This is a genomic window from Pseudomonas sp. A-R-19 (genome assembly GCF_019956575.1).
Lineage (GTDB): Bacteria > Pseudomonadota > Gammaproteobacteria > Pseudomonadales > Pseudomonadaceae > Aquipseudomonas.
Map to the genome: position 1 here is coordinate 1 of NZ_JAHBDR010000071.1, position 115,343 is coordinate 115,343.

The 115,343-nt window shown below is 61.0% G+C and carries 90 protein-coding genes, 2 tRNA genes and 1 riboswitch (1 of these 93 running past the window's edge); of the genes, 62 read left to right on the forward strand and 30 right to left on the reverse strand.

The genetic code is table 11. From position 1 onward, the window contains the following. Positions 1–173 precede the first annotated feature (173 nt). A complete protein-coding gene (locus tag KGA88_RS20055; protein WP_103397327.1) occupies positions 174–1,010 on the forward strand; it encodes a 23S rRNA (adenine(2030)-N(6))-methyltransferase RlmJ in 837 nt (278 codons plus the stop codon). Positions 1,011–1,114: 104 nt separating this feature from the next. Here the strand turns inward: KGA88_RS20055 and msrA are convergent, their stop codons facing one another. The 5 genes from msrA to aceE form a co-directional block, all read right to left on the reverse strand. Then, positions 1,115–1,762 (reverse strand): peptide-methionine (S)-S-oxide reductase MsrA, encoded by a 648-nt coding sequence (gene msrA, locus KGA88_RS20060; protein ID WP_223593837.1) that lies wholly within the window; start codon positions 1,760–1,762, stop codon positions 1,115–1,117. A gap of 199 nt (positions 1,763–1,961) precedes the next feature. Beyond that, entirely contained in the window at positions 1,962–4,655 is a 2,694-nt protein-coding gene (locus KGA88_RS20065) for a putative bifunctional diguanylate cyclase/phosphodiesterase (protein ID WP_223593839.1), read from the reverse strand. 229 nt (positions 4,656–4,884) lie between these two features. After that, the gene (locus KGA88_RS20070) at positions 4,885–6,279 is read right to left on the reverse strand and encodes an alkaline phosphatase D family protein (protein WP_223593842.1); all 1,395 of its coding nucleotides are present in this window, start codon (positions 6,277–6,279) and stop codon (positions 4,885–4,887) included. 1,168 nt (positions 6,280–7,447) lie between these two features. Then, positions 7,448–9,391: a dihydrolipoyllysine-residue acetyltransferase gene (aceF, locus tag KGA88_RS20075; protein ID WP_223593844.1), complete on the reverse strand. Its 1,944-nt coding sequence runs from the start codon at positions 9,389–9,391 to the stop codon at positions 7,448–7,450. 11 nt (positions 9,392–9,402) lie between these two features. Next, positions 9,403–12,048, reverse strand: a complete 2,646-nt coding sequence (aceE, locus tag KGA88_RS20080) for a pyruvate dehydrogenase (acetyl-transferring), homodimeric type (RefSeq protein WP_223593855.1) — start codon at positions 12,046–12,048, stop codon at positions 9,403–9,405. Between the two features lie 383 nt (positions 12,049–12,431). On the opposite strand from aceE, the gene glnE reads away from it, so the two are divergent. The 15 genes from glnE to KGA88_RS20155 all read left to right on the forward strand — a co-directional run bounded on the left by glnE (position 12,432) and on the right by KGA88_RS20155 (position 30,566). Continuing rightward, positions 12,432–15,371 (forward strand): bifunctional [glutamate--ammonia ligase]-adenylyl-L-tyrosine phosphorylase/[glutamate--ammonia-ligase] adenylyltransferase, encoded by a 2,940-nt coding sequence (gene glnE, locus KGA88_RS20085; RefSeq protein WP_223593857.1) that lies wholly within the window; start codon positions 12,432–12,434, stop codon positions 15,369–15,371. Between the two features lie 243 nt (positions 15,372–15,614). Further along, the gene (waaF, locus tag KGA88_RS20090; RefSeq protein WP_223593858.1) at positions 15,615–16,649 is read left to right on the forward strand and encodes a lipopolysaccharide heptosyltransferase II; all 1,035 of its coding nucleotides are present in this window, start codon (positions 15,615–15,617) and stop codon (positions 16,647–16,649) included. A 1-nt stretch (position 16,650) separates the two neighbouring features. Further along, positions 16,651–17,712: a lipopolysaccharide heptosyltransferase I gene (waaC, locus tag KGA88_RS20095; RefSeq protein ID WP_110662048.1), complete on the forward strand. Its 1,062-nt coding sequence runs from the start codon at positions 16,651–16,653 to the stop codon at positions 17,710–17,712. After that, a complete protein-coding gene (locus KGA88_RS20100; RefSeq protein ID WP_223593860.1) occupies positions 17,712–18,833 on the forward strand; it encodes a glycosyltransferase family 4 protein in 1,122 nt (373 codons plus the stop codon). The genes waaC and KGA88_RS20100 overlap by 1 nt, the downstream gene beginning before the upstream one ends. Beyond that, entirely contained in the window at positions 18,834–19,640 is an 807-nt protein-coding gene (rfaP, locus tag KGA88_RS20105; RefSeq protein WP_223593862.1) for a lipopolysaccharide core heptose(I) kinase RfaP, read from the forward strand. Continuing rightward, complete coding sequence (locus KGA88_RS20110) at positions 19,640–20,374, forward strand: lipopolysaccharide kinase InaA family protein (protein WP_110662051.1); 735 nt, start codon at positions 19,640–19,642, stop codon at positions 20,372–20,374. Before rfaP ends, KGA88_RS20110 begins: the two co-directional genes overlap by 1 nt. After that, the gene (locus tag KGA88_RS20115; RefSeq protein WP_110662052.1) at positions 20,371–21,123 is read left to right on the forward strand and encodes a lipopolysaccharide kinase InaA family protein; all 753 of its coding nucleotides are present in this window, start codon (positions 20,371–20,373) and stop codon (positions 21,121–21,123) included. Before KGA88_RS20110 ends, KGA88_RS20115 begins: the two co-directional genes overlap by 4 nt. After that, the gene (locus KGA88_RS20120; protein WP_223593864.1) at positions 21,123–22,574 is read left to right on the forward strand and encodes a lipopolysaccharide kinase InaA family protein; all 1,452 of its coding nucleotides are present in this window, start codon (positions 21,123–21,125) and stop codon (positions 22,572–22,574) included. Before KGA88_RS20115 ends, KGA88_RS20120 begins: the two co-directional genes overlap by 1 nt. A 239-nt stretch (positions 22,575–22,813) precedes the next feature. After that, positions 22,814–23,149 (forward strand): YceK/YidQ family lipoprotein, encoded by a 336-nt coding sequence (locus KGA88_RS20125; protein WP_223593866.1) that lies wholly within the window; start codon positions 22,814–22,816, stop codon positions 23,147–23,149. Positions 23,150–23,315: 166 nt separating this feature from the next. Beyond that, entirely contained in the window at positions 23,316–25,073 is a 1,758-nt protein-coding gene (locus KGA88_RS20130; protein WP_110662317.1) for a carbamoyltransferase, read from the forward strand. Further along, the gene (locus tag KGA88_RS20135) at positions 25,057–26,187 is read left to right on the forward strand and encodes a glycosyltransferase (RefSeq protein WP_223593868.1); all 1,131 of its coding nucleotides are present in this window, start codon (positions 25,057–25,059) and stop codon (positions 26,185–26,187) included. The genes KGA88_RS20130 and KGA88_RS20135 overlap by 17 nt, the downstream gene beginning before the upstream one ends. Further along, on the forward strand, positions 26,187–27,083 hold the full coding sequence (locus tag KGA88_RS20140; RefSeq protein ID WP_223593870.1) for an antimicrobial resistance protein Mig-14: 897 nt from the start codon (positions 26,187–26,189) through the stop codon (positions 27,081–27,083). Before KGA88_RS20135 ends, KGA88_RS20140 begins: the two co-directional genes overlap by 1 nt. A gap of 8 nt (positions 27,084–27,091) precedes the next feature. Further along, positions 27,092–28,534, forward strand: a complete 1,443-nt coding sequence (locus KGA88_RS20145) for a PIG-L deacetylase family protein (RefSeq protein WP_110660440.1) — start codon at positions 27,092–27,094, stop codon at positions 28,532–28,534. Continuing rightward, the gene (locus KGA88_RS20150) at positions 28,531–29,685 is read left to right on the forward strand and encodes a glycosyltransferase family 4 protein (RefSeq protein ID WP_110660438.1); all 1,155 of its coding nucleotides are present in this window, start codon (positions 28,531–28,533) and stop codon (positions 29,683–29,685) included. Before KGA88_RS20145 ends, KGA88_RS20150 begins: the two co-directional genes overlap by 4 nt. Continuing rightward, positions 29,682–30,566, forward strand: a complete 885-nt coding sequence (locus KGA88_RS20155; protein WP_110660437.1) for a glycosyltransferase — start codon at positions 29,682–29,684, stop codon at positions 30,564–30,566. The genes KGA88_RS20150 and KGA88_RS20155 overlap by 4 nt, the downstream gene beginning before the upstream one ends. A gap of 40 nt (positions 30,567–30,606) precedes the next feature. On the opposite strand, the gene KGA88_RS20160 is transcribed toward KGA88_RS20155, so the two are convergent. After that, entirely contained in the window at positions 30,607–32,469 is a 1,863-nt protein-coding gene (locus KGA88_RS20160; protein ID WP_223593873.1) for a bifunctional O-antigen ligase/aminoglycoside phosphotransferase family protein, read from the reverse strand. A 154-nt stretch (positions 32,470–32,623) separates the two neighbouring features. Here KGA88_RS20160 and msbA point away from each other — a divergent pair, with 154 nt between their 5' ends. Continuing rightward, positions 32,624–34,426 (forward strand): lipid A export permease/ATP-binding protein MsbA, encoded by a 1,803-nt coding sequence (gene msbA, locus KGA88_RS20165; protein WP_110660435.1) that lies wholly within the window; start codon positions 32,624–32,626, stop codon positions 34,424–34,426. A gap of 247 nt (positions 34,427–34,673) precedes the next feature. Next, positions 34,674–36,095 (forward strand): bifunctional D-glycero-beta-D-manno-heptose-7-phosphate kinase/D-glycero-beta-D-manno-heptose 1-phosphate adenylyltransferase HldE, encoded by a 1,422-nt coding sequence (gene hldE / locus KGA88_RS20170; RefSeq protein ID WP_110660434.1) that lies wholly within the window; start codon positions 34,674–34,676, stop codon positions 36,093–36,095. A gap of 181 nt (positions 36,096–36,276) precedes the next feature. On the opposite strand, the gene KGA88_RS20175 is transcribed toward hldE, so the two are convergent. The 4 genes from KGA88_RS20175 to KGA88_RS20190 all read right to left on the reverse strand — a co-directional run bounded on the left by KGA88_RS20175 (position 36,277) and on the right by KGA88_RS20190 (position 39,735). Then, complete coding sequence (locus KGA88_RS20175) at positions 36,277–37,242, reverse strand: hypothetical protein (RefSeq protein WP_046039764.1); 966 nt, start codon at positions 37,240–37,242, stop codon at positions 36,277–36,279. A gap of 32 nt (positions 37,243–37,274) precedes the next feature. Next, a complete protein-coding gene (locus KGA88_RS20180) occupies positions 37,275–38,087 on the reverse strand; it encodes an aldo/keto reductase (protein WP_110660376.1) in 813 nt (270 codons plus the stop codon). Continuing rightward, positions 38,084–39,259: an NAD(P)/FAD-dependent oxidoreductase gene (locus tag KGA88_RS20185; protein WP_223593876.1), complete on the reverse strand. Its 1,176-nt coding sequence runs from the start codon at positions 39,257–39,259 to the stop codon at positions 38,084–38,086. Before KGA88_RS20185 ends, KGA88_RS20180 begins: the two co-directional genes overlap by 4 nt. Before the next feature lie 143 nt (positions 39,260–39,402). Further along, positions 39,403–39,735 carry a DMT family transporter gene (locus KGA88_RS20190; protein ID WP_015093202.1) on the reverse strand — a complete coding sequence of 111 codons (333 nt, stop codon included), beginning with the start codon at positions 39,733–39,735 and terminating at the stop codon, positions 39,403–39,405. A gap of 103 nt (positions 39,736–39,838) precedes the next feature. On the opposite strand from KGA88_RS20190, the gene KGA88_RS20195 reads away from it, so the two are divergent. Together KGA88_RS20195 and waaA are read left to right on the forward strand one after the other, a co-directional pair. Beyond that, entirely contained in the window at positions 39,839–40,741 is a 903-nt protein-coding gene (locus KGA88_RS20195) for a LysR family transcriptional regulator (RefSeq protein WP_181432064.1), read from the forward strand. Between the two features lie 11 nt (positions 40,742–40,752). Beyond that, on the forward strand, positions 40,753–42,030 hold the full coding sequence (waaA, locus tag KGA88_RS20200; RefSeq protein WP_223593878.1) for a lipid IV(A) 3-deoxy-D-manno-octulosonic acid transferase: 1,278 nt from the start codon (positions 40,753–40,755) through the stop codon (positions 42,028–42,030). Between the two features lie 133 nt (positions 42,031–42,163). On the opposite strand, the gene KGA88_RS20205 is transcribed toward waaA, so the two are convergent. Further along, on the reverse strand, positions 42,164–43,603 hold the full coding sequence (locus KGA88_RS20205) for a TolC family outer membrane protein (RefSeq protein WP_110660372.1): 1,440 nt from the start codon (positions 43,601–43,603) through the stop codon (positions 42,164–42,166). Between the two features lie 205 nt (positions 43,604–43,808). Beyond that, positions 43,809–43,914: riboswitch (TPP riboswitch) on the forward strand. 164 nt (positions 43,915–44,078) lie between these two features. Here KGA88_RS20205 and thiC point away from each other — a divergent pair. Both thiC and cytX read left to right on the forward strand, forming a co-directional pair. Beyond that, positions 44,079–45,968 carry a phosphomethylpyrimidine synthase ThiC gene (gene thiC, locus KGA88_RS20210; RefSeq protein ID WP_034148712.1) on the forward strand — a complete coding sequence of 630 codons (1,890 nt, stop codon included), beginning with the start codon at positions 44,079–44,081 and terminating at the stop codon, positions 45,966–45,968. Between the two features lie 197 nt (positions 45,969–46,165). Next, complete coding sequence (cytX, locus tag KGA88_RS20215; RefSeq protein WP_110660371.1) at positions 46,166–47,458, forward strand: putative hydroxymethylpyrimidine transporter CytX; 1,293 nt, start codon at positions 46,166–46,168, stop codon at positions 47,456–47,458. Here the strand turns inward: cytX and KGA88_RS20220 are convergent. After that, on the reverse strand, positions 47,427–48,173 hold the full coding sequence (locus KGA88_RS20220) for an RsiV family protein (protein ID WP_110660370.1): 747 nt from the start codon (positions 48,171–48,173) through the stop codon (positions 47,427–47,429). The genes cytX and KGA88_RS20220 overlap by 32 nt on opposite strands. A gap of 222 nt (positions 48,174–48,395) precedes the next feature. Between KGA88_RS20220 and KGA88_RS20225 the strand changes: the two genes are divergently transcribed. From KGA88_RS20225 to KGA88_RS20265, 9 genes are all read left to right on the forward strand, one after another. After that, complete coding sequence (locus tag KGA88_RS20225) at positions 48,396–49,013, forward strand: NUDIX domain-containing protein (RefSeq protein ID WP_110660369.1); 618 nt, start codon at positions 48,396–48,398, stop codon at positions 49,011–49,013. After that, positions 49,004–49,456 (forward strand): DUF1249 domain-containing protein, encoded by a 453-nt coding sequence (locus KGA88_RS20230; RefSeq protein WP_007977461.1) that lies wholly within the window; start codon positions 49,004–49,006, stop codon positions 49,454–49,456. Before KGA88_RS20225 ends, KGA88_RS20230 begins: the two co-directional genes overlap by 10 nt. Before the next feature lie 112 nt (positions 49,457–49,568). Then, positions 49,569–50,384: a 3',5'-cyclic-AMP phosphodiesterase gene (gene cpdA, locus KGA88_RS20235; protein ID WP_110660368.1), complete on the forward strand. Its 816-nt coding sequence runs from the start codon at positions 49,569–49,571 to the stop codon at positions 50,382–50,384. A gap of 202 nt (positions 50,385–50,586) precedes the next feature. Beyond that, positions 50,587–51,195: a YqiA/YcfP family alpha/beta fold hydrolase gene (locus tag KGA88_RS20240; protein ID WP_110661290.1), complete on the forward strand. Its 609-nt coding sequence runs from the start codon at positions 50,587–50,589 to the stop codon at positions 51,193–51,195. Positions 51,196–51,245: 50 nt separating this feature from the next. Further along, the gene (gene parE, locus KGA88_RS20245; protein WP_223593879.1) at positions 51,246–53,150 is read left to right on the forward strand and encodes a DNA topoisomerase IV subunit B; all 1,905 of its coding nucleotides are present in this window, start codon (positions 51,246–51,248) and stop codon (positions 53,148–53,150) included. Further along, positions 53,150–54,139, forward strand: coding sequence for an esterase-like activity of phytase family protein (locus KGA88_RS20250; protein ID WP_110661288.1), 990 nt, complete (start codon positions 53,150–53,152; stop codon positions 54,137–54,139). Before parE ends, KGA88_RS20250 begins: the two co-directional genes overlap by 1 nt. Then, a complete protein-coding gene (locus KGA88_RS20255) occupies positions 54,136–54,660 on the forward strand; it encodes a TIGR02281 family clan AA aspartic protease (RefSeq protein ID WP_110661287.1) in 525 nt (174 codons plus the stop codon). The genes KGA88_RS20250 and KGA88_RS20255 overlap by 4 nt, the downstream gene beginning before the upstream one ends. 7 nt (positions 54,661–54,667) lie before the next feature. Then, entirely contained in the window at positions 54,668–56,935 is a 2,268-nt protein-coding gene (gene parC, locus KGA88_RS20260) for a DNA topoisomerase IV subunit A (protein ID WP_223593881.1), read from the forward strand. Between the two features lie 175 nt (positions 56,936–57,110). Further along, entirely contained in the window at positions 57,111–57,824 is a 714-nt protein-coding gene (locus KGA88_RS20265) for a membrane integrity-associated transporter subunit PqiC (RefSeq protein ID WP_110661285.1), read from the forward strand. Between the two features lie 249 nt (positions 57,825–58,073). Here the strand turns inward: KGA88_RS20265 and KGA88_RS20270 are convergent, their stop codons facing one another. Then, positions 58,074–59,585: an AhpA/YtjB family protein gene (locus tag KGA88_RS20270; protein WP_223593883.1), complete on the reverse strand. Its 1,512-nt coding sequence runs from the start codon at positions 59,583–59,585 to the stop codon at positions 58,074–58,076. A 135-nt stretch (positions 59,586–59,720) separates the two neighbouring features. Here KGA88_RS20270 and serB point away from each other — a divergent pair, with 135 nt between their 5' ends. Further along, a complete protein-coding gene (serB, locus tag KGA88_RS20275) occupies positions 59,721–60,935 on the forward strand; it encodes a phosphoserine phosphatase SerB (RefSeq protein WP_057395688.1) in 1,215 nt (404 codons plus the stop codon). Between the two features lie 122 nt (positions 60,936–61,057). Here the strand turns inward: serB and asd are convergent, their stop codons facing one another. From asd to KGA88_RS20290, 3 genes are read right to left on the reverse strand one after another with little or no spacing between them, the layout of a single operon-like run. Further along, entirely contained in the window at positions 61,058–61,918 is an 861-nt protein-coding gene (gene asd, locus KGA88_RS20280) for an archaetidylserine decarboxylase (protein ID WP_223593886.1), read from the reverse strand. Positions 61,919–61,936: 18 nt separating this feature from the next. After that, entirely contained in the window at positions 61,937–62,752 is an 816-nt protein-coding gene (gene rhdA / locus KGA88_RS20285) for a thiosulfate sulfurtransferase (RefSeq protein WP_223593896.1), read from the reverse strand. A 42-nt stretch (positions 62,753–62,794) separates the two neighbouring features. Continuing rightward, positions 62,795–64,333: an HDOD domain-containing protein gene (locus KGA88_RS20290; RefSeq protein ID WP_223593898.1), complete on the reverse strand. Its 1,539-nt coding sequence runs from the start codon at positions 64,331–64,333 to the stop codon at positions 62,795–62,797. Positions 64,334–64,500: 167 nt separating this feature from the next. On the opposite strand from KGA88_RS20290, the gene motA reads away from it, so the two are divergent. Continuing rightward, positions 64,501–65,352: a flagellar motor stator protein MotA gene (gene motA / locus KGA88_RS20295; RefSeq protein ID WP_008048039.1), complete on the forward strand. Its 852-nt coding sequence runs from the start codon at positions 64,501–64,503 to the stop codon at positions 65,350–65,352. 162 nt (positions 65,353–65,514) lie between these two features. After that, positions 65,515–66,543, forward strand: coding sequence for a flagellar motor protein MotB (motB, locus tag KGA88_RS20300; RefSeq protein ID WP_110661191.1), 1,029 nt, complete (start codon positions 65,515–65,517; stop codon positions 66,541–66,543). A 200-nt stretch (positions 66,544–66,743) separates the two neighbouring features. Here the strand turns inward: motB and KGA88_RS20305 are convergent, their stop codons facing one another. The 4 genes from KGA88_RS20305 to rsgA all read right to left on the reverse strand — a co-directional run bounded on the left by KGA88_RS20305 (position 66,744) and on the right by rsgA (position 69,836). Next, positions 66,744–67,235 (reverse strand): toll/interleukin-1 receptor domain-containing protein, encoded by a 492-nt coding sequence (locus KGA88_RS20305; RefSeq protein WP_223593900.1) that lies wholly within the window; start codon positions 67,233–67,235, stop codon positions 66,744–66,746. Beyond that, positions 67,235–68,194: a caspase domain-containing protein gene (locus tag KGA88_RS20310; RefSeq protein ID WP_110658023.1), complete on the reverse strand. Its 960-nt coding sequence runs from the start codon at positions 68,192–68,194 to the stop codon at positions 67,235–67,237. The genes KGA88_RS20305 and KGA88_RS20310 overlap by 1 nt, the downstream gene beginning before the upstream one ends. 2 nt (positions 68,195–68,196) lie before the next feature. Next, positions 68,197–68,604, reverse strand: coding sequence for a TIR domain-containing protein (locus KGA88_RS20315; RefSeq protein WP_110658020.1), 408 nt, complete (start codon positions 68,602–68,604; stop codon positions 68,197–68,199). Positions 68,605–68,804: 200 nt separating this feature from the next. Continuing rightward, entirely contained in the window at positions 68,805–69,836 is a 1,032-nt protein-coding gene (rsgA, locus tag KGA88_RS20320; protein WP_110658018.1) for a small ribosomal subunit biogenesis GTPase RsgA, read from the reverse strand. Positions 69,837–69,942: 106 nt separating this feature from the next. On the opposite strand from rsgA, the gene orn reads away from it, so the two are divergent. Next, the gene (gene orn, locus KGA88_RS20325; RefSeq protein WP_110658016.1) at positions 69,943–70,485 is read left to right on the forward strand and encodes an oligoribonuclease; all 543 of its coding nucleotides are present in this window, start codon (positions 69,943–69,945) and stop codon (positions 70,483–70,485) included. 208 nt (positions 70,486–70,693) lie between these two features. Then, complete coding sequence (locus KGA88_RS20330) at positions 70,694–71,305, forward strand: trimeric intracellular cation channel family protein (RefSeq protein WP_090452809.1); 612 nt, start codon at positions 70,694–70,696, stop codon at positions 71,303–71,305. Here KGA88_RS20330 and queG read toward each other — a convergent pair. Next, the gene (gene queG / locus KGA88_RS20335) at positions 71,287–72,366 is read right to left on the reverse strand and encodes a tRNA epoxyqueuosine(34) reductase QueG (RefSeq protein WP_223593902.1); all 1,080 of its coding nucleotides are present in this window, start codon (positions 72,364–72,366) and stop codon (positions 71,287–71,289) included. The genes KGA88_RS20330 and queG overlap by 19 nt on opposite strands. Positions 72,367–72,429: 63 nt before the next feature. Here queG and KGA88_RS20340 point away from each other — a divergent pair, with 63 nt between their 5' ends. The 12 genes from KGA88_RS20340 (at position 72,430) to KGA88_RS20395 (ending at position 87,420) form a co-directional block, all read left to right on the forward strand. Beyond that, positions 72,430–73,929, forward strand: a complete 1,500-nt coding sequence (locus KGA88_RS20340; protein WP_223593904.1) for an NAD(P)H-hydrate dehydratase — start codon at positions 72,430–72,432, stop codon at positions 73,927–73,929. Then, complete coding sequence (tsaE, locus tag KGA88_RS20345; RefSeq protein WP_223593913.1) at positions 73,917–74,387, forward strand: tRNA (adenosine(37)-N6)-threonylcarbamoyltransferase complex ATPase subunit type 1 TsaE; 471 nt, start codon at positions 73,917–73,919, stop codon at positions 74,385–74,387. The genes KGA88_RS20340 and tsaE overlap by 13 nt, the downstream gene beginning before the upstream one ends. Continuing rightward, on the forward strand, positions 74,388–75,818 hold the full coding sequence (locus tag KGA88_RS20350; protein WP_411740861.1) for an N-acetylmuramoyl-L-alanine amidase: 1,431 nt from the start codon (positions 74,388–74,390) through the stop codon (positions 75,816–75,818). Then, the gene (mutL, locus tag KGA88_RS20355; RefSeq protein ID WP_263296197.1) at positions 75,815–77,725 is read left to right on the forward strand and encodes a DNA mismatch repair endonuclease MutL; all 1,911 of its coding nucleotides are present in this window, start codon (positions 75,815–75,817) and stop codon (positions 77,723–77,725) included. The genes KGA88_RS20350 and mutL overlap by 4 nt, the downstream gene beginning before the upstream one ends. Continuing rightward, positions 77,725–78,696 carry a tRNA (adenosine(37)-N6)-dimethylallyltransferase MiaA gene (miaA, locus tag KGA88_RS20360; protein ID WP_223593915.1) on the forward strand — a complete coding sequence of 324 codons (972 nt, stop codon included), beginning with the start codon at positions 77,725–77,727 and terminating at the stop codon, positions 78,694–78,696. Before mutL ends, miaA begins: the two co-directional genes overlap by 1 nt. Positions 78,697–78,790: 94 nt before the next feature. Next, positions 78,791–79,051 carry an RNA chaperone Hfq gene (gene hfq, locus KGA88_RS20365; protein WP_007902656.1) on the forward strand — a complete coding sequence of 87 codons (261 nt, stop codon included), beginning with the start codon at positions 78,791–78,793 and terminating at the stop codon, positions 79,049–79,051. 12 nt (positions 79,052–79,063) lie between these two features. Further along, on the forward strand, positions 79,064–80,365 hold the full coding sequence (gene hflX / locus KGA88_RS20370) for a ribosome rescue GTPase HflX (RefSeq protein ID WP_110658002.1): 1,302 nt from the start codon (positions 79,064–79,066) through the stop codon (positions 80,363–80,365). 96 nt (positions 80,366–80,461) lie between these two features. Further along, positions 80,462–81,637 carry an FtsH protease activity modulator HflK gene (hflK, locus tag KGA88_RS20375; protein WP_110658000.1) on the forward strand — a complete coding sequence of 392 codons (1,176 nt, stop codon included), beginning with the start codon at positions 80,462–80,464 and terminating at the stop codon, positions 81,635–81,637. Beyond that, a complete protein-coding gene (hflC, locus tag KGA88_RS20380; protein ID WP_056725458.1) occupies positions 81,637–82,506 on the forward strand; it encodes a protease modulator HflC in 870 nt (289 codons plus the stop codon). The genes hflK and hflC overlap by 1 nt, the downstream gene beginning before the upstream one ends. 309 nt (positions 82,507–82,815) lie before the next feature. Next, the gene (locus tag KGA88_RS20385) at positions 82,816–84,003 is read left to right on the forward strand and encodes an ATP phosphoribosyltransferase regulatory subunit (RefSeq protein WP_008048076.1); all 1,188 of its coding nucleotides are present in this window, start codon (positions 82,816–82,818) and stop codon (positions 84,001–84,003) included. A 54-nt stretch (positions 84,004–84,057) separates the two neighbouring features. Further along, complete coding sequence (locus KGA88_RS20390; protein ID WP_110657998.1) at positions 84,058–85,347, forward strand: adenylosuccinate synthase; 1,290 nt, start codon at positions 84,058–84,060, stop codon at positions 85,345–85,347. 138 nt (positions 85,348–85,485) lie between these two features. After that, positions 85,486–87,420, forward strand: a complete 1,935-nt coding sequence (locus KGA88_RS20395) for a methyl-accepting chemotaxis protein (RefSeq protein ID WP_223593917.1) — start codon at positions 85,486–85,488, stop codon at positions 87,418–87,420. A 92-nt stretch (positions 87,421–87,512) separates the two neighbouring features. Here the strand turns inward: KGA88_RS20395 and KGA88_RS20400 are convergent, their stop codons facing one another. The 4 genes from KGA88_RS20400 to KGA88_RS20415 all read right to left on the reverse strand — a co-directional run bounded on the left by KGA88_RS20400 (position 87,513) and on the right by KGA88_RS20415 (position 90,760). Continuing rightward, positions 87,513–89,069 carry an ABC transporter permease gene (locus KGA88_RS20400; protein WP_223593918.1) on the reverse strand — a complete coding sequence of 519 codons (1,557 nt, stop codon included), beginning with the start codon at positions 89,067–89,069 and terminating at the stop codon, positions 87,513–87,515. Next, positions 89,069–90,079 carry an extracellular solute-binding protein gene (locus KGA88_RS20405; RefSeq protein WP_223593921.1) on the reverse strand — a complete coding sequence of 337 codons (1,011 nt, stop codon included), beginning with the start codon at positions 90,077–90,079 and terminating at the stop codon, positions 89,069–89,071. The genes KGA88_RS20400 and KGA88_RS20405 overlap by 1 nt, the downstream gene beginning before the upstream one ends. 339 nt (positions 90,080–90,418) lie before the next feature. Then, positions 90,419–90,505: transfer RNA gene (locus KGA88_RS20410), tRNA-Leu, on the reverse strand. Between the two features lie 168 nt (positions 90,506–90,673). Continuing rightward, positions 90,674–90,760: transfer RNA gene (locus KGA88_RS20415), tRNA-Leu, on the reverse strand. A 225-nt stretch (positions 90,761–90,985) separates the two neighbouring features. Between KGA88_RS20415 and rnr the strand changes: the two genes are divergently transcribed. From rnr to KGA88_RS20470, 11 genes are all read left to right on the forward strand, one after another. After that, the gene (gene rnr, locus KGA88_RS20420) at positions 90,986–93,622 is read left to right on the forward strand and encodes a ribonuclease R (RefSeq protein ID WP_110661044.1); all 2,637 of its coding nucleotides are present in this window, start codon (positions 90,986–90,988) and stop codon (positions 93,620–93,622) included. Further along, on the forward strand, positions 93,619–94,386 hold the full coding sequence (rlmB, locus tag KGA88_RS20425) for a 23S rRNA (guanosine(2251)-2'-O)-methyltransferase RlmB (protein ID WP_108218424.1): 768 nt from the start codon (positions 93,619–93,621) through the stop codon (positions 94,384–94,386). Before rnr ends, rlmB begins: the two co-directional genes overlap by 4 nt. A gap of 283 nt (positions 94,387–94,669) precedes the next feature. Next, complete coding sequence (gene rpsF / locus KGA88_RS20430) at positions 94,670–95,092, forward strand: 30S ribosomal protein S6 (RefSeq protein WP_008048087.1); 423 nt, start codon at positions 94,670–94,672, stop codon at positions 95,090–95,092. Positions 95,093–95,120: 28 nt separating this feature from the next. Further along, entirely contained in the window at positions 95,121–95,351 is a 231-nt protein-coding gene (rpsR, locus tag KGA88_RS20435; protein ID WP_002551829.1) for a 30S ribosomal protein S18, read from the forward strand. 36 nt (positions 95,352–95,387) lie between these two features. Further along, positions 95,388–96,281 carry a hypothetical protein gene (locus KGA88_RS20440; RefSeq protein WP_223593923.1) on the forward strand — a complete coding sequence of 298 codons (894 nt, stop codon included), beginning with the start codon at positions 95,388–95,390 and terminating at the stop codon, positions 96,279–96,281. A gap of 19 nt (positions 96,282–96,300) precedes the next feature. Further along, positions 96,301–96,747 (forward strand): 50S ribosomal protein L9, encoded by a 447-nt coding sequence (gene rplI / locus KGA88_RS20445; protein WP_007973276.1) that lies wholly within the window; start codon positions 96,301–96,303, stop codon positions 96,745–96,747. Positions 96,748–96,867: 120 nt separating this feature from the next. Further along, positions 96,868–98,265: a replicative DNA helicase gene (gene dnaB / locus KGA88_RS20450; RefSeq protein ID WP_110661047.1), complete on the forward strand. Its 1,398-nt coding sequence runs from the start codon at positions 96,868–96,870 to the stop codon at positions 98,263–98,265. Between the two features lie 277 nt (positions 98,266–98,542). Then, complete coding sequence (locus KGA88_RS20455; RefSeq protein ID WP_110662644.1) at positions 98,543–100,846, forward strand: YgiQ family radical SAM protein; 2,304 nt, start codon at positions 98,543–98,545, stop codon at positions 100,844–100,846. 359 nt (positions 100,847–101,205) lie between these two features. Next, positions 101,206–104,481 carry a DUF2126 domain-containing protein gene (locus tag KGA88_RS20460; RefSeq protein ID WP_223593926.1) on the forward strand — a complete coding sequence of 1,092 codons (3,276 nt, stop codon included), beginning with the start codon at positions 101,206–101,208 and terminating at the stop codon, positions 104,479–104,481. Between the two features lie 88 nt (positions 104,482–104,569). Continuing rightward, entirely contained in the window at positions 104,570–107,056 is a 2,487-nt protein-coding gene (locus tag KGA88_RS20465) for a circularly permuted type 2 ATP-grasp protein (protein WP_223593928.1), read from the forward strand. Then, the gene (locus KGA88_RS20470) at positions 107,056–107,946 is read left to right on the forward strand and encodes a transglutaminase N-terminal domain-containing protein (RefSeq protein WP_223593929.1); all 891 of its coding nucleotides are present in this window, start codon (positions 107,056–107,058) and stop codon (positions 107,944–107,946) included. Before KGA88_RS20465 ends, KGA88_RS20470 begins: the two co-directional genes overlap by 1 nt. 213 nt (positions 107,947–108,159) lie before the next feature. On the opposite strand, the gene KGA88_RS20475 is transcribed toward KGA88_RS20470, so the two are convergent. Next, positions 108,160–108,351: a hypothetical protein gene (locus tag KGA88_RS20475; RefSeq protein WP_110660080.1), complete on the reverse strand. Its 192-nt coding sequence runs from the start codon at positions 108,349–108,351 to the stop codon at positions 108,160–108,162. A 68-nt stretch (positions 108,352–108,419) separates the two neighbouring features. Then, positions 108,420–109,007 (reverse strand): TIGR00730 family Rossman fold protein, encoded by a 588-nt coding sequence (locus tag KGA88_RS20480; protein ID WP_110660081.1) that lies wholly within the window; start codon positions 109,005–109,007, stop codon positions 108,420–108,422. Positions 109,008–109,352: 345 nt separating this feature from the next. Between KGA88_RS20480 and azu the strand changes: the two genes are divergently transcribed. Continuing rightward, a complete protein-coding gene (azu, locus tag KGA88_RS20485) occupies positions 109,353–109,799 on the forward strand; it encodes an azurin (RefSeq protein ID WP_223593931.1) in 447 nt (148 codons plus the stop codon). Positions 109,800–109,973: 174 nt separating this feature from the next. Here azu and nadE read toward each other — a convergent pair whose 3' ends face one another. The 3 genes from nadE to KGA88_RS20500 all read right to left on the reverse strand — a co-directional run bounded on the left by nadE (position 109,974) and on the right by KGA88_RS20500 (position 113,192). Then, positions 109,974–110,801, reverse strand: a complete 828-nt coding sequence (gene nadE, locus KGA88_RS20490; RefSeq protein ID WP_223593933.1) for an ammonia-dependent NAD(+) synthetase — start codon at positions 110,799–110,801, stop codon at positions 109,974–109,976. Between the two features lie 4 nt (positions 110,802–110,805). Beyond that, entirely contained in the window at positions 110,806–112,032 is a 1,227-nt protein-coding gene (pncB, locus tag KGA88_RS20495) for a nicotinate phosphoribosyltransferase (protein WP_110660084.1), read from the reverse strand. 248 nt (positions 112,033–112,280) lie between these two features. Next, positions 112,281–113,192, reverse strand: a complete 912-nt coding sequence (locus KGA88_RS20500; RefSeq protein ID WP_110660058.1) for a LysR family transcriptional regulator — start codon at positions 113,190–113,192, stop codon at positions 112,281–112,283. A 174-nt stretch (positions 113,193–113,366) separates the two neighbouring features. Here KGA88_RS20500 and KGA88_RS20505 point away from each other — a divergent pair, with 174 nt between their 5' ends. Beyond that, the gene (locus KGA88_RS20505; protein ID WP_223593935.1) at positions 113,367–114,857 is read left to right on the forward strand and encodes an aldehyde dehydrogenase family protein; all 1,491 of its coding nucleotides are present in this window, start codon (positions 113,367–113,369) and stop codon (positions 114,855–114,857) included. A 155-nt stretch (positions 114,858–115,012) separates the two neighbouring features. Beyond that, positions 115,013–115,343 carry the start of an NAD(P)/FAD-dependent oxidoreductase gene (locus tag KGA88_RS20510; RefSeq protein ID WP_223593937.1) on the forward strand. It continues 953 nt past the right edge of the window, so only the first 331 of its 1,284 coding nucleotides appear in the window; the start codon lies at positions 115,013–115,015; its stop codon lies beyond the right edge, outside the window.

Genomic DNA, 115,343 nt, shown 5'->3' on the forward strand with positions numbered 1-115,343 from the left:
GGCGATAGCGGTGTGTCAGACGTTTTCCATGTTGATTGATACACCGCCATCGCCAGCAAGCCGGCTCCTACAGGTTTGCGCCCTTGCAAGTCATTTGTCAGGGCCGCTTGGCCGTCAATCCCTGACTTGCCGGCCGGTAAAAGGTAAACTTCCCGGCCTGCGCAGGAGCAATCATGAATTATCGTCACGCCTTCCATGCCGGCAATCACGCCGATGTGTTCAAACACCTGACCTTGACCCGCCTCATCGCCCTGATGTCGCGCAAGGAGCAGCCGTTTGCCTATCTCGACACCCATGCCGGCATCGGTCTGTATGACCTTCAGGGTGACCAGGCCAACCGTACCGGTGAGTACCTGGAGGGCATTGCGCGTTTGTGGGATCAGCCGGATCTGCCGATCCTGACCGCTGATTACATGCAGGTGCTGCACGAGATGAACCCGGATGGCCAGTTGCGCTATTACCCGGGGTCGCCGGAGCTGGCGCGACGCCTGACTCGTCCGCAGGATCGTGTGTTGCTCAACGAGAAGCATCCGGAAGACGGCGTTTTGCTCAAGGACAACATGGCCGGTGATCGCCGGGTCAAGGTGCACCTGGGCGAAGGCTGGTTTGTGCCGCGGGCCTTGTTGCCGGTGCCGGAGAAGCGTGCGGTGATGCTGATCGATCCGCCGTTCGAGAAGCTCGACGAGATGCAGCGCTGCGCCGCGTCGTTGAAGGAAGCGATTGGCCGCATGCGCCAGACCGTGGCGGCCATCTGGTACCCGGTGAAGGATCAGCGCGCCTTGCGTCGTTTCTACCAGGACCTGGCCGGTACCGGTGCGCCGAAGTTGTTGCGCGTGGAGTTGCTGGTGCACCCGCTGGATACGCCGAACAGCCTGAACGGTTCTGGCCTGGCGATTGCCAATCCGCCGTGGGGGCTGGAGGAAGAGTTGCGTGAGCTGCTGCCGTGGTTGTCCGAGAAGCTTGGGCAGACCCAGGGTGGCTGGCGGATGGATTGGTTGATTGCCGAGTAATGCTCGGCCCGTAGGAGCCGGCTTGCCGGCGATGGCGGCTTAAAGGTCACCGCTGGACCCACTGCCGCCATCGCCAGCAAGCCGGCTCCTACAAGTGTTCTGTGTCAGATCGGGCAAGTCACGCCAGTGCCGCCAATCCCGCAATAACCTTCAGGGTTCTTGGCCAGATACTGCTGGTGATACGCCTCGGCGAAATAGACCGTCGGGGCTTCTTCGATTTCGGTGGTGATCTCGCCTTTGCCAGCCTTGGTCAGTTCGACCTGGAACACTTCTTTGCTGTGTTGGGCGGCGGCCAGTTGCGTCGGGTTGGTCGCATAGATCACCGAACGATACTGGGTGCCGATATCGTTGCCCTGACGCATGCCCTGGGTCGGGTTGTGCAGTTCCCAGAACATCTTCAGCAATTCTTCGTAACTGACTTTTGCCGGCTCGTAGACCACGAGCACCACTTCGCTGTGGCCGGTCAGGCCTGAGCAGACTTCTTCATACGTAGGGTTTGGCGTGAAGCCGCCGGCGTAACCGACCACGGTGCTGACCACACCTTCACGCTGCCAGAAGCGACGTTCCGCGCCCCAGAAGCAGCCGAGGCCGAAGATCGCAAAGTCGACATCGTTGGCGAACGGACCCAGCAGCGGGGCGTCGTGGACGAAATGTCTTTCCGGGAGGTTCATCGGGGTTTCGCGGCCAGGCAGAGCTTGTTCTTTAGTAGGGAGCACGTTTTTGTTCACCAGGATTTCCGAGCGCAGAACCATGATCAGTCCTCTCAGTCAGGTTGGGTTGTAAATAAACAGGCTGTCAGTGTGCCCAATACCTGCCCGATACGCACTACCTTGTGGGAGCGGGCTTGCTCGCGAAGGCGTTGAGTCAGTCAGTTACCACGGCTCTGACACACCGCATTCGCGAGCAAGCCCGCTCCCACAGGTTTTGTGTCATCCACAGATTCTGTGTTTGTCAGGCGATTGGGCCACGCGGGTAGCGTTTGAGCTTTTCGATCAGCTCGTTGCCCGGGATCGGACGGTCGAACAGGTAGCCCTGGCCGACGTCGCAGCGGTGACGGCGCAGGAACGACAACTGCTCGGCAGTTTCGACGCCTTCAGCCACGACCTTGAGCTTCAGGTTGTGGGCCATGGCGATCACCGCGGAGGTGATTTCCATGTCGTCCTGGTTGTCCGGGATTTCATGGATGAAGCTTCGATCGATCTTAATGATGTCGATGGGGAATTTTTTCAAGTAACTGAGCGACGAGTAACCGGTGCCGAAGTCATCCATGGCCAGGGTCAGGCCCAGACGCTTGAGCTGGTCGAGCTGCAGGTGGGTGTCCTCGGTGGCTTCCAGCAGCAGGCCCTCCGTTAACTCAAGCTCCAGCAAGTGGGCTGGCAGGGCTTCTTCCTTGAGGATGGTGGCGATGGAGGCCACCAGGTCCGGATCGGAGAACTGCTTGGGCGACAGGTTGATCGCTACTTGCAGGTTGCCCAGGCCGACCGCGGTCAGCGCTTTGCTCATGCGGCAGGCCTGGCGGGCGATCCATTTGCCGATGGGAATGATCAAGCCGGTTTCTTCGGCGACGCTGATGAACTGGTCCGGGCGGATCATGCCCTTTTCCGGATGATCCCAGCGCAACAGTGCTTCCATGCCCAGCAGGCGACCGCTGCGCAGGCACAGCTTGGGCTGGTAGAACACGTCGAGCTCGTTCTGGGTCAGGGCGCGGCGCAGGTTGTTTTCGACGAACAGCTTGTAGCTGGCCTCGGCATTCAGCGCTTCGGTGAACACTTGCACCTGGTGTTTGCCGTTGGCCTTGGCCTTGTGCAGCGCCAGCCCGGCGTTGCGCATCAGGGTTTGCGGGTCACGCCCGTGCAGCGGCGCACAGGCCAGGCCCACGGAGCCGGTGACGCTGATCAACTGGTTGTCGACGAACATCGGTTTGTCGAGGGTCGCCAGCAATTGATTGGCCACTTGCTGACCGACAGTGAGGTCGCTGTTGTCCAGTAACACGGCGAATTCGTTACTGGCGAATCGTGCCAGGCTGCCGCTCGGGATCAAGCTGTTGCGCAGGCGCCGGGCCAGGCTGATCAGCAGCTTGTCGCCGGTCTGGTGGCCGAGGCTGTCGTTGATCCGCTTGAAGTTGTCGATGTCCACCAGCAACAGGCTGATCGGCGCATCGCTGTCTCGGGCGAAGCGTTCATCGAGGTTGCGGATGAACGCCGGGCGGTTGCCGAGATTGGTCAGGTTGTCGGTGTAGGCCAGGCGCTCGATACGCTGCTGAGCGAGCTTGGTCTGGGTGATGTCTTCGTAGATGCCGATGTAGTGGGTCAGCTCGCGGTTGTCGCCGTAAACCTTGGAGATCGACAACTGGCCCCAGTAGGGTTCGAGGTTTTTCCGGCGGCTCTTGAATTCGCCCTGCCAACTGTTGCTCTTGGCCAGTGCCGAAGGCGCGTCGAACAGCAGTTCGCTGAGATTCTCCAGGGCCGGCAGTTCCGACAGGCGCTGACCGTGCACTTCTTCGGTGGAGTATTGGGTGATCGCAGTGAAGCTCGGGTTGACGTATTCCACCACGCCGTCGCAATTGACCAGCAGAAAGGCGTTGGCACTTTGTTCGACGGCACGCTGAAACAGGTGCAGGGCGCTGGTGGCGGCTCGCCGGTTGTGGTTGCTGATGACCTGGGCAAACTGGTCCGCCAGTTCTCCGGCGAAGGCGATTTCATCCGACTGCCAGGCACGAGTCGCGCCGGTCTGCTCCAGGCACAAAACGCCGACCACCTGGCCATCGACACGGATACTGGCGTCGAGCATTGCGTTGACGTCGCGCGGGCGCAGGCTTTCGGCCATCTCCCGGGTGCGTGGGTCGCGCATGGCGTTATGGGCGTCGATGGCGCGGCCGGTGTGCAAGGCGTCAAGGTAATCGGGGAAGATGCTGACGTCGATCGGTTGCGGCAGCAGGTATTCCTGGCTCGTGCGGTGATAGGCCGAGATCGGTACCAGCCTCGAGCCGTCGAGGTGCCACAGGCTGGCGCAGTCGATTTCGTAAATGTCGCAGGCGCTGCGGGTGATCAGCTCGGCGGCTTCCTGCAAGGAATTGCTGCTGCTGTAGCGTTGGCGGGTGAGCAGCAGGATCAGGTCCTGTTGGGCGCGCGCCCGGTCCAGATGCAGCAGTTGCTCCTGCTGTGCACGCTGATTGAGTTCCAGGGCAATTTGCAGGCGCGAGTTCTGGGTTTCCAGATCCAGGGCCGGTTGCAGCGGGTCGTCCTCGAACAGGCCGTCAATGACCAGTAGGTAGCCGCGCAACAGGTGGCGATTGTGTTGTTTGTAGGCTTCGCCCAGTTCCAGCAGGTTCAGGGAACCCGAGGCAGTGTGCAGGGTATAGCGAATCAGGTAATGCGTGCTTTCAGTCAGCTGCTGCTGGATCGCGTCGTGCAGTTGATAGCGCGCTTCCGGCTCCATCAGGCTGGCGTAGGGCGAGCCCACCAGCGCACACAACTCCACGGCTGGCAGGCCGAACTGGCGTTCACAATTGGGGTCAAGAAACAGCAGCGCCCAGCTGGGTTCATTAAGCCGTTCGAAACGCAGCATGCCGAGCCGCGAGGGCACAGGCAACTGCGTCACTACCTCGGCCACCATACGGCTGGCGGCATCGGGTTGGCTTTTCATGGAGGGAAACTCGCTTCGAATATGCTGAACGCGCTGGGCTCTCGCCCTCTTTACTGTTGCCTGCGGCAAGGTTGCATCATTGCGACACCGACTGACAAGAGAGATGAAGGCCAAGTGCTATAAGAATATGTCGGCAGGTGCGAAGATTTCTGCAGTTTCCAGTAAAAAGTATTGTTATTGATCAGATCGCAGCCTTCGGAGCCGTCTCGAAGGCCGTGATTTTTTGCCGTCAACGCAATTCAATGTCTGTCGATTGCAATAGCTTGCCATCGCGATCGTGGTAATTCACCCGGATGCGTTTTGCGTCGATGACCAGATGCGCGAAGTTATCCTGACTGATGACTTTACCGGTCAGTTCCTGCCGATATTCGCCTGCGGCGGTCCGTGCCAGCGGACGGTCGAGGATAAAGCTGGATTGACTGGCATAGGGCAGCAGTTTGGAGTTGCACAAGGGCGACGAGACGATGGTGCGCACTTCGAAGTCCGGGTCTTCGCTGTGGGTCAGTCGGCTGGTCATGGAGGCGTGGACGTCACCGGCAACGAATATGACATTCTTCAGCCGGTGCGAACGAATGGTCTCCAGCAACCGCAGCCGTTGCCCGGGAAAGCCGGCCCAGGCGTCATCCCCGTTGTTTTTGGCATCCGGAAAGAACATCACGCTGGTGACCACCAACTTGACCCGGGCGGGGCTGTGGATCAGCCATTGGCACAAGGCATGTTCCTGTTCAACATCAAGGATGCGTCGATCATCGGCGGACAGATTACGCTGGGTGCGGCTATCGGTGACGAACCATTCGATATCGCCATCGGTGAACTGATACCAGTAGTGCTTCGGGTGCCGGCTGATCCGGCCATCGTCAAGCAACTCAAATACCGGGCTGTGGCTGGCTTGATATATCTCATAAGCACTTATGGCATTGTTATATAAAATATCATCCCCTGATCTTTTCTTGTCTGGCCAGTTATCTTCAATTTCATGATCGTCGAGAATCATGTAAGTCGATACGTTGGCCATTAACCTGGAAATATGCGGTTGGGAAAAAGCCGCACGGTATTTCGCGAGAATTTGCTGATATTCGCGGTCAGGCGCGAAAAAATTCAGATCGTCGACATAGATCTGATCACCCGTCATCAACATCGCGCTGACTGGCGGGTCGGCTTGTTGCGCCAATTTTGCAATGGAGGCAAATATCCGGTCGCCCAGTTGTGGCGCCGATGGGATACCGGCGGTCATCCGCAAGTAACGACATGAGCCGACGAAATAGGCGCGTGGCATGCCGATCGTGCTGGATCGGGTACGCAAGCGATAGAGCTCTTGCGGCCATTGCAGCGGCAGCTCTTGCAGCGAGTCCATGGTATGCCCGGCACTCGTGGTGCTGAACCAGCCGGCCTGGTATTCGTATTCGGTATCGGCCATCAGGTTATCGAGAACAATGACTTCGGACATATCTTGCAGGCTTGTCAGTCTTGCAAAGTTAGTCTTAATCCATTGTTCATGCCCGGATTGCCGATAACGGATGCCGGCAAATACGGGTGCACTTTTTTGCGCTGCGCCGCGCACAAATATGCGTGCATGATTAGTTGTGGTGTGGCCAATAATTGGCCCGGTAGTTGGTTTGAACATGTTTGAGTCCATTCGTTGCCAGTTAATGGGTAGTTGGTTGTTTCGGATGTGATGGGAGGGTGTTCAGCCAAGACTAGTTATTTGGCCTGAATAAATATCTGGCAGAAATGGATTCGAGTTGTGGGCGATATCAGCCACAAATGTAGGAAGGCGTACGAAACAGGATCTTCATGCAATCCCGGGAAACACCGATAACGCATTACCTGTAGGAGCCGGCTTGCTGGCGATGGATTCAAGTGCGCCGCGTTTATTCAGTTCACACGCGTTATCGTTAACGACCATCGCCAGCAAGCCGGCTCCTACGAGAGGCCCTGTCGTGGTTCAAAATGATGAAGTTACGCAATACCTGTAGGAGCCGGCTTGCTGGCGATGGATTCAAGTGCGCCGCGTTTATCCAGTTCACGCGCGTAATCGTTAGCGACCATCGCTGGCAAGCCAGCTCCTACGAGAGGCCCTGTCGTGGTCCAAAATGATGAAGTTACGCAATACCTGTAGGAGCCGGCTTGCTGACGATGGATTCAAGTGCGCCGCGTTTATTCAGTTCACACGCGTTATCGTTAACGACCATCGCTGGCAGCCGGCTCCTACGAGAGGCCCTGTCGTGGTCCAAAATGATGAAGTTACGCAATACCTGTAGGAGCCGGCTTGCTGGCGATGGATTCAAGTGCGCCGCGTTTATTCAGTTCACACGCGTTATCGTTAACGACCATCGCTGGCAGCCAGCTCCTACGAGAGGCCCTGTCGTGGTCCAAAATGATGAAGTTACGCAATACCTGTAGGAGCCGGCTTGCTGGCGATGGATTCAAGTGCGCCGCGTTTATTCAGTTCACACGCGTTATCGTTAACGACCATCGCTGGCAGCCAGCTCCTACGAGAGGCCCTGTCGTGGTCCAAAATGATGAAGTTACGCAATACCTGTAGGAGCCGGCTTGCTGGCGATGGATTCAAGTGCGCCGCGTTTATTCAGTTCACACGCGTTATCGTTAACGACCATCGCCAGCAAGCCGGCTCCTACAAGGGACCATGCCCACGCGGAAAATGAAGTGACCTCCAGGCCAGTGAAAGTCCCAAAAAAAAGCCCCGCCAAATTGGCGGGGTTGAGGTACGAGCGTGGCGCTCGGAAACGTGGAACGCAACAGGCCCTCCGGTGAGGGAGGGCCGGTCGGTATTACAGGAGCATGGTGCGGATGTCGCCCAACAGGTCGCTCAGACGCTTGGTGAAGCGTGCAGCAGCGGCGCCGTTGATCACGCGGTGATCGTAGGACAGCGACAGTGGCAGCATCAGTTTCGGCTGGAAGGCTTTGCCGTCCCAGACTGGCTGGATGGTTGCCTTGGAAACACCGAGGATCGCCACTTCCGGCGCGTTGACGATCGGCGTGAAGCCGGTGCCGCCAATGTGGCCGAGGCTGGAAATGGTGAAGCAGGCGCCTTGCATCTCGTCCGACGAAAGCTTCTTGGTCCGGGCTTTTTCAGCCAGGGAAGCCGCTTCGGCCGCCAGTTGCAGCAGGCTCTTCTGGTCGACGTTCTTGATGACCGGTACCAGCAGGCCATCCGGGGTGTCGACGGCGAAGCCGATGTTCACGTATTTCTTGCGGATGATCGCTTTGCCGCTTGGCGCCAGCGAGCTGTTGAAGTCCGGCAGTTCCTTGAGCAGGTGCGCGCAGGTCTTGAGCAGCAACGGCAGGACGGTCAGCTTGACGCCGGCCTTCTCTGCAACGGCTTTCTGGGCAACACGGAACGCTTCGAGCTCGGTGATATCCGCCGAGTCGAATTGCGTCACGTGCGGCACGTTCAGCCAGCTGCGGTGCAGGTTGGCAGCGCCGACCTGCATCAGGCGGGTCATCGGCACTTCTTCGATTTCACCGAAGCGGCTGAAGTCCACGACCGGAATCGGCGGGATGCCCGCGCCACCGGTTGCGCCAGCAGTGGCTGGTGCTTCCTTGGCCTTCTGCATCATGGCTTTGACGTAAACCTGCACGTCTTCTTTCAGGATGCGACCGTGCGGACCGCTGGCGCCAACGGCGCTCAGCTCGACACCGAATTCGCGGGCCAGTTGACGCACGGCAGGGCCGGCGTGAACTTTCGCGCCTGGCTTGGCAGGTGCGGCGGCCGGAGCGGCAGCAGGTGCAGCGGCAGCAGGAGCAGGTGCGCTTGGAGCAACAGCGGCAGCGGCAGCTGGAGCCGGGGCAGCAGCCGGGGCGGCGCCTTTGACTTTCAGCTTGAGGATCAGGTCGCCGGTGCCGACTTCGTCATCGAGCTTGATGGAAACACTTTCCACCACGCCAGCAGATGGCGATGGGATTTCCATGCTCGCCTTGTCGGATTCCAGGGTGATCAGCGACTGGTCGGCGGCAACGGTGTCGCCGGCCTTGACCAGGACTTCGATGATCTTGGCCTTGCCCGACGAACCGATGTCCGGAACGTGGATGTCCTGAACGCTGTCGGCAACCGGTGCAGTCGGAGCTGCTGCAGGAGCAGGCGCAGCGGCGGCAGCTGGAGCGGCAGCCTGGGCCGGAGCAGCAGCCGGTGCCGCGGCACCCGCCACTTCCAGATCGAGGATCAGGTCGCCAGTGCCGACTTCGTCGTTGAGCTTGACGCTGATGGCCTTGACCACGCCAGCGGCAGGCGACGGGATTTCCATGCTCGCCTTGTCGGATTCGAGGGTGATCAGCGACTGATCAGCCTCGACGGTGTCGCCGACCTTGACCTGGATCTCGATGATCTGGGCCTTGCCCGACGAACCGATGTCCGGCACGTGCACTTGCTGAACGCTGGCGGCAGCCGGCGCAGCAGCAGGAGCCGCGGCGGCAGGAGCTGCAGCCGGCTTGGCTTCAGCCTTCGCGGCTGGTGCAGCGGCAGCCGCAGGAGCAGCAGCGGCACCTTCGACTTCCAGCTCCAGCAGTTCGTCGCCTTCTTTCAGGCGATCGCCCAGCTTCACTTTCAGGCTCTTGATGATACCGGCCTTCGGCGCGGGCACTTCCATGCTCGCCTTGTCCGATTCCAGCGTCAGGATGCTCTGGTCGGCTTCGATACGGTCGCCGACCTTCACAAACAGTTCAATTACTTCACCTTCACCGCTGCCGATGTCAGGTACGCGAATGAGTTCGCTCACAGAATCTCTCCTCAGCAGTCCAGTGGGTTGCGTTTTTCCGGGTTGATACCGAACTTGACGATGGCCTCGGCCACCACTTTAGGTTCGATGTCACCACGGTCAGCCAGTGCTTCCAGGGCTGCCAACACCACGAAATGACGGTCAACTTCGAAGAAATGACGCAGTTTCTTGCGGCTGTCGCTGCGGCCGAAGCCGTCGGTGCCCAGGACTTTGAATTCCTTGGACGGTACCCACTGACGGATCTGCTCGGCGAACAGTTTCATGTAGTCAGTAGAGGCGATGACCGGACCTTTACGGCCGTTCAGGCACTCTTCCACATAGCTCAGCTTAGGCTTCTGGCCAGGGTGCAGACGGTTGGTGCGCTCAACGGCCAGGCCGTCGCGACGCAGTTCGTTGAAGCTGGTAACGCTCCACACGTCGGCGCCGACGTTGAACTCTTCGCGCAGGATCTTCGCTGCTTCACGGACTTCACGCAGGATGGTGCCGGAGCCCATCAGCTGAACGTGGTGCGCCGCTTCGCGGTTGTCTTCTTCGAGCAGGTACATGCCTTTCTTGATGCCTTCTTCGGCACCGGCCGGCATGGCTGGCTGCTGGTACGACTCGTTCATCACGGTGATGTAGTAGAAGACGTCCTGTTGCTCTTCGGTCATCTTCTTCATGCCGTCCTGAATGATCACCGCCAGCTCATAGCCGTAGGTTGGATCGTAGGTGCGGCAGTTCGGGATGGTCGCGGCCAGCAGGTGGCTGTGACCGTCTTCGTGCTGTAGGCCTTCACCGTTCAGGGTGGTACGGCCGGCGGTGCCGCCGATCAGGAAGCCACGGGTGCGGCTGTCGCCAGCGGCCCAGGCCAGGTCGCCGATACGCTGGAAGCCGAACATCGAGTAGAAGATGTAGAACGGCAGCATCGGCTGGTTGTGGCTGGAGTACGAAGTACCGGCAGCGATGAAGGAGCTCATGGCGCCCGCTTCGTTGATGCCTTCTTCGAGGATCTGGCCCTTCTGGTCTTCCTTGTAGAACATCACCTGGTCTTTATCGACTGGCTCGTAGAGCTGGCCGACGGAGGAGTAGATGCCCAACTGACGGAACATGCCTTCCATACCGAAGGTACGGGCTTCGTCCGGGATGATCGGGACGATGCGCGGGCCGATTTCCTTGTCCTTGACCAATTGCGCGAGGATCCGCACGAAGGCCATGGTGGTGGAGATTTCACGGTCGCCCGAGCCGTCCAGGATTGCCTTGAGGGTATCCAGTGGCGGAGTCGGAACGCTGAAGCTTTGCGCGCGGCGCTGTGGCACGAAACCGCCCAGTGCGGTACGGCGCTCGCTCAGGTAGCGGGCTTCGGCGCTGCCTTCTTCCGGTTTGAAGAACGGCAGGTTTTCGAGTTCGTCGTCTTTGACCGGGATGTCGAAACGATCGCGGAACAACTTCAGGCTTTCGACATCGACCTTCTTGGTGTTGTGCGCGGTGTTTTTCGCTTCGCCGGCACCGGTGCCATAACCCTTGATGGTCTTGGCCAGGATAACGGTCGGTTGTTCTTTGTGGTTGACCGCTTCGTGGTACGCCGCGTAGACCTTGTACGGGTCGTGGCCGCCACGGTTGAGCTTCCAGATCTCGTCGTCGGACAGGTCTTCGACCATCGCCTTGAGTTCTGGCGTGTTGAAGAAGTGTTCACGTACGAACGCGCCGTCTTTGGCTTTGTAGTTCTGGTACTCGCCGTCGATGACTTCGTCCATGCGACGTTGCAGGATGCCGTCGACGTCCTTGGCCAGCAGTGGGTCCCAGAAACGGCCCCAGATGACTTTGGTCACGTTCCACTGGGCACCGCGGAACACGCCTTCGAGTTCCTGGATGATCTTGCCGTTGCCGCGAACCGGGCCGTCGAGGCGCTGCAGGTTGCAGTTGATGACGAAGATCAGGTTGTCCAGCTTCTCGCGGCCGGCCAGGGAGATCGCGCCCAGGGATTCCGGCTCGTCGCACTCGCCGTCGCCCAGGAAGCACCAGACTTTCTGTTTGCCCGGCTGGATGAAGCCACGGTGCTCCAGGTACTTCATGAAGCGTGCCTGGTAGATCGCCTGGATCGGGCCCAGACCCATGGATACGGTCGGGAACTGCCAGAAGTCAGGCATCAGCCAAGGGTGCGGGTAGGACGACAGGCCCTGACCGTCGACTTCCTGGCGGAAGTTGTTCATCTGGTCTTCGGTGATGCGGCCTTCCATGAATGCACGGGCGTAAACGCCTGGCGAGGTGTGGCCCTGGAAGTAGATCAGGTCGCCGCCGTGTTCGTCGGTCGGGGCCTGGAAGAAGTAGTTGAAGCCGATGTCATACAGAGTCGCACTGGAAGCGAAGCTGGAGATGTGACCGCCGAGGTCAGAATCTTTCAGGTTCGTACGCATTACCATGGCCATCGCGTTCCAGCGTACCAACGAGCGAATGCGGCGTTCCATGAACAGGTCGCCAGGCATGCGTGCTTCGTGGGTAACGGGGATCGTGTTGCGGTAAGGCGTGGTGATGGCGTAAGGCAACTGCGAACCGCTGCGGGTCGCGAGTTCACCCATACGGGTCATCAGATAGTGAGCACGGTCTTCGCCTTCTTTGTCGAGAACCGATTCCAGGGCGTCCAGCCATTCCTGGGTTTCGACGGGATCGAGGTCTTGCATGGCTTGCTCCAGGGCGGAAAGGCTACCAGAATCGGTTGCCTGAGTTAGCGACTGGCCTTGTGGGCAGACGTTATGAATTCTTGGATTGCCGACAGGTTGTTCCGGCGGCGTGTAGTTTTACTACAAATCTTCCGGCATTTCAGCCCGTCTAATGTATATACGAGTAGTAAAACTACAGATGAGCGGCTTGTGGCCCACGGCTGCGTTGTGAGAATAATCGTTAAGGTTGGTCTTTTTCCAACTACAAAAGGTAAAAGCTTGATGCTGGCTGCCAAAATAAAAGAAATTTCAGCTATTTCTAACTTTTGTTCGACACTCCCTCAGGTAGTGGGTTTTCGAAAACCACTACATGCAGCCCGAAGCACGCCGATCAAGGATAGACCATGAGCCTCCCGCCGATTGCTGAACTGCCCGCCATTCTCCTGCCGTTGGTCACCCGCGCCGAGCAGTCGTTCCGGGCTGCCGTCGCCGCTTTGGACGATGACCGCGGGCTGTCTGCCTGGACACCGGAACGCTGGGCGCAATTTGCCCGCGTCACCGCCGCCAGCGATTTTGTGATTGAACAGTGTGTTCGTGACCCTTTGATGTTGCTGGAGCTGGTGCTGTCCGGCGAACTGGACCGCCGCTTCGCCCCTGGTGAGTTGTGCGCTCAGATCGCGACCGCCGTGAGCGTGGCCGAGACCGAAGATCAACTTGGCCGCGCCTTGCGTCGCCAACGGGCACGCCACCAGGTGCGGATCATCTGGCGCGACCTGACCCGTCAGGCCGACCTCGTCCAGACCTGTCGCGACCTCTCGGACATGGCCGATGCCAGCATCGATCAGGCCTATCAATGGTTGTACGTGCGGCATTGCCAGCAGTTCGGCGTGCCGACCGGCCGGCGCAGCGGCGAACCGCAGCAGATGGTCGTTCTCGGCATGGGCAAGCTCGGCGCCGTGGAGCTGAACCTGTCCTCGGACATCGACCTGATTTTTGCCTACCCCGAAGGTGGCGAAACCGTCGGGGTGAAGCGCGCGCTGGATAACCAGGAGTTCTTCATTCGCCTAGGCCAACGGCTGATCAAGGCCCTGGACCCGATGACCGTCGACGGCTTTGTGTTCCGCGTCGACATGCGCCTGCGTCCGTACGGTTCGTCGGGCGCGTTGGTGCTGAGCTTCAATGCGCTGGAGCAGTATTACCAGGATCAGGGTCGCGACTGGGAGCGCTACGCGATGATCAAGTCGCGGGTGGTGGCCGGCGATCAAGTGGCCGGCGCGCAACTGCAGGATATGCTGCGGCCGTTCGTTTACCGGCGTTACCTGGACTTCTCCGCCATTGAAGCGCTGCGCACCATGAAGCAGTTGATCCAGCAGGAAGTGCGGCGCAAGGGCATGGCCGACAACATCAAGCTGGGTTCCGGCGGTATTCGCGAAGTCGAGTTCATTGCCCAGGCGTTCCAGTTGATTCACGGCGGCCGCGATCTGAGCTTGCAGCAGCGCCCACTATTAAAGGTGTTGAGCACACTGGAAGGCCAGGGTTACCTGCCGCCCGCCGTGATCAGCGAGTTGCGTGAAGGCTACGAATTCCTGCGTTACACCGAACACGCGATCCAGGCGATTGCCGATCGCCAGACGCAAATGTTGCCCGATGGCGAACAGGATCAGGCGCGCATTGCCTTTATGCTGGGTTTCGCCAACTGGACCGCTTTCCACGAACAACTGATGTATTGGCGTGGCCGTGTGGCCTGGCACTTCGGGCAGGTGATCGCCGATCCCGACGAAGAGCAGGGCGCCGAAAGCGAAGTGGTGGTCGGTGGTGAGTGGTTGCCGTTGTGGGAAGAGGCCCAGGACGATGAGGCCGCCTGCCGCCAACTGGAGGAGGGTGGTTTCAAGGATGCCCCCAAGGCCTTGAATGCCTTGGCCGGCTTGCGCGGCAGCCCGCAATTGCGGGCGATGCAGCGACTGGGGCGCGAACGTCTCGATGCGTTCATCCCGCGTTTGCTCGCGCAGGCCGTGGAGCATGCCAATCCGGATCTGGTGCTGGAGCGCGTGCTGCCCCTGGTTGAAGCCGTGGCCCGTCGTTCCGCATACCTTGTGCTGTTGACCGAGAACCCCGGTGCGCTGCGGCGTTTGCTGACGCTGTGCGCGGCGAGCCCGTGGATTGCCGAGCAAATCACCCGTTTTCCGCTGTTGCTCGACGAATTGCTCAACGAAGGCCGGCTGTTCAAGCCGCCACTGGCGCCTGAACTGGCCGCCGAACTGCGCGAGCGCCTGACGCGGATTCCCGAGGACGACCTCGAGCAGCAAATGGAAGCCCTGCGCCACTTCAAGCTGGCGCACCGCTTGCGGGTAGCCGCATCGGAAATCGCCGGCAGCCTGCCACTGATGAAAGTCAGCGATTACCTGACCTGGCTCGCTGAAGCGATCCTGGAGCAAGTGCTGGCACTGGCCTGGCGCCAGACCGTGGCCAAGTACGGCACGCCGCTGCGCACCGATGGCACTTTGTGCGATCCCGGCTTCATCATTGTCGGTTATGGGAAAGTCGGCGGTCTGGAACTCGGGCATGGTTCGGACCTGGACCTGGTGTTCATTCACGACGGCGATCCGCAGGCTGAGACCGACGGACCCAAACCCATCGATGGCGCGCAATTCTTCACCCGTCTGGGGCAACGGATCATTCACTTGCTGACGGCGCAGACCAACTCCGGGCAGTTGTATGAAGTGGACATGCGCCTGCGGCCGTCCGGTGCGTCGGGGTTGCTGGTGAGTTCCTTGGGGGCGTTTGCCCGATATCAGGAGAACGAAGCCTGGACCTGGGAACACCAGGCGCTGGTGCGAGCGCGGGTGCTGGTGGGCAGTCAGGATGTCGGCCAGGCCTTCGAGAAAGTCCGCGCCGCGATACTGGGCAAGACGCGTGATCTGCCGACCCTGCGCCAGGAGGTCAGCGAGATGCGCGCCAAGATGCGCGATAACCTCGGCAGCAAGAGTACGGCGGCCGGCACCGGGGCAAATGCCTTCGAAGCCACGGCGCCGTTCGATATCAAGCAGGACGCCGGAGGTATCGTCGATATTGAATTTATGGTGCAATACGCGGCCCTGGCGTGGTCGGAAACACACCCGCCATTGCTGCGCTGGACGGACAACATCCGCATTCTGGAAGAGCTGGAGCATGAAGGGCTGATGCCCGTCGAAGATGCCGGCCTGTTGCGTGAAGCGTATAAAGCGTACCGTTCCGCCGCCCACCGACAGGCTCTGCAGAAGAACCCGGGGGTGATACCGGCTGACCAGTTCGCGGACGAACGGCGGCAGGTCATGCGGATCTGGCGTGAGCTGGGGCTAGGCTGAAACGGGATATTCGATACGCCAATATTCCCTGTAGGAGCGAGCCTGTGGCGAGGGGGCTTGCCCCCGTTTGAGTGCGTAGCACTCACAAGATCTTTGGTACATCAGAGTTTTTGGGGCTGCTTTGCAGCCCAACGGGGGCAAGCCCCCTCGCCACAAGCTCGCTCCCACGGTAGATCTACGGTGTTTTGTAGAATTCTCGAGGCGGGGAGGCGTAGGCCTCCCCGGTTCGTTTATGGAAACCACATGAAAATTCTGATCGTTGGGCCCAGTTGGGTCGGTGACATGGTGATGGCGCAGACACTTTTCCAGTGTCTGAAACAACGCCACCCGCAATGCGAAATCGACGTGCTGGCCCCCGAGTGGAGCCGGCCGATTCTTGAGCGCATGCCCGAAGTTCGCCAGGCCTTGAGCTTTCCGCTCGGTCACGGCGTGCTGGAACTGGCGACACGTCGGCGCATCGGCAAATCCCTGGCCGGTCAGTACGACCAGGCGATCCTGTTGCCCAATTCCCTGAAGTCGGCGCTGGTGCCGTTCTTTGCCGGTATCCCCAAGCGTACGGGCTGGCGTGGCGAATTCCGCTATGGCTTGCTCAATGACGTGCGCACGCTGGATAAAGATCGTTATCCGCTGATGATCGAGCGCTTCATGGCTCTGGCTTACGAGCCGGGCGTTGAGTTGCCAAAACCCTATCCGCGCCCGACGCTGCAGATCGACCCGGTCACCCGCGAGGCGGCACTGGCCAAATTCGGCCTGACCCTCGACCGTCCGGTGTTGGCCCTGTGCCCCGGCGCCGAGTTTGGCGAGTCCAAGCGCTGGCCGTCCGAGCATTACGCCAAGGTCGCCGAAGCGAAGATCCGCGAAGGCTGGCAAGTCTGGCTGTTCGGTTCGAAAAACGATCACGCCGTGGGCGAAGACATCCGCGCGCGGCTGATTCCCGGCCTGCGCGAAGAATCGGTCAACCTCAGCGGCGGCACCTCGCTGGCCGAAGCCATCGACCTGCTGTCCTGTGCCGATTCCGTGGTGTCCAACGACTCCGGCCTGATGCACGTCGCCGCCGCGCTGAACCGCCCGTTGGTGGCGGTCTACGGCTCGACGTCGCCGGGTTTCACGCCACCGTTGGCCGAGCATGTGGAAATCGTGCGCCTGGGCATCGAGTGCAGCCCGTGCTTCGATCGCACCTGCCGTTTCGGTCATTACAACTGCCTGCGCCAGCTCATGCCGCAGGCCGTGAACGAAGCCTTGCAGCGGTTGCAGGGCACTGTGGTCGAGGTCAAATAGCTTGCGGGTTCTGTTGATCAAGACTTCTTCGCTGGGCGACGTCATTCACGCTTTGCCGGCGTTGACCGATGCGGCGCGGGCGATTCCCGGCATCAAATTCGACTGGGTAGTGGAAGAAGGCTTTGCCGAGATCCCCACCTGGCATCCGGCGGTGGGCAAGGTGATTCCGGTGGCGATCCGTCGCTGGCGCAAGAACATCTGGCAGACCATCAAGAGCGGTGAGTGGAAGCGCTTCAAGCAAAGCGTGCGGGCCACCCAATATGACCTGGTGATCGACGCCCAGGGCTTGCTGAAAAGCGCCTGGTTGACCCGTTACGTCAAGGCGCCGGTGGCCGGCCTCGATAAAAACTCGGCGCGCGAGCCCATCGCTGCGCGCTTTTACAATCGACGCCTGGCCGTTGCCCGTGGGCAACATGCGGTGGAGCGAGTGCGTCAGTTGTTCGCCATCGCGTTGGGCTATGACCTGCCCAAGGGGCTGGGCGACTATGGCTTGAGCGTCGAGCGTCTGGTGGAGTTGCCGCGCAAGAACCCGTACGTGGTGTTTCTGCACGGTACCACCTGGGACACCAAGCACTGGCCCGAAGCCTACTGGCGCGAGCTGACCGAGCGGGTCGGCTACCTTGGCGTCGGTGTGAAACTGCCTTGGGGCAATGCCGTGGAAAAGGCCCGCGCCGAGCGCATCGCCGCAGGTTTCAAGCACGCCGAAGTGTTGCCGAAGCTGAACCTGGCGGGTGTCGGCAAGGTGCTGGCTGGCGCGCAAGCCTGCGTGGCGGTGGATACCGGCCTGGGCCATCTGGCCGCCGCGCTGGATGTGCCGACGCTGTCGCTGTTCGGCCCGACCAATCCGGGCCTGACCGGTGCCTATGGCAAGGTGCAGATTCACCTGGCCAGCGACTTCTCGTGTGCGCCGTGCCTGCAGAAGAAATGCACCTATCAACCGACGGCCGAAGATGCCCGTCAATTTGACCTGAAACGCGAGTGGCCATTGTGCTTCACGCGTCTGAACCCCGAGCGTGTCGCCAGCCGACTGAGCACGTTGTTAATGGCTGAGGAGCTGCGCTGATGCAATTGGCATTTGTCCTGTACAAATATTTTCCGTTTGGCGGCTTGCAGCGCGATTTCATGCGAATCGCCCTGGAGTGCCAGAAGCGTGGTCATCAGATTCGCGTCTACACACTGATCTGGGAAGGCGATGTGCCGCCGGGTTTCGAAGTGCTGGTGGCGCCGGTCAAGGCGTTCTTCAATCATCGGCGCAACGAAAAGCTCAGCGAATGGATGGAGGCGGACCTGGCCAAGCGTCCGGTCGATCGCCTGATCGGCTTCAACAAGATGCCGGGCCTGGACGTCTACTACGCCGCCGACGGCTGCTTCGAAGACAAGGCGCAGAACCTGCGCAACTCGCTGTACCGCCGCTGGGGCCGCTATCGCCACTTCGCCGAGTACGAGCGGGCGGTGTTCGCCAAGGACGCCAAGACCGAAGTGTTGATGATTTCCGAGGTCCAGCAGCCGCTGTTCATCAAGCATTACGACACGCCGCTGGAGCGCTTCCACCTGCTGCCACCGGGCATCGCCCAGGACCGTCGCCGACCGGCCGATGCCGATGAAATTCGTGCCGGGTTCCGCGCCGAATTCGACCTCAAGGACGACGAACTGCTGCTGGTGCAGATCGGCTCCGGGTTCAAGACCAAAGGCGTGGACCGCAGCCTCAAGGCACTGGCGGCATTGCCTGCCGAGTTGAGGAAACGCACCCGGCTGTTTGTAATTGGCCAGGATGACCCCAAGTTATTCCAGATGCAGAGCGCAACATTGGGGCTGGGCGACAACGTCACGTTCCTCAAGGGGCGCAGCGATATCCCGCGTTTCCTGCTGGGTGCAGATCTGTTGATCCACCCGGCGTACAACGAAAATACCGGCACCGTGCTGCTCGAAGCGCTGGTGGCCGGCTTGCCGGTGCTGGTGAGCGCGGTGTGCGGTTACGCCCATTACATTGCCGAGGCCGACGCGGGCCTGGTGCTGGACGAACCGTTCGATCAGGCGCAACTGACGCAATACCTGACCGGCATGTTGAACGACGCTCAAGCAAGGGCGGCCTGGAGCCGCAATGGTCTGGCCTTCGCCGAGACGGCCGACCTCTACAGCATGCCGCAACACGCGGCCGATGTGATTCTGGCGGAGCACGCTTAAATGAAGTTGATGCTGGCTGAACCGTTCAAGAGCCTCTGGGCCGGACGCGACCCGTTCGCCGAAGTCGAGGGGCTTGAGGGCGAGGTGTACCGCGAGCTGGAAGCACGCCGGACATTGCGCACGGAAGTCGACGGCAACGGGTTTTTCGTGAAAATCCACCGTGGCATCGGCTGGGGCGAAATCTTCAAGAACCTGCTCACCGCCAAATTGCCGGTACTCGGCGCGGGCCAGGAGTGGAAGGCGATCCAGCGCCTGCAGGAAGTCGGCGTGCCGACCATGACCGCCGTCGCGTACGGCGAAAAGGGCAGCAACCCGGCCGACCAGCACTCGTTCATCGTCACCGAAGAGCTGGCGCCGACGGTCAGCCTCGAAGATTTCAGCATCAACTGGATCAAGCAGCCGCCCGAGCCAAAACTCAAGCGCGCGCTGATCGCCGAAGTCGCACGCATGACCGGCATGATGCACCGCGCCGGGGTCAACCATCGCGACTGCTACATCTGCCATTTCCTGCTGCACACCGACAAACCGGTGACCTTTGATGACTTCAAACTCTCGGTGATCGACCTGCACCGCGCCCAGACCCGCCCGGCGATCACCTCGCGCTGGCGCAACAAGGATCTGGCCGCGCTGTATTTTTCCGCCCTGGACATCGGCCTGACCCGCCGCGACAAGCTGCGTTTCCTCAAAGGCTACTTCCAGCAACCGTTGCGGCAGATCCTGAGCGAAGAGGCCGGGCTGCTGAACTGGCTCGAAGGCAAGGCCAACAAGCTCTACGAGCGTAAACAGCGATACGGGGATGCGCTCTGATGTCGGGTTGGAAACTGGAACCGGCCTACAGCGAACTGGCCGATGACTTTGGCAGCCTTGAAGCCGTGTTTGCGCTGCAAGGCGAGCGTTTGACCAAGGACCTGTTGTCCGAGGTCATTCGTGTGCAGCGCAATGGCGTCAACTATTACGTCAAACGCTACGTGGGCGCCGGAAAAGGCTTGCGCCGTTATCTCGGCAAGCCACGGGTGAAGATGGAGTGGCAGAACCTCAAGCGTTTCGCCAAGTGGGGCATTCCCACCGCCGAAGTGGTGGCCTGGGGGCTGGAGCGGCGCGGTGCAGCCTACGCTCGCGGCGCGATGATTACCCGGGAATTGCCGCGCACCGAAGACTTGTCGGCACTGGCCGAACGACAGGATCCGAAACTGTCGGATCGTGCCTGGGTCGACGCCATCAGTCGTCAGTTGGCGCAGTACACCCGGACCATGCATGACCACCGCTTCACCCATAATGATCTGAAGTGGCGCAATCTGTTGATCGACGATGAGGCTCGACTGTTCTTGATCGATTGCCCCAACGGCGATTTCTGGCGCGGTTTCTGGCTCAAATACCGCATCACCAAGGATCTGGCGTGCCTGGACAAGGTCGCCAAGTATCAACTGTCGGCTACCCAGCGCCTGCGCTTTTACCTGCAATACCGCAACCGGACCCGGCTCAACGCCGCGGACAAGAAGCGTATCCGGCACGTGGTGAGATTTTTCGAGGGACGCGAATGACTGATTTCCTGGCCGCTGAGGACCGTGCGCTGCTTGAGCGCCATGGCCTTGGCACGTTCGAAGCGCTCTGGGCCAAGCAGCTCGATGCGGTGGACGAACCCAACACCGGTCGCGGCGGCTGGAGCAGCGTGTTTCGGCTGGACCTGGAAGGTCATGGCTACTACCTCAAGCGTCAAAGCAACTACCTGACCCGCACCTTGCGCGCACCCTTCGGCGAGCCGAGTTTCGCTCGCGAGTTTCGCAACATCTCCCGTTACCGGAAGATGGGCATCCCGGCGCTGGAAGCGGTGTTCTACGGGGAGCGCAAGGTCAATGGCGAAGTCCGCGCAATCCTGCTGACCCGTGCCCTGGATGGTTGGGACGACCTCGACTCGCTGTTGCAGCGCTGGAATGAATTGAGCCCCGAGCAGCACTCGGAGATCCTCAAGGCCAGTGGCGAACTGGCCCGGCAGCTGCACGCTGCACGGCAGGTGCATGGCTGCTTCTATCCCAAGCACATTTTCATGCGCGCCACCGGCACCGGCTATCAGGCGCAATTGATCGACCTGGAAAAGACCCGGCCGCTGCTGTACGGGCAGCGCGACCGAATCAAGGACCTGGAACCGCTGACGCGCCGCGCGCCCGAATGGGGTGAATCGCAACTGCGGCAATTGCTGGCCGCCTATCTGGATCAACCGCAGGACAGCACGCTGATCGACAGCTGGCTGCAGCGTTTGACGGCGCGGCGCAGCCAGAAGGGGCCGCGCTGATGCGTTTGTCCGAACTGAAATCCGCTGGCCGTAATCCGGTTTTGCCGCTGAGCGTATCGCTGGCCGACGCTGCCGGCCCTGCCGATCTGCAGCTGCTGAGCCTGTTGCGGGTGTTGCCGGGGCAGCGTTATGTCGGTGCCGGCGTTTGGCGTGGCCGGCCGGTGTTGGCCAAGTTGCTGGTCGGCAGCAAGGCCGCTCGGCACTTCCAGCGTGAACTGGATGGCGTGCGTCTACTCTCCGATCAAGGGCTGACCACGCCGCAGCTGTTGGCCGATGGCCTGAAGGAAGGCGACGGTGGCTGGCTGCTGTTCGAGTTTCTGGAAGGCGCCGAAAGCCTGGGTGAAACCTGGAAACAGGTTGAGCAGCAGCCCGTATTGTCCGATGGACAAGGGGCGGTGCTGGCCGAGGCGTTGGGCGCGATCGGTCAGATGCATCGCAAGGGCCTGTGGCAGGAAGACCTGCACCTGGATAACCTGCTGCGCCAGCGTGGTCGCCTGTACTTGATCGACGGTGCCGGGATTTGCGCCGAAACGCCGGGGCAGCCACTGTCGCGGCAGAAAGTCCTGGAAAACCTCGGGGTGTTCTTCGCCCAGTTGCCGAAGTCGATCGAACCCTTCATTGAAGAGTTGCTGGTGTATTACCTGCTCAGCAATGGCGAACACGCCCTGCCCATGGAAGCGTTGCAGAAGCAGATCGACAAGGTCCGCAGCTGGCGCCTCAAGGACTACCTGATCAAGGTCGGCCGCGAATGCACGCTGTTCAGCGTGCAGCGCGGAGCCTCCGGCTTGCAGGCGATTCGTCGCGAGGAAGAGGCCGCCATGTTGCCGGTGCTGGAGCAGGCCGATGTCTTGCTCGACCGGGGGCATCTGTACAAGACCGGTGGTGCGGCGAGCGTCGGCAAGGTCGAGGTGGATGGCCGCACGCTGGTGATCAAGCGCTACAACATCAAGGGTTTTGCCCACTGGCTCAAGCGCTTCTGGCGTCCGAGCCGGGCCTGGCATTCATGGCGCGAAGGCAATCGCCTGGCGTTCCTCGGGATTGCCACGCCCACGCCGTTGGCGTTGCTGGAGAAGCGTTTTCTGTGGCTGCGCAGCCGTGCCTACTTGATCACCGAGTATCTGCCGGGGCCGGACATCATCGAGCGTTTTGCGCCCTATGTTGAAAGCGGTGATGCACCGGAGTCCGAACTGGCGGCGCTGGATCATCTGTTTGCCGAACTGATTCGTGAGCGCATCAGTCATGGCGACTTCAAGGGGCATAACCTGTTCTGGCAGCAGGATCGCTGGGCGTTGATCGACCTCGACTCGATGTGCCAGCACGGCTCCCTCGGCAGTTTTGCCCCGGCGTACGCAAGGGATCGCGCGCGGTTCATGCGCAACTGGCCTGAAGGCAGTGCCTTGTATCAGGTGATTGATCAGCGTTTGCCCAAAGATATCTCCAGCGCGGCCTGAATCGGACCTTCGGTTCTTTCGCGAGCAAGCCCGCTCCCACAGGGATTGTTGGTGAGCACAAAACGTGTGAACACCTCAGTTCAAACTGTGGGAGCGGGCTTGCTCGCGAAGAGGCCCGAACAGCTAGCGAAATTTAGGGACAAATTCTTGTGATTCGTCCTACGCGATCTTGGGAAGCCATGAACTGTGGCCGAAATCACCCCGATGCTAGCTTGCCTGACGTTTTCGGAGGGCAGACTGTGTCGATCAAAATGGCAGTTTCATCGGGTGTTTTATGTGTATCTCTAATGGGCTGCGGGACCGCCGCCACGGTGCTGCAGGATGAAGCCGAAGCTGCTCACGGGTTGCGCAGGCAAAAGACCTACTGCCAGTCCATTCCCCGGGTCTACAGCGGCCTCGCTTATGACTTTTGCGTATTGAACGCACCGCCCGATCCCACGGGTGTCCTCGTACCGCTCATTCTGCTCGACCTGGCCCTGTCCGGCGCACTGGACACCGCCGTCTTGCCCTATACGATTTACCGGCAAAGCGTGGACGGCAATATCCTTGTCTACTGGCGGCCTTCGCGTGGTTAAAAGCAATCGCAAGGTCACCACCGTGGTTGCTTGCCGCTTGTAGCTAGAGGCTAGCCGCTGCTTTTACGCTATAATCCCGCCCTTTAGCTGTCTCTCGCCCATTGCGAGGGCACATTAATTTTTGAGGCGCTTGCGCCTGCACGCAGACTAAAGAGGCTAGACCCCTGTGGCATTGACGATTCTTGGCCTGTCCGGCGCCCTTAGCCATGATCCTTCCGCAGCCCTGTATATCGACGGCAAGCTGGTCGCTGCGGCTGAAGAAGAGCGCTTCGTACGCGATAAACATGCAAAGAACCGCATGCCCTACGAATCGGCGAAGTTCTGCCTGGAACAGGCCGGTATCAAACCGTCCGACGTTGACGTGGTAGCGATCCCGTTCGCCCCGATCAGCCTGTTCGGCAAGGCTCGCTGGCAGTACGCCAAGCGTTACTGGTACGCCCCGGACCGCGCCCTCGACGCGATCCTGATGGGCAACCGTCGCTACAAGCGCTATCGCAACAAGATCGTCTGGTGCCTGGAACAATTGGGTTTTGATCCGAAGAAGATCAAGATCGAGCCGGTCGAACACCACCTGGCCCACGCCTCCAGCGCTTATCACTGCTCCGGTTTCAAAGAGAAAACCGCGATCCTGGGCATCGACGGCAAGGGCGAGTACGCCACGACCTTCTTCGGTTATGGCGAAAACGGCAAGATCCACAAGATCAAGGAATTCTTCGATCCGGACTCCCTCGGCGGCCTGTACGGCGCGATCACCGAGTTCCTCGGTTTCGACATGCTCGACGGTGAGTTCAAGGTCATGGGCATGGCGCCGTACGGCGACGCCAGCAAATACGATTTCTCGCGCCTGGCTTCGTTCGAAAACGGCGAATTGGTGATCAACACCGACTACGCCAACGTCATCGGCCTGCGTCGTTATAAAGAGAAGGGCAAGGGTTACTACTTTTCGCCGAAGCTGATCGAGTGGCTGGGTCCAAAGCGCGAAGGCGACATCGCCGACGAGCCTTACATCCACTACGCCGCGAGCATTCAAGCGCTGTTCGAAAAAATTTCGCTGCAGATGATCGACTACTACCTGGGCGACGTGCTCAAGCAAACCGGCAAGCTGGCCTACGCCGGTGGCTGTGCGTTGAACGTCAAGCTCAACCAGAAAATCATCGCCCGCGACGACGTCAAGGAGCTGTTCGTACAGCCGGCGTCCGGTGATGCCGGCACTGCGGTCGGCGCTGCCGCCTATGTGTCCCACGCCCGTGGCGTACCGGTCGAGAAGATGGAACACGTCTACCTCGGCCCGTCGTACAGCAACGAAGACGTGATCGCGGCCTGCGCCCGTCACGAGAACAAGCCAACCTGGCGCAAGCTCGACAACATGCCGGAGCAGATCGCCAGGATCATGGTCGATGGCAACCCGGTGGCCTGGTTCCAGGGCCGCATGGAGTTCGGTCCGCGTGCACTGGGCGGTCGTTCGATCATCGGTTGCCCGAGCATTCCCGGCGTGGCTGATCGCATCAACCACCAGATCAAGTTCCGCGAGCGCTGGAGGCCTTTCTGCCCGTCGATGCTCGACACCGTCGCTCCACAGATGATCAAGATCGATCACCCGGCGCCGTTCATGACCTTCACCTTCGAAGTGGCGGAAGAATGGAAAACCCGCGTGCCGGAAGTCGTCCACGAAGACGGCACTTCCCGCGCCCAGGTGCTCAAGCGCGAATACAACCCGCGCTACTACGACATGATGAAGGCGCTGGAAGTGCTCACCGGTAACGGCGTGTCGCTCAACACCTCGCTCAACCGTCGCGGCGAGCCGATGATCTGCTCGCCGACCGACGCCCTGAACATGTTCTTCGGTTCGGATCTACAGTATCTGATCATGGAAGACATCCTGGTGGTCAAAGAGGGCGCGAACGCCTATGACACGTTCGGCTGAACGCCATGTGCTGCAGTTCTGCCACGGCTATGACGGGCCGTTCCTGGACTGCGCACGGCAGTACGCCAGCCTGTTCGCGGGGACCGGTTATCGCGTGACCACGGTGTTTCTCACCGGGGTTGCCGATGCCGAGGTCGCCGCGGGCTGCGCTTCCGACGAAGTGCTGTTCATGGAGTACAGCTCCAAGGCCATTCGTGGCCTGAAGCTGGGGGCCATCGGCGATCTGCGCAAGATCGCCGCCTCGCGCAACTTCAGTTTCTGCATCGCTCACCGCTTCAAGCCTATCTATATCGCCTTGCTCGGTACGTCGTTGCCGGTCATTGGCGTGCACCACGGGTTTGAAGACTACAAGCGCGGCAGCCGCAAACTGTTCGCGCATATTTTCCGCAAGCGCTTGAGTTTGCTCGGCGTGTCCGACGCGGTGCGCGACGACATGCGCTATTGCCTGCCGAAGTGGCCGGCTTCGCGAATTCAGACCTTGTACAACCGTATCGACGTGGACGCCTTGCAAGCCACCCAGGTGTCGGCTCGCGAAGCCCGGGAAACCCTTGGGCTGGCGGCGGATGCCTGGATCGTCGGCAATGTCGGGCGGCTGCATCCGGACAAGGACCAGGCCACGCTGCTGCAGGGTTTCGCCGAGGCGTTGCCGGGGTTGCCGGCCAACAGCCAACTGGTGATTCTCGGTAAAGGTCGCCTGGAGGAAGGCCTCAAGGCCCAGGCCCGGGAGCTTGGCATCGGTGACCGGGTGCTGTTCCTCGGTCAGGTGCCGGATGCGCGCAACTACTTCCGGGCCTTCGATGTGTTCGCCCTGAGTTCCGATCACGAACCGTTCGGCATGGTGCTGCTGGAGGCCATGGCCGCCGGCGTACCCTTGCTCGCCACGGCGTGCGGCGGAGCGAAGGAAGTGGTCGAAGGCGTGGGCATCCTGTTCCCGTTGGGTGATGCCGGGCATCTGGCCCAGGGGCTGCAACACCTGGCCGGCATGGATGATCAGCAACGCCGCCAGTGTGCCGAGTTGATGCTCGAGCGCTTGCGCGAACGCTTCTCCGATCGCGCGGTGCGCGATGCTTTCTGGCACTTGCCACACGTTACCGAACTGGCACAGAGGGGCTGATGCTCAACCGATTTCAAGGCTGGCGCGAGCGTGGCTGGGCGGTAGTCGACGCCTCGACTTACGCCGAAACCTGGCAGCGATATGGCGGCAGCGTCGCGACTCATCCGACGGTGGTCGAACGGCTGGCACAACTGGCCGACATTCCCGTGCGTTACCTGGCCTGGGTGCAGGGTGACGAGGTCAAGGCGGCAATCCCGACATGGGGGCGCGACCTGGCCTTGTCTAAGGACGTGCTCAAGCGCCGCGGCAAGAAAGGGCTGTTCGACCTGGGCAACGCCGAGATCATCCTGCCCGCCGCTGCCGATGCCCAGGTACCTTTGCGCCATCGCGCGCGGTATCTGTCGGCGCTCAACGAAGGTCGTTTCACTGGCATCAGGTTGCAAACCGAACAACTGGCCATGGCCCGCACACCCGAAGAACTGTCGAAAAAGTTTCGCTATAACCAGCGCCGCGAATTGCGCTTGCTCGAAGAGGCCGGTGGCGTGGTGCGAGCGGTGTCCGAGTTTTCCAGCACGGAGCTGGCGGCGATTTACTGCGACCTGTTCCAGCGCCGCTGGGGTTTCCCGGCGACCGGTGCCGAACGCATGGCCGACGTCATCGAGTTGCTGCGCGAGTTGCTGATTGGTTCGGTGATTTTCCTCAACGATGCGCCGATTGCGATTCAACTGGTGTACCGCGTCGAAACCCCGCAGTGGATCAGTGTCGAGTACATCAACGGCGGGGTCGATCCCGAGACTCGCGAGTTCAGCCCTGGCAGTGTGTTGAGTTTCCTCAATACGCAAAGCGCCTGGGAACACGCGCGCGCGCAGGACAAGCCGCTACGCTTTTCCTTCGGTCGCGCCGACCGTGAATACAAGGATCGCTGGTGCAACCCCGTACCGGTCTTCACCGTATGAGCCAAGCCATGAGCCGCAAACAGCAACTGCTCAAGCGCCATCGGCGCAACAAACGCATCGGCCTGTTGATTGCGCTGGTGCTGTTGATCGTCTTGGGTGTGTTGGTGGCCTGGTGGTTGCCGCTGGTGCTCGCGGTCCTCGGCTGGATTGCCCACGAGGCCTGGTTTGCCGACCATCTGTTCTACTCGCCGAAAGACGATTACCAGTACAGCTTTCCCCCGTATACGCCACAGCCCAAGGTGCACCTTAGCGGTGAGCACTTGCGCCTGGACGAAGGCGTGATGCTGGTCGACGACGCGACGTTGGTGTTGGCCCTGCGGGTAAAAAGTACCTGGCTGGGACGATTCCTCGATCCGGTGGTCGAGTTGCTGGGTGGCGAAAACCCTGACCGGCAAACGTTCGAGCGGGGCGTAAACGGCCTGCGTTACCTCAATCTCAGCGGTCAGGCTCAGGCGCTGTCCCGCGGTGACCTGCGCTTGCGCGGGCGTTTCTGCCGCGTACTCGGCGAGCCGGTGCTGTGGGCGCTCGAGCATCCGGATTACCGGCGCCAGCGGGTGATGGTCATCGCGCCCCATGCCGACGACGCCGAACTGGCGGCCTACGGTTTGTACAGCCAGGCCGACGAAACCTGGATCGTTACGCTGACCGCCGGTGAAATCGAAGCCGAACACTACCGGCAGATGGGCCTGAACAAGGCCGACGCGGCCCGCTTGAAAGGCCGCCTGCGCACCTGGGACAGTATTGCCGTGCCGCGTTGGGCCGGCGTGCCCGAGGCCCATTGCGTGCAACTGGGTTATTTCTGCCTGCAACTGGCGAGCATGCAGGCTGCGCCTGCGGTGGCGGCGGGATCGCGGGAAGCGGATATGAGCGATACCCGTCTGTTCCGCCAGTTGAATCCTTTCGCGCTGCCCGGCGATGCCGATGGCGCGCCGACCTGGAACAATCTGCTGGCGGATCTGCGTGAGCTGTTGTTGCGGGCCCGGCCCGAAGTCATCGTCCTGCCGCATCCGACCCTGGATCCGCATCCCGATCATATCTGTGCCCAGGCGGCAGTCCTCGAAGCCTTGCAAGGCCTGGACTGGCAGCCGACTACGCTATTGGGCTATGCCAACCACCTGCATGACAACGACCGCTGGCCGATGGGCGATTCCGGTGATGGCATCGCCTTGCCGCCGGCCTTCGATTCGGCCCAGCCGATGCAGCCTTACTGCCTGCCGATGCCGCTGGAGCAACAGCGCGACAAGGCCATGGCGTTGGGGATGATGCACGACCTGCAACCGGCGATGCCGTTCAAGCGTCGCTTGCGTCGGCTGATTCAGCGGGTGTTGGCTGGTCGGTTGCCGCCAACCTATGGCGAGAACGAATTCTTTCGCAAGGCAGTCCGGCGCCACGAGCTTTTGTGGTCCATCAAGCACACACCAGGCAATGTTTCTCAGCGGGGAGAGTTATGAGTCAGCGGTCAAAGGTCCTGCAACTGCAGCCTGACTACAACGTCAAAGCCCATGATTTCGCCGACCTCGCGGAGCAGATCGTCAAGGCCCTGCCCAGTGATCGCTATGAAGTGACCGCTGCGTTTTTGCGCGGTAAACCCGGGCCGGGCGAAGCGGTGAGCCGGGCCGACCGTTCGGTGTACTTCGAATTTTCCGACAAGTCCCTCAAGGGCATGCGCCTGCGGGCGATGTGGCAGCTGTACAAGTTCTGCCGTCGGGAAAAGTTTGACGTGGTGATCTGCAACCGCTTCAAGCCGGTGAACATGATGCTGGCGCTCAACCGCTGGTTGAAAGTGCCGCTGTGCATCGGCATTTCCCACGGCTTTGGCGAGTACGACCGTTTTTACCGGCGCCGCCAGACCCAGCGTCTGATCGATCGTCACTGGCGTTTCGTTGGCGTGTCGCCTGCAGTGAAACAGTATCTGCTGGACTGTGACTGCGGCTTCACCGACCAGAATACCTACGCCATCACCAATGCCATCGACATCGAGCAAGCCGAAAGCCTGCAACACAGTCGTGAAAAGGCCCGTGAAATGTTGGGCATCGATCCGTCGGTGCGGCTGATCGGTGCGTTGGGGCGACTGGTCCCGGTCAAGGGTCATATCTATCTGCTGCAGGCCTTTGCCGCGCTCAAGGACAAATACCCGAACACCCAGCTGGCAATCATTGGTGCCGGTCGCGAAGAGTCGCGCCTGGCTGCGGAAATCGACCGCCTCGGCCTCAGCGGTCGCGCCCATTTGCTGGGGTTCAAGGAAATTGCCCTGCAGTACATCCGCGCTTTCGATATCTGGACCATGCCCTCCCTGGCCGAAGGCCTCGGGCTGGCGCTGCTTGAAGGCATGAGCGGGCATTTGCCGGTGATTGCCTCGAACGTGCCGGCCATGTTGCCGCTCATCGAGGGCGCCGGTGGCCTGGCGATTACACCGAAGGATGTACCGACGCTGCAGGCTGCGCTGGACACTTACCTGGGGCTGTCGGATGACGAGCTCAAGGCCAAGGGCGAGCAGGCTTTCCGTTATTTGCAACAACACCATGACATCGAGGAATTCCGTCGCGAATACCTCAATCTGATCGACTCCGGCCTGGAACAGGCCCGCAAGGAACAACCATGAACGACGCGCAACCCATCGTCACGGTCATTATCGCGTCGTACAACCACGCCCCTTACATCGAGGAAAGCATTCTCAGCGTCCTCAACCAGACCTATCAGAATATTGAGTTGCTGGTGATCGACGATGGCTCGAAGGATGACAGCGTCGAGCGGATCAAGGCGTTGCAGGCCATCCATGGTTTCGACTTCCGGGTTCAGGAAAACCAGGGGCTGACCAATACCCTCAACGGTGCGATTGCCCGGGCAAAGGGCAGCCTGATCGTGCCGTTCGGTTCGGATGACATCATGTTGCCCGAGCGAATTGCCACCCAGGTCGCGCATATGGACGGCAAGCCCGAGGTCGGAATCTGCGCCGGCAACATCGAGCTGATCGATGCCGACGGCAATCTCTATCCGGAGAAGCGCCAGCGCCGGGATGTGCCGTTCCGTCGCCTGGACTTCGATGACATGTTCCTCGAGCGCAAGCCCTATCCTCCGGCTCCGACCCTGATGATCCGTCGCGAAGCGCTGGAGAAGGTGGGCGGTTTCGATCCGACCATTCGCCTGGAAGACTTGCTGATCGAGTTGAAGGTGACCCATGCCGGTTATTTCATCGATGGTCTGAATGTGTTGATGGCGCGCTATCGCAAGCACGCCACCAACTCCTACAAGAACCACCGTTTCATGATCGACAGCATCCTGCGTACCTACGCGCTCTTCAGCGATCACCCGCTGTATGACGAGGTGCGCTACAAGTTTCTCAATTCCATGTTCCTCAAGACCGCCAACCGTGATCGCAAGCTGGCGCGTGAGTTGCTGGCGCAGATTCCGTTCAAGGCCTGGAACAAAAAAACCTGGCGTGGGCTGGGCCGGATGTATTTCTCACGGCTGGAGAAAGACTGAGCCAACGCGCTGATCGCGATCAGCGCATTGGTTTCTGTCATCAACGAGTCTGGGTCGGAGAGCTTGCGGCCAGCACTTGCCTGCGCAAATTATCCACGTCGGTTTGCGAAGCTACAGCGGCGTAGCCCAGCAACAGCGCTTCGAAGTGATCCTCGAACAACCAATGGCGATCTTCTGCGTAGCGCTGCATATGGCGCAGATTGCGCCGACGCAGGGAAGGGCTCAGAGAAGACGGGTAAATTCGCAGGTCGGCGAGGTCGATCAGGCCGAACTCGCCGTCTTCCAGCACCAGCACATTGCCCAGGTGCAGGGAGCGGAAATAGACCCCTTGCTGATGCAGTTGAGCCATGAACTTGCCGAAACGCTCCACCAGTGCCTGGCGTACCGCCGGGGCGGTGATGCCTTGCAGGATCTGGCGCAGGGTGTTGCCCGGCAACGGAGAGTAGTGCACAGCGGTGCTGCCGTCTTCGAATCGGTAAAGGTCGAGGATCTGCGGTGTCGGGATGCCCATGCTGCGCAGTTGCACGCTGTTGACGGCAAAACGATCGGAGTAGGGCGTGAAGCTGCCCGAGGTATACCAGCGGCGGCGGCGGAACAGCTTGAGAAAGCTGCCGTCGGTCAGGCGCAGGACTTTGGGCCCCAAACCGTCTTCCTCGATGATCCGGGCATCGGCCGTCAGTTGTTGCAGGGCGCTTGGCGACGCGGTCTTGATCGGCTTGTCCAGCAGGCGCCTGGCCCGTTGATTGATGCTCAATGCGGCAATCAGCGCCAAGGGGATCCACAGCAGGAACCAGTGTTCCTTGGGACGAGAGATAATCCCGCCGCCTTCGGTCAGGCCCGCACCGATGCCGAAGGCCAGCCAGGCCGAGGCAATGATGAGCAGCGGTTGCACGCGATGGCGCAGGCTACCGATGAAGCTTCGCGCGAGGAAGAACAGCCATGGCAGAAAACCGATAATGCCGACGTAGTAGAGCACGCCAAGCGCGAAGTTATGGGGCTCAGAAAGAGGGTAGCCGACGCCTGGGTCCAGGCTCAGTTCGGCGTTGTAGCCGTGCCCGATCCATGGATGATCAGCGATCCTGCCCAGGGCCAATTGCCAGAGCTCGATACGGAAGGAGCTGCCTCTTTCGAGGATCTTGTCGGTAAATAGCGCGAAAGTCGCCGCTCCGGCGATAAACATCGAGGCAAGCAGGAGGGCCGAGCGTCGATTCCAGCAGATGACGCACAGCCAGAGCGCAGCGACCGTCAGTGCAACCAGTGGAGTCCTGGAGCCGGTGGCCAGCACCGTGGCGAACATGATCGCCATCGCCGGTAGGCTCAACCAAAGGACCTGGGGTCGTTTGCAGGTCATGCTCAGGCTCAGCCAGTAGGTACAGAAAAAGCCGAAGACGTGGGAGCTGAGCAATGGATTGTCGAACGCGCCGACACCGATCAGGCGCATTTCCGGCTCGTAGATCAGGCCGAACCTGTACAGGTTGTAGGCAGAGATGATCAACGCCACCGTCGCGGCGCAGAACAGCAGGGGTTGAATGATTTCGCTGCGATAGCGCACCAGCAGGTAGCAGCCAACGAACAGCATCAGGGTATGCAATGGCGGTTTGAACTGACCAAAGTCGATGTCGTCGCCTGGCCCCCAGTTCAGGCTGAGCATCGCCCACGCCAAAAACAGCAGGACTGCAACGACGATCGGTTCGTGCAGCAGTTCCTTGGCGAGCCGCGGACGCAAGCACAGTGCAATCAGTGCCGGAATGCTGAACAGGCCATAGTAAAGCTTGTGATGCACGCTGCGCCCCGGCAGGAAAAACAGTGCACAAAGCAACAATAAGTAACCGAGCGGAAGGATCCACAAGCAAATGAAATCGAAGATTCTACTGGACGTGCTGTTCAAAGCGTTTAATTGCATGCTGAGTAACTTATTCCTGAATTAAGCGACCGTACCAAGGCAGGGACATCGGGTGGCTATTTGACGCGCCACAATACACAAGCTGTATGCGATTGCCAGAACCCTGAGGAAGCTGTGCTAAAGTCAGCGTCCTTTTCATCGACATTCGCGTGATATGACCGACTCCAGTCTCTCCGCAAGCCCATCGAGCTTGAAAATCTACTTCCGTCTGCTCGGCTATGTCCGGCCGTACATCAGCCTGTTCCTGATCAGCATCGTCGGTTTTCTGATTTTCGCTTCGACGCAGCCAATGCTGGGCTACATCCTCAAGTACTTCGTCGACGGTCTGTCCAACCCTGAAGCAGCGCTGTTTCCAACCGTGCCCTACCTGCGCGACCTGCAACTGCTGCAGGCGGTGCCGTTGTTGATCATCCTGATCGCCGCGTGGCAGGGCTTGGGGTCGTACCTGGGCAACTACTTCCTGGCCAAGGTTTCCCTGGGCCTGGTCCATGACTTGCGGGTCCAGTTGTTCAACAACCTGCTGGTGTTGCCGAACCGGTATTTCGACAAGCATAACTCGGGGCACCTGATTTCTCGTATCACCTTCAACGTGACCATGGTCACGGGGGCGGCAACGGATGCGATCAAGGTCGTAATTCGTGAAGGCATGACGGTGATCTTCCTGTTTGCCTCGCTGCTGTTCATGAACTGGCGCCTGACGCTGGTCATGGTCGCCATCCTGCCGCTGATTGCCATCATGGTGCGCACGGCCAGCAAGAAATTCCGCAAGCAGAGCAAGAAAATCCAGCTGGCCATGGGGGACGTGACGCATGTGGCGTCCGAAACCATCCAGGGCTATCGCGTGGTGCGCAGCTTCGGCGGTGAAAAATACGAAGAGAAACGCTTCTTCGACGCCAGCCAGAGCAACACCGACAAGCAATTGCGCATGACCCGCACCGGCGCCATCTACACGCCGATGCTGCAATTGGTGATCTACACCGCGATGGCCGTGCTGATGTTCCTCGTGCTGTTCCTGCGGGGCGATGCATCCGCCGGCGACATGGTGGCCTACATCACCCTGGCTGGCCTGTTGCCCAAGCCGATTCGCCAGCTGTCGGAAGTCAGCTCGACCATCCAGAAGGGTGTGGCCGGTGCCGAAAGCATCTTCGAGCAACTGGATGTCGCGCCCGAAGTCGATACCGGCACCGTCGAGCGTGACGTTGTCAGCGGTCGCCTGGACGTACGCAACCTCAGCTTCACCTACCCTGACACCGAGCGTCAGGTACTCAATGACATCAGTTTCTCCGTTGAACCCGGGCAAATGGTGGCGCTGGTGGGGCGCTCCGGCAGCGGCAAGTCGACCCTGGCCAACCTGATCCCACGCTTCTATCACCACGACAAGGGCGAAATCCTCATCGATGGCGTCGAAGTGGAACAGTACAAACTGTTGAACCTGCGCAAGCACATCGCCCAGGTGACTCAGCACGTGACCCTGTTCAGCGACACCGTGGCCAACAACATCGCCTACGGCGACCTGGCCGGCGCGCCGCGTGAAGACATTGAAAAAGCGGCCAAGGACGCCTACGCAATGGACTTCATTGCTCAATTGCCTCAAGGCCTGGACACCCAGGTTGGGGAAAACGGCGTGCTGCTGTCCGGTGGCCAGCGTCAGCGCCTGGCGATTGCCCGGGCGCTGTTGAAGAATGCTCCTTTGCTGATTCTCGATGAGGCGACTTCGGCACTCGATACCGAGTCCGAGCGGCATATTCAGGCAGCCCTGGATCAGGTCATGAAAGGTCGCACCACGCTGGTGATCGCTCACCGCCTGTCGACCATCGAGAAGGCCGACCTGATCCTGGTCATGGATCAGGGGAAAATCGTCGAGCGCGGTACCCACGATCAACTGCTGGCGCAAAAGGGCTACTACTCGCGCCTCAATGCGATGGGCCTCGACGCCCCGGCCGAAGACATCGCCTGACCCGCAAAGGGCGAGCCTGGCTCGCCCTTTCGCACGCCCGGCGTGCAATGCGCCCGGTGCTTTGTATCCAGTCCTATACGATACACATGCCCTGAAAACGGGCGATGCGTGCCGTCGCCTGGCGGGGTTTCTGCTCAAAAAATGAGCAATAAAGCCCGGCGAATCATCCGGTTGCAGCCACCGCACAAGCCGACACCAACCCTGTGTTAATATCGCGCCCCTGTTCATTCTGTATGTGGGTTGCACCATGAAGTTGTCCATGCCGCGATTCGATCAAGCCCCTGTCTTGGTGGTCGGCGATGTCATGCTCGACCGTTACTGGCATGGTGGTACCTCACGGATTTCTCCTGAGGCGCCGGTGCCGGTGGTCAAGGTCGATCACATCGAGGACCGTCCGGGCGGCGCAGCCAACGTTGCCTTGAACATTGCCGCCCTGGGGGCCCCTGCCTCGCTGGTCGGTGTAACCGGTGACGATGAAGCCGCCAACAGCCTGGTCAACAGCCTCAAGGGCGCCGGCGTGCGGGCCATCTTCCAGCGCATTGCGCACCAGCCGACCATCGTCAAGCTGCGGGTCATGAGCCGTCACCAGCAATTGCTGCGTATCGACTTCGAAGAACCCTTCGCCACTGACGCGCTGGCGCTGGCCGCGCAGGTCGACGAGTTGCTCGAAGGCATCAAGGTGCTGGTGCTGTCCGACTACGGTAAAGGCGCGCTGAAAAACCATCAGGCGCTGATCCAGGCCGCCCGTGCCCGTGGCATTCCGGTGCTGGCCGATCCCAAGGGCAAGGATTTCTCGATCTACCGCGGTGCGAGCCTGATCACGCCGAACCTCAACGAATTCGAAACCATCGTCGGTGGTTGCGCCGATGAGCACGAACTGGTCAACAAGGGCGCGCAACTGATGCACGACCTGGACCTCGGTGCCTTGCTGGTGACCCGTGGCGAGCACGGCATGACCTTGCTGCGTCCGGATCATCCGGCGCTGCACTTGCCAGCCCGTGCCCGTGAGGTGTTCGACGTGACCGGTGCCGGCGATACGGTGATTTCCACCCTGGCGGCCGCGATTGCTGCGGGTGAAGAGCTGCCTCACGCGGTGGCCCTGGCGAACCTGGCGGCCGGTATCGTGGTCGGCAAGCTCGGTACGGCGGCCATCAGTGCGCCGGAACTGCGTCGCGCGATCCAGCGCGAGGAGGGTTCCGAGCGCGGTGTGCTGGGTCTTGAGCAGTTGTTGCTGGCGGTCGATGATGCTCGCGCGCACAACGAACGGATCGTGTTCACCAACGGTTGCTTCGACATCCTGCACGCCGGTCACGTGACCTATCTGGAACAGGCGCGGGCCCAGGGCGATCGCCTGATCGTGGCGATCAACGACGATGCATCGGTCAGCCGCCTGAAAGGGCCGGGCCGTCCGATCAATAGTGTCGACCGACGTATGGCGGTACTGGCCGGCCTGGGGGCGGTGGATTGGGTGATCAGCTTCCCTGAAGGCACACCGGAAAACCTGCTGAGCGCGGTCAAGCCGGACGTGCTGGTCAAGGGTGGCGACTACGGGATCGACCAGGTGGTCGGCGCGGACATCGTGACGGCCTACGGCGGTACCGTGAAAGTGCTGGGGCTGGTGGAAAACAGCTCGACCACGGCGATTGTCGAGAAGATTCGCAAGTCCTGATTTGTGGCGAGGGGGCTTGCCCCCGTTGGGCTGCGAAGCGGCCCTGAAATTTGCCACCGCGATGTGCCAGGCACTCCGCGTGCGATGATTTACGACTGCTTCGCAGCCGAACGGGGGCAAGCCCCCTCGCCACAAAAGCTCTCGCCACAAAAGCCCTGCCACAGAAGCGCGCTAGTCGCCCCTATCGTGCCGCCTTGCGCGGCACGATTTTCTTCAGCAACAACTTGGCCTTGCCACGCAACCGCGCCAAACCCGAATCCTTCCCCGGCGGGGTCAAGCCCTGCTGTCTCACCCAGTCCTTCCAGCGAATCCGCTCATCGCGCACCAGCCAGCCTTCCTGTCGGGCAAAACTCTCGGCCAGGTACAGGCCGCGCGTGCTGGCCGGGTACAACTGATCCTTCTTCAAGGTGTAGAGCTCAGCCATCGGGTGGCCGTCCTGCAAGGGCATCAAGTACAGGTCGGGGCGTTTGCGGTCGAGGCGGGCGACGAGTTGATCGCCTTCCAGTCTTTCATCGACATGGAACAGGCTCAGGGATTTGGCTTCCTTGGGAACGTCCAGGCGCAAGTCGTAAATCAGCTGCAGTGACGCCGTTGGCAAATGCACATAAGCCCGCGGACGCTCCATCAGCATCAGATTGGCGCAACGTACCGGCCGCGCCGAGCCGGACAGTGGCGACAAGCGAAATGGCAGGGCTTCACGGTAATGCAGGGCGGCCGAGTAAGGCGCCGGCAGCCAGGTGTCATTGAAGCGCCCACCGAGCCAGCCTTCGGGAGTTTCCAGCAGGCATTCTTCGGCTATCTCCTGGATCGCCGTGTGCAAGGGCAGGTTCAGTTCATGGGCCGGCACGTAGCCGGAAATCAGCTTGAGCACCACATCGCCACGGTCCTGCCGGCGTTGGCGCACCAGCACCCAATAGTCGCGATTCTGCCAATGCAGGGTCAGGCGTACCGAAACCCCGAGATTGGCCAGTTCGAGTGCAAACCGTTCACTGTCGCCGACCGTCACCGGGCGCCGACGTTGCAGGGTCTGGGAAAAATTCAGCGGCCTGCCGACGCTCTGATAAGCCAGGCCTTCGGGGGTCGCTTCGACGAATAACGGCAGGGTCTTGAAGTTGCTCGGGTTCTTTCTGATGAGCGTACGCGACATGTCGGCTCCTGCTTAAGGCCGCGTGGGCGGCGTCAGTGGCTACGTAGGACCTGGGCAACGGTCGCGACATTGTGGGCGAGGTGCAGCGGATTGATGGTCCCGACAATAGCACTGGCAACACCCGGATGTTCAAACAACAACTCGAAACTGGCACGCACCGGATCCACGCCCGGACTCAGGCAGACATGGCCACTGGCGAGGGCTTTCTTGACCAGAATGGCTTTGCCGTGTGCAGCAGCATAGTCAATGACGGCCTTCTCGTTTTGTTCGTTCAGATTGTAGGTGACCATCGCGCAGTCGCCTTGCTCCAGTGCCTTCAGGCCGCCGTCGACGGTTTTGCCGGAAAGCCCGAAACCGCGAATCTTGCCTTCGGCCTTGAGCGCGGCGAGGGTGTCGTAGACTTCGCAGTCATTGAGGATCGCCAGGTCGTTGCCGTCGGAGTGCACAAGCACCAGGTCGATGAAGTCCGTTTCCAGGCGTTGCAGGCTGCGTTCCACTGACATTCGCGTGTGTGCGGCGCTGAAGTCGTGACGAGACTGGCCGTCGGCAAACTCTTCACCGACCTTGCTGACAATCACCCAATCCTGACGCTGGCCGCGCAACAACGGACCGAGGCGCTCTTCGCTGCGACCATAGGCCGGGGCGGTGTCGATCAAGTTGATGCCCAGGTCGCGGGCGAGCTTGAGCAGCATGCGCGCTTCATCGTCATCGGGAATCCGGAAGCCGTTGGGGTACTTCACCCCTTGGTCGCGGCCCAGTTTCACCGTGCCCAGGCCCAGGGGTGAAACCAGCAGGCCGGTGCTGCCCAGTGGGCGATGCAGATCGTGCAGGGTCGGTTGGCTCATGGCAGCAGTTGCTCCCAGGCCGGTACACCCATCGGCGGCTTCGGTAGATCAGGCAGCGCTGCCGGGTGGCCTGGCTGGATACCGTCGCGGTTCAGGCTGGCGATCACGCGGTCGGCGAAGTCTGGCGCCAGGGCGAGCTTGGTCGGCCAACCCACCAGCAGTCGGCCTTCCTCGGCCACAAAGGCATTGTCGGGACGGGTCAAGCCGGATTGCAGCGGTTCGGCGCGATCCACGCGCAAGGTCGCCCATTGCACGGTGCTCAGGTCGATCCATGGCAGCAATTGGCCGAGTTCTTTCTGGGCGGTGGCGATCTGCTCGGCGGGCTCACGGGCTACGCCTTCAGACTCCGCGATGTCGCCGCCCAGGTACCAGACCCATTGGCCATCCGCTGCCGGATGCGTGGTCACGGTGATGCGCGGTTTGGTGCCGCCACCCAGGCAGTGGGCGTACAGCGGTTTGAGGCTTGGGCCCTTGGCGATGATCATGTGCAATGGCCGGCGCTGCATGGCCGGCTGGCTCAGGCCCAGGGTTTCAAGCAATGCCGCGGTGCCGGCGCCGGCGCTCAGGACGATGCGCTGGGCGCGGATCTCGCGCTCATCGACTTTCAAGCCGACCAGCACGCCGCCTTCCAGCAGTGGCTCGATGTTCTGCCCGGCGAGCAAGCCATCCCCCGCCAGATCGGCCAGGCGCTGGATCAGGCTCGGCACATCGATCACCAGTTCCGCCAGGCGATAGACCTTGCCCTTGAAGCGCTTGTCTTGCAGGGCTGGCGGCAATTGCTCGCCCTTGACCTGATCGACGCGACCGCGCACGGCCTTGCTGGCAAAGAAACTGGTGAGGTTGCCGGCGAGAGTGCCGGGGGACCAGAGGTAATGGGCTTCGGACAGCAGGCGCACGCCGGACAGGTCCAGCTCGCCGTCACCGGCCAGGGCTTCGCGCCAGCGGCGCGGCATGTCGGCGATGGCTTCCGAGGCGCCGGTCAGGGCGCCGTGCAGCGCGTATTTGGCGCCGCCGTGGATGATGCCCTGGGACTTCACGCTTTGCCCGCCACCGAGGCTGGCGCTTTCCACCAGCACGGTCGAAAAACCCTGGCGGCGCAGGCGCGCGTTCAGCCAGAGGCCGGCGACACCAGCGCCGACAATCAGAACGTCGGTGGAAATAACGGATGGCATGCAGCGACCTCAGTGTTCAAGACGAGGGCGCAGTATACAAGGGTGGCGGGTTAGATGTTTGTAGGAGCCGGCTTGCTGGCGATAGCGGTGCATCAGGCACACCGCGTTGGCCGGATCGCCAGCAAGCCGGCTCCTACAGAGTGTCAGTGGCCGGCGGTTTTGGAGAAGAGCTGGATGACCACCACGCCCAGCACAATCAGCGCCATCCCCAGCATCGCCGGTACGTCCAGCTTCTGCCCGTAGATGAACAGCGCCGCAACGCTGACCATCACGATCCCCATGCCGGCCCACACGGCGTACGCCACGCCCACCGGGACGCTGCGCACCACCAGGGTCAGCATCCAGAAGGCGATCCCGTAACCGACGATGACCAGCACCAGTGGCAGCGGGGTGCTGAAGCCCTTGACCGCTTTCATCGAAACAGTGGCAATCACTTCGGCGCAGATGGCAATGGCCAGGTAGTAGTAAGCGGTCATGGGTCAATCCTCGTGTGAAGTGTTGCTCTCTGAGGTCGGCATTCTAGAGATTCGCCAGATGCGGTAAAGTCATTACCTATCTGTTTGGAAGATGGGTTGAGCCATGAGCATGCAATGGAATCTTGAGCAGCTGCGGTTGTTTGTCAGCGTAGCCGAGCAGCGCTCGTTTTCTGCCGTGGCGCGGGATCAGCGCAAGGCGCAGTCGGCGGTCAGCAGTTCGATCGCGTTGCTGGAAGAAGACCTGGGCGTCAGCTTGTTCGACCGCAGCAGCGGCCGCCAGCCGAAACTCACCGAAGCCGGCACGGCTTTGCTGGACGAAGCGCGGGAAGTGTTGCGCCAGTGCGAACGACTCAACGGCCGGGCACTGGCAATGATGCGCGGCCAGGAGGCGCGACTGCGTGTGGCGCAGGATGAGGCGATGCCTTATCAGCCGATCATCGAAAGCTTCGAGGCCCTGGCGGAAAAATTTCCCAGCCTTGAAGTGCAACTGACCAGCGCCGCCCAGGGCGATGTCGCGCGCAAGCTGGTGGAACGGCGCGCCGATCTGGGGCTGCTGTTCTTTCACGATCAGATTCCCGAGGCACTCGAGCGGCGGGTGCTGGGCAGTGTAGAAATGGTCACGGTGTGTGGCAAGGATCATCCGTTGGCGGGCAAAGGCTCGGTGGACGGCCAGCAACTGGCGCTGCATCGGCAGTTGCTGATGTCCACGGAGTCGAGCATTTATCCCGGCAGTGACCCCGCCAGCCCGCAAGTCTGGCGCGCTGACAGTTTCTATGTGATGGCCGAATGGCTGGTGCGCGGCCTCGGCTGGGCCTGGTTGCCGCGCCATGTGGTGCAGTACCCGACTTATCAGAATCAGATGGTCGAACTGGTCAGCGAATGGACCCCGCCAGCCCTGGTGGTGGAGCTGGTATGGCGCCGGGACGAACCGCTCGGCCCGGCCGCGCGCTGGCTCGCCGAACGTTTTGCCGTGCACTTGCAGACGATTGGCGAAAAAAGCCGATAAACTCCGCCGCCATGAATAGAACTCTCTACACCGCGCTGTTTTATCTGGGGCTGCCATTGGTAGCGATTCGGCTGTGGCTGCGCGCGCGCAAGGCGCCGGCGTATGCCAGGCGCATCGGCGAGCGATTCTCCTACGGGATGCCGGCGATGAAACCGGGCGGCATCTGGGTGCACGCCGTCTCGGTGGGCGAAAGCATTGCTGCCGCACCGATGATCCGCGCCTTGCTGGCGCGTTATCCGGATTTGCCGATCACGGTGACCTGCATGACGCCGACCGGGTCGGAACGCATCCTCGCGCTGTTCGCCAATGAGCCGCGCATCCAGCACTGTTATCTGCCGTACGACCTGCCTTGCGCTGCCCGGCGCTTCCTCGATCGGGTCCAGCCGAAACTGGCGGTGATCATGGAAACCGAACTGTGGCCCAACCATATCCATCAATGTGCCAAGCGTGGCATTCCCGTGGCGCTGGCCAATGCGCGACTGTCCGAGCGGTCGGCCAGGGGCTACGGCCGGTTCCCCAAGCTGACCCGGCCGATGCTGGCCGAGATGAGCCTGTTCGCGGTGCAGACCGAAGCCGAAGCCCAGCGTTTCCGGAATCTCGGCGCACGGGCTGAAGCCGTCGAAGTGACCGGTTCGATCAAGTTCGACCTGACCATCGACCCGCAACTGCTTGAGCGCGCCAGCCAATTGCGCGGGCAATGGCAAGCGCTGGAGCGACCGGTGTGGATCGCGGCCAGCACCCATGACGGCGAAGACGAGGTGGTGCTGGCGGCTCATCGTCAGCTGTTGGCCAGTCACCCCGATGCCTTGCTGATTCTGGTACCGCGTCATCCGGAGCGCTTCAATTCGGTGTACGGGTTGTGCCAGCAACAAGGGTTTGCCACGGTCCGCCGTTCGAGCGGTGATGCGGTCAGTGCCAATACGTCGGTGCTGCTGGGCGACACCATGGGCGAGTTGCTGTTTCTCTACGCCCTGGCGGACAGTGCCTTCGTCGGCGGCAGTCTGGTGCCCAATGGCGGGCATAACCTGCTGGAGCCGGCCGCCCTCGCTAAACCGGTGTTGAGCGGGCCGCATCTGTTCAACTTCCTCGAAATCGCCGCGCAGTTGCGCAGTGCCGGGGCGTTGCAGGAAGTGGAGGATGCCGAAGGGCTGGCGGTGGCGGTGCAGCGACTGTTCGAACTGCCCCGTGATGCGCAGCGCATGGCAGAGGCCGGGTTGAAAGTGATGCGCGCCAATCAGGGTGCATTGCAGCGCTTGCTGGATGGGTTGGGGCGGTTGATCGAGCGTTAGACCGAGTTGTATTCATTCGCGAGCAAGTCGGATCGCCGCACCGCCGCTCCCACATTGGACTTTCTGTGAACACAGGTTTTGTGTACGACAGCAGCTCAATGTGGGAGCGGGCTTGCTCGCGAAGCTTTGGCTTTTACTGATCAGGGCGCGCTTTCAACTGCTCCTCTGCCGCCTTGGCCAGATCCGGTGGCAGGAAATCCTTGTCCGGGTTGTAGTTCGGATTGAGCCAGCGTGCCAGGTTTTGCAGATCCCCGGGGTTCAATGTGCCGGCCTGTTGCTTCAAGCGCAGGTTGTCGAGGATGTAGTCGTAGCGGGTGTTGTTGTAGTCGCGCACCGAGGAGTAGAGCTGACGCTGCGCATCCAGCACGTCGACGATGTTTCGCGTACCCACCTGATAGCCGATTTCAGTCGCTTCCACCGCGCTCTGGTTGGAAATGATCGATTGCTTGCGCGCCTGTACCTGCTCGACATCGGTGTTCACCGCGCGGTGCAGGTCGCGGGTGTTTTCCACGATGCTGCGGCGCAGGGATTCACGTTGCTGCTCGGTCTGGTCCAGTTGTGCATACGACTGGCGCACTTGGGAGTTGATCAGGCCGCCGCTGTAGATCGGGATGTTCAGTTGCAGGCCCACGGTCGTTTGCTCGACGTTGCCGCCGTACGCCTGGGGCAAGTTGTTCGGGTTGCTGAAGCCCAGTGCGTCGTTGTCGCCCTTCTCGTACTTGGCGATCGCATCAACCGTTGGCAAGTGCCCGGACTTGCGTTGCTTGAGGGTTTGCTCGGCGGCGCTGACGGCATAATTGCTGGCCAACAGGTTGAGGTTCTGCCGGCCCGCCGTTTCGACCCAGGCCTTGGCGTCGTTCGGTACTGGCGGCAGGATCGGCAGGTTATGGCTGATGCCCCAGATCGAGTTGTACTGGCGGTTGGTCAGGGTGATCAATGCTTCAAAGGCGTCGTCCACCTGGCGCTGCGCAACGATGCGGTTGGCGCGTGCGGTGTCGTAGCTGGCTTGTGAGTTCAACACGTCGGTCTTGTCCGAGAGGCCGACATCGAAACGCTCGTTGGATTGATCGAGTTGGCGTTTGAACGCCGCTTCTTCGGCCTTGGTCGAGGCCAGGTTGTCCTGGCTGCGCAGCACGTTGAAATAGCTGTCAGCGGTTTGCAGGATCAAATTCTGCTCGGTCGCCGAGAGCTGCAGGGCAGCCTGTTCGTTGACTTCCTTGGCGGCCTGGAACTGGAACCAGCGATCGGCGCGGAACAGCGGCTGCGCCAAAGTGGCCTGGTACGAATGAGCATCGCGGTTGGTCGTGCCCGAAGGTTGATCGAGCGACGTACGCACCTCGGCAACATCGGCGCCGCCCGAGAGGTTCGGCAGCAACCCGGCGCGGGCCTGGGGCACGACTTCCTTCTGCGCGCCGTATTGGGCGATGGCAGCCGCCAGATCGGAGTTGTTGTTTACGGCTTCCTGATAAACGCTGACGAGGTCCGTCTTGTTCGATAAGGGCGCATCTGCTGCCCAGGCCATTCCGTTGGACGCACAAGACACGGCAAGGGCCAGTGAAAGTTTGCGCAGCATAGACGATCCCTAGAATTGATATTACACAGGTAATTTGAGCGCCAAGGCTAAGGCCCTGCTTTGACAGCGTCAATGCGCGGCTCAGCGTAGCGAGTGTAGTTGTGCATTCGGGCGGCAACAATCCTGATACTGCCTGTAATAACGCCATTCATCATGGTATTTGCAGTGGGGTTGGCGTTCTTTGTCAGTTGTGTCTAGACTGGCCGGGTTCTTGTCGGGGTGCCTTGCTATGAGGCTGAGATCGAATAATTTCGGATCCCGTTGAACCTGATCAGGTTAGCGCCTGCGTAGGGAACAAGATTTCTCGTCACCCGGCGAGTCCTCTTGTGCTTCGTCCGGGATGTTGTTCGACAATCGAACACCCCTCGAGCACTGAGCACAGCACAGCTGGTTTTCCCAGCGCCCGTGCGTCCATTCGTTTACAGGTTCGCTCCGACAAAAATCCAATGCCTGGATGCTGTCTGGAGAGCCCGTGATGACTACAAAAGCAAAAATCGCCACCAACCTGAGTGACTCGGCCAAGGTCGATCAGCAATCGGTTCAGCCGTTTACCCGCTCGCAAAAAATCTATGTTCAGGGCACCCGCCCGGACATCCTCGTGCCGATGCGCGAAATCAGCCTGGACGTGACGCCGACCGACTTCGGTGGCGAGGTCAACGCGCCGGTGGTGGTGTACGACACCTCGGGCCCGTACACCGACCCCAATGTCATCATCGATGTGCGCAAAGGCCTGGCCGACGTGCGTTCGCCGTGGATCGAATCCCGTGGCGATACCGAGCGCCTGAGCGGCCTGAGCTCGAACTTCGGCCAGGAGCGCCTTGCCGATCCGGAACTGACCAAGCTGCGCTTCGCTCACGTCAACAACCCGCGCCGCGCCAAGCCGGGTGCCAACGTCAGCCAGATGCACTACGCGCGCCAAGGCATCATCACCGCCGAGATGGAATACGTTGCCATCCGCGAAAACATGAAGCTGGAAGTGGCCCGCGCCGCCGGCCTGCTGGACCAGCAACACGCCGGTCACAGCTTCGGCGCCAGCGTGCCGAAAATCATCACCCCTGAATTCGTCCGTGACGAAATCGCCCGTGGCCGCGCGATCATTCCGGCCAACATCAACCACACCGAACTGGAACCGATGATTATCGGCCGTAACTTCCTGGTGAAGATCAACGGCAACATCGGCAACAGCGCCCTGGGTTCGTCCATCGAAGAAGAAGTGGCGAAACTGACCTGGGGCATTCGCTGGGGTTCGGATACGGTCATGGACCTGTCCACCGGCAAACACATTCACGAAACCCGCGAGTGGATCATCCGCAACTCGCCGGTGCCGATCGGTACCGTGCCGATCTACCAGGCCCTGGAAAAAGTCGGCGGCGTGGCCGAAGACCTGACCTGGGAACTGTTCCGCGACACGCTGATCGAGCAGGCCGAGCAGGGCGTCGACTACTTCACCATCCACGCCGGCGTGCTGTTGCGCTATGTGCCGATGACCGCCAAGCGCGTGACCGGCATCGTCTCCCGTGGTGGTTCGATCATGGCCAAGTGGTGCCTGGCGCACCACAAGGAGAACTTCCTCTACACCCATTTCGAAGACATCTGCGAAATCATGAAGGCCTACGACGTCAGCTTCTCGCTGGGCGATGGCCTGCGTCCGGGCTCGATTGCCGACGCCAACGACGAAGCGCAGTTCGGCGAACTGGAAACCCTCGGCGAGTTGACCAAGATTGCCTGGAAGCACGACGTGCAGTGCATGATCGAAGGCCCGGGCCACGTGCCGATGCAGTTGATCAAAGAGAATATGGACAAGCAGCTCGAGTGCTGCGACGAGGCGCCGTTCTACACCCTCGGCCCGCTGACCACCGACATCGCGCCAGGCTATGACCACATCACCTCCGGTATCGGTGCGGCGATGATCGGCTGGTTCGGTTGCGCCATGCTCTGCTACGTGACGCCGAAGGAACACCTGGGCCTGCCGAACAAGGATGACGTGAAGACCGGGATCATCACCTACAAGATCGCCGCGCATGCCGCCGATCTGGCGAAGGGGCACCCGGGCGCGCAGATCCGCGACAATGCCTTGAGCAAGGCGCGCTTTGAGTTCCGTTGGGAAGACCAGTTCAACCTGGGTCTTGATCCGGACACCGCTCGTTCGTATCACGATGAGACGCTGCCGAAGGATTCGGCCAAGGTCGCGCACTTCTGCTCGATGTGCGGGCCGAAATTCTGCTCGATGAAGATCACCCAGGAAGTCCGCGAGTACGCGGCCAACCAACGGATCGAAGCGGTCGACGTGGACGTCGCCCAGGGCATGGCCGAACAGGCCGAGCGCTTCAAGCAGGAAGGCAGTCAGCTGTATCAGAAAGTTTGATGGCGCGCTGATAACCCTGTGGCGAGGGGGCTTGCCCCCGTTCGGCCGCGAAGCGGTCGTAAATCCGGCAATGAGTTCGCACTGGCAGAACTCGATTGCCTGTTTTGGGGCTGCTGCGCAGCCCAACGGGGGCAAGCCCCCTCGCCACATGGGATCTGGTGATTCACAACAACAAATGTCCCTCTGAGATAACACCCTTGAGCATTCAACCCAGCACTTACTCCCCCGACATCGCAGTGCCGACCGACAAACGTGTCTTCGGCGGCCGCGACCTGTTTTCCCTGTGGTTCTCCCTCGGCATCGGCCTGATGGTGTTGCAGACCGGTGCATTGCTCGCACCGGGCCTGGGCCTGTCCGGTTCGTTGCTGGCGATTTTTCTCGGCACCCTGGTCGGCGTTCTGCTGCTGGCCGCGGTCGGGGTAATCGGCAGTGACACCGGCCTGTCGTCGATGGCCGCGCTCAAGCTCAGCCTCGGTACCAAGGGCGCGAGCCTGCCGGCGGTGCTGAACCTGCTGCAATTGATCGGCTGGGGTTCGTTCGAAATCATCGTCATGCGCGATGCCGCGAGCCTGTTGGGCGCCAAAGCCTTCAGTGAAGGCAGCCTGATCTCCAACCCGGTGCTGTGGACGCTGTTCTTCGGCGCATTGGCGACCTTGCTCGCGGTCAGCGGCCCGCTGACTTTCGTCCGGCAGATCCTGCGCAAATGGGGCATCTGGCTGCTGCTGGCCGCGTGCATCTGGCTGACCTGGAACCTGTTCGCCAAGGCTGACCTGGCCGCGTTGTGGGCCCAGGCCGGTGACGGTTCGATGCCGTTCGCCGTGGGCTTCGACATCGCCATTGCCATGCCGCTGTCGTGGTTGCCGCTGATCGCCGACTACTCGCGTTTCGGCAAGCGCGCGAAAAACGTCTTCGGTGGCACTGCCATCGGTTTCTTCATCGGTAATTTCTGGCTGATGAGCCTGGGCGTGGCCTACACCCTGGCGTTCGCGCCGAGCGGTGAAGTCAATGCCTTGCTGCTGGCGTTGGCCGGTGCCGGCCTGGGGATTCCGCTGCTGCTGATTCTGCTGGATGAGTCGGAAAACGCCTTTGCCGATATTCACTCGGCGGCAGTGTCCAGCGGGATTCTGATGCGCGCCAAAGTCGAACACCTGGCCCTGGCCATCGGCGTCATCTGCACGCTGATTGCCCTGCTGGCGCCGTTGGCCCAGTACCAGAACTTCCTGCTGCTGATCGGTTCGGTGTTTGCGCCGTTGTTCGGCGTGGTGCTGGTGGACCATTTCATCCTGCGCAAGCGCAGCGCCAAGGTGGCCTCGGCCGCATTGCGCTGGCCAGCACTGCTCGCCTGGCTGGGCGGGGTCAGCACCTATCACTTGTTGGCCAACCTGTATCCGGATGTCGGTGCAACCCTGCCAGCACTGGTCGTGGCAGGGTTGCTCCAGCTAGTGCTGGGCCGGGCCTTCAGTTACGGCCGGGAAACAGCTCGGGCTTGATGATGCCGTTCAGGCGAGGGTAGGGGATCTTCAGTTCGACATGGCCCAGCGCGTAAGGCGCAATGGTGCTGGTTTCGTACTTGAGGATCACCCCGCCGTAGGTCAGCGCCACGTTCTGGGTTTTCTGGAACGGCCAGCTCTTCACGAACTCCGCTTCCTGATCGAGCTTGGTGCTGATCAGCCAGCTGTTATGCGCCACCTGCGCGGCTTTCCAGAACGCGTCTTCCTGCCCTGGCACCAGCATGTCCGACAGCGTCAGCACTTTATGCTGCTGGCGCGAATAGTTGATGAAGCCTCGACCTGGCGTGCCATGGGCACCGCCGGTGTCCAGGTAGCTGGACAATTCGATGATCACCAAGCCGTCATGCTGCTCACGTACCTTGGCCTGCAGATAGCTGCTGTAACGCGGGCCGGCGGTGCGCAAAAACTCTTCGCGATAGGCCGCCAGGGTCGGTGCCACTGGGGCATCGGGCGAGGTGCGGGTCATTTGCAGCAGGCGTTTTTCGATGATGCCGTCCAATTGCGGTTCGGCCGGGAAGTGCAGCGTGTCGATGTTGACCAGCGGGCAATCCGGGTTGCTGCAACCGGGCTTGAGCTGTTCAGAGGCGTCGCGGGTGGTTTCCAGCGGCGTCCGGTAGTTGGGCTGGAACAGGCTCGCGCAGGCGCCCAGGGTCAGGGCGATAGCGGCCACGGAGGCGATTTTGAAAAGCGACATGGGCGTCCTTTCTGAAACAGGGGAAGGCAAAAAGTTACCGGCTTCGACTCTCAACAAAGCAGTCAGTTCGCCACTAAGCTAATTAGAGTGGGTTTCGTCCTAGCCGTCCATCCCGCTGACGGGAAAGGGGCTGCATCAAACGTCACGGGCGCGTTAGGATGGCGCGAAGTCGAGGCCCAGGAAAAGCAGCCTCGTTCAGGATCTGCAGTAACGAGGATAATCATGACGGATTTTGCCAACGCCATTCCGACCGCCGTTGATATCGTGCGGCGCGAAAAATGCTACGAGGGCTTCTACAAGCTCGAACGCGTGCACTTGCGCCACGAATTGTTCGCCGGGGGCATGAGCCGCGAGATCAATCGTGAAGTATTCGTTCGCCATGACGCGGTCTGCATGCTGCCGTACGACCCGCAGCGCGATGAAGTGGTGCTGATCGAGCAGTTTCGCGTCGGTGCCATGGGCAAGACCGACAACCCGTGGCTGATCGAACTGGTCGCTGGTCTGATCGACAAGGAAGAAGTGCCGGAAGCAGTTGCTCACCGCGAGGCGCAGGAGGAAGCTGGGCTGGAAATCGGGGCGCTCTGGCCGATGCTCAAATACTTTCCATCGCCGGGCGGCAGCAACGAATTCGTGCATCTGTATCTGGGGCGTTGCGACAGTTCCGGGGTGGGCGGCCTGCATGGGCTGGAGGAAGAGGCAGAAGATATCCGCGTCACGGTCTGGGCCTTTGAAGATGCCCTGCAAGCCGTACGCGACGGGCGTATTGCCAACGCGGCGAGCATCATTGCCTTGCAATGGCTGGCTTTGAACCGCGTTGAAGTGAGGGGGTTATGGTCGTAAACAAGCTGCGCGATCGCTATCGGGTGGACCTGGTGGGGCTGCAAGCGTCCTGCGAGGCGAACTACGCGCGCCTGATGCGACTACTGCCGGACATGCGCAGCGAGCCCGCGGCGCGGCGCATCGCCGTGACCCATGGCGACCAGATGCTCGGCGTGTTGGCGCTGGAAGTGCTGCTGACCTGTCCTTACACAACGACCCTGCAAGTGCGTCAGGAACACAGCCTGCCCTGGCTGCCGGTGCCGCAACTGGAAGTACAGGTCTATCACGACGCGCGCATGGCTGAAGTGGTCAGCGCCGAACATGCGCGACGCTTTCGCGGCATCTATCCTTACCCGAATGCCTCGATGCACCAGCCGGACGAGAAGGCCCAACTGAACATGTTTCTGGGCGAATGGCTGAGCCATTGCCTGGCACTGGGGCATGAGTACGAAGTAGTCCGTTAACTGTGAACCGCAGTTGTGAACTGCGTCAGGTTCATTGGTTTCCCCTTTCGATCATCCCCCAGCATAATTGGCGCACTTACCCATCCCCGTGATCACGCCCTGGGAGAACGCCTTGCCGAGCGTATCCACATTGACCACCGCCGATCCGGCGTTGCTGGTGCAACTCTCCGACAGTCACCTGTTTGCCGAAGCGGACGGCGCGTTGCTGGGCATGAACACCCGCGACAGCCTGCAACGGGTGATCGAACTGGTGCGCGAGCAGCAGCCACGGATTGACTTGATCCTGGCCACGGGGGATCTGTCCCAGGATGGGACACTGGAGTCCTACCAGCAGTTTCGCGACATGACGCGCCAGCTCGATGCGCCGGCGCGCTGGATCCCCGGCAATCACGACGAACCGCAGATCATGGCCGAGGCGGCGGTGCAGAGCGCCTTGCTCGAACCGGTGGTGGATATCGGCAACTGGCGGGTTACGTTGCTCGATTCCGCCGTACCGGGCTCGGTGCCGGGGTATTTGCAGGACGAACAATTGCAGTTGCTCGCCCGCTCGTTGAGCGAAGCGCCGGAACGTCATCACCTGGTGTGTTTCCACCATCATCCGGTGTCGATTGGCTGCGCCTGGATGGAGCCTATCGGCCTGCGTAATCCCGAGGCGTTTTTTGAAGTGCTGGATCGGTTTCCACAGGTGCGTGCCGTGTTGTGGGGGCATGTGCACCAGGAAATCGATCAATTACGTAACGGCGTGCGTCTGATCGCCTCGCCCTCGACCTGCATCCAGTTCGAGCCGGGCAGCGAGGATTTCAAGGTTGGGGAACAGGCGCCAGGCTATCGCTGGTTGCGACTGCTGCCCGACGGGCGGCTGGAAACCGGGGTGGAGCGGGTGACCGGGTTTGATTTCACTGTGGATTACGGTTCCAACGGCTACTGATTTTTCTGTTACTTCCAAAGACCGAGGCGCGGCCTTCGCGAGCAAGCCCGCTCCCACAGGGTTTTTGGAGCACCTCAGATCCCTGTGGGAGCGGGCTTGCTCGCGAAGGCGTCTACACTGGCGCCCTGAATTCTGTGGATATCCCCGATTCCCCCGAGTCCCTGTAAACTCCGCCTCTTTAGCCGACGCACAGGGAGCTCAAATGTCCGGTTCGATCCTTTATATCCACGGCTTCAACAGCTCGCCGTTGTCGAAGAAGGCCTGTCAGTTGGTCGAAGTGATGGAGCGCCTGGGCCTGAGCGAACAGTTGCGCGTGCCGGCATTGCACCATCACCCGCGCCAGGCGATAACCCAGCTGGAACAGGCGATTGCCGAGCTGGGGCGGCCACTGCTGGTCGGCAGCTCACTCGGCGGCTACTATGCCACTCACCTGGCCGAGCGCCATGGCTTGAAAGCCCTGTTGATCAATCCTGCCGTCAGCCCGCACCGGATGTTCGACGGCTATCTGGGGACGCAGAAAAACCTGTATACCGAAGAGACCTGGGAAATGACCCACGACCACGTGACGGCCCTGGCCGAACTGGAAGTGCCGGCGCCCCGGGAACCGGAGCGTTATCAGGTATGGTTGCAGACAGCTGACGAAACGCTGGACTATCGCCTCGCCCAGCAGTATTACCGGGCATGCGCCTTGCGTATCCAGGCCGGCGGCGACCACAGTTTCCAGGGTTTTGCCGCGCGAATGCCGGCCATGTTGAGTTTTGCCGGCATTGGCGCCGATTTGTACCAGGCCATCGATTTCACCGCATTGTGAGCGATAGCCCCATGAATTCTTTTTTCACCGAACACTGACGACGAGAACCCATGGCCACTCCCAGCGCTAGCTCTTATAACGCAGACGCCATCGAAGTCCTCTCGGGCCTCGACCCGGTGCGCAAACGCCCCGGCATGTACACCGACACCAGTCGGCCGAACCACCTTGCCCAGGAAGTCATCGACAACAGCGTCGACGAAGCCTTGGCCGGGCACGCCTCATCGGTGCAGGTGATCCTGCACGCCGACCATTCCCTGGAAGTCAGCGATGACGGCCGGGGCATGCCAGTGGACATTCACCCCGAGGAAGGTGTTTCGGGCGTCGAGCTGATCCTCACCAAGCTGCATGCCGGTGGCAAGTTTTCCAACAAGAACTACCAGTTCTCCGGCGGTCTGCACGGGGTGGGTATTTCCGTGGTCAACGCCTTGTCCACCGAAGTCCGGGTGCGTGTAAAACGTGACGGCAACGAATACCAGATGACCTTCAAGGATGGCTACAAGGCCACCGAGCTGGAAATCGTCGGCACTGTCGGCAAACGCAACACCGGCACCAGCGTGTTCTTCGCGCCGGATCCGAAATACTTCGACTCGCCGAAATTCTCCATCAGCCGCCTCAAGCACGTGCTCAAGGCCAAGGCCGTGTTGTGCCCGGGGCTGTTGGTCAGCTTTGAAGACAAGGCCTCCGGCGAGAAAGTCGAATGGCATTACGAAGACGGCCTGCGTTCCTATCTGGTGGACGCGGTCACCGAATTCGAACGCCTGCCGGACGAGCCGTTCTGCGGCGCCTTCGCCGGTAATAAGGAAGCGGTCGATTGGGCGCTGCTGTGGCTACCCGAAGGTGGCGACGCGGTGCAGGAAAGCTACGTCAACCTGATCCCGACAGCCCAGGGCGGTACTCACGTCAACGGATTGCGTCAGGGCCTGCTCGATGCCATGCGCGAATTCTGTGAATTCCGCAGCCTGTTGCCGCGCGGCGTGAAGCTGGCGCCGGAGGACGTCTGGGAACGTATTGCCTTCGTGTTGTCGATGAAGATGCAGGAGCCGCAATTCTCCGGCCAGACCAAGGAGCGCCTGTCGTCCCGTGAAGCGGCGGCATTCGTCTCCGGTGTGGTCAAGGATGCCTTCAGCCTGTGGCTTAACGCCAACCCGGAAACCGGCATGCTGCTGGCGGAACTGGCAATCAACAACGCCGGCCGTCGTTTGAAGGCGAGCAAGAAAGTCGAGCGTAAACGCGTCACCCAAGGCCCGGCGCTGCCGGGCAAACTGGCCGACTGTGCCGGACAGGACCCGATGCGTTCCGAACTGTTCCTGGTGGAAGGTGATTCCGCCGGCGGTTCTGCCAAACAAGCGCGGGACAAAGAGTTCCAGGCAATCCTGCCGTTGCGCGGCAAGATCCTCAACACCTGGGAAGTCGACGGCAGCGAAGTGCTGGCCAGCCAGGAAGTGCACAACATTGCCGTGGCCATTGGTGTCGATCCGGGCGCGGCGGACATGAGCCAGCTGCGCTACGGCAAGATCTGCATCCTCGCCGACGCCGACTCCGACGGCCTGCACATCGCGACCTTGCTGTGCGCCTTGTTCGTCCAGCATTTCCGCCCGTTGGTGGATGCCGGTCACGTCTATGTCGCGATGCCGCCGCTGTACCGCATCGACCTGGGCAAAGAGATCTACTACGCCCTCGATGAAGCCGAGCGCGATGGCATCCTCGATCGCCTGGTGGCCGAGAAGAAACGCGGCAAGCCGCAGGTCACCCGATTCAAGGGGCTGGGCGAGATGAACCCGCCGCAGCTACGCGAGACCACCATGGATCCGAACACTCGGCGTCTGGTGCAATTGACCCTGGAAGATTTCGAGGCGACCTCGGAAATGATGGACATGCTGCTGGCGAAGAAACGCGCCGGTGACCGCAAGACCTGGCTGGAGTCCAAGGGCAACCTGGCCGAGGTGCTGGGCTGATGCGTCTGGGCTTTGCCCTGGCCTGTGGGTTGCTGCTGACGTCGATAACGGTTTGCGCCGAACCGGCACCAGAGTTGCGCCTGTTGTCCGGGCATGTCGTCAACGGCATGCGCGGTGGCAACCTGTCCGGGCTGGCGCAGTGTGGCAATGAACTGTGGGCGGTTTCCGACCGCGACGATGATCAGATCTATCGCCTCGATACCCGCGAGCCAGTCTGGCAGGCCGAAACGGTGCACATTGACGTGCCGCCGGTGCCTGACAGCGGTTTGCCCTGGGGGCTGAAGTCTAGCGTCTGGGGAGCTTCGTTCATACGTGGCGGCGATCTGGATTTCGAAGGCATCACCTGCGACAGCGCTGGCAATCGCTACATCGTCAGCGAAGGCCATGCCGCTGTCTTGCAGGTGCCACCAACGGGGCCTGCCGCGTGGTTGAAAATCTCGCCGATGCTGGTTCGCGAGGCAAGGGCCAGAGGCCTGCTATTGCAATTCAATGCGTTGTTCGAAGGGCTGGCAATCAATCCGGCGGGCGATCAGATGTGGTTCGCCGCCGAGCGTCAGGGCCGTGGGCTGCTGCTGATCAAGCGCAAGCAGACGTTGTGGGACTGCGACGGTGGCTGCGTGCTGCTGAGCGAGGCAGGCGTGGAAATGCAGCCAGGGCAGTTCCCTCACGCCAGAGCTGTTCACCGGGACTTTTCCGATTTATCCCTGTTCAACGGCAAGCTCTTCACCCTTGAACGCAATGCCTACAAGATTTGCCGCCGGGATCCACAGACGGCCAAGGTCGAGCGCTGCTGGTCGTACGCCGCCGAGTTGTTGCAGGAGAACCGTCGTTATCCACAGGATTATGGCCTCGAGGAAGCATTGATCGTGGATGCCGATGGCGCCTGGATCGGTGTCGACAACAATTTTGGCGCGCGCGTCGATGGTGAATTGCGTCCGGTGGTCTGGCGCTTTGCCGCACCGGACGGTGGCTGGAGTGCCAAGCCGTGAGACAACAATCGCCGGGTCAGCGCATCGGCCGAGTGTTCATGGTGCTGGCCTGGTGTGCCGGGCTGTTCCTGGCCGCGCGGTTTTTCGGCCAGTGGGAAGCTCGACAGCAAAATCCGAATGTGGTGGTCAGTTCGGAGCAGGGCGAAGGTTTCATTGAAGTGAAGCTGGTCAGCAATGTGCAGGGGCATTTCGTTGCCAGCGGCCAGATCAACGGCCAGCCGGTGGACTTCATGCTCGACACCGGGGCAACCGATGTGTCGATCCCGGCGGACCTGGCCAAGCGTTTGAAGCTCGAAGAAGGTTTCGGCGTAACCCTGAGCACGGCCAATGGCCTGAGCCAGGGCTATCGCACCCGGATCGAACGCCTGCAACTGGGCGGCATCGTGTTGCACGACGTACGTGCACTGGTGGCCCCGGGGCTGCATGGCGATCAGGTGCTGCTCGGCATGAGCGCACTGAACAAACTTGAATTTACCCAGCGCGGTGGCACCATGCTGCTGCGCCAGACAACGAACCGATGAGGCCCGCATGAGCGACTCCCTTGATCTCAGCCTGGACGGTGTAGAACGCCGGTCACTGGCTGACTTCACCGAAAATGCCTACCTCAACTACTCCATGTACGTGATCATGGACCGTGCCTTGCCGCATATCGGCGACGGTCTGAAACCGGTACAGCGGCGTATCATCTACGCCATGAGCGAGCTGGGGCTGGACGCCGATTCCAAGCACAAGAAGTCGGCGCGTACCGTCGGTGACGTGCTCGGTAAATTCCACCCCCACGGCGACTCGGCCTGCTACGAAGCCATGGTACTGATGGCCCAGCCATTCAGCTATCGCTACACGCTGGTCGACGGCCAGGGTAACTGGGGTGCGCCGGATGATCCCAAGTCCTTCGCCGCCATGCGTTATACCGAAGCGCGCTTGTCGCGTTATTCCGAAGTGCTGCTCAGCGAACTGGGCCAAGGCACCGCGGACTGGGGGCCGAACTTCGACGGCACGCTGGACGAGCCGCTGGTCTTGCCAGCCCGTCTGCCGAACATTCTGCTCAACGGCACCACCGGTATCGCCGTAGGCATGGCCACCGACGTGCCGCCGCACAACCTGCGCGAAGTCGCCACCGCCTGCGTGCGCTTGCTCGACGAGCCCAAGGCCACGGTCGAACAGCTCTGTGAACACATCCAGGGCCCGGACTACCCGACCGAAGCGGAAATCATCACCCCGCGCGCCGACCTGCTGAAAATCTACGAAACCGGTCGCGGTTCGGTGCGCATGCGCGCCGTGTATCACATCGAAGACGGCGACATTATCGTCACTGCTCTGCCGCATCAGGTCTCGGGCGCCAAGGTGCTGGAGCAGATCGCCGCGATGATGCAGGCCAAGCCGTCCAAGGCGCCGCAAATTGCCGACCTGCGTGACGAATCCGACCACGAAAACCCGTGCCGGATCGTGATCATTCCGGGTGCGCGGAAAAACTTCGACCACGATGCGCTGATGCAGCACCTGTTCGCCAGCACCGAGCTGGAGTCGAGCTACCGGGTCAACATCAATATCATCGGCCTGGACGGCAAGCCGCAGCTGAAAAACCTGCGAGCGCTGCTGGTTGAATGGTTGGAGTTCCGGGTGCAGACCGTGCGTCGTCGCCTGCAATTCCGCCTCGACAAGGTCGAGCGTCGCCTGCACCTGTTGGACGGTTTGTTGATCGCTTACCTCAACCTGGATGAAGTGATCCACATCATCCGTACCGAGGAACATCCGAAAGCCGCGCTGATCGAGCGCTTTGCCCTCAGCGAAATCCAGGCCGACTACATCCTCGACACCCGCCTGCGTCAGTTGGCGCGGCTGGAAGAGATGAAGCTGCGAGCCGAGCAGGATGAACTGCTCAAGGAACAAGCCAAGCTGCAAGCCTTGCTGGGCAGCGAAGCCAAGCTTAAGAAGCTGGTGCGCACCGAGCTGATCAAGGATGCCGAAACCTATGGCGACGACCGTCGTTCGCCAATCGTCGAGCGCGCCGAGGCCAAGGCCCTGACCGAACACGATCTGCTGCCGAACGAGAAAGTGACGGTCGTGCTGTCGGAAAAAGGCTGGATCCGTTCCGCCAAAGGCCACGAAATCGATGCCACCGGGCTTTCCTACAAGGCCGGGGACGGTTTCAAGGCGCTGGCAGCCGGGCGCTCCAACCAGTTTGCCGTGTTCATCGACTCCACCGGCCGCAGTTATTCGGTGGCCGCCCATACCTTGCCGTCGGCTCGTGGCCAGGGCGAACCGCTGACCGGTCGCCTGACGCCGCCACCGGGGGCGAGTTTCGAATGCGTGCTGATGCCGGAAGACGATGCGCTGTACGTGATCGCCTCCGACGCCGGCTACGGTTTCGTGGTCAAGGGTGAAGACCTGCAGGCCAAGAACAAGGCGGGCAAGGCGCTGTTGAGTCTGCCGAACAACGCCAAGGTCATGCTGCCGCGCCCTGTGGCCGATCGTGAGCAGAACTGGCTGGCGTCGGTGACGACCGAAGGTCGCCTACTGATATTCAAGATCAGCGACCTGCCACAATTAGGTAAGGGCAAAGGCAACAAAATCATCGGGATTCCCGGTGAGCGAGTGGCCAGTCGCGAAGAGTATGTGACGGACATCGCCGTATTGCCGGACGGTGCGACACTGGTGTTGCAGGCCGGAAAACGTACCTTATCACTGAAAGCGGACGACCTCGAACACTACAAGGGTGAACGTGGCCGTCGTGGCAATAAGTTGCCGCGTGGCTTCCAGCGGGTCGATGCGCTGCTCGTCGAAAACCTCAATTAGGCGATTTAGAGACGCCGACCTACGATTTAACCCGTAGTTCGGCGCTTTGCGCTGGAGTCGGAACGCATATTCACGGATGATATGGCCTTTCAAGCGCCGGCATTGCCGCGCGTTCTTCATATTTATTGAGTATTTTCACTGTGATCAGCCTTTTAACGATCACCTGGATGGGACGATGACTGCTCTGCGCCTTCCTTTTATTCTTATGCTCGCCGGCGTTCTTGGCCTGGCGGGTTGCAGCGTTCACCAGCCGGTGTCGTTGTATCAGCTTGACGCTGGAAGTCCGGTTCAGCCTGCACAGAACGCGGGCATGGCGGTATTGTTGGGGCCAGTCACCGTGGCCGACTACCTGCAACGCGAAACCCTGTTGCAGCGTCAGCCGGATGGCAGCTTGCAAGCCTCGACCGACGGTCGTTGGGCCGGTAGCCTTTCGTCGGATATCGATCAGTTGCTGCTGCGTCAGGTCGCGGGTCACCTGGACAGCCAGCGCGTAGTGTTGGCCCCGGCGACATTGGGTTTCACCCCGGACGTTCAGGTATTGCTGACCATCACGCGCCTGGATTCGGGTGCCAAACAACCAGCGATCCTCGATGCGCAATGGCGTCTGATCGACCGTCGCGGGCAAGTTCGCGACAACCGTATCATCCATTTGCAGGAACAGCATGCAGGTAGTACGGCGGCTCAGGTCCAGGCTCAGGGTGTGTTGCTGCAACGCCTGGCCGAGCAACTGTCGGTGGCGCTCAAGCCGCTGGCCAATCAGCCACCGATCGCCGAAGCCCCGCGCAAGCCGGCAGCCAAGGCGGCAGCACCTGCGGTAGAACAGGAAAAGCAGCCGAAGATCCCGATGGCGGCACCTATTCGTACGGATATGGAAGTGTTCCGCTTCTGAGTCTGGATGGACTTCAAACAAAGCCCGCCTTGTGCGGGCTTTGTTGTTTCTGCAGGTTGGAGATTTCTGGCGTCAGTTCCGGCCTCTTCGCGGGCAAGCCCGCTCCCACAGTGTCCGCGTCGTACACATATTATGTGAACGGCCCTGAACCTGTGGGAGCGGGCTTGCTCGCGAAGGCGTCATGACAGGCAACAAAAAAGCCCGCAGACGATCACTCATCTGCGGGCTTCTTCACATCGGGGTCAAGGCTTAAGCGCGACGCTCGTGCATCCGCGCCAGTTGCCGCTCAAGCATCGACGGATAAGGCTCCATCAGCCGCTCCACGCAGCAAGCTCCCTCAGGGCTGGCAATCGGACGGATCCGTGCGCGCTGGCGAATCAACGTGTCATCGCTGATCTTGCGCTCCACCAGCAGCAGGTTGCGGCTGTGTTGCGACAGGGCCAGGGCGTCCTGGGCGGAGTCGGTGAGCAGCAAGTCGATCTGGCTCAGGCCGAACAGCTCGTCGCCGAGGGTCAGGCCTAGCTGCAATTGCAGGGTGATGCCGCTGTCCGCGACTTCGATCTGCAACTGGTGGCCCAGGGCCCGCAGCAGCTCGCCACAGCAAATGGCGTTGGTCAGGTAATCGTCGCCGCTGTCTTCGGTGTGGAACAGCATCAACGTGCTGCCATCGTTCAGGGTCTCCACTTCGCCTTGATACAGCGAAGCGGCCTGGTCGAGGCAATCGCGATAGCGTTCGAGCAGTTCTTCCAGGCGTGCCCGCGGCAGGCGTCGCAGCTGTTCCTGGGAACCCAGTTGCACCGCCAGCACCGCGCTGTGTTGCGGCACGCTCGGCGTGGCCTTGCGAACCACCGGTTGTGGCGGGCTGTCCAGTGACTCGTCACGCAGGTCGGCGAACGGGTCTTCGTCATCGTCGTCTTCGACGGTGCTGACGATCTGCCGAGGTGCTGGCTTGAGCGCCGCTACCGGACGGCTCTCGTCGAAACTCGGGTCGCGCAGGTTACGGACTTCGAATTCTGGTTCGTCTTCGACGTCGTCGAGTTCCGGTTCTGGCTCCGGCACGGGAGCAGGTTCCGGGGCGAAGTTGGCGTGCAGTTGACGCGCCAGGTCACCGATTTCGTCCTGGCGGTCGGTAGCCGGGGTGTATTCATCGATATTGCGCAGCCATACCCGCAATTGCAGCAGCGGCGTGGAGAGATACCGCCCCATGCGCAGGCTCAAGGCCAGGGACAGGGCCAGCAGGATGGCACTGAGAATACCCATGCTTTGCAGGCTGATGGTCATCGGCTGCTGGAACTGGTCCATGTCCAGGCTGATGCGCAGTTGCCCGGCCGTCACATCCTGGAAGGTGATCTTGCTCTGGTACATGCCCTCGGCTTCGCCCAGCAGGCCATGCTTGGGACGCTGGCCGGATTCGGCGAGGATGCGGTTGTCCGGGCTGTAGATGGCGGCGTGGGCCACCAGCTTGTTCTTGGTCAGGTTGTTGAGCAGCACGTTGAGGCTGAGGATGTCGTTGGACACCAACAGCTCGGTGGCCGAGGTGGCCGTCTGCGTGGTCAGGCTTTCGCCCAGCGCATCCGCCTGCTCGTGCATGGCCTGCTTGAACTGCAAGCCCATCACACCGGCATAGATGACCAGGGCCAGGGCGACCAGGATCACGTTATGGCTGGCGATGCGCAATGCAATCGGTACACGGCGGTGGCGCAGTGCCCGGAAGATCAGCAGGAAGAAGTTATCGGTTTTTACTGGCGTGGGCCGGTTCACTTGAGCTCGGCTCTTTTGTCCGTGAAGTTGACGCGCAGTATAGCGACAGGCCCTAGACCGTCAAAGCGCTCACGGTGCCCGATGGTCACTGAAAGTGGGTAGAATGCGGTTTTTTTCCACCTGCGGGGGTGCGCCTTGCGCGAAATCGTCCTGATAAACATCACGGGAGTCGACCGTCCGGGTCTGACTGCGGCCATTACCGGCGTTCTGGCCCAGGGTGGTGTGAACATTCTCGACATCGGTCAGGCGGTGATCCACGACACCTTGTCGTTCGGCATCCTGGTTGAAATTCCCGACACCGAGCAAGGCAAGTCCGTGCTCAAGGACATCCTGTTCAAGGGGTACGAGCTCGATCAACAAGTGCGTTTCACGCCGGTGTCCGAACAGGATTACCAGCAGTGGGTCGGCAACCAGGGCAAAAAGCGCCACATCGTGACCCTGTTGACCCGCAAGGTGACAGCCGGGCAGTTGCAGGCCGTGAGTTCGATCACCGCCAAATATGGCCTGAACATCGACCACATCGATCGTCTGTCCGGGCGCATGCCGCTGGATACGCCGGCCGACAAGGGCAAGGGTTGCATCGAATTTTCCGTGCGTGGCGAGGCGGCTGATCCGCAGGCGCTGCGTGCCGAATTCCTCAGCGTCGCCCAGGAACTGAACGTCGACATCGCCTTCCAGGAAGATTCACTGTTCCGTCGCAACCGTCGCCTGGCGGTATTCGACATGGACTCGACGCTGATCGAAGCCGAAGTGATCGATGAGCTGGCCAAGGCGGCTGGTGTGGGTGACAAGGTCTCGGAAATCACTGAGCGGGCGATGGCCGGTGAACTGGACTTCCGCGCCAGCTTCAAGGAACGCCTGGCCTTGCTCAAAGGCCTGGACGTCAATGTGCTGGATTCCATCGGCGCCTCGCTGCGCCTGACCGAAGGTGCCGAAACCCTGTTCGCCGAACTCAAGCGCCTGGGCTACAAGACCGCGATCCTGTCGGGTGGCTTCACCTACTTCGCCAAGCAATTGCAGGCCAAGCTGGGTATCGACTATGTGTTTGCCAACGAACTGGAAGTGGTCGACGGCAAGGTCACCGGCGTCGCGGTTGAGCCGATTGTCGATGCACAGCGCAAGGCTGATCTGCTGAAGGAGCTGGCACACAAGGAAGGTTTGCGTCTGGAGCAGACCATTGCCGTCGGCGATGGCGCCAATGACTTGCCGATGCTGGCGATTGCCGGGTTGGGCGTGGCGTTCCGTGCCAAGCCGCTGGTCAAGCAGTCGGCCAAGCAGGCGATCTCGACCCTGGGACTGGATGGCGTGTTGTACCTGCTGGGCTTCCGCGATCGCGACGGCCAGCTCTGATACACCCGATACAAATGTGGGAGCGGGCTTGCTCGCGAAGGCGTCATCACATTCAACATCCATGTTGACTGTAAGTCCGCTTTCGCGAGCAAGCCCGCTCCCACAGGGATGCAGCTTGGTCTTTAGGCTTTTGGTGAGCCCATGCCCTGACCCATCTGCACCGCTGTACCGGCGGTCATTTCTTCAGCCCACTTCACCTGATCCGGCCCGAACAGCACGACGGCGGTCGAACCCAGTTTGAAGCGACCCAGCTCCGCACCTTTTTCCAGGTGGATCGGCGCGCGTGCGGCTTCGTCGTAGCGGAAGGTTTTCAGCTCGCGCTTCGGCGGCGTCACCAGGCCGGCCCAGACGGTTTCGATCGACGCCACGATCATCGCGCCCACCAGCACCACGGCCATCGGCCCGCGCTCGGTGTCGAAAATGCACGCCACGCGTTCGTTGCGGGCGAACAGTTCCGGAACGTTTTCAGCGGTGGTCTGGTTGACCGAGAACAGGCGACCCGGGATGTAGACCATCTCGCGCAGGGTGCCGGCCAACGGCATGTGCACACGGTGGTAGTCCTTCGGCGACAGGTAGATGGTCGCGAAGTCGCCACCCATGAACGGCGCGGCGTTTGCTGCGTCGCCACCCAACAGTTCCAGCACGCTGAAGCTGTGACCCTTGGCCTGGAACACGCGGCCGTGTTCGATCGGGCCGAGCTGGCTGATCGCGCCGTCGGCCGGGCTGAGGATCGCGCCCGGGGTTTCGTCCAGCGGACGGGCGCCGTCTTTCAGCGCGCGGGTGAAGAACGCGTTGAAGTGCTCGTAGGCGGTCAGGTCTTCGACCAGCGCCTGGGACATGTCCACTTGATAACGCTTGGCGAACCAGGCGGTAAAGGCATTTTTGAACCAGCGCACGCGGCATTCGGCGATGCAGCCGGCCAGTCGCGAGAGCAGGTTGTGGGGCAGGAGGTACTGGCTGATGATAAACAGACGCTTGTTCATTTACTGTCCTTAAAAACCTTAGATCTCTACGGGCGTGTCGGGATGGTTACCCCATTCGCCCCAGGAGCCGGCGTAGCCTTTGACTCGCGGATAACCGAGAGACTTGGCCACCAGATAGGTGAAGCCAGAACGATGGTGGGTCTGGCAGTGGGTAATCACTTCTTTGTCTTTGCTGATCCCGAGTTGTTCGAGGATCTGCGGCATGTCGGTACGGATGCGCAGCTGACGTGCCTGGTCCATGCCGGCGGTCCATTCGAAATTGACCGCGCCGGGGATGTGCCCGCCCTTGGCGGCGAGGACTTTCTCACCGGAATACTCCAGCGGCCCGCGTGCATCCCAGATCGCCAGGTCGGCGGCGCCGAGACGGCTTTGCAGGTATTCGCGGGTGGCGGTGGGCTCGTCGTGCAAGGTCAGTGAAACAGGGCCGCCCACGGGTGGCGGGATCTGGATCGACATGGGCGAACCTTCTGCCAGCCAGGCCGGCAGGCCGCCATCTATATAGTGGTACTTGCTGTGGCCGATGACATCCAGCAACCAGATGAAGCGTCCGGCCCAACCGCCGCCTTCGTCGTCATACACCACGTAGACCGCGTCGGGGTTGTGTCCCAGCTCGCCAAACAGCGTTTCGAGTGCTGCCAGCGGGGGCATCAGCCCTGGGGCCGGGGCCTGGCCGAGCTGCGTGCGCTTCGGATCGACAAAGCGTGCGCCGGGGATGTGCCCTTCGGCGTAGCGGGCGGCACTGGTCAAGTCCACCAGAATCAGTTCGCGGGCGTCGAGGCGAGGGAGCAAGTCGCTCGGCTCGATCACCAGCGGCAAGCCAGAGAAGTCAGACATGTGAGGTCTCCAGAGCACAAAAGAGGGGGATTGTAGCGCAGCTTATTGGCCTCGGTGGCTAAAGCTGTGCAGGGCTTTTTCAATGCATTGCGCGGTTTTGCCGAAGGCCTGAACGGAAATTTCCGAAAACGGCCCGCCGCCCTGATCCGCCACGACGATCATGATCACCCGGCCATTGTTGACCAGCGAGCGCAGCAGCAGGTGTTCGCCACTGAACTGCGAACGCAGGCTGTTGGGCAGCAGGGCAGAGAATTGCGCGTTGTTGGCGGGCGTCAGGCGCACCTGGGCCTGTTGCGCGAGCAGCCGTTGCAACACGTTGCTCTGGCTGACCACGAAGTTCAGCCCGGCCGCTTCCTTCGACAATCCGGCCGTCTGGTGCACGCGCAGGTTGGCGTGGGTGCGGTCGGCCATCAGGATCATCACCCGGCGCATGCCGCAGGCCACGAGGGCGTCCCGGGCGGCGATGGTCAAGTGCATGGCGTTGGTGAAGCGACTCGGCTCGACCAGCAGTTCGGCACATTGCTTGCGCCACTTCGCCAGGTCTTCGGCGGTCGGTGCCGCGGCTGGCAGCAGTCCGGCGTGGATACGGTTCATGCCCCACGGCCAGATCAGCGATTCAGCGGGGTGCCAGAGGTCAGGCATGGCGTGATAGCGCGCGCTGTTGGCGGCTTGCTGGTGCAGTTGTTGTTGCACCTCATCCATCGGCATTTGCAGGTAAAGGCTGGTCAGGTACTGCCAGCGCTCACTGTGCGGGCTGTCCCAGGCGTGTTGTGCCGACAGCGCCAGACCGTTGGCCAGCAGCACCGTATTGGCCGGTTGATTGAGCCAGCGGCGCAGGGTCGGATCGTCATCGAGGCGGTTCTGCTGGTGCAACGGGTGCTCGCTGTCACGGGCGATTCGCAGGACTTTCACCAGCTCCCGCTGCTCGGCGAGCAACAGGCGATAGCCCTGCTGCACCCAGATCGGCAAGCGCCAGACCTCCACCAGCGCCTGGCCGATGTCCAGCAGGCGTACGCCGAACAATTGCTTTTCAACTTTACGTGCCGACTCACCTTTGTGGATGACCCGCAGCTCCCACTCTTCGAGCAGTTTTGGATGAGTCAGCGCCAAAGGCCACAAGGGCGAAAGAAACAGCAGGCTGCCCCAATGGATGTCCTGCCACAGGCGCGCCAGGCGACTGGCAAAAAAACCGTTGGCCTGTTGCGTGGCGTGCTGGCTGATCATCTGCAGCTGACGCAAGGCTTTGGGAATCTCGGATTGGGGTTCGGCGGGCAGGCGCGCGAGCAGCTCTTCGGTGCGCTTCAGGCCGAGGCGATTGATTGCGATCTCGAGGTTTTCCGCCGGTTCGGTCATGCCGCCATGGGCGTGCCGGTTGGCTTCGCGAATCACGCTCAAGGCCAGGGCGGGGCTGCCTTGCATGAGGTCGGCGATATCGCGCAGCGAGCTGCGGTTGTTGCGGATGGCCTTGCAGACACGGTCGTGACTGGCTTGCGGAACGGGAAGGCGTACGCCATCGAGCAGCTTGACCCAGCCTTCGAGCGTCGTCGGTTTTGGTGTTGGAACGTTCGTTTCGTTAACCATGGTGGGAGGCGATCATTGTCAACATTACCTGTGCCCGGATGGGGTCAAATTAGCTTTTCGCCTGAACTGGCTATAGTCTGGCGCAGTTTTGCCGATAAGTAGAAGAAGAGATTTTTTAACTTCCGAATATGACCTTGAACCCGACTCAGTAAGTGCTCTCCTAACCTATGGCTAAAATTATCGGCATCATCGTCGTATTCGCGAGCGTGCTCGGCGGATACGTGCTTTCCCACGGCAAGATTGCCGCCCTGATCCAGCCTTTCGAGGTCATGATCATCGGCGGTGCTGCCCTCGGCGCATTCCTGCAGGCCAACCCCGGCTACATGACGATGCACGTGCTCAAGAAGTCCCTGAGCATGTTCAGTTCGCGTTTCAACCATGGCTTCTACCTGGAAGTGCTGGGCCTGATCTACGAGATCCTCAACAAGAGCCGCCGCGAAGGCATGATGGCCATCGAAGGCGACATCGAAGATGCCGCCGCGAGCCCGATCTTCGCCAAGTACCCGACGGTCCTCAAGGACGAGCGCATGACCGCGTTCATCTGCGATTACCTGCGCATCATGTCTTCCGGCAACATGGCCCCGCACGAGTTGGAAGGCCTGTTCGACATGGAGCTGTTCAGCCTCAAGGAAGACCTGGAGCATCCGTCCCACGCGGTGAACGGTATCGCCGACGCCATGCCCGGTTTCGGTATCGTCGCGGCGGTACTGGGTATCGTGGTGACCATGGCTTCGCTGGGTGAGGGGGACCAGAAGTCCATCGGCCTGCACGTGGGTGCGGCGCTGGTCGGTACCTTCTTCGGTATTCTCGCCGCCTACGGCTTCTTTGGCCCGCTGGCCCATTCCCTGGCCCACGATGCCAAGGAAGAGCTGAACGTCTACGAAGCCATCAAGGCTTCGCTGGTGGCGTCGGCTTCCGGCATGCCGCCATCGCTGGCCGTGGAGTTCGGGCGCAAGGTCCTGTACCCGGCGCACCGTCCAAGCTTCGCCGAGCTGGAACAAGCGGTTCGTGGTCGATAGTGCTCTGTTTCGCAAATACGTTCCTTTTTTGGCGAGTGACTGTTGTTGCCAGACAAGGCGCCGCGACGAGTCATAGCCCGCTATGGCGAGGAGCGGCAACGCCGTATGGCGACAACAGGCACCGTCAAAAAGGAACAATATTTGTGAAACAGAGCACTCTCCATGGAAAATAATCAGCCGATTATTATCAAGCGCGTCAAGCGCATTGCCGGTGGGCATCACGGGGGCGCATGGAAAATCGCCTTCGCCGACTTCGCCACGGCGATGATGGCGTTCTTCCTGGTGTTGTGGCTGCTGTCCACCGCCACGCCGGAACAGAAGATCGCCATCGCCGGTTACTTCAAGGACCCGATCGGCTTTTCCGAAAGCGGCACGCCGTACATCATCGATCTGGGCGGCACGCCGACCCTCGCGCCGGAAAACACTCTCAACCCTGAGGTCAAGTCCCAGCCACAGCCGGACAAGGTCACCGTCGATACCGATCAGGTCGAAGGCATGGCCGAGCAGGTTGAAAAGGAGCGCCTCGAACTGTTGCTGCAAGAACTGCAGAACAAGGTTGACGAGAACCCGCAGCTGCAGAAGTTCAAGGACCAGATCCTGTTCGAAATCACCCCGGACGGCCTGCGTATCCAGATCATGGACGCGGAAAACCGGCCGATGTTCGACTCGGGTTCGGCCCGTCTGAAACCGTATTTCGAAGACATCCTGTTGGCCATGGCCGACACCATCAAGGCGGTGCCGAACAAGATCAGCATCAGCGGCCACACCGATGCCAAGCCGTACACCGGCTCCGGTGATTTCGGCAACTGGGAGCTCTCGGCCAACCGTGCCAACGCCGCACGGCGTGCGCTGGTGGCGGGCAGTTATCCGGAAGCGCAGGTGGCGCGCGTGGTTGGTTATGCCTCGTCGGCCCTGTTTGACCGCGAGCATCCGTTCAACCCGGTGAACCGCCGTATCGACATCGTCGTGCTGACCAAGAAAGCCCAGCGTGCGATCGAAGGTTCACAAGGCGCGGAGCCTGCTCCTGATGCACCGCAAGGTTCGGCTGCTCCGCAAGCCACACCGGCTGTACCGGTCGACCCGAACGCGTTGCCGGCGGACAAGGAACCGCTGCCGGCCCACGAACTGCGCGAGCGTCTGAACCTGTTCGATGATCCGGCACCGAAACCGGCTGAACCGCCCAAGCAGTGACCGACAAAAAAGCCGACAGCGATGTCGGCTTTTTTGTGCGGGTTTCACTGGTAGGGGTATGTCTCCTGTGGGAGCCAGCTTGCTGGCGATGGTCGTTAACGATTACGCGTACTGTCTGGAATCACTCGGCGAGCTTGAATCCATCGCCGGCAAGCCGGCTCCTACAGGTTCTGGGCAAGAGAGCGGGGAGTGGAGCGTCGTCAGAAGCCCCGGATGATTCGGGACTTGAGGTCAGCGTGAAAGCGATCCGCATTGGATTTGTTAACGCTGCGCGCCGACTCGCTACCGGTCACCGATTGCAGTCCCATCGCACGCTTTTGTGTCGCTTCGTTGCGATAGGCATCGATAAAGAACTCGATGTCCCGGTCGTTGGTCAGCTTCGGCCACTTGTCCAGGTACAGCGGTAGCTCGGTGGGGCCGGTCTTGAACGAGCAGATGCGTCGGTTGGTGATGGTCGCCTCGCCGATTTCGAACGGCACCCACCAGGACAGCGCGGTTTTCTCCGACACCACCGCCAGCAGGTGCGTGCATTCGCTGATGTTGCGGGTGATCACGCCGGTGATGTCGTCGGTGGTCTGGGATTCGGCATCCAGTACGTCGAGGTAGGTCTTGATGTTGGCCTGGATCAGGCGCGCGTTGATTTTGACCGCGTAGGCGCGGTCCATGTGGCGGTAGCTGATAAACACTGACATCAGAAATGTCCCTTGATCGCGAGTTCGCGGTAATAGGCGCCGAGGGCGGTGAGGCGGCAGCCGGTGGCGTGGATGGCGGCGTAGTACATGTGTTCGGCGTCCACCGGTTCGACCAGGCTGTGGCGATTGCACTTTTGCAACTGGGCGAACACCTCGCCCTGTTCCGGGTTGAACTCGGGTTCGGTGGGTTCAAAGCTGGGGGCGAGGGGGTACACCGACTCGGCTTCGGCAAACCATTCGGGGAGTTTGCGCAGGATCTCCTTGGGGATCAGCGGCGAAACCTCGCGCAGGGAAATGAACTGCGAGACATTGGTCTTGAACACCGGGCGCTGTTCCCAGGCATCCAGGGCATTGTCGACAAAAGAATAAAGGCTGCCGGGGGTGATCTTGCCCAGGATGTTCGCCGCTCCGCCGTGCAGGGCCTGGAGCAGCAATCCGGTGAACACACCGTGCTGCGCGCCCTCCATCGCCGGTTCTTCCTTTTTGCAGGCGGTCAGGATGGTCATGCCTTCGCCGACCACGCTGCCTTCACTGCGCAAAGCGCGCAGTTCGCCGGCCGAGCCGCTCTGGCAACAATCGAGAATGATCACCTTGTTTTTGATCTTGGTGGCTTTGCTCGCCCAGTTGAGGATGTCGCTGAGGCGAATCCCGTCCTTGGCGCTCTTGTAGTCCTGCGGTATCAACATGCCTTCGTCGGTATCGGTGTCGAAGCTGCCGTGGCCAGCGAAATACAGCAGCGCGACATTGCAGTCCCCGGAAAACAGCTCGCGGATCTGGTCTTCGAGCTTTTCCCGGCTCAGGTAGTCCTCGGCGGAAGTCAGTACGATGTTCTTGAAGTTCGGATCGCCATTGGCGTCGGTCTTCAGCACCGAGGCCATGGCCATGGCGTCATTGCTGCAACCGCTCAGGCGCGAAACGTGGGTGTAGTCGTTGATGCCGATAAACAGTCCCTTGCGCATGGTTACACCGCCGTATGCTGGCGAATCGCGCTGATGATGCTGTTGGTGTTCCACGCACACTCGGCATGCGCCGCATCACGCACCACCGTGGAGATGCGCTCGGCACCGAACGGCTTGATCGCGATGATCACCTTGCCCATGCGCTTGGCGATCTCGATTTCCTTGTTGATCCACTTGCTGTAGGTGGAATACATGCCGGCCATGATCAATACCGCCGAACACGGGCGGATCTTGTTTTCGATGGCCTCCTCAAGTTGTTTGTCGGTTTTCGCGCCAACAATCGGGTTTTCTGGCGGTACCGAAAAATTCTTGTACGTAAAACCCGGCTTGGCGTTGAGCAAGCGCACGAGATTGTCGTGGGCGTCGGAGTAGTTCCACGAGTGGCTGATGAACAGATGGTAGGTTTGCATGGGTGTCCCTCGGAGTCGCTGGAGTGCGAAGAGGGTCTGAAACTAGGCTATTGGCGGGCGGCTACAAGGGGATGTGGCTTAAAGAGAAATGCCCTACAAGCGCCCGTGCGGGTGTCTTACAGAAAGGTCTGATGTTTAAAGCGGGGGGAAGATCCGGTGCCGGCCAGCCCCGCTGGAAGCGGAGCGGTCGGCACGCCTGTTTAGTAGCCGTTTTCCGGCAGGCTGGCGATGATCGAGCGGTAGCTGTTCATCCGTTGCTGCTGCACGCGGCCGTCTTCGAGGGCCTTGAGCAGGGCGCAACCGGGTTCGCGGTCATGCTTGCAGTCGCGGAAGCGGCAGGTTCCAAGCAGGTCGTTGAACTCGATGAAGCCGGCTTCGACGTCGGCTCGGCTGACGTGGCCCAGACCGAATTCGCGGATACCCGGGGAGTCGATCAACTCACCGCCACCGGGGAAGTGGAACAATCGCGCGGTGGTGGTGGTGTGAGTGCCCTGGCCGGACAGTTCGGACAGCGGGCCGACGCGGGTTTCGACATCTGGCAGCAGGCTGTTGACCAGCGACGACTTGCCGACACCGGACTGGCCGACGAACACGCTGATGCGTCCGTCCAGCTGCGTCTGCAATTGCTCCATGCCGTTGCCGTGGTGTGCCGACACTTCCAGCACCGGGTAGCCGAGGGTGCGGTATACGGCGAGCAAGGCATTCAGCGCAGGAGCGTTGTGTTCGTCGATCAGGTCGAATTTGTTCAGCAGCAACAGCGGCTTGATGCCCGCATGCTCGGCGGCTACCAGGTAGCGGTCGATCAGGTTGGCATGAGGCTCGGGCAGCGGGGCGAAGACGATGACGATCATGTCGACGTTGGCCGCAACAGGCTTGAGCTGGCCGCGGCTGTCCGGGCGGCACAGCTCGGTGTTGCGCGGCAGTTGCGCCACGATCACGCCGATGCCCTGGTTGCCGGCACGCCAGACCACCTGATCGCCGGTCACCAGCGCCGGCAGGTTGGCGCGCAGGTGGCAACGGAACACCTGGCCGGCCAGTTCGCCGTCGCGGGCCTCGACCTCGACCTGCACACCGAAGTGCGCGATCACCAGGCCGTGCTGTTCCGGGCCCAGGTCGCCACCTTCGAGTGCCTCGACAGCCGAGGACTCGCGTTTGGCGGCGCGGGCAGCGCGTTCGCCCTGAATCTTTTCGATGCGCCAGTTTTGACGACGATTGAGTTGGCGTTTGGCCATGGGTGTTCCGTATCAAGAATGCAGCGATTAGGTAAAACGGCCGCGAGTTTAGCACGCCCGGCTACCGGCCTAGGCTAAACTGCGCAGCATTGCCTAGGAGCCGAACATGCAAAACCCACAGAACCTGATCTGGATCGACCTGGAAATGACCGGTCTGAACCCGGACACCGACGTCATCATCGAAATGGCCACCATCGTCACCGACAGTGACCTGAACACCCTGGCCGAAGGCCCGGTGATCGCCATCCACCACAGCGACGAAATCCTTGCCGGCATGGACGAGTGGAACACCCGTCAGCACGGCGGTTCCGGGCTGACCCAGCGGGTGCGCGACAGCCGCATCAGCATGGCCGAAGCCGAAGCACAAACCATCGCCTTCCTGGAAAAGTGGGTGCCGAAGGGCAAGTCACCGATCTGCGGCAACAGCATCTGCCAGGACCGTCGCTTCCTTTATACCCACATGAAATCCCTGGAAAGCTATTTCCACTACCGCAACCTCGACGTATCCACGCTCAAAGAGCTGGCTGCGCGCTGGGCCCCGGACGTGCGTGACAGCTTCAAGAAGGGCAGCACCCACCTGGCGCTGGACGACATCCGCGAGTCCATCGCCGAGTTGCAGCACTACCGCAAGCATTTCATCAAGGCCTGATGCTATCGGGCTTTTGTGGCGAGGGGGCTTGCCCCCGTTCGGCTGCGGAGCAGTCGTAAAACCAGTGAGTGCGGTGTAACTGAAAGAATGCAGGGGAGCGCTTCGCCCTCCAGCGGGAGCAAGCTCCCTCGCCACGGGGTGTGTCTGCCCTCTTTTGGTGCTCCAGCGAACTGAGTAGACTGCGCGCCTTTCTGCAAGGACCGCCACCATGCTGCTGATGCTCTACCTGATCGCCATCACCGCCGAAGCCATGACCGGCGCCCTCTCTGCCGGCCGACGCGGGATGGACTGGTTTGGTGTAGTGCTGATCGCTTGCGTCACGGCGCTGGGTGGCGGGTCGGTGCGCGATGTGCTGCTCGGGCACTACCCGCTGACCTGGGTCAAACACCCGGAATACCTGGTGCTGACCACGGCTGCCGCGATGATCACAGTGTTTACGGCGCGCTGGATGCGGCATTTGCGTTCACTGTTCCTAGTGCTCGACGCCATGGGCCTGGTGGCTTTCACCCTGATCGGCTGCATCACCGCCCTGGAAATGGGCCATGGCATGCTGGTGGCCTCTGTCAGCGGCGTGATCACCGGCGTCTTCGGCGGCATCCTGCGGGATATTTTCTGCAACGATATTCCGCTGATCTTCCGGCGTGAGCTCTATGCCAGCGTGTCGTTTGCGGCGGCGTGGTGCTACATGCTCTGCATCTATCTGCAATTACCCGATGAACAATCGATTCTGATCACCTTGTTTGGCGGTTTTCTATTGCGCTTGCTGGCGATCCGTTTTCATTGGGAAATGCCCAAGTTCGTCTACAACGACGAAGCCTGACGTTCGGCATGCTGCCGCAATGCCCACTCGACATGTTCACGTACCAGTTCCGAAGGGTGCTCCCGTCGCGCCTTCAGCGCCTCCAGCACCGGGATCGTTGAAGGTGCGTTCCCCAACCCTACCGCCAGGTTGCGCAACCAGTTTTCGTAACCGGTCCGGCGCAATGGCGAGCCTTCGGTGCTGCTCAAGAACTTCTCCTCATCCCACATGAACAGTTCCGCCAGCCCGGCATTGTCCAGATTGTGCCGCGGCTTGAAGTCGCCTTCTCCGGATGGCCGGGCGAAGCGGTTCCAGGGGCAGACGATCTGGCAGTCATCGCAACCGAACACCCGATTGCCGATCAGCGGCCGCAGGTCTTCAGGGATCGCGCCCTTGAGCTCGATGGTCAGGTAGGAGATGCAGCGTCGGGCATCCAGCACATAGGGGCCGACGAAGGCATTGGTCGGGCAGATGTCGAGGCACGCACTGCAACGACCGCAATGTTCGGTGGCGTGGGGCGGGTCCACCGGCAGTGGCAAATCAACGAATAGTTCGGCGAGGAAGAAATAGCTGCCTGCCTTGCGATTCAAAACCAGAGTGTTTTTGCCGATCCAGCCCAGGCCGGCCTGTTCGGCGATGGCTTTTTCCAGCACCGGAGCACTGTCGACAAAGGCACGGAAGCCGAACGGGCCGATTTGTGCCTGAATCTTGTCCGCAAGTTGTTGCACGCGCTTGCGGATCAGCTTGTGGTAATCGCGACCGAGGGCATAACGCGAGACGTAGGCTTTTTCCGGTTGGGCGAGCATTTTTGCCATTTGCGTGTCGCCCGCCAGGTAGTCCATGCGCAACGAAACCACGCGTAAAGTGCCGGGCACCAGTTCGTCCGGGTGCGAGCGTTTGCTGCCATGGGCGCCCATGTAGTCCATTTCGCCGTGGTAGCCGGCGGCGAGCCAGCGCTCCAGGTGCTGCTCGTGCTCGCCCAGGTCGAGGCCGCTGATGCCGACTTGCTGAAAGCCCAGCTCGCGGCCCCAATCCTTGATGGATTGGGCGAGGGCAGGCAGGTCTGTGGTAATAGCGGGCATGAGGCGAGAGAAACCGGAGCTGAGGTGCGTATAATTCTGCCAGACATCGGAGCCCGAAGACGCATGCCGCACACTAAAGATGAATTACCCGACGCGCTGTACAGCGCCGCGCAGGTGCGAGCACTCGACGCGAGCCTGATCGCCGCCGGCACACCGGGCTTCGAATTGATGCAGCGCGCAGCGCGGGCGACGTGGCGGGCGCTGGTGCGGCAATGGCCGGCAGCGAACGAACTGAGTGTACTCGCCGGTCATGGCAACAATGCCGGAGACGGATACCTGGTGGCCGTGTTGGCCCGGCGCGCCGGTTGGTCGGTGCGGGTGCTGGCGGTGGGGGATCGGCAGCGCCTGCAAGGGGATGCGGCATTGGCCCATGCCGAGGCGATGTCCGAAAACGTCTCCATCGAGTCCTGGGGTATCCAGTCCGAATTGCGCGGCATTGTGTTGGACACCTTGCTGGGTACCGGCCTGACCGGTGATGTGCGCGAGCCGTACGCCAGTGTAATCGCCGCGATCAATGCCAGCGGGCTGCCGGTTGCGGCGGTGGATATCCCCTCCGGGCTATGCGCCGATACCGGTCGCCTCTTCGGCTGCGCGGTGCGAGCGGATCTGACGGTCACCTTCATTGGCTTGAAACTGGGCTTGTTCACCGGTGATGCGGCGGATGTCGTGGGTGAGCTGGTTTTCAATGACCTGCACGCCGATCCGCAGCTGCTCGAGGGTGCGCCGACCAGTGCCCGTCGTCTCACAACTGGCAATCTGCCGCGCCTGGCCGCCCGGGCCCCGGCTTCCCATAAAGGCCGATTCGGCCACGTGCTGCTGATCGGCGGTGATCGCGGGTTCGGGGGTGCAATCCTGCTCAGTGCGCAAAGCGCCCTGCGCAGTGGCGCGGGCATGGTCTCGGTGGCGACCCGTAGCGAGCATGTCCCCGCCGCGCTGGCGCGGATTCCCGAGGCGATGGTGCTGGGCACGTCGTCAGCCAATCAGTTGATGGGTTTGCTTCAAAAAGTTTCTGTGCTGGTTGTCGGTCCGGGGCTGGGGCAGGCTGGCTGGGGGGCTAGCCTGTTGTCGGCTGCCGCCAACGCACCGCTACCGCAAGTCTGGGATGCCGATGCACTGAATATGTTGGCCGGGGAGCGTGTGAGTTTGCCCAAGGATTGCGTGATCACGCCGCATCCGGGGGAGGCCGCGCGTTTGCTCGGAATGAGTCCGGCCCAGGTTCAGGCTGATCGACCCGCTGCGGCCCACGCATTGAGCAAAAAATATACAGCGGTCGTGGTGCTCAAGGGCGCCGGGAGTCTGGTCGCCCATCCCGATGGGCGTCTGGCGCTGTGTCATCAGGGGCATCCGGCCATGGCCACTGCCGGTCTGGGCGATGTACTGGCCGGTTTGATCGGCGCATTGCTGGCCCAGGGCATGGAGGCATTCGATGCGGCCTGCCTGGCGGTCTGGTTGCATGCCAATGCCGGTGAGCAACAAGGAAAATCGGGCCGTGGGCTGGCGGCCAGTGATCTGATACCAGCCATTCGTCAGTTGTTGGAGGAGCAAGCACCGTGTCTGAAGTAACCCTGTACCTGGCCAATGAGCAGGCCATGAGCGACTTTGGCGCACGCATTGCCGGAGTCACCCAGGGCCATGGCCTGATCTTCCTCGAGGGCAACCTGGGGATGGGCAAAACCACGTTGTCCCGAGGCATCATCCGCGGCCTGGGGCATGTCGGGGCCGTAAAAAGCCCGACTTTCACCCTGGTTGAACCCTACGAGATTGGCGACGTTCGGGCCTTCCATTTCGATTTGTACCGTCTGGTCGATCCGGAAGAACTGGAGTTCCTCGGTATCCGCGACTACTTCGAAGACGATGCCCTGTGTCTGATCGAATGGCCCGATAAAGGTGCAGGCTTTTTGCCAAAGCCGGACCTGACCATTACCATTAGCCCGCAAGACAGCGGGCGTTCGCTGAAAATTTTGTCCCAGGGCTCGCGTGGCGAGGCCTGGTGTGCCGCTTTGGCATTGGAATCCAAATAAATGATGGGGTTAGGTATGCGCTTTCGCGCGTTGGTGGCTGCCGTAGGGGTGTTGTTTTTGGCGGTGACCGTCGACGCTGTGGCCGACTCGAAGGTCAACAGTGTTCGTCTGTGGCGGGCACCGGACAACACACGACTGGTGTTTGACCTGACCGGCCCGGTGCAGCACAGCGTCTTTACCCTGACGGCGCCGGATCGCCTGGTCATCGACATCAATGGCGCGACCCTCGGTGCGCCGCTCAACGTCAACACCTCGAACACCCCGATTACCGCCATGCGCTCGGCTCAACGCACGCCGACCGACCTGCGGGTGGTCATCGACCTGAAAAAGGCCGTGACGCCGAAAAGCTTTTCCCTGGCGCCGAACGCCCAGTACGGCAACCGCCTGGTGGTCGATCTGTTCGATAACGCCGCGGATGCCGCGCCTCCGCCAGCGCCGACACCGTCGGTCGCCACGGTGCCCGCTGTGCCGGTCACACCGACAGAGCCTGCGATCAAGTTGCCCCCAGCACCGGCAGGCAAGCGCGATATCGTGGTGGTGATCGATGCCGGCCACGGTGGCGAAGACCCGGGAGCATCGGGTTCTCGCGGTCAGCGTGAGAAAGACGTGGTGTTGCAGATCGCCCGCGAAACGCAGCGTCAGATCAGCGGCATGAAAGGCTTCCGCGCCGAACTGACCCGTACCGGCGACTACTTCATTCCGTTGCGCGGCCGTACTGAAATCGCCCGCAAGAAAGGCGCCGACCTGTTCGTCTCGATCCACGCCGACGCCGCGCCTTCCGCCGCCGCTTTCGGTGCTTCGGTATTTGCCCTGTCTGATCGCGGCGCGACTTCCGAGACCGCCCGCTGGCTGGCCGACAGCGAAAACCGTTCCGACCTGATCGGTGGTGCCGGCAACGTCAGCCTCGATGACAAGGACCGCATGCTCGCCGGCGTGTTGCTTGACCTGTCGATGACGGCATCCCTGACCTCCAGCCTGAACGTTGGCCAGAAAGTGCTGAGCAACATTGGCCGGGTGACGCCTCTGCACAAGCAGCGGGTCGAACAGGCCGGGTTCATGGTGCTGAAGTCGCCGGATATTCCGTCGATCCTGGTGGAAACCGGGTTTATCTCCAACGCCAACGAAGCCTCGAAGCTTGCCGCGTCGGGCCACCAGCAGGCGCTGGCGCGTTCGATCAGCAGCGGCGTGCGTCAGTTCTTCCAGCAGAACCCGCCGCCGGGCACTTACATTGCCTGGCTGCGCGACTCCGGCAAGATTGTGCAGGGTCCACGTGACCACCGCGTCAGCCCGGGCGAGACCCTGGCGATGATCGCCGTGCGCTATCAGGTGTCGCCCGCGACCCTGCGCAGCGCCAACAACCTGTCGAGCGATGAGCTCAAGATCGGTCAGCACCTGACTATTCCGGGCACTGAATTGGCGGCCAAAGAATGAATCAGGTCGTGAACAACGGCGCGCGAATCGAGCTGCTCAGCCCGCGACTGGCGAACCAGATTGCCGCGGGCGAAGTGGTCGAGCGCCCGGCTTCGGTGATCAAGGAGCTGCTGGAAAACAGCCTCGACTCCGGCGCCAGGCGCATCGACGTCGATGTGGAGCAGGGCGGCGTCAAGCTGCTGCGGGTGCGCGACGATGGCAGCGGCATTTCCGCCGATGACCTGCCGCTGGCGCTGGCCCGTCACGCCACCAGCAAGATCCGCAACCTCGAAGACCTCGAACAGGTCATGAGCCTGGGCTTTCGCGGTGAAGCCCTGGCATCGATCAGTTCCGTGGCGCGCCTGACCCTCACTTCCCGCACCCGCGACGCGGATCAGGCCTGGCAGGTCGAGACCGAAGGCCGTGACATGGCGCCCCGCGTGCAGCCGGCGGCCCACCCGGTAGGCACTTCGGTTGAAGTGCGTGACCTGTTCTTCAACACGCCGGCGCGACGCAAGTTTCTCAAGACCGAAAAAACCGAATTCGATCACCTGCAAGAAGTGATCAGGCGCCTGGCCCTGGCGCGCTTCGATGTGGCGTTCCACTTGCGCCATAACGGCAAGACCATCCTCAGCTTGCACGAGGCCCATGATGATGCGGCCCGTGCCCGGCGCGTGGCGGCGATCTGCGGGCCGGGTTTCCTGGAGCAGGCACTGCCGATCGAAATCGAGCGCAACGGCTTGCATCTATGGGGCTGGGTCGGCCTGCCGACCTTCAACCGCAGCCAGGCAGATTTGCAGTATTTCTTCGTCAATGGCCGTGCGGTGCGCGACAAGCTGGTAGCCCACGCGGTACGCCAGGCTTATCGCGACGTGCTGTTCAACGGACGGCATCCGACCTTCGTGCTGTTTTTCGAAGTCGATCCGACCGGCGTTGACGTCAACGTGCACCCGACCAAGCACGAAGTGCGCTTCCGTGAAGGGCGCATGGTTCACGATTTCCTCTACGGCACCTTGCACCGCGCCTTGGGCGATGTGCGGCCGGACGATCACCTGGCGGCGCCGGTTGCCACGGCCATTGTCCGGCCAACCGGCCTCGAAGCCGGTGAATTCGGGCCGCAGGGCGAAATGCGCCTGGCCGCCAATGCGCTGCTGGAACAGCCTCAGGCCCAGCCGTCGTTCAATGCGCCGGCGGGTTCGGGTGCTGGCGCGGGTTATCAGTATCAATACACGCCGCGTCCGCAGTCCGGCGTTCCTGTCGCCGAAGCGCAGGCCGCCTATCGCGAGTTTTTTGCGCCGCTACCCGAGGCCAATGCCGTCGCGCTACCCGCCGGGCAGGACGACATCCCGCCGCTGGGTTATGCGCTGGCACAACTCAAGGGCATCTACATTCTTTCGGAAAACGCTCAGGGCCTGGTGCTGGTGGACATGCATGCCGCCCACGAACGGATCATGTACGAACGCCTGAAGGTCGCCATGGCCAGCGAAGGCTTGAGCGGCCAGCCGCTGTTGGTGCCGGAATCCCTGGCCGTCAGCCAGCGCGAAGCCGATTGCGCCGAGGAACATGTCGCCTGGTTCCAGCGCCTGGGCTTTGAGTTGCAGCGCCTGGGCCCGGAAACCCTGGCGATCCGGCAGATCCCGGCACTGCTCAAGCAGGCCGAAGCCAACCGGCTGGTCGCCGATGTCCTGGCCGACCTGATGGAGTTCGGCACCAGCGACCGCATTCAGGCGCACCTGAACGAATTGCTCGGGACCATGGCCTGCCACGGCGCGGTTCGTGCGAATCGGCGCTTGGCCCTGCCGGAAATGAACGGTCTGCTGCGTGACATGGAAAACACCGAGCGCAGCGGTCAATGCAACCATGGCCGACCGACCTGGACCCAACTGGGCCTGGACGATCTGGACAAACTGTTTTTGCGCGGTCGTTGATGAGCCAGTTCCCACCTGCGATTTTCCTGATGGGTCCGACTGCCGCCGGCAAGACCGACCTGGCCATCGAACTCAGCAAAGTCCTGCCGTGCGAGTTGATCAGCGTCGATTCGGCGCTGGTCTACCGTGGCATGGACATCGGTACCGCCAAGCCTTCCAAAGAGCTGCTGGCGCAATATCCGCATCGCCTGATCGATATTCTCGACCCGGCCGAGAGCTATTCGGCTGCGGATTTTCGCCGCGATGCCCTGGAAGCCATGGCCGATATCACTGCGCGCGGAAAAATTCCGCTGCTGGTGGGCGGTACCATGCTCTATTACAAGGCTTTGGTTGAAGGCCTGGCAGAAATGCCGGCGGCCGACCCCGAGGTCCGCGCGCAAATCGAAGAAGAGGCTGCACGCCTTGGCTGGCAAGCCTTGCACGAGCAATTGGCGGTGATTGATCCGGAGTCTGCGGCGCGAATACATCCGAACGATCCGCAGCGTCTGAGTCGAGCGCTGGAAGTTTATCGTGTCAGCGGTCAAAGCATGACTGCCCTGCGTTTGAAACAATCTGTGCAAAGTACTGAAGCAGCCGCTTCGGGACGGCAACAATTGCCCTATACTGTTGCAAACTTGGCTATTGCCCCGGCAAATCGCCAGGTACTGCACGAGCGAATTAAACAAAGATTCACTTTAATGTTGGAACAGGGATTCATTGACGAGGTCGTAGCCCTGCGTAAGAGAAGTGACCTGCATGCCGGGTTGCCGTCTATACGTGCAGTAGGCTACCGCCAAGTCTGGGACTACCTGGATGGCAAGCTGACGTCAGCCGAGATGCAGGAGCGTGGAATCATTGCCACGCGCCAATTGGCGAAACGCCAGTTCACCTGGCTGCGCAGTTGGACTGATCTACATTGGCTGGACAGTCTGGATTGCGACAATCTGCCGCGCGCCTTGAAATACCTTGGGACCATCTCCATATTGAGCTGAGTCCTTGCAATTGCCGTCTATCCTTGGGGGTGTGGCGGCTAAAGCCATCTGATTACCTATTTTTTTATATTGAATCCTTAAAGGAGTGCGGCACATGTCAAAAGGGCATTCGCTACAAGACCCTTACTTGAATACTTTACGTAAAGAGAAAGTTGGGGTGTCCATCTACCTGGTCAACGGTATCAAACTGCAAGGCACGATCGAGTCTTTCGACCAGTTCGTCATCCTGCTGAAAAACACCGTAAGCCAGATGGTCTACAAACACGCTATCTCTACAGTGGTGCCGGTTCGTCCAATTCGTCTGCCTAGCGCAACCGAATCCGAAGCAGGTGACGCTGAGCCAGGTAACGCCTGATAGGAGTCTCCTTTGTTCTTTGAGCGCCACGGTGGTGGTGAGCGAGTCATCCTCGTTCACTTGGATGGACAGGACCCTGAGGCGCGCGAAGATCCGCAGGAGTTTCAGGAATTGGCTAATTCGGCGGGTGCCGAGACCGTCGCGTTTTTTAACGTGCCGCGTCATCGGCCAACCGCCAAGACCCTGATTGGCAGTGGCAAGGTCGAGGAACTGCGCGACCTGGTCAAGGCCGAACAGGCCGATCTGGTGATTTTCAATCACATCCTCACGCCCAGTCAGGAACGTAACCTCGAACGTGTTTTCGAGTGTCGCGTGATCGACCGTACCGGTCTGATTCTCGATATTTTCGCCCAGCGCGCCCGTACCCATGAAGGCAAGCTCCAGGTCGAACTGGCCCAGCTTGACCACATGAGCACCCGGCTGGTTCGTGGCTGGACTCACCTTGAGCGCCAGGGTGGTGGTATCGGTATGCGTGGTCCGGGTGAAACCCAGCTGGAAACCGACCGCCGTTTGCTGCGGGTTCGCCTGCGGCAGATCAAGGGGCGGCTGGAGAAGGTGCGCAGCCAGCGCGAACAGTCGCGCCGTGGCCGATCGCGTGCGGATATTCCTACCGTGTCCCTGGTGGGGTACACCAACGCCGGTAAATCCACGCTCTTCAATAACGTGACGAAATCCGACGTCTACGCAGCTGACCAATTGTTTGCCACGCTGGACCCGACCCTGCGTCGTCTGGAAATAGACGATCTGGGGCCGATTGTCCTGGCGGACACAGTGGGTTTCATTCGCCACTTGCCGCACAAGCTGGTCGAAGCATTTCGGTCTACCCTCGAAGAGTCGAGCAACTCCGATCTGTTGTTGCACGTGATCGACGCGGCCGAACCCGATCGCCTGTTGCAGATCGAGCAGGTAATGGTCGTGCTTGGCGAGATTGGTGCTCAGGACTTGCCGATCCTCGAGGTCTATAACAAACTCGATTTGCTTGAAGGCGTTGAGCCACAAATCCAGCGCGACGAGAACGGCAAGCCCCAACGGGTCTGGCTGTCGGCGCGAGATGGCAGTGGTCTGGAATTGCTTGAACAAGCCATTGCCGAGTTGCTGGGCAGTGATTTGTTTGTCGGTACCTTGCGCTTGCCGCAACGATTCGCTCGACTGCGTGCGCAGTTCTTCGAACTCGGTGCGGTGCAGAAAGAAGAACACGACGAAGAAGGCATCAGTTTGCTGGCCGTTCGTTTGCCCCGGGTCGAGTTGAATCGACTGGTAAGCCGCGAGGGATTGCAGCCGATGGAATTCATCGAGCAACACACTTTGCAATAAAAGCCTGGGAAAGCGGTTGTGCCGTGGTGACAGGCATTCTGTAGCATTGGTCGGCGCGCCGTGGGTGCGTCTTTGCTTTATCAGATGGAGAGCGCTATGGCTTGGAATGAGCCGGGTGGCAACTCGAATAATCAGGATCCTTGGGGTGGCAAGCGTCGTAACAACGGCGACCGCAAGGGGCCACCGGATCTCGACGAGGCCTTCCGAAAGCTGCAGGAAAGCCTGAACGGTTTGTTCGGTGGTGGTAAGAAGCGTGGTGGCGACGACGGCGGTGGTCCGGGCAAGAGTGGCGGCTTTGGCGGCCTGCTCGGCATCGGCCTGGTCGTTCTCGCCGCCGTTTGGCTGTACAGCGCGGTTTATGTCGTCGACGAGCAGGAGCAAGCCGTGGTGCTGCGCTTCGGCAAGTACTACGAAACCGTGGGTCCAGGCCTGAATATCTACTTCCCGCCGATCGACAAGAAGTACATGGAAAACGTCACGCGCGAGCGTGCCTACACCAAGCAGGGCCAGATGCTGACTGAAGACGAGAACATCGTCGAAGTGCCGCTGACCGTGCAGTACAAGATCAGCAACCTGCAGGATTTCGTGCTGAGCGTCGATCAGCCGGAAATCAGCCTGCAGCACGCGACCGACAGCGCCTTGCGCCATGTGGTGGGTTCCACCGCGATGGACCAGGTACTGACCGAAGGTCGTGAATTGATGGCCAGTGAGATCAAGGAGCGTCTGCAACGCTTCATGGATACCTATCGCACCGGCATCACTGTCACCCAGGTCAACGTACAGAGCGCAGCGGCACCGCGCGAAGTCCAGGAAGCCTTCGATGACGTGATCCGTGCCCGGGAAGACGAGCAGCGTTCGCGTAACCAGGCTGAAACCTATGCCAACGGTGTCGTGCCGGAAGCCCGTGGTCAGGCCCAGCGCATCCTCGAGGATGCCAATGGTTACCGTGACGAGACCGTCTCGCGCGCCAAGGGTGAAGCCGATCGCTTCACCAAGCTGGTCGCCGAGTACCGCAAGGCGCCTGAAGTCACCCGCCAGCGTCTGTACCTGGACACCATGCAGGAAGTCTTCAGCAATACCAGCAAGGTACTCGTGACCGGCAACAAGAACGGCCAGAGCAACCTGCTGTACCTGCCGCTGGACAAGATGGTCGAAAGTGGTCGCAGCACCAGCACTCCGGTGACCGGCGCAGCAGCCAGCAGCAATGAAGCGAATGCGCGTGCGGCAGCAGATCTGCAGCAACAGCAAGCACGTACCAGGGAGAGTCGCTGATGAGCAATAAATCGCTGATCGCCCTTATTGTCGGCGTCGTCGTGGCGATCGCTGCCTGGAACTGCTTCTACATCGTGGCTCAGACCGAGCGTGCGGTGTTGCTGCAGTTCGGTCGCGTGGTCCAGACCGATGTTCAGCCAGGCCTGCATGTGAAAGTGCCTTACGTTAACCAGGTGCGTAAATTCGACGCACGCCTGATGACGCTGGATGCACCGACACAACGCTTCCTGACGCTGGAAAAGAAAGCCGTGATGGTCGATGCCTACGCCAAGTGGCGCGTGAAGGACGCAGAGCGTTACTACACCGCGACTTCCGGCCTCAAGCAGATTGCCGACGAGCGTTTGTCCCGTCGCCTGGAGTCGGGCCTGCGTGACCAGTTTGGTAAGCGCACCCTGCACGAAGTGGTTTCCGGTGAGCGCGATGCGCTGATGGCGGATATCACGGCTTCGCTGAACAAGATGGCCGAGAAAGAGTTGGGTATCGAAGTTGTCGATGTCCGGGTCAAGACCATCGACCTGCCGAAAGAAGTCAACCGCAGTGTGTTCGAGCGTATGAGCACCGAGCGTGAGCGTGAAGCTCGCGAGCACCGCGCCAAGGGTAACGAGCTGGCCGAAGGCATCCGTGCCGACGCCGATCGTCAACGCCGCGTGCTGCTGGCTGAAGCCTATCGTGAATCCGAAGAGGTTCGCGGTGATGGCGATGCCCAGGCCGCTGCGATCTACTCCAAGGCCTACGGTCAGGATCAGGAGTTCTACGCGTTCTACCGTAGCCTGCGTGCCTACCGTGAAAGCTTCGCGAACAAATCCGACGTATTGGTCCTCGACCCAAGCAGCGACTTCTTCCACTACCTGGAAAAAGCCAAGCCTTGATACGGCGTTGACCTGAATCACTCCGCCGGGCGGCTAAAAGCTCTGGCGGGGTGATCCTTTGGGAAAACGTGTGTATGATGCGGCAGCCGGGAAATTCCCGGCTTTTTTGCGTCTGCACGTTTGATTGCTGTTTTTGAGCAGATGCCGGGCCGATTGGCTCGACAGTTTTTCGAGGAAAGTGGTTGGCGAAGCCGGTAAAAGGCTTTTCGCTTCGTCGCTCATGCGCGTGGTTTGTGCATAAGCCGATCATTTTCTGCTTCACTCAAGGCTCGCCGACAGGCTGGCTGCCCGGAGATAGGGGAAGGCGTAATGGCAACGGTAGACCGCTGGCTTCTGCCAGATGGCATCGAAGAAGTACTGCCACCGGAAGCTGCGCGTATTGAAGTCGCGCGTCGTCAGGTGTTGGATCTGTTCCAGAGCTGGGGTTACGAGTTTGTCGTGACTCCCCATATCGAGTACCTGGAATCCCTGCTGACTGGCGCAGGCCAGGATCTGGATCTGCGCACCTTCAAGGTCATCGACCCGCAATCGGGCCGGCAGATGGGTTTCCGTGCCGACATCACGCCGCAAGTGGCGCGCATCGATGCGCATACTCTGCGTCGGGAAGGTCCGAGCCGCCTGTGCTATGCCGGTAGCGTGCTGCATGCCCAGCCTCGCGCCTTGTCGTCCTCGCGCAGCCCGATTCAATTGGGTGCGGAGTTGTACGGCGACGGCAGTCCGAGCAGCGACGTCGAAGTCATCAGCCTGATGCTGGCCATGCTGCAACTGGCCGATGTGCCGGATGTGCACATGGACCTCGGCCATGTCGGCATCTACCGTGGCCTGGCCCGTGCGGCTGGTTTGTCCGGTGAAGTCGAGCAGCAGTTGTTCGATGCCTTGCAACGCAAGGCCATCGATGAGGTCATTACCTTGACCGAAGGCTTGCCTGCCGATCTGTCGGGCATGTTGCGTGCATTGGTCGACCTGTGTGGTGGTCGTGAGGTGTTGAGCGCTGCCCGCGAGCGTCTGGCCAAGGCGCCGGCCCCTGTACTGGCAGCGCTGGATGACTTGCTGGCGATTGCCGAGCGGCTGTCCGTGCGTTTCCCTGAACTGCCGCTGTACTTCGACCTGGGCGAGCTGCGTGGCTACCACTACCACACCGGTGTGGTGTTCGCCGTGTTCGTGCCGGGTGTTGGCCAGTCCATTGCCCAGGGCGGTCGTTACGACGACATCGGCGCCGACTTCGGTCGTGCCCGTCCGGCAACCGGCTTCTCTACCGATTTGAAAACCCTGGTGACCCTGGGGCGTGCTGAGATCGAGCTACCGTCTGGCGGTATCTGGATGCCTGACAGTACGGATGCGGCACTCTGGCAGCAGGTTTGCCAGTTGCGCAGTGAGGGTCAGCGTGTCGTTCAGGCTTTGCCTGGACAACCTTTGGCCGCCGCCCGTGAAGCGGACTGCGACCGGCAATTGATTCAGCAGAACGGGCTTTGGCAAGTATCGCCACTGGCTTCTTGAGTTTTCCTGCCGGCTGCCGCCGGCACCAAGTTTGCGCGAATGAGGACAAGTGTTATGGGTAAGAATGTCGTAGTCCTGGGCACCCAATGGGGTGATGAGGGCAAAGGCAAGATCGTTGATCTGCTGACCGAACATGCTGCCGCCGTAGTGCGCTACCAGGGTGGCCACAACGCTGGCCACACGCTGGTGATCGACGGCGAAAAAACCGTCTTGCACCTGATCCCGTCGGGCGTGCTGCGCGAAGGCGTGCAGTGCCTGATCGGCAACGGTGTGGTGGTTGCACCTGACGCCCTGCTGCGCGAGATCACCAAGTTGGAAGAAAAAGGTGTGCCGGTGCGCGAGCGCCTGCGCATCAGCCCGTCCTGCCCGCTGATCCTGTCCTTCCACGTTGCGCTGGACCAGGCCCGTGAAAAGGCCCGTGGCGAGCTGAAGATCGGTACCACCGGTCGCGGCATCGGCCCGGCCTACGAAGACAAGGTCGCACGTCGTGGCCTGCGTGTGGGCGACCTGCTCAACATGCCGCGCTTTGAAGACAAACTGCGTGAACTGGTGGATTACCACAACTTCATGCTGGTGGGTTACTACAAAGAGCCAGCCATCGAATTCGACAAGACCCTGGCCGAATGCAAGGAATACGCTGAGCTGCTCAAGCCGCTGATGCTGGACGTGACTGCCGAGCTGCACGACCTGCGTCGCGCTGGCAAAGACATCATGTTCGAAGGCGCCCAAGGCTCCCTGCTGGACATCGACCACGGTACCTACCCGTACGTGACCAGCTCCAACACCACCGCTGGCGGCGTTGCTACCGGTTCGGGTGTTGGCCCGATGTTCCTGGACTACATCCTGGGCATCACCAAGGCTTACACCACGCGTGTAGGTTCGGGTCCATTCCCGACGGAGCTGTTCGACGAAGTCGGTGCGCACCTGGCTAAACAAGGTCACGAATTCGGCGCGACTACTGGCCGTGCTCGTCGTTGTGGCTGGTTCGACGCTGTTATCCTGCGTCGCGCTATCGATGTGAACAGCATCTCGGGCATCTGCCTGACCAAGCTGGACGTACTCGACGGTCTGGAAACCATCAACATCTGCGTCGGCTACAAGGATGCGCAAGGTAATGCGGTTGCCCCGACTGATGCAGACAGCTACGTAGGCCTGCAGCCAGTGTACGAAGAAGTGCCGGGCTGGACCGAGTCGACCGTGGGTGCCAAAACCCTGGAAGAGCTGCCGGCTAACGCCCGTGCTTACATCAAGCGCGTTGAAGAGCTGATCGGCGCGCCGATCGACATTATTTCGACGGGCCCGGATCGCAACGAAACCATCGTTCTGCGTCATCCGTTTGCTTGATAAGTCGTTGATGTAAAACACAAAGGCTCCTTAATCGGGGCCTTTGTCGTATTTGTCTGTAGGACGGCATGACCTTTGCTGTAAATCTTCTCAAAAGAATGCCATCAAATTAATGGCGTCCAAGCAGAGGGATTCACAGTGTCGGCCGTTCTCTCACTGTTACAAAGCCGTTTGTTGCGGCCCGTGTTCGTTACCCTTGGTATCGCCCTTTTGGTGCAGGTGCTGGTAGCTGTCGCTCTGACCCGGAGCACGGTGACCGCGCTGGAAGCCGATCTGGGTAAGCGCCTGGGCGCGGACAGCCAAAAGCTCTCTGCCGAGCTTGAGCAGGCAGGGCGCGAAGTCACGTCCAGTCTGGACAGCCTCTCTACCAGTACCCGTCAGCGCCTTACGGCCGGTTTGTCCTCGCGACTTGAGGAAGAGCAGGCGCAATTGCGTTCGACCCTGGAAAAGGACCTGAAGGACTCCGCCAACGATATGGCGCAGCTTCTGGCTTCGGTCGCGCCCCGCGCCATGTGGGACAACGATGTTCCAACACTGTCCGAATTCGCCCGTCGGGCCCAGCGCAATCCCAATGTGCTGTTCGTGGTGTATGACGACGCCACCGGTCAACACCTGACGCGCTACCTCAATCGGGAAAATCCGATCAACAAGGCGCTGCTGGAAAAAGGCCAGGGTGAGCGGGCGCTCGACAAAGTGCTGGATGCGGCGAAGAACGATCCGTCGGTGTTCTACATCGAGGCTTCGATCAACCCCAATGGCGTGGAAATCGGCAAGGTGCTGATGGGGGTCTCGACTGCTTCGGTGGAGACTGACTTGGCGGCCCTCGACAAGCGCTTCTCGGCCCTGATCGCCAGCAGCGATCAACTGGTCGGCGACAGCCTCAAGGGCGCAGCGGCCGACAGCGCGACGGCCATGCGTGCGCGCCTGCAGTCAGCGCAGTCCACGGCGGCTGAAATGAAAGCCAACACCACCAGCACCGTGCAGGAAGCGGCCGCGACTTTGCGCTGGCGCATCGGTGTGTGCCTGGCGGTGGTGGGTTTTGGTGTCCTGCTGCTGTTGGCGGTGGTGCTCGGTCGCCGAGTGGTCAATCGCCTGAAAATGCTGATCGTTGCCATGGATGACCTGGCGGCGGGCGAGGGCGATCTGACCAAGCGTGTGCAGATCAACAGCAAGGATGAAATCGGCGACATGGCCTCGGCGGTCAATCGCTTTGTGGATAAGTTGCAGCCGATCGTGCGCGAGGCGGGCGATGTGGCTCAGCGTACCGGTGTCGAGATTGGCGCCATGACCTTGCGCAACGCCGGTGCAGATGCGGCGGCGGGCATGCAGCGTGACGAGGTGGCGGAGAGTTTGCGCGCGCTGTCGCAAATGGCCGATGAGGCGCAGTCGGAAAGCCATGCCATGCAGGCGGCGCTGAAGCAGGTCGTGGACATTCGCCAGGCCACCGATGAAAACACCCGGACCTCGGCGAAAGTCGGCAGTCTGATCGAGGAGCTGGCGGGTCAGGTCAATACCGGTGCGCAAGTGATCGAGCGCCTGGCGCAGCAAAGTGAACAGATCGAGGTGGTATTGACGGTGATTCATGGCATCGCCGAGCAGACCAACTTGCTGGCGCTGAACGCCGCTATTGAAGCGGCGCGTGCCGGCGAGACCGGGCGCGGGTTTGCCGTGGTGGCCGACGAGGTTCGGGCGCTGGCGAGCAAGACGCAGAGTTCCACCGGCGATATTCAGGCGCACATCGTTGCGCTGCAGCAAGGCGCGCGTGAGGCGGTGGCGGCAATTGGCCAGGCCGGGCGCCAGGCCAATGAGGGGTTGCTGGTGCTGCGCGACAGTGCGCGGTTGCAGCAGTCGGTGCAGGCATCGGTCGAACAGGTTCATGCGGCAATTGGTCTGGCTACCCAGGCTGCGGCACATCAGGCGCAGGGCGCGCAGGCAGTGCGGGGGCGGGTCCAGACCATTCACGCCCAGGCCGAGAAAGCGGCGCAAGCTGTCGTGGCGACCACGGCGAGCGGCAAGGTGCTCGATGGTCTGGCTGCACAGTTGAAGGCGAGCCTGGGGCAGTTCAGGGCCTGATCGGTTGTCTGTGCCGGCCCCTTCGCGAGCAAGCCCGCTCCCACATTGGAATGCGTTTCCCTGTGGGAGCAGGCTTGCTCGCGAAAGCGGTGTCAGCGGCTCAGATACATCCGGGTCGTCAGCAAATAGACCGGCAACCCCGACACCACTATCAACAACGCCGCATAAGGCGCCGCCGCCGCAAACTCCACATTCGCGGTATGCGCCCAGACTTCCGTCGCCAGGGTGTTCAGCCCGGTCGGGCTCAGCAGCAAGGTCGCCGTCAGTTCCTTCATCGCATCCAGGAACACCAGGGCAAAAGCCGCTCCCAGCGCCGGGAAAATAATCGGCAGTGTCACTCGGCAGAACGCGCTGAATGACGAGGCTCCCAGCGTGCGTGCCGCCTCCTCAAGTTGCGGTGCCGCCTTGTTCAGGGCGGTGCGGATCGGTGCCTGCGCCAGCGGCAGAAACAGCAGGGCGTAGGCGATCAGCAACAGTGCCGAAGTCTGGTACAGCATCGGCACATAGTGCAGGGCGAAATACACCAGGGTCAGGGCAATGACCAGGCCCGGCAGGGCATGTAGCAAGTACGGCAAGCGCTCGGCCCAGATCGCCAGTTGACCTTTGTAGCGCACGACCAGCAGGCCGACCGGCACCGCCAGCACCAGGCAAACCGCAGCGCCACCCAGCGACAGTGCGAGGGATGACAGCAATGCTTCGCCGATTGCCGCCACCGGAAAGGCCGCCGACGATCCCACCGCCAACCAGTACGCCAGCATGCCCAGCGGAATCCCGCTGCCGATGACTGCCAGCAGCAGGCAATAAAGCTGTCCCGCCACGGCCCACGGCCCCAATCGAACCTGCTCCGCTTGTCGCGCGGCACCCTGGCCAGTGCGCACGTGTCGACCCTTGCCGCGCACGCGCAGCTCCAGCCACAGCAGCGCCAGACACAGCATCAGCAGCACGGCGGAGAGCATCGCCGCATTGGCATTGCTGAACTCCAGCTCGAACTGTTGATAGATCGCGGTGGTGAAGGTTTGCAGGCCGATGATCGACAGCGCGCCGAACTCCACCAGCATGTGCAGGGCAATCAGCAAAGAACCGGCGAGCAGCGACGGCCAGAGCAGGGGCAGGGTGACCTTGAAAAACACGCCCCAGCGGTTCTGTCCCAGCGTGCGCGCTGACTCTTCCAGTGAGGGGTCGAGATTGCGCAGGGTCGCCGCCACGGGCAGGAAAATCAGCGGGTATTTAGAGAGTGTCATCACCAGAATTGCCCCGCCGAGCCCTTCGAAATGAGCACTCAAGGAAACCCAGGTAAAACTGCTGACAAACGCCGGTACGGCGAAGGGCAGGCACAGGATCACGCCCCACAAGCGCCGCCCCGGCAGATTGCTGCGCTCCAGCAGCCACGCCAGCGACAGGCCGATCACGCCGCAGGCCAGCGTCACGCCGACCATCAGCGCCAGGGTGTTGCGCAGGAGCCCGAACACGTAGGGGCGCCACAGCAAATGCAGCGCCTCGGCCCAGCCTGCTTGCCAGGCCTTGAGCCCGACATAGGCCAGCGGCAGCAAACTGAGCACTACCAGTAGCAATACCGGCAGGACCAGCCAGATCGACGGCCGCTTGCGCCGCGGCACGTACCCGCCATACGTGGAAAGCGATGCGCTCATCAGTTCAGGCCAACATCACGTTCCAGGTCCAGGGCTTCTTCGGCATTGCCCAGGTCGGCTGGTGTGACTTTCGGTGCTTCCAGCTCGCTGAATGGCTTGAGTCCGCGATCAGATTCCATGCCTTTGTGCAGCGGGTATTCGGCGGTGGTCTGGGTGATCACGCGCTGGCCTTCCTCGCTGGCCATGTAGGCGAGCAATTGCTGGGCTTCTATTGGGTGTTTGCTGGATTTCAGCACCGCTGCGCTGGAAACGGTGATCAGCCCGCCGACGTCGCCACCGGTGAAATAATGCAATTTCGAATCGAGCTGGCCTTTTTCACGCTGCAAGGCGAACCAGTAGTAGTTGTTGACCAGCACGGTGGCCACTTCGCCATTTTCCACGGCTTTGAGCGCGACCATGTTGTTGCTGTAGGTTTTGCCGAATGCGCGCAGCCCGGTCAGCCATTCTTCGGCAGCGTCCATGCCGTGCACTTTGATGATGGCGACGGCTTGTTCCTGGAAGGCGCCACTGGTGGGCACAAAGCCGACCTTGCCTTGCCATTTTGGATCGGAGAAATCCATCACCGACGTCGGCAGGTCTTTTTCGTCGATCAGCTTGGGGTTGAAGGCGACGACGCGCACCCGGGCCGTCACGCCAATCCAGGTGCCATTGCTGGCGACGTATTCCTTGGGCAGTACGGCCAGCGTGGCGTCATCCGCCTTGGCCAGCAGGCCTTGTTCGCCAAGTTTGTTCAGTGGCGGCGATTCTTCGGTGTAGATCACGTCGGCAGGGGAGCGATCGCCTTCTTCGACGACCTGGCTGGCGAGCTGATTGCTACTGCCTTTGCGCACATTGACGTGGATGCCTGTCTTGGCTTCGAAGGCTTTGGCGACTGCGTCACCGACTTCTTTGTGTTGGCCGTTGTAGAGCGTCAGGGAAACCGGGTCGGCGGCTTGGGTGAGGGGGGAGGCAAGTGCCAGGCCGAGCAGGGTGATGGTCAAGCCGCGGCGCAGGGTATTTCGAAACATCATTCGCAGGGTTCCTCACTGTCGCATTGCAAAAACTTGCAACAATGATAAACGATATTATTTCTCAAAAGCGCGCTGCGATGTTGAAGGGCGTTTGGTAGGTTCGGTAAATGGAAGGGCTATTGTGGCGAGGGGGCTTGCCCCCGTTGGGTCGCGAAGCGGCCCCAGGGCATACTTCACTACACCGCATTTGCCGAGTTTACGACTGCTTCGCAGCCGAACGGGGGCAAGCCCCCTCGCCACATGAATGGTGGTGGTTCGAACATTTTTGAATGCCGGAAACGCAAAAACCCGCTTTCGCGGGTTTTTGTGAAACTCAAGGTCGTAACCTTGAATTTGAATTGGTGCCCAGAAGAAGACTCGAACTTCCACGACCTTGCGGTCACCAGCACCTGAAGCTGGCGTGTCTACCAATTTCACCATCTGGGCATTCATCGCAAGCGTTGCCGCTGTTGATGTGGCGAACTATACGGAGAGCAATTTGATCTGTAAACCCCTGATTTTAAAATTAATTAAACCAGTGGCCCAGAATGCAAAAACCCGCTTTCGCGGGTTTTTGTGTGAGCCTTGAAATTGATCTAATCTCAAGCTCGAAATTGGTGCCCAGAAGAAGACTCGAACTTCCACGACCTTGCGGTCACCAGCACCTGAAGCTGGCGTGTCTACCAATTTCACCATCTGGGCAGTATCGGCAACGTTGTCCGTCGTCGATGGCGCGCACTATACGGAGCGTCTTTTTAACTGTAAACCCCCGGAATCAAAAAAACCTGGAAAATTTCGCCAGTGGTCTTCAAAACAGCTTTGCAGTGTCGATACAGGGCTTTAGAAGGGTCGTCTTAGCTTGAAATTTCCCGTTTCATTACGCCTATGCCAAACTAACCCGCATATAGACAAGGTGAAAACTCTCTAATGGCCGATTGGCAGTCCCTCGATCCCGAGGCCGCTCGTGAAGCGGAAAAATATGAAAACCCTATTCCTAGCCGTGAACTGATCCTTCAGCACCTCGCTGATCGAGGTTCGCCTGCTAACCGCGAGCAACTGGTCGAAGAGTTTGGTCTGACCACAGAAGACCAGATCGAAGCCCTGCGCCGCCGCCTGCGCGCCATGGAGCGCGATGCTCAACTCATCTATACCCGTCGCGGCACTTATGCGCCGGTGGACAAGCTCGACCTGATCCTGGGCCGCATCAGTGGTCACCGCGATGGCTTCGGCTTCCTGGTGCCGGACGATGGCAGTGATGACCTGTTCATGAGCCCGGCGCAGATGCGCCTGGTGTTCGACGGTGACCGTGCCCTGGCCCGTGTTTCCGGCCTGGATCGTCGTGGTCGCCGCGAAGGCATGATCGTCGAGGTGGTGTCCCGCGCTCACGAAACCATCGTTGGCCGCTACTTCGAAGAGGGTGGCATCGGTTTTGTCGTTGCCGACAACCCGAAGATCCAGCAGGAAGTGCTGGTCACGCCGGGTCGTAACGCCAACGCGCAGATCGGTCAGTTCGTCGAAGTGAAGATCACTCACTGGCCGACGCCACGCTTCCAGCCGCAAGGCGACGTGGTCGAGGTCGTGGGCAACTACATGGCGCCGGGCATGGAAATCGATGTTGCCCTGCGTACCTACGACATTCCTCACGTCTGGCCTGACGCCGTGCTCAAGGAAGCCGGCAAGCTCAAGCCGGAAGTCGAAGAGAAGGACAAAGAGAAACGTATCGACCTGCGTCATCTGCCGTTCGTCACCATCGACGGCGAAGATGCCCGCGACTTCGATGACGCGGTCTACTGCGAAGCCCGTCCGGGCAAGCTGCGCCTGTTCTCCGGTGGCTGGAAGTTGTACGTGGCGATTGCCGACGTCTCCAGCTACGTGAAACTCGGTTCGGCGCTGGATGCCGAAGCGCAGGTTCGCGGCAACTCGGTGTACTTCCCCGAGCGCGTGATTCCGATGCTGCCCGAGCAGCTGTCCAACGGTTTGTGCTCGCTGAACCCGCAAGTCGATCGCCTGGCCATGGTTTGTGAGATGACCATCTCCAAATCCGGCGAAATGACCGACTACTGCTTCTACGAAGCGGTGATCCACTCCCATGCCCGCCTGACCTACAACAAGGTCAGTGCGATGCTGGAAACGCCGAAAGCCACTGAGGCGCGCAAACTGCGCGGTGAGTACACCGACGTCGTACCGCACCTCAAGCAGCTGTACTCGCTGTACAAGGTATTGCTGGCGGCCCGTCACGTACGTGGCGCGATCGATTTCGAAACTCAGGAAACCCGGATTATCTTCGGTTCCGAGCGCAAGATCGCTGAAATCCGTCCGACCATTCGTAACGACGCGCACAAGCTGATCGAGGAATGCATGCTGGCGGCCAACGTGGCCACCGCTGAATTCCTGAAGAAGCACGAAATCCCGGCGCTGTATCGCGTCCACGATGGTCCGCCACCGGAGCGTCTGGAAAAACTGCGCGCGTTCCTCGGCGAGCTCGGCCTGTCCCTGCACAAAGGCAAGGATGGCCCGTCGCCAAAGGATTACCAGGCTCTGCTGGCCGGTATCAAGGATCGCCCGGATTTCCACCTGATCCAGACCGTCATGCTGCGTTCGTTGAGCCAAGCGGTGTACAGCGCCGATAACCAGGGCCACTTCGGCCTGAATTACGAGGCGTACACGCACTTCACTTCGCCGATCCGTCGCTACCCGGACTTGCTCACGCACCGGGCGATTCGCAGCGTGATCCATTCGAAGCAGGACACCCCGCACGTTCGCCGTGCCGGTGCGATGACCATTCCGAAGGCACGCATCTATCCGTACGACGAAGCGGCCCTGGAGCAGCTCGGCGAGCAGTGCTCGATGAGCGAGCGCCGTGCTGACGAAGCAACCCGCGACGTAGTGAACTGGCTCAAGTGCGAGTTCATGAAGGATCGCGTGGGCGAATCGTTCCCGGGTGTGATCACCGCCGTGACCGGTTTTGGTCTGTTCGTCGAGCTGACCGATATCTACGTCGAAGGCCTGGTGCACGTCACCGCGCTGCCGGGCGATTACTACCACTTCGACCCTGTGCACCACCGCCTGGCCGGTGAGCGTACCGGTCGTAGCTTCCGCTTGGGCGACACCGTGGAAGTGCGGGTCATGCGCGTCGACCTCGACGAACGCAAGATCGACTTCGAGATGGCTGAAACAACCATCAGCGCGCCGATCGGTCGCAAGAAACGTGGTACTGAAACCGCAGCACCTGCGGCGTCTTCCAAAAAATCGGAAGCAGAGCCGGCCCCGGCGAAAACCGGTCGTCGTCCTGCCAAGGAAAAGGCTGCAGAAGCCTATCGCCCGAGCGATGCGGCGGCGAAAAACGCCGAAGTGCGCAAGAGTCGTGAAATGAAACAGGCGTTGCTGGCCGGTGCGAAAAGCGGCGGTAAAGCGGCGTCTGGGGGAAAGACCAGTCGGTCGACGCCTGACAAGGCCGTCGGCGGCAAGCCAGCCAAACCGAGCAAACATCGTAAAGGCCCGCCAAAAGCGGGCTCGGCTCCAGCCAAGAGTGGCGGGGCGCGTAAACCTAAGGCCAAGCCATGAGTCAGTTGGAAAAGATCTACGGTGTCCATGCTGTAGAAGCGTTGTTGCGTCATCACCCGAAACGCGTGAAGCAGATCTGGCTGGCCGAAGGCCGCAATGATCCTCGGGTCCAGACGCTGATCGAGCTGGCCAACGAAAACCGGGTCCAGGTCGGCCAGGCCGAGCGTCGCGAAATGGACGCCTGGGTTGAAGGCGTGCACCAGGGTGTGGTCGCGGACGTGAGTCCGAGCCAGGTCTGGGGCGAGGCGATGCTCGACGAGTTGCTCGATCGCACCGACGGCGCGCCGTTGTTGCTGGTGCTCGATGGCGTGACCGATCCGCATAACCTCGGCGCCTGCCTGCGTTCCGCCGATGCGGCGGGTGCGCTGGCAGTGATCGTGCCGAAGGACAAGTCGGCGACCCTGACTCCGGTTGTACGAAAAATTGCCTGCGGCGCGGCGGAAGTGATTCCGCTGGTTGCCGTGACCAACCTGGCGCGCACCCTGGAAAAGCTCCAGCAGCGTGGTTTGTGGGTGGTCGGTACGGCCGGTGAAGCTGAAGTCAGCCTGTATGACCAGGATCTGACCGGCCCGACCATCCTGATCATGGGTGCCGAAGGCAAAGGCATGCGTCGCCTGACCCGCGAGCATTGCGACTACCTGGTGAACCTGCCGATGGCCGGTAGCGTCAGCAGTCTCAACGTTTCTGTTGCAACCGGTGTCTGCCTGTTCGAAGCGCAGCGCCAGCGCAGTGTCAAAGCCAAGGCTGCTGCCAAGAAGCCCTGACCCAGCCTGTAGGAGCCGGCTTGCTGGCGATCCATGCACCTCGGTGTGTCTGACATACCCAATCGCATCGATCGCCAGCAAGCCGGCTCCTACGGGGTGTGGTAAATGGTGGCTGTTCAAATAATCGCCAATTACCTTGCGCCTCCCTCGCCCCTTCTCTACAATTGCGCCCCTTGCTGTGATGGCAGGCACCAACGTGTCTAGCGTCCGCAAGTCCATAAGTGTCATTCACTCCTTGTCTGACCGCTTTTGAGCGGCAGGCTACAACCCGTAAGGAGCATTCATGCGTCATTACGAAATCATCTTTTTGGTCCACCCGGATCAAAGCGAGCAAGTCGGCGGCATGGTTGAGCGTTACACCAAGCTGATCGAAGAAGACGGCGGCAAAATCCACCGTCTGGAAGATTGGGGCCGTCGTCAACTGGCCTACGCAATCAACAATGTTCACAAGGCTCACTACGTGATGCTGAACGTTGAGTGCACTGGCAAGGCCCTGGCCGAGCTGGAAGACAACTTCCGCTACAACGATGCAGTGATCCGTAACCTGGTCATCCGTCGCGACGAAGCCGTTACCGGCCAGTCCGAGATGCTCAAGGCTGAAGAAAACCGCAGTGAGCGCCGTGAGCGTCGCGACCGTCCTGAGCACGAAGGCGCTGAAAGCGCTGATAGTGATGACAGCGACAACAGCGATAACGCTGACGAGTAATCCACGGACCTTTTAAGGAGCCTATCAAATGGCACGTTTCTTCCGTCGTCGTAAATTCTGCCGCTTCACCGCTGAAGACGTGAAAGAGATCGATTACAAAGATCTCAACACTCTGAAAGCCTACGTATCCGAGACCGGCAAAATTGTTCCAAGCCGCATCACCGGTACCAAAGCTCGTTATCAGCGTCAGCTGGCCACCGCTATCAAGCGCGCCCGCTTCCTGGCCCTGCTGGCCTACACCGACAGCCACGGCCGCTGAGACCGGGCAGTCGACACGTAGCAAAGGATTGAATGTATGCGTGCCTTAGCTGAGTTCATCATGCGGGGCCGTATGCAGGCCACTCTGGTAGTGGCTGGATGTGCGGCATTGCCGTTGTTGTATTGGTTGGGTGCTGCCGCCGGATGCCTTGTGCTCCTGCGGCGCGGATTGAAGGACGCCCTGGGCGTTCTTGCTCTGGGACTGCTGCCGGCATTGATCTGGTGGCTTTACTCCGACGACCCACGGGCACTTCTGGTGCTGCTGGGGTCTGCGAGCCTTGCGTTGGTTTTGCGCGCAAGCGAGTCCTGGAACCGCGTGCTGCTGGTCAGCATAGCGATGGGAGTGGTGTTTTCAGTGGTGTTGGGGACAGCTTTTGCTCCCCAGATCGAGATGCTGGCGCAGGCTTTGATCAAGGTCATGCCGTCGCTACTCGGCGATGTCTACCAGAAGTTGTCGGTAGACGAACAAGCGCGTTTCGCGTCCCTGATTGCACCGGTCCTGACCGGCCTGATTGCGGCGTTGTTGCAAATCGTCAGCTTGCTGAGCCTGCTTGTCGGGCGCTACTGGCAGGCGTTGTTGTATAACCCGGGCGGTTTTGGTCGCGAGTTTCGCGCCATCCGCTTCCCGCTGTTGCCGGCGATGTTGCTGCTGGCGTGCATGCTTCTGGGGCCGAATCTCGGTTCACAGATGGCCATGTTGACGCCGTTGTGCAGTGTACCGCTTGTGTTCGCCGGGCTGGCCCTGATTCACGGGCTGGTGGCGCAGAAGCGACTGGCCAGGTTCTGGCTGGTGGGGTTGTACGTGACGCTGTTGCTGTTCATGCAACTGATCTATCCGTTGCTGGTGGTCCTGGCCATCGTCGACAGCCTGATTGATTTTCGCGGTCGTTCGGCACCGAAAGATGCCGATAACGCGAACGGTGAAGGTTAAAAGTTAAGAGGATTTTCACATGCAACTGATCCTTCTGGAAAAAGTCACCAACCTGGGCAACCTGGGTGACAAAGTGAACGTTAAGGCTGGTTACGGTCGTAACTACCTGCTGCCTTACGGCAAAGCTACCGCTGCGACCCCAGCCAACCTGGCTGCGTTCGAAGAGCGTCGCGCTGAGCTGGAAAAAGCTGCAGCAGATCGCAAAGCATCGGCTGAAAGCCGCGCTGCCCAACTGGCCGAGCTGGAAGTGACCATCACTGCCACCGCTGGCGACGAAGGCAAGCTGTTCGGTTCGATCGGTACTCACGACATCGCTGACGCACTGACCGCCTCCGGCGTTGAAGTGCAGAAGAGCGAAGTTCGTCTGCCGAACGGCACCATCCGCAACGTAGGCGAATTCGACGTAGCCGTGCACCTGCACGCCGAAGTTGAAGCCACCGTACGCGTTGTCGTGGTAGCAGCTTAAGCAGCACTTGTCGGCTGGCACCCTCGGGTGCTAGCCGGTAACATCGGGCACGATCCTGTTTACAGGTCGTGCCCTTTGTCTTTCTGGCATCCCCGTTTTTACATCTGATTCCAAGTGGCCATGAACGAAATCTCCGCTCCTGAGCAATACGATCTGCAAACCGCCGCGCTGAAAGTGCCGCCGCATTCCATCGAGGCCGAACAGGCTGTACTCGGTGGTCTGATGCTGGACAACAACGCCTGGGAGCGCGTGCTCGATCAAGTCTCCGACGGCGATTTCTATAGACATGACCACCGTCTGATTTTCCGTGCGATCGCCAAGCTGGCCGATCAGAACATGCCGATCGACGTCGTGACCCTGTCCGAGCAACTGGACAAGGAAGGTCAGACGTCGCAAGTTGGCGGCCTCGGTTACCTCGGCGAGCTGGCGAAAAACACCCCGTCGGTCGCTAACATCAAGGCCTATGCGCAGATCGTCCGTCAGCGCGCGACGTTGCGCCAACTGATCGGCATCAGCACCGAGATCGCTGACAGCGCCTTCAACCCGGAAGGTCGCACTGCCGAGGAGATCCTCGATGAAGCCGAGCGCCAGATCTTCGCGATTGCCGAGGCCCGGCCGAAAACCGGTGGCCCGGTGGGCGTCAACGACCTGTTGACCAAGGCCATCGATCGCATCGACACGCTGTTCAACACTGACAACGCCATTACCGGCCTGTCCACTGGCTACACCGATCTTGATGAGAAGACCAGCGGCCTGCAGCCGGCTGACTTGATCATCGTCGCCGGTCGTCCGTCGATGGGTAAAACCACCTTCGCGATGAACCTGGTGGAAAACGCCGTACTGCGCAGCGACAAGGCCGTTCTGGTGTATTCCCTCGAGATGCCAGGCGAATCGCTGGTCATGCGTATGCTGTCGTCCCTCGGTCGGATCGACCAGACCAAGGTGCGTTCCGGTCAGCTGGAAGATGACGACTGGCCGCGCCTGACTTCGGCGGTCAACCTGCTCAATGACCGCAAGCTGTTCATCGACGACACCGCCGGTATCAGCCCGTCGGAAATGCGTGCGCGGACCCGGCGTCTGGCGCGTGAGCATGGTGAGATCGGCCTGATCATGATCGACTACCTCCAATTGATGCAGATTCCAGGTTCCGGCGGCGACAACCGAACCAACGAGATTTCTGAAATCTCGCGTTCCTTGAAAGCCTTGGCCAAGGAATTCAACTGCCCGGTGGTGGCGCTGTCCCAGCTCAACCGCTCCCTCGAGCAGCGGCCGAACAAACGGCCGATCAACTCCGACCTCCGGGAATCCGGAGCCATCGAGCAGGATGCCGACGTGATCATGTTCGTTTACCGCGACGAGGTGTATCACCCGGAAACCGAGCACAAGGGCATTGCCGAAATCATCATCGGCAAGCAGCGGAACGGCCCGATCGGCTTTATCCGCCTGGCGTTCATCGGTAAGTACACCCGCTTCGAGAACCTGGCGCCGGGTAGCTATAACTTCGATGACGACGAGTAACTGTTGATGCAGGGCCTCTGTGGTGAGGGGGCTTGCCCCCGTTGGGTTGCGAAGCGACCCCAAAGCCTGCGGTCGCCATTCTCCAGATGAAACGAGTTGGCTGATTTACGACTGCTTCGCAGCCGAACGGGGGCAAGCCCCCTCGCCACAAAAGCGATGTGTTGCCTTGGGATTGCCAGCTCCCACCAATTTCCGACCACAGCCGTCGGAATTGGTCAAAAAATGTGCTATATTCCGCGCCCGCGAAATTCAATGAAAGCCAACACCGGTTATCGACATGCAAGCAGCCAAGCCGTTATTTGACTATCCCAAGTACTGGGCCGAATGTTTCGGGCCAGCGCCGTTCCTGCCCATGAGCAGGGAGGAGATGGATCAGCTCGGCTGGGATTCCTGCGACATCATCATCGTCACCGGTGATGCCTACGTCGACCACCCGTCGTTCGGCATGGCGATCATCGGCCGGCTGCTGGAGTCCCAGGGCTTCCGCGTGGGGATCATTGCCCAGCCGAACTGGCAGTCCAAAGACGATTTCATGAAGCTCGGCGAGCCGAACCTGTTCTTCGGTGTCGCGGCCGGCAACATGGACTCGATGATCAACCGCTACACCGCCGACAAGAAAATCCGTTCCGATGACGCCTACACGCCAGGTGGCATGGCCGGCAAGCGTCCGGACCGTGCGAGCCTGGTCTACAGCCAGCGCTGCAAGGAAGCCTACAAGCATGTGCCGATCGTGCTCGGCGGCATCGAGGCGTCCCTGCGCCGCATCGCGCATTACGATTACTGGCAGGACCGGGTACGCAACTCGATCCTGATCGACGCCAGCGCCGACATCCTGCTCTACGGCAACGCCGAGCGGGCCATCGTCGAGGTCGCCCAGCGCCTGTCCTACGGTCACAAGATCGAAGACATCACCGACGTGCGCGGCACCGCGTTCATCCGTCGTGACACGCCGCAAGGCTGGTACGAAGTCGATTCCACGCGCATCGACCGTCCGGGCAAGATCGACAAGATCATCAACCCGTACGTGAACACCCAGGACACCCAGGCCTGCGCCATCGAGCAGGAGAAGGGGCCGGTTGAAGATCCGCAGGAAGCCAAGGTCGTGCAGATCCTGGCCAGCCCGCGCATGACCCGCGACAAGACCGTGATTCGTTTGCCGTCGGTGGAAAAAGTCCGTAACGATGCGGTGCTCTACGCCCACGCCAACCGCGTGCTGCACCTGGAAACCAACCCGGGCAACGCCCGTGCGCTGGTGCAGAAGCATGGCGAAGTGGACGTCTGGTTCAACCCGCCACCGATTCCGATGACCACCGAAGAAATGGACTACGTGTTCGGTATGCCCTATGCGCGCATTCCGCACCCGGCGTACGGCAAGGAGAAGATCCCGGCCTACGACATGATCCGTTTCTCGGTGAACATCATGCGTGGCTGCTTCGGCGGCTGCACCTTCTGCTCGATCACCGAGCACGAAGGCCGGATCATCCAGAACCGTTCCCACGAGTCGATCATTCGCGAAATCGAAGAGATCCGTGACAAGGTTCCCGGTTTTACCGGCGTGATCTCCGACCTCGGCGGCCCGACCGCGAACATGTACCGCATCGCGTGCAAGAGCCCGGAAATCGAATCCGCGTGCCGCAAGCCATCGTGCGTGTTCCCTGGCATCTGCCCGAACCTGAACACCGACCACTCGGCGCTGATCCAGCTGTACCGCAGCGCCCGTGAATTGCCGGGTGTGAAGAAGATCCTGATTGCTTCCGGCCTGCGCTACGACCTCGCGGTCGAGTCGCCGGAGTACGTCAAGGAACTGGTGACCCACCACGTCGGTGGTTACCTGAAGATCGCCCCGGAACACACCGAGGAAGGTCCGCTCAACCAGATGATGAAACCGGGCATCGGCAGCTATGACAAGTTCAAGCGCATGTTCGAGAAGTACTCCAAGGAAGCGGGCAAGGAGCAGTACCTGATTCCGTACTTCATCGCCGCCCACCCGGGTACCACCGATGAAGACATGATGAACCTCGCCCTGTGGCTCAAGGGCAACGGCTTCCGCGCCGACCAGGTGCAGGCGTTCTACCCGTCGCCGATGGCCACCGCCACCGCGATGTACCACTCGGGCAAGAACCCGCTGCGCAAGGTGACGTACAAGAGCGACGCGGTGACCATCGTCAAGAGCGAGGAGCAGCGTCGTCTGCACAAGGCATTCTTGCGTTATCACGACCCGAAAGGCTGGCCGATGCTGCGTGAAGCGTTGACCCGCATGGGCCGCGCCGATCTGATCGGGCCGGGCAAGAACCAGCTGATCCCGCTGCACCAGCCGTCGACCGACAGCTACCAGAGCGCCCGTCGCAAGAACTCGACGCCAGCCGGTAGCCACAAGGTTGCAGGAGAAAAGACCACCAAGATCTTGACCCAGCACACCGGCCTGCCACCACGCGCGAGCGATGGCGGCAACCCGTGGGACAAGCGTGAGCAAGCCAAGGCTGCGGCGTTCGCCCGCAACCAGCAGGCGGCCAAGGAGCGCAAGGACGCGGCCAAGGGCAAAGGGCCAAAGCCGACCCGTAAACCGGTCGTACCGCGCTAAGCCTCGCCTGCGCTGAACAGAACGCCAACCTTCGGGTTGGCGTTTTGCGTTTTAAGGTGGACAAAAAACTGTGGCGAGGGAGCTTGCTCCCGTTCGGCGGCGAAGCCGTCGCAAAAGCGGGCTCCTCGCTATATCTGACACACCGACATAGGGCCGCTTCGCGCCCCAGCGGGAGCAAGCTCCCTCGCCACAAGAGCCGGGCTTCGCCACAAATACGTGCAGCTACGCCAAACCATTTTCCTGCATCGCCCGATTTTGGTGCTGTACTGCCTCCTGTAACGGGGGAAAGCGCCAGCACCGCTGGATGGCATAAGTCTTGCGCGCTTTCCCATACGCTCAAGGCTCGCAGGAGGCACGCCGTGTCGATTCATGTCGCATTGCACCACGTCACGCATTACCGCTATGACCGCGCTGTCGAGCTCGGCCCGCAGATCGTTCGCCTGCGCCCAGCTGCCCACAGCCGCACGCGGATTCTGTCCTATGCGTTGAAAGTCTCCCCTGAGCAGCACTTCATCAACTGGCAACAGGACCCTCAGGGCAATTACCTGGCGCGGCTGGTATTCCCGGAGAAAACCGGGGAATTGCGCATCGAAGTCGATCTGCTGGCAGAAATGGCGATCTTCAATCCGTTCGACTTCTTCCTCGAACCCTATGCCGAAAAAATCCCCTTCGCCTATGCCGCCGATGAGCGCAAGGAACTGGCGCCCTACCTGGAAACCCTGCCCCTGACGCCGAAATTCAAGGCCTATCTGGACGGCATCGACCGCACGCCGTTGCCCGCCGTGGACTTTCTCGTCGCGCTCAACCAGCGCCTGAGCGAAGACATCGACTACCTGATCCGCATGGAGCCCGGCGTACAAACGCCTGAACACACCCTCGACCAGGCCTCCGGTTCGTGCCGCGACTCCGCCTGGTTGCTGGTGCAACTGCTGCGCAACCTGGGGCTGGCGGCACGTTTCGTGTCGGGCTACCTGATCCAGCTGACCGCGGATGTCAAAAGTCTCGACGGTCCGTCCGGCACCGACGTGGATTTCACCGACCTGCACGCCTGGTGCGAGGTGTATCTGCCCGGCGCCGGCTGGATCGGCCTGGATGCGACTTCCGGGCTGTTTGCCGGTGAAGGACATATTCCGTTGGCCTGTAGTCCCGATCCGTCCTCTGCGGCGCCGATCAGTGGTTTGGTGGAACCTTGCGAGTGCGAATTCAGCCACGAAATGTCCGTCGAGCGGATCTGGGAGGCGCCACGGGTCACCAAGCCCTACACCGACGACCAGTGGCTGGCGATCCAGGCCCTGGGCCGGCAGATCGATGCCGACCTGCTCGAAGGCGATGTGCGCCTGACCATGGGCGGCGAGCCGACCTTCGTGTCCATCGATGACCCGGACGGCGCCGAGTGGAACACCGCGGCACTGGGGCCGGATAAACGACGCTTGTCCGCCGAACTGTTCCAGCGCATGCGTAAACACTACGCACCCCAGGGACTGGTGCATTTCGGGCAGGGCAAGTGGTATCCCGGCGAGCAACTGCCACGCTGGTCGCTCAATTGCTACTGGCGCCGTGACGGCGTGCCGATCTGGCACAACAGCGCGCTGATCGCCGACGAGCAGGAAGACTATGGCGCGGATGGCGCACTGGCCGGGCGTTTTCTCGCGAGTGTCGCCGAACGCCTGAAGATTCCGACACGCTTTGTGTTTGCGGCCTACGAAGACAATTTCTATTACCTCTGGCGCGAAGGGATGTTGCCGCAGAACGTCAGCGCCGAAGACTCGCGTCTGGAAGAACCGCTGGAGCGTGCGCGTCTGCGCAAAGTGTTCAGCCAAGGCCTGGACAAGGTGATTGGCCAGGTCCTGCCGCTGGCGCGTACCGCCAAGGGCGATCAATGGCAGAGCGGCCGCTGGTACCTGCGTGATGAGCATTGCCGCCTGGTGCCGGGAGATTCGCCGCTGGGCTATCGGTTGCCTCTGGGCTCGCAACCCTGGGTGAAAGCGGCGGAGTATCCGTTCATTCATCCGCAAGACCCGAATCAAGACTTCCCGTTGCTGCCCGACACCGCGCAACTGCAAAGCCAAAGCGAGGCTGCCGAGGTGCAAGAGCGCGCACCGAAGATCGACGAATCCGCCGACTGGCTGACCCGCACCGCCTTCTGCGCCGAAGCGCGGGAAGGCCGGTTGTACCTGTTCATGCCGCCGCTGGAGCGGGTCGAGGATTACCTCGAACTGGTCGCTGCCATCGAAGCCACCGCCGAAGAATTGCTCTGCCCGGTGTTGCTGGAGGGTTACGAACCGCCGAGCGATCCACGCCTGAGCAATTTCCGCATCACCCCGGATCCCGGGGTGATCGAGGTCAACGTGCAACCGTCCGCGACCTGGGATGAATTGGTCGAGCGCACCGAATTCCTCTACGAAGAAGCGCGCCAGACCCGGCTGACCACCGAAAAATTCATGATCGACGGCCGGCATACCGGTACGGGTGGCGGCAACCATTTCGTGCTGGGTGGCGCGACACCGGGGGACTCGCCGTTTCTGCGTCGCCCGGATCTGCTGCGCAGCCTGATCAGCTACTGGCACAACCATCCGTCGCTGTCCTACCTGTTTTCCGGACTGTTCATCGGCCCGACGTCCCAGGCGCCACGGGTCGACGAAGCGCGCAACGATGCCTTGTACGAACTGGAAATCGCCTTCGCGCAGATGCCGGCACCGGGTGAGGAATGCCCGCCATGGTTGGTGGATCGTCTGCTGCGCAACCTGCTGATCGATGTCACCGGCAACACCCACCGCGCCGAGTTCTGCATCGACAAACTCTATTCGCCGGACGGCGCCACCGGGCGCCTTGGGTTGCTGGAGTTGCGTGCGTTCGAGATGCCGCCCCATGCGCGCATGAGCCTGGCCCAACAATTGTTGCTGCGGGCATTGGTTGCGCGGTTCTGGCGCGAGCCCTATGCACCGCCGAAACTGGCGCGTTGGGGCACCGAATTGCACGATCGCTTCCTGTTGCCGCACTTCATCGAACAAGACTTCGCCGATGTCATCGTCGACCTCAACGCCGCCGGTTATCCGCTGCGGGCCGAATGGTTCGCCGCGCATCTGGAGTTCCGTTTCCCCAAGGTTGGCGACTACGCCGTCAGTGGTATTGCGCTGGAGTTGCGTCAGGCGCTCGAACCCTGGCACGTGCTGGGCGAAGAGGGCGCCGTGGGCGGCACGGTGCGATACGTGGATTCGTCGCTGGAGCGTTTGCAGGTCAAGCTCAGCGGCTTGCCACCCCAGCGTTATCTGCTGACCTGCAACGGCGTACCGGTGCCATTGCAACCCACCGGGCGTGTAGGGGAATTCGTCGCGGGTGTGAGATTTCGCGCCTGGCAACCGGCCAACTGTCTGCAACCGACCATCCCGGTCCATGCGCCGCTGGTGTTCGACTTGCTCGATACCTGGATGCAGCGCTCGCTGGGCGGCTGCCAGTACCACGTCGCCCATCCGGGCGGGCGCAACTACGACAGCTTGCCAGTCAATGCCAACGAGGCCGAAAGCCGGCGGATGGCGCGTTTCTTCCGCATCGGACATACGCCGGGGAAACTTCCTGTCCCGATTGTGGAAATCAGCGACGAGCTGCCGATGACACTCGATTTGCGACGTTTCTAAACCGTACGCGACGCCCGGATTTTTCGTCTATCCGGGTGTCACGAGCCTGCGTTAGTCTGACCGTTCATTGCTGTCTGCCGAGCTTTCCATGCCTGACCTGCTAGACCGCTACCCGCTCACGGCGGGCACCTATCACGAACTGCTCGACGACAGTGGCGCCGTGCGCTCGCACTGGCGTCGGCTGTTCGAGCAGTTGCAACGCAGCACGCCGGCGCAGTTGGTGCAGCGTCAAGCCCTGCTGACCCGGCAGATTCAGGAAAACGGCGTTACCTACAACGTTTATGCCGATCCCAAGGGCGCGGACCGGCCGTGGGAGCTGGACCTGCTGCCCCATGTCATCGCGGCTGATGAGTGGCAACAGTTGTCGGCCGGCATCGCGCAGCGGGCGCGATTGCTCAATGCCGTGCTGGCTGACCTTTACGGTCCACAACGACTGATTGCCGAAGGTTTGCTGCCCGCCGAGCTGGTGTTCGGGCATAACAACTTCCTTTGGCCCTGCCAGGGCATCAAGCCGCCTGATGGAGCCTTTCTGCACCTGTATGCCGTGGATCTGGCGCGCACACCCGATGGCCGCTGGTGGGTGACGGCGGATCGTACCCAGGCGCCTTCGGGTGCCGGGTATGCGCTGGAAAACCGCACCATCGTGTCCCGGGCCTTTCCCGAGTTGTACCGCGATCTGAAAGTGCAGCACCTGGCCGGTTTTTTCCGCACCTTGCAGGAAACCCTGGCCCGCCAGGCCCCGAGTGACGGGGACGCGCCATTGGTGGTGCTGCTGACGCCAGGACGTTTCAACGAAAGCTATTTCGAACACCTGTATCTCGCTCGCCAGCTCGGTTATCCGCTGGTGGAGGGCGGCGACCTGACGGTGCGCGATGCTACGGTCTACCTCAAGACACTGAGTGGCCTGCGACGGGTCCATGCGATCATGCGTCGGCTCGACGATGATTTCTGCGACCCGCTGGAGTTGCGCACCGATTCGGCCCTCGGCGTGCCGGGCCTGCTGGAAGCGGTGCGGCAGGGGCGGGTGCTGGTGGCCAACGCCCTCGGCAGCGGCGTGCTGGAATCGCCCGGCTTGTTGGGTTTCCTGCCGAAGATCAATCAATACCTGTTCGGCGAAGAGCTGATCCTGCCGTCCATCGCCACCTGGTGGTGCGGTGAAGCACCGGTCTTGGCCCAGGCCCTGGAAAAACTGCCGGAACTGCTGATCAAACCGGCGTTTCCGTCCCAAAGCTTCGCACCGGTATTTGGCCGTGATTTGAGTGAAAAACAGCGCCAGGCACTCGCTGAGCGCATGCAGGCGCGGCCATATGCCTATGTGGCGCAAGAACTCGCGCAATTGTCCCAGGCGCCGATCTGGCAAGCCGAAGACGGTCAACTGCAGCCCCGTGCCATCGGCATGCGCGTGTATGCGGTGGCCAGTCGCGAAGGGTATCGGGTGTTGCCCGGTGGCCTGACCCGGGTCGCCGCGCAAGCCGATGCCGAAGTGGTGTCGATGCAACGCGGTGGCGCCAGCAAGGACACCTGGGTGCTGGGCGAGCGTGCGCCGAGCGGCGAACAATGGAAGGCCCAGCGCAACATCGGCGTGCATGACCTGGTGCGGCGCGACCCGTACTTGCCGTCGCGGGTGGTGGAAAACCTGTTCTGGTTCGGTCGTTACTGCGAGCGTTGTGACGACAGTGCCCGTTTGCTGCGCATCATGCTGGCGCGCTATGTCGACGGCGACGACCCGCAAGCCCTGCAGGCCGCGGTCGATCTCGGCGAGCGGCTGATGCTGCTGCCCGAGGAGGGCGAGTTGCCGGAACGCCTGTTGGCGGCATTGCTCGGCGATGACTGGCCGTTCAGCCTGCGCTCCAACCTGCAACGCTTGCAGTGGGCCGCTTCGCAGGTGCGCGGCAAGCTCTCGCGGGAAAACTGGCAGGCGCTGGTGGAGTTGCAGCGCGAAGCCATGGAGCTGGAAACCGAGGAGCCGGATTTGGGCGAGTTGCTGGATTTCCTCAATCGTCTGGTGATGTCCCTCGCGGCGCTGTCCGGCTTTGCCCTGGACGACATGACCCGGGACGAAGGCTGGCGTTTCCTGATGATTGGCCGGCGGATCGAGCGTCTGCAATTTCTCAGCGGCAGCCTGGCGGCGTTCCTGCGGGGCGCCGGGGCTTTCGATCAGGCCGGGCTGGAATGGCTGCTGGAACTGGGCAACAGCAGCATTACTTACCGCTCTCGCTACCTGGCGGTGGCGCAACTGATCCCGGTGCTCGACCTGCTATTGCTCGACGAGCAGAACCCTCACGCCGTGTTGTTCCAGTTGAAGCTGGTGACCCGCACCCTCAAACGCCTCAACGATGACTTTGGCGTGCCGCGCGAAGCAGCGCTGCCGCAATTGGTCGAGCGACTGGCGCGATTCGATCTGGGTTGCCTGGAAAACCCGCTGTTCGGTGCTGCGAGTGTTCGCGCTGCCATCGAAGGGCTGGCCGCGTTGCTGCAAGAGATCGCCGACGCCAGCGGGCAAGTGTCCGATCGCCTGGCGCTGCGGCACTTCGCCCATGTCGACGATGTCAGCCAGCGCACGGTGTCCGTCTGATGAGCGCCCACTACCAGATTTTCCACGACACCCATTATCACTACGACAGTCCGGTATCCCTGGCCCAGCAACTGGCGCACTTGTGGCCACGGCCTTGTGCCTGGCAGCGCTGCACCGACCGGCAAATGCTGATCAGCCCGCAGCCGACCTCGCGTCGCGATGAGCTGGATGTATTCGGCAATCCGCTGACCCGGCTGGCGTTCGAGCGCCCCCACGATGAATTGCTGGTCAACGCCAGCCTGACCATTGAAGTACTGCCCCGGCCTGCGTTGGACTTCAATCGGTCACCGGCGTGGGAAGAGACCCGTAGCGCGCTGACCTACAGCAGCCAACCGCTGTCGCCCGAGCTACTCGAAGCCTGCCGATACCGGTTTGAATCGCCGTATGTGCATCTGAAGAAAAATTTCGTCGAGTTCTCGCAAAGCTGTTTTCCGCCCGGTCGAGCGTTGTTGCTCGGCGTGCAGGCACTGATGGAGAAAATCTTCAGCGAGTTCACCTTCGATGCCGAAGCGACCCAGGTGGCGACTCCGCTGGTGGAGGTGCTGGAGCGCCGACGCGGGGTTTGCCAGGACTTTGCTCACCTGATGCTCGCCTGCGTGCGTTCCAGAGGGTTGGCGGCGCGGTACATCAGCGGCTATTTGCTGACCCAGCCACCGCCGGGCCAGCCGCGATTGATCGGCGCTGATGCGTCCCACGCCTGGGTTTCGGTGTTTTGCCCGGTGCTGGGATGGGTGGATTTCGATCCGACCAACAATGTGCAACCGGCGCTGGAGCACATCACCCTGGCCTGGGGCCGGGATTTTTCCGATGTGTCACCGTTGCGAGGGGTGATTCTGGGAGGGGGGAATCATGACCCGGAAGTTCGGGTAACGGTGATGCCGCTGGAATAATGAAGATCAAATGTGGGAGCGGGCTTGCTCGCGAAGACGGAGTGTCAGGAACATCATTTTTGCATGTGAAACCGCTTTCGCGAGCAAGCCCGCTCCCACAGGGAATTACGGTGTGTTGGAGTCATGTGATTGGCTTGTGAGGGTCGGCAGCTAAGCTGCCAACCCTGGACACAGATCCGGTGGGCCTGATCAGATCAACCGGCCCGGAGGTTCTCAGGCGTCGGGCGCCTGATCTTTTGGTGCTTCAACATCACTTTCTGCGGCCACTTCACCTTCTGCTTCCGGGTTCAGTGCGGCTGCTTCTTCTTCAGCTGTAGCTTTCTTGCGCTGAAGCTTTTCCTCTTTCTTCTGCTCCTTGGCCAAGTCTCTCTGACGTTTGGCGAAGGAGTAATTAGGTTTAGCCATGGGCGATCCTCTTGGGTCGAAGGTGAGGTTGAGCGGCGCATATTCTGCCCTGTATCGGTGCCGAGCCGTTAGCTGGGTTTTTGCTCGGCCCATTTTGGCGCTATGGACGGTTGCCAGGCATCCAGTGCATCGAGCAGGGTTTGCGCTGATTCGCTCACCTGCAGCATGTCACGGTGCGGCGCGCGAACGAAGCCTTCGCCGACGATGTGATCAAGAAAACCGGTGAGTTTGCTGTAGAAACCGTTCACTTCCAGCAAACCCAGCGGTTTGCCGTGGTAACCGAGCTGGCCCCAGGTCCAAACTTCGAACAATTCTTCCAGGGTGCCAAGGCCACCTGGCAGCGCGATAAAGGCATCGCTCAGCTCGGCCATCCGGGCCTTGCGCGCGTGCATGCCATCGACGACTTCCAGGCGAGTCAGGCCGCTGTGGCCGATTTCCTTGTCCTTGAGGCTTTGCGGGATGATGCCGATCACTTCACCACCGGCCGCCAAGGCTGCGTCGGCAACGATGCCCATCAGACCCACGGCGCCACCGCCATACACCAGGGTCAGCTTGCGCTCGGCCAACGCCCGGCCAAGGGCCACGGCGGCTTCGCGATAAGCCGGGTTGGTGCCGGTGCTGGCGCCACAAAATACACAAACAGATGCTAAAGACATGCCTTTCTCCTTGGTCGATCAGGGCCACAGAGTAAAGGCAGGCGCACGGTACTCCAAGAGCTAGACTTGGTGTTCCCGGGTTTCGTACGTACCGCTGGCGCCGCAAGCGTAGGCGGCCAGCAAACTGCACAAGAGGCGGTTGATGGACATGACAGGCGTTCCATTTGAAGGAGGGACAAACTGATGATAGGGCCGGACCAGACACTTGGCCGGTAGATTGTTTGCATCGGGCTCATAGCCCGAAAGTTGTATACAATTTTTGATTCAAGTCATATGAACTTGCGAAGTTTTCAGGCAGTCTTCTGTTCATTCGCGATTTCGTTAACCCTGCCTTGGAGATTCACCATGTTTGCCAAACTCGCTGCGGTATCCCTGTTGACACTGGCTAGCAGCCAACTGATGGCTGCCGAGTGCAAGACCACCATTGACTCCACCGATCAAATGGCCTTCAGCACCAAGGCCATTGAAATCGACAAGACCTGCAAGACCTTCACCGTCGAACTGACCCACTCCGGCAACCTGCCGAAAAACGTCATGGGCCATAACTTTGTGCTGAGCAAAGAAGCCGACATGCAGCCGATCGCCACCGACGGCCTGGGCGCCGGCATCGACAAGAACTACCTGAAGGAAGGCGACGCCCGCGTGATCGCCCACACCAAGATCATTGGCGCCAAGGAAACCGATTCGGTGACCTTCGATGTGTCCAAGCTGGATGCCGCTGAGAAATACGGCTTCTTCTGCTCGTTCCCGGGCCACATCTCGATGATGAAAGGCACGGTTACCCTGAAGTAATCAGGCACACCGCATCATCGTTCTTCGCGGCAAGCCCGCTCCCACAGGGACGCCACCGTACCTGTGGGAGCGGGCTTGCCCGCGAAGGGGTCAGATGCATCGACGCATGTCTTGGCCAAAGAAAAAGCCCGCTGAAGCTCAACACTTCAGCGGGCTTTTTCATTCAATCACCAATCAAGGCGCAAACGGCATCACCCGCTTGTGATGGGTCTTGTTGTACGTGTCGCAAATGATCTTGAACGCTTCCTCGCGCACCGGGTTGCCGTGCAGGAAGGTGTCGATCTCGGCGTAGGTCACGCCGTGGGACGCTTCGTCCGGTTTGCCGGGCGAGAGGTCTTCGAGGTCGGCGGTCGGGACTTTTTCCACCAACGACTCCGGCGCGCCGAAGCTACGGGCGATGGCGCGGACCTGGTTTTTCACCAGGCCACTTAGCGGCGCCAGGTCGCAGGCGCCGTCACCGAACTTGGTGAAGAAACCCATCACCGCTTCCGCCGCGTGATCGGTGCCGATCACCAGGCCATGGGCCGCGCCGGCGATGGTGTACTGGGCGACCATGCGCATGCGCGCCTTGGTGTTGCCGAGCACGAAGTCCACCGACACCGCATGTTTGCCTTCGAAAGCCGCTACTTCATTGGCCAGGGCCTTGACCGCCGGGCCGATGTTCACGGTGTGGCGCTCGTCCGGCTTGATGAAGTCCACCGATGCCTGGGCGTCGTGCTCATCGAACTGGGTTTCGTAAGGCAGGCGCACGGCGATGAATTTGTACGCGGCATCACCGCTGCGCTGGCGCAATTCACGGACGGCGCGCTGGGCCAGCAGGCCGGCGGTCAGGGAGTCGACACCGCCACTGATGCCCAATACCAGGGTCTTGAGGCCGGAATTGACCAGGCAATCCTGAATGAAGGCCACCCGCCGGGCGACTTCGACTTCTAGCGCTGCTTCATCGGCGAATGGCGGCTGGACCTTGAGCTGTTCAGCAATCTCACGCTGTACGGCTTGCATGAATTCACTCCTTGCTTGATGTACTTGAAAGGGCGGCAGGAACCTGGAAAACGTGTCGCAGGTAAGCGACGAAATTCGGGTCTTTGCAGTGCGTCTTGCCTGGCTCGTCGGAGATCTTCGCCACCGGCTGGCCGTTGCAGGCGGTCATTTTAAGCACGATGCTCATCGGATCGACACCCGGAATATCACAGGTCAGGTTGGTGCCGATGCCGAAGCTGACATTGATCCGACCGCGCAGCGCCCGGAATATCTCCAGGGCCTTGGGCAGGGTCAGGCTGTCGGAGAAGGTCAGCGTCTTGCTCGTCGGGTCGATGCCGAGCTTGTGATAGTGGGCGATGGCTTTTTCGGCCCAGAGCACCGGATCGCCTGAGTCGTGGCGCAAACCGTCGAAAAGCTTGGCGAAAAACAGGTCGAAATCGCCGAGGAAGGCATCCATGGTGATGCAGTCCGTCAGGGCAATCCCCAGCAGGCCCCGGTATTCGCGAACCCAGCAATCGAGTGCGGCAATCTGGCTGTCGATCAGCCGTGGGCCGAGTTGCTGGTGCGCCATGATCCATTCGTGGGCCATGGTGCCCAGCGGTTTCATGTCCAGTTCCCGGGACAGGTGCACGTTGCTGGTGCCGACGAAGCGTCCGGGGAAGTCGTGCTTGAGCACGTTCACCACTTCTTCCTGCACACGGTAGGAAAAACGGCGACGCGTGCCGAAATCGGCCACCTGCAATTCGGACAATTCATCGCTGCTGGCGTTGACGCTCAGCCAGTCGAATTTACGGTAGAGCTGCTCGCGGACCTGCTCCAGCACGACTTCGGGATAGCGGTAGCGGTTGCGCACCTCGCTGACCAGCGCCAGCAGCGGCACTTCGAACAGGATCACATGCAGCCAGGGGCCCCGCAGGCGGATAAACAGCTCACCGTTTTCGATGCCGGTGTGGATGTAGCGCAGGTTGAAGCGAAACAGCCCGAGAAAGCGCAGGAAGTCCGGCTTCAGGAAGCTGATGCGCTCCAGAAAGCTCAACTGGTCGGCGCTCAGGCTCAGTTCGGCCAGGCGCTCGATCTGGAAGCGGATTTCCGCCAGGTACGGGCGCAAGTCCTCGCCGTTGCGGCAACGAAACTCCCATTCGACTTCGACGTTTGGGTAGTTGTGCAGCACCGCCTGCATCATCGTCAGTTTGTAGAAGTCGGTGTCGAGCAGGTTCTGCACGATACGATCGGCAAACACACTCTCGCTCATAACGGGAATCTCCAGCGTTGACGCGGTATTGATCAGTGGCGCTAGTGGCGCATATCAGCGGCAGGGTTTACCAGCAATTTTTTAGACCGCAGCAGATCCCAGCAGGTGTGAGCTTTTGTGGCGAGGGGGCTTGCCCCCGTCGGGTTGCGCAGCAGCCCCAAAATTTGCAACTTCGTAGCTGGAGCTATTGCGACTGCTGCGCAGCCGAACGGGGGCAAGCCCCCTCGCCACAGGGAAAGTGCAAGACGTTAGTGCTGCTCCACATCCGGGCTATCAATCTGCTCCAGCATCCACTTCACAAAGTCCCGCACCTTGGGCACTTCCGCCGAATGCTCCGGGTACGCAAGGTAATAGGCGTCGGTGCTGGGCATTGCATGCTGCCACGGAATGACCAGTTTGCCGTCGGCCAGTTCCTCTTCCACCAGGAAGCGTGGCAACAGCGCCACGCCGCAGCCAACCTGGGCGGCGCGGATGCACATATAAAAGGTTTCGAAACGCGGGCCGTGGTAGCTGTGCTCGGTGTGGTAGCCCTGATGCTCGAACCAGTCATGCCAGGCCTGGGGACGGGAGGCGTTTTGCAGCAGTACCAGATCGGACAATTGCGTCGGGTCGGTGAACGGCGTGTCCGGCAGGCTGCCCGGGGCGCACACCGGCACCAGCTCTTCGCCGAACAGCTTCAGGCACTCGGTGCCGGGCCGCGAACCCTGGCCGAAGTAGAACGCCAGGTCGCTGCGCCCTTGCAGCAGATCGTCGGCCTCCTGCTCGCTGCACAGGTCCAGGTGGATCGACGGGTGCCGCAGGCGCCAGCCTTTGAGGCGCGGCACTAGCCAGCGTGCGCCGAAGGTAGGAGGTGTCGAGACGCGCAGGACTTCTGTTTCACCACCGTAGGAACGCAGGTAATGGGTCGACATCTCGACTTGCGTGAGGATTTTTCGCACCTCAACCAGGTAAAGATCGCCGGCCGGCGTCATCTGCAGGCGGCGGCGCACCCGGCGAAACAGCAGGTGCTGCAACAGCTCTTCAAGTTGCGCGACCTGTTTGCTCACGGCGCTCTGGGTCAGGTTCAGCTCTTCGGCGGCCCGGGTGAAGCTCAAGTGCCGGGTGACGGCCTCGAAGCACTGCAGCGCAGCGATCGATGGCAGGTAGCGTTTATTCAGCATGGGCGGTCCTTGGTTCTTGTTTCTTATTGCCAGCAATGCACAGCATGAATAAACGGAATGATATCTCTCTTAAAGGTCGTTTGTTGAGTAACCTCCGGGCAGCTAAAACTACAGGTCTGATCAGCCGTGAATTTCCGGCTGCACGTGTTCTGTCTTTTGCTTGAGGAGTGACCCATGGTTGCCGCATTGCTTGATCGTCTAGGTGTGAACCCGGCCCTGTACCAGAACGGCAAAGTGCCGGTGCACTCGCCGATCGATGGCAGCACGATTGCCGCCGTGAACTGGGAAGGCGCGGCTGAAGTCGAGCAACACATCAGTCGCGCAGATCATGCGTTCGAACTGTGGCGCAAGGTCCCGGCACCGCGCCGTGGCGAGTTGGTGCGGCAATTGGGTGACATCCTACGTGAATACAAGGCTGATCTCGGCGAGTTGGTGTCCTGGGAGGCCGGCAAGATCACCCAGGAAGGCCTGGGTGAAGTTCAGGAAATGATCGACATCTGCGACTTCGCCGTTGGCCTGTCGCGCCAGTTGTACGGTTTGACCATCGCCTCCGAGCGTCCAGGCCACCACATGCGTGAAACCTGGCATCCACTGGGCGTTGTCGGCGTGATCAGTGCGTTCAACTTCCCGGTCGCGGTCTGGGCCTGGAACGCCACGCTGGCGCTGGTCTGCGGCAACCCGGTGATCTGGAAACCGTCGGAAAAGACGCCACTGACCGCACTGGCTTGTCAGGCCTTGTTCGATCGCGTGCTGAAGAACTTCAGCGATGCGCCACCGCACCTGAGCCAGGTGGTCATCGGCGGTCGCGATGCCGGCGAAGCCCTGGTCGATGATCCGCGTGTCGCACTGGTCAGCGCCACCGGCAGCACCCGCATGGGCCGTGAAGTGGCGCCGAAAATCGCCGCGCGCTTCGCCCGCAGCATTCTCGAACTGGGCGGCAACAACGCAATGATCCTCGGCCCAAGTGCCGACCTGGACATGGCCGTTCGCGCGATCCTGTTCAGTGCCGTCGGCACCGCCGGTCAGCGCTGCACCACCCTGCGTCGCCTGATTGCCCATGAATCGGTGAAGGAAGAAATCGTCACCCGCCTGAAAGCTGCGTACTCGAAAGTGCGTATCGGTCATCCGCTGGAAGGTAACCTGATCGGCCCGCTGATCGACAAGCACAGCTTCGACAACATGCAGGACGCGCTGGAGCAGGCCTTGAGTGAAGGCGGCCGGGTGTTTGGCGGTGAGCGTCAGCTGCAAGACAAGTTCCCGAATGCCTACTACGTATCGCCGGCGATCGTCGAAATGCCGGAGCAGAGCGACGTGGTGTGCCACGAAACCTTCGCCCCGATCCTGTACGTGGTCGGCTACAGCGATTTCCAGGAAGCCCTGCGCCTGAACAACGCCGTGCCACAAGGCCTGTCCTCGTGCATCTTTACCACCGACGTGCGTGAAGCCGAGCAGTTCATGTCGGCGGTGGGCAGCGACTGCGGCATCGCCAACGTCAACATCGGCCCGAGCGGCGCGGAAATCGGCGGCGCGTTTGGTGGCGAGAAAGAAACCGGCGGCGGTCGCGAGTCCGGCTCCGATGCATGGCGTGGCTACATGCGCCGCCAGACCAACACCGTGAACTATTCGCTGGAGTTGCCGTTGGCCCAGGGCATTACGTTCGATTGAGTCTCGAATAGGGCGGTGACCCCCTGTGGGAGCAGGCTTGCTCGCGAAAGCGGTTTATCAGTCACATTGATGCTGGATGTGCCGACGCATTCGCGAGCAAGCCCGCTCCCACATTTGAATTGTGTGTTTGTTAGGTTTCTGCCTGGAGTCTGGCAATGCCGTTACGCGAAGAGTGTCTGTGGGAAAAACTGACGCCGCAAAGGCCGGACAATTCGGCCCTCAAGGGTGAGGTCACGGTGGATGTCTGCGTCATCGGCGCCGGGTTCACCGGTTTGTCGGCGGCGGTGCATCTGCTGGAACAAGGCAAGAGCGTTTGTGTGCTCGAGGCCCATCGCGCCGGTCACGGTGGTTCGGGGCGCAACGTCGGGCTGGTCAACGCCGGGATGTGGATTCCACCGGACGAGATCGAAGCCGGATTTGGCACCGAAGTCGGCAGCCAGCTCAACCGCATGCTCGGTGCGGCACCATCCCTGGTGTTCAGCCTTG

Coding starts and splice junctions, on each gene's coding strand:
- KGA88_RS20055 (WP_103397327.1), top strand. CDS start 174: ATGAATTATCGTCACGCCTTCCATGCCGGCAATCACGCCGATGTGTTC.
- msrA (WP_223593837.1), bottom strand. CDS start 1,762: ATGGTTCTGCGCTCGGAAATCCTGGTGAACAAAAACGTGCTCCCTACT.
- KGA88_RS20065 (WP_223593839.1), bottom strand. CDS start 4,655: ATGAAAAGCCAACCCGATGCCGCCAGCCGTATGGTGGCCGAGGTAGTG.
- KGA88_RS20070 (WP_223593842.1), bottom strand. CDS start 6,279: ATGTTCAAACCAACTACCGGGCCAATTATTGGCCACACCACAACTAAT.
- aceE (WP_223593855.1), bottom strand. CDS start 12,048: ATGCAAGACCTCGATCCCGTCGAAACCCAGGAATGGCTGGACGCCCTG.
- glnE (WP_223593857.1), top strand. CDS start 12,432: ATGAGCCTCCCGCCGATTGCTGAACTGCCCGCCATTCTCCTGCCGTTG.
- waaF (WP_223593858.1), top strand. CDS start 15,615: ATGAAAATTCTGATCGTTGGGCCCAGTTGGGTCGGTGACATGGTGATG.
- KGA88_RS20100 (WP_223593860.1), top strand. CDS start 17,712: ATGCAATTGGCATTTGTCCTGTACAAATATTTTCCGTTTGGCGGCTTG.
- rfaP (WP_223593862.1), top strand. CDS start 18,834: ATGAAGTTGATGCTGGCTGAACCGTTCAAGAGCCTCTGGGCCGGACGC.
- KGA88_RS20110 (WP_110662051.1), top strand. CDS start 19,640: ATGTCGGGTTGGAAACTGGAACCGGCCTACAGCGAACTGGCCGATGAC.
- KGA88_RS20115 (WP_110662052.1), top strand. CDS start 20,371: ATGACTGATTTCCTGGCCGCTGAGGACCGTGCGCTGCTTGAGCGCCAT.
- KGA88_RS20120 (WP_223593864.1), top strand. CDS start 21,123: ATGCGTTTGTCCGAACTGAAATCCGCTGGCCGTAATCCGGTTTTGCCG.
- KGA88_RS20135 (WP_223593868.1), top strand. CDS start 25,057: ATGACACGTTCGGCTGAACGCCATGTGCTGCAGTTCTGCCACGGCTAT.
- KGA88_RS20140 (WP_223593870.1), top strand. CDS start 26,187: ATGCTCAACCGATTTCAAGGCTGGCGCGAGCGTGGCTGGGCGGTAGTC.
- KGA88_RS20145 (WP_110660440.1), top strand. CDS start 27,092: ATGAGCCGCAAACAGCAACTGCTCAAGCGCCATCGGCGCAACAAACGC.
- KGA88_RS20150 (WP_110660438.1), top strand. CDS start 28,531: ATGAGTCAGCGGTCAAAGGTCCTGCAACTGCAGCCTGACTACAACGTC.
- KGA88_RS20155 (WP_110660437.1), top strand. CDS start 29,682: ATGAACGACGCGCAACCCATCGTCACGGTCATTATCGCGTCGTACAAC.
- KGA88_RS20160 (WP_223593873.1), bottom strand. CDS start 32,469: ATGCAATTAAACGCTTTGAACAGCACGTCCAGTAGAATCTTCGATTTC.
- msbA (WP_110660435.1), top strand. CDS start 32,624: ATGACCGACTCCAGTCTCTCCGCAAGCCCATCGAGCTTGAAAATCTAC.
- hldE (WP_110660434.1), top strand. CDS start 34,674: ATGAAGTTGTCCATGCCGCGATTCGATCAAGCCCCTGTCTTGGTGGTC.
- KGA88_RS20175 (WP_046039764.1), bottom strand. CDS start 37,242: ATGTCGCGTACGCTCATCAGAAAGAACCCGAGCAACTTCAAGACCCTG.
- KGA88_RS20180 (WP_110660376.1), bottom strand. CDS start 38,087: ATGAGCCAACCGACCCTGCACGATCTGCATCGCCCACTGGGCAGCACC.
- KGA88_RS20185 (WP_223593876.1), bottom strand. CDS start 39,259: ATGCCATCCGTTATTTCCACCGACGTTCTGATTGTCGGCGCTGGTGTC.
- KGA88_RS20190 (WP_015093202.1), bottom strand. CDS start 39,735: ATGACCGCTTACTACTACCTGGCCATTGCCATCTGCGCCGAAGTGATT.
- KGA88_RS20195 (WP_181432064.1), top strand. CDS start 39,839: ATGAGCATGCAATGGAATCTTGAGCAGCTGCGGTTGTTTGTCAGCGTA.
- waaA (WP_223593878.1), top strand. CDS start 40,753: ATGAATAGAACTCTCTACACCGCGCTGTTTTATCTGGGGCTGCCATTG.
- KGA88_RS20205 (WP_110660372.1), bottom strand. CDS start 43,603: ATGCTGCGCAAACTTTCACTGGCCCTTGCCGTGTCTTGTGCGTCCAAC.
- thiC (WP_034148712.1), top strand. CDS start 44,079: ATGACTACAAAAGCAAAAATCGCCACCAACCTGAGTGACTCGGCCAAG.
- KGA88_RS20220 (WP_110660370.1), bottom strand. CDS start 48,173: ATGTCGCTTTTCAAAATCGCCTCCGTGGCCGCTATCGCCCTGACCCTG.
- KGA88_RS20225 (WP_110660369.1), top strand. CDS start 48,396: ATGACGGATTTTGCCAACGCCATTCCGACCGCCGTTGATATCGTGCGG.
- KGA88_RS20230 (WP_007977461.1), top strand. CDS start 49,004: ATGGTCGTAAACAAGCTGCGCGATCGCTATCGGGTGGACCTGGTGGGG.
- KGA88_RS20240 (WP_110661290.1), top strand. CDS start 50,587: ATGTCCGGTTCGATCCTTTATATCCACGGCTTCAACAGCTCGCCGTTG.
- parE (WP_223593879.1), top strand. CDS start 51,246: ATGGCCACTCCCAGCGCTAGCTCTTATAACGCAGACGCCATCGAAGTC.
- KGA88_RS20250 (WP_110661288.1), top strand. CDS start 53,150: ATGCGTCTGGGCTTTGCCCTGGCCTGTGGGTTGCTGCTGACGTCGATA.
- parC (WP_223593881.1), top strand. CDS start 54,668: ATGAGCGACTCCCTTGATCTCAGCCTGGACGGTGTAGAACGCCGGTCA.
- KGA88_RS20265 (WP_110661285.1), top strand. CDS start 57,111: ATGACTGCTCTGCGCCTTCCTTTTATTCTTATGCTCGCCGGCGTTCTT.
- asd (WP_223593886.1), bottom strand. CDS start 61,918: ATGAACAAGCGTCTGTTTATCATCAGCCAGTACCTCCTGCCCCACAAC.
- rhdA (WP_223593896.1), bottom strand. CDS start 62,752: ATGTCTGACTTCTCTGGCTTGCCGCTGGTGATCGAGCCGAGCGACTTG.
- KGA88_RS20290 (WP_223593898.1), bottom strand. CDS start 64,333: ATGGTTAACGAAACGAACGTTCCAACACCAAAACCGACGACGCTCGAA.
- motA (WP_008048039.1), top strand. CDS start 64,501: ATGGCTAAAATTATCGGCATCATCGTCGTATTCGCGAGCGTGCTCGGC.
- motB (WP_110661191.1), top strand. CDS start 65,515: ATGGAAAATAATCAGCCGATTATTATCAAGCGCGTCAAGCGCATTGCC.
- KGA88_RS20305 (WP_223593900.1), bottom strand. CDS start 67,235: ATGTCAGTGTTTATCAGCTACCGCCACATGGACCGCGCCTACGCGGTC.
- KGA88_RS20310 (WP_110658023.1), bottom strand. CDS start 68,194: ATGCGCAAGGGACTGTTTATCGGCATCAACGACTACACCCACGTTTCG.
- KGA88_RS20315 (WP_110658020.1), bottom strand. CDS start 68,604: ATGCAAACCTACCATCTGTTCATCAGCCACTCGTGGAACTACTCCGAC.
- rsgA (WP_110658018.1), bottom strand. CDS start 69,836: ATGGCCAAACGCCAACTCAATCGTCGTCAAAACTGGCGCATCGAAAAG.
- orn (WP_110658016.1), top strand. CDS start 69,943: ATGCAAAACCCACAGAACCTGATCTGGATCGACCTGGAAATGACCGGT.
- KGA88_RS20330 (WP_090452809.1), top strand. CDS start 70,694: ATGCTGCTGATGCTCTACCTGATCGCCATCACCGCCGAAGCCATGACC.
- queG (WP_223593902.1), bottom strand. CDS start 72,366: ATGCCCGCTATTACCACAGACCTGCCTGCCCTCGCCCAATCCATCAAG.
- KGA88_RS20340 (WP_223593904.1), top strand. CDS start 72,430: ATGCCGCACACTAAAGATGAATTACCCGACGCGCTGTACAGCGCCGCG.
- KGA88_RS20350 (WP_411740861.1), top strand. CDS start 74,388: ATGATGGGGTTAGGTATGCGCTTTCGCGCGTTGGTGGCTGCCGTAGGG.
- mutL (WP_263296197.1), top strand. CDS start 75,815: ATGAATCAGGTCGTGAACAACGGCGCGCGAATCGAGCTGCTCAGCCCG.
- miaA (WP_223593915.1), top strand. CDS start 77,725: ATGAGCCAGTTCCCACCTGCGATTTTCCTGATGGGTCCGACTGCCGCC.
- hfq (WP_007902656.1), top strand. CDS start 78,791: ATGTCAAAAGGGCATTCGCTACAAGACCCTTACTTGAATACTTTACGT.
- hflK (WP_110658000.1), top strand. CDS start 80,462: ATGGCTTGGAATGAGCCGGGTGGCAACTCGAATAATCAGGATCCTTGG.
- hflC (WP_056725458.1), top strand. CDS start 81,637: ATGAGCAATAAATCGCTGATCGCCCTTATTGTCGGCGTCGTCGTGGCG.
- KGA88_RS20385 (WP_008048076.1), top strand. CDS start 82,816: ATGGCAACGGTAGACCGCTGGCTTCTGCCAGATGGCATCGAAGAAGTA.
- KGA88_RS20390 (WP_110657998.1), top strand. CDS start 84,058: ATGGGTAAGAATGTCGTAGTCCTGGGCACCCAATGGGGTGATGAGGGC.
- KGA88_RS20400 (WP_223593918.1), bottom strand. CDS start 89,069: ATGAGCGCATCGCTTTCCACGTATGGCGGGTACGTGCCGCGGCGCAAG.
- KGA88_RS20405 (WP_223593921.1), bottom strand. CDS start 90,079: ATGATGTTTCGAAATACCCTGCGCCGCGGCTTGACCATCACCCTGCTC.
- rnr (WP_110661044.1), top strand. CDS start 90,986: ATGGCCGATTGGCAGTCCCTCGATCCCGAGGCCGCTCGTGAAGCGGAA.
- rlmB (WP_108218424.1), top strand. CDS start 93,619: ATGAGTCAGTTGGAAAAGATCTACGGTGTCCATGCTGTAGAAGCGTTG.
- rpsF (WP_008048087.1), top strand. CDS start 94,670: ATGCGTCATTACGAAATCATCTTTTTGGTCCACCCGGATCAAAGCGAG.
- rpsR (WP_002551829.1), top strand. CDS start 95,121: ATGGCACGTTTCTTCCGTCGTCGTAAATTCTGCCGCTTCACCGCTGAA.
- KGA88_RS20440 (WP_223593923.1), top strand. CDS start 95,388: ATGCGTGCCTTAGCTGAGTTCATCATGCGGGGCCGTATGCAGGCCACT.
- rplI (WP_007973276.1), top strand. CDS start 96,301: ATGCAACTGATCCTTCTGGAAAAAGTCACCAACCTGGGCAACCTGGGT.
- dnaB (WP_110661047.1), top strand. CDS start 96,868: ATGAACGAAATCTCCGCTCCTGAGCAATACGATCTGCAAACCGCCGCG.
- KGA88_RS20455 (WP_110662644.1), top strand. CDS start 98,543: ATGCAAGCAGCCAAGCCGTTATTTGACTATCCCAAGTACTGGGCCGAA.
- KGA88_RS20465 (WP_223593928.1), top strand. CDS start 104,570: ATGCCTGACCTGCTAGACCGCTACCCGCTCACGGCGGGCACCTATCAC.
- KGA88_RS20470 (WP_223593929.1), top strand. CDS start 107,056: ATGAGCGCCCACTACCAGATTTTCCACGACACCCATTATCACTACGAC.
- KGA88_RS20475 (WP_110660080.1), bottom strand. CDS start 108,351: ATGGCTAAACCTAATTACTCCTTCGCCAAACGTCAGAGAGACTTGGCC.
- KGA88_RS20480 (WP_110660081.1), bottom strand. CDS start 109,007: ATGTCTTTAGCATCTGTTTGTGTATTTTGTGGCGCCAGCACCGGCACC.
- azu (WP_223593931.1), top strand. CDS start 109,353: ATGTTTGCCAAACTCGCTGCGGTATCCCTGTTGACACTGGCTAGCAGC.
- nadE (WP_223593933.1), bottom strand. CDS start 110,801: ATGCAAGCCGTACAGCGTGAGATTGCTGAACAGCTCAAGGTCCAGCCG.
- pncB (WP_110660084.1), bottom strand. CDS start 112,032: ATGAGCGAGAGTGTGTTTGCCGATCGTATCGTGCAGAACCTGCTCGAC.
- KGA88_RS20500 (WP_110660058.1), bottom strand. CDS start 113,192: ATGCTGAATAAACGCTACCTGCCATCGATCGCTGCGCTGCAGTGCTTC.
- KGA88_RS20505 (WP_223593935.1), top strand. CDS start 113,367: ATGGTTGCCGCATTGCTTGATCGTCTAGGTGTGAACCCGGCCCTGTAC.